Origin of the sequence: Luteolibacter arcticus (assembly GCF_025950235.1) — a bacterium.
Lineage (GTDB): Bacteria > Verrucomicrobiota > Verrucomicrobiia > Verrucomicrobiales > Akkermansiaceae > Haloferula > Haloferula arctica.
Map to the genome: position 1 here is coordinate 57,672 of NZ_JAPDDT010000002.1, position 113,259 is coordinate 170,930.

The window sequence follows — 113,259 nt, forward strand, 5'->3', positions numbered from 1 at the left end:
CGCAATGAGCGCCGGTGATAGCGGAATTCGTCCAGCCTTTCACGGCAGGATCGCCCGCCAGAAGCGGCGGGGATCGCCGTTGTAAAATGGCACCGGGACCGTGGTCGTCGTGGCGGTGGCCGTCACCGGGCCACCGAAGGGCTGCCAGTTCGCAAGATCCGTGCTGGTCTCGATCCGGCAGATTGCGCCAATCGTGGAATTCCAAGTAAGCAACCCGTAACCCGGACCCGCCTCGCCCGCCGCTGCAAGTCCGACCATCACGCCGGTACCCGTGCCAATGTTGCCTGCCGCGGTAGCCTCTGCGGTGCGCAGGTTGATCCGGTAAAGCCCGGTCACCCCGCCGACGGTGAGGGCGGCCCAGCCATCGCCCGGGGATGGGACGTTGGAGACCGAGTTTGTTGCCCCTTCCTGCGTGATGTCGAAGCCGGAGGCCGCGGTGAAGTTCAGGGTCACTCCATTCAGCTTCACGAGTTTGCCCGATGTAAGGGTGCCGCTGCTGGCCGGGTTCATGATGTAGAGCGAGTCCGTGGCTGGATCGAGGGAGTAGAGAGTGGTAGTTCCACCGGTGAGCGGCTGGCCGAAGGAATTCGTGTAGGCACAGGAGGTCGCGCCCGTGGCGGGACCATTGAGCGGGCCATCGGGATTAACGCCGGCCGGCGTGCCGCTGTTGAGGTTTCCATCCACCGGGAAGCCGGTGACCGGGTTCACCCGGAAATTGATCCCTGCGCCACCGGCATTGCCACTGGTGACGCGCAGCCGGTCCACCGTCGGATTGAAATCCATTCCGTACCCATCGGAGGCCGGCGGCATGGGAATCACCGCTCCGACCGCATTGACAAACTGGATGGCGCCCTGGGTGCCTCCAACGGCCAGGCTGACAGCGCCCGACATCGGCTCGATCAGATACAGGCTTCCGTTGTTATCCGTCGAGTTGATCGCCAGGCCGTAGAGCTGGCCCGTGGCCGGCCGGTAGTCGATTCCAACCAATGTCTCATTCGCCGCCAAGGCGCCAAGATTCAGCGCCTGGGTGGTGGTCGTAGTGGGAGTGTTCCGGCGGACACGGACGAGATTATTCGCGGTGGCATTCAAGCAGATCGCCACCGGCACCTGCGTGCTCACGGCCAAGCTGCGAATGGCGATGCCCGAGGGAATCGAAAGCTGCGTCGCGTCCCCGGTGCTGAGATTGAGACGGTAGAGGCGGCGGCTTCCGCTTTCCAAAACGGCGTAGGCGAAACCGGTCGCGGCCGCATTGGAGCCGGCCGCATTCACTCCCACCGGGATGTCGAAGCCGCAGGCGGTGGTGAAATTCAGCGGGATACCGCCCACCTTGATGCCGATCGCCGAGGTCTGGGTTCCGTTATTGGGCGGGTTCTGGATGTAAATCGAGTCCGTGGCGGAATCGATCGTATAGAGGGTCGTGACGTTGCCGTTATCCGGGACATTGTTGGTGTAGGCCGCCTCGCCCACGGTGGTGGTCGCACCGTTGATCGCCCCATCAGGATTGATGCCGTTGCCTGCGTTGCCATCGGTATCGACGCAGGCTCCGGTCGTCGGATTGACCCGGAAGCTCACCCCGGAGCTGGTCACCACCCGCAGCCGGTCTGCGGCGGGATTGAAGTCAATGCCGTAGCGGGTGGCGTCGAGCTGGATCTTGACGGCGGAAGTGTTCGTCATGCCATTCGCGCTGCCCACCGGGGTGGCCGTGCCGGTGACGCTGGAGATGCAGTAGAGCTGGATGGTGTCATTGGTCGTATTCACCCCCAGGCCGTAAAGCTGCTGGTTGATGGGCCGGACGTCGATGGCGACCAGGCTTTCCCCCACGGTCACGCCGGTGATCGCCAGCGGCGGAGAGGTCTGTGCCGGGGAGGAATCGCTCAAGGTGGCCAGCTGATTGGTGTCGCTGAGCAGGTAGAGACAGGCGCCCGCTGTGCCCGGATTCAGGCTCGCGAAAGCGGCGACGGGCAAGGCAGTCAGGCCGATCAGGAGGGAGGAAGCTCTCACGCCACTGTTTGATATCCTGTTTTCCCTCATTATCAAGCCGACTGGCACCCGACTCGCCGCCGCCGTTGCGGAGCACGCATTGATCGTGTATCTCCCGCGCGATGAGCGACCACGCGCTGCTGCGATACTGCCCCGACCTGCTGGCCTACAACCGGCGGAAGACCCGAGAAGTCCTGGTCGGCAAGGTCGGCATCGGCGGAGGCAACCCGATCCGCGTGCAGTCGATGATCACCTCCGACACCCGCGATACCCCCGCCTGCGTGGCCGAGGTGCTCCAACTCGCCGGGGCCGGTTGCGAGATCGTCCGCATCACCGCCCAGACGAAGATCTACGCCGCGAACCTGGAAAACATCGCCCGCGAGGTCCGCGCCGCCGGCTGCGAGGTCCCGCTGGTGGCGGACATCCATTTCAAGCCCGACGCCGCACTCGAAGCCGCCAAGTGGGTCGAGAAGGTCCGCGTGAATCCCGGCAACTACGCCGACAAGAAGAAGTTCGAAATCCGCGAGTACAGCGACGAGCAGTATGCCGAGGAGCTGGAGCGAATCCGCGAGGAATTCGCGCCGCTGGTGGACCTCTGCAAGTCGCTCGGCCGCGCCATGCGGATCGGCACCAACCACGGCTCGCTCTCCGACCGCATCATGAACCGCTACGGCGACTCGCCGCTCGGCATGGTGGAAAGCGCGCTGGAATTCGCCCGCATCGCGCGGGAAATGGACTACCACAACTTCGTCTTCTCGATGAAGGCGTCGAACCCGAAGGTGATGATCGAGGCCTACCGCCTGCTCGTCGCCCGTCTCGATCAGGAAGGGGCGGATTGGAACTACCCGATTCACCTCGGCGTGACCGAGGCCGGCGATGGCGAGGACGGCCGCATCAAGAGCGCCATCGGCATCGGCTCGCTGCTCGCCGATGGCATCGGTGATACGATTCGCGTGTCGCTTACGGAAGATGCCGTGTTTGAGGTGCCCGTCGCGAAGGCTTTGGCAGCGCCGTTCCAGGAAATGGCGGACCAGCCCCCTGCCCCGGCGCTCGTTCCTTCCTACGATCCCTTCTCCTATGTGCGTCGTAAGACCGACGCGCTGGAAATCATGGGCCACAAGCTCGGGGGCGAGAACACCGTGCGCGTTTTCACGTCACAGGAAAAGTGGAACGCGGTGGCTCACAAGATCGCCAAGATGGGCGACTTCAAGCCGGAGATCATTCTCGAGAAGAGCGATGTCGTTGCGATCGACCCGCGCGATGAAAAGGCCCTCGCGGAGCTCAGTCATTCGCCCACCGCTAAGCTTGTGACCGTGAAGGACGGTCTCGACCTCGGCATCATCCCGGCCTTCCGCATGCTCGCCTTCCGCATCGATGCTCGCCACCCGATCCTTCTCAAGGACACGCTGACTCCTGCAACGGAAAGCGGTGACTTTGTCGAAACCCTGCTCGTCGCCGCGCGCCGTCTCGGCTCGTTGCTCTGCGACGGCATCGGTGACGCGGTCATCGTCCAAGGTGAACCCTCACCCGGCCAATCACTACGACTCTCGTACAATATCCTGCAGGCCGCCGGCACCCGCATCTTCAAGACCGACTATGTCGCCTGCCCGAGCTGCGGACGGACGCTCTTCAACCTGCAAAGCACCACCCAGAAGATCCGCGCCTCCACCGGTCACCTCAAGGGCGTGCGCATCGCGGTGATGGGCTGCATCGTCAATGGCCCGGGCGAGATGGCCGATGCCGACTTCGGCTACGTCGGCGGCGCGCCGGGCAAGATCAACCTCTACGTGGGCAAGCAGCCGGTGAAGTTCAACATCCCCGAGAACGAAGCCGTCGAGCGCCTGATCGACCTGATCCGCGAGCACGGGAAATGGATCGACGCGCCAACCGGCGAACCCGTCGAGGTCTGATCTGACCGCCATGTCCGACACGCTGACCCAGCTCAAGGAAGACGTATCCCTCGACGTGCCATGGAACGTGGTGGTCCACGACGATCCCGTGAACCTGATGGGCTACGTCACTTGGGTGCTGATGAAGATCTTCGGCTACCCCGAGAGCCGGGCCGCCGCGATGATGCTGGAAGTCCACAAGCGCGGCCGTTCGGTGGTGTGGAGCGGCGAGCGCGAAAAGGCGGAGTTTTACGCCCAGCAGTTGCAAGCGCACCAATTGAAGACATCCTTGGAAAAGGCGGAATGAAAGTCGGACCCACGCTCCAAGGCGGCCTGCGCATCGATGTCGAGAACCCGCTCGACTGGATGGTGCTGCGCTGCATTCCCTACGACGCCCGCGGCGGCGGCATCGACCTCGCCGACCGGGTGTCCGCGCCGATGGCGAAGGATGTGGGCATCGATGACTGGCGCGAGTTCGTGGTGCCGGATCTTCAGGACAGCTTCAACTCGCAGCTCGAGATCATCGAGAAGACACTGGCCGGCAGCGGTGATGATGACGAACCCGGCCAAGTCTTCATCCAGAAGGAAGAGGCCGAGCTGTGGTATGGCGGGCTGAACCAGGCACGCCTCGCCTTGGAAGAACGCTACGGCTTCTCGGAAGAGGATCCCGCCACCATGACCCCCGGCAAGCGCTCCGCGTGGTTCCGATCGCAGTTTTACCTGCACGTCCAGAGCGTTCTGTTAGATCACGTGATGCGATAGCATTAAGGAGCGTCGACATTCTGTCGACGCAGTGTGGACAGAATGTCCACACTCCTTATGGCAGCGCTCGCAACACCTCCTCCACCTCCAGCTCGGTCTGGCAGCGCAAGTCCATCCGGCACTTCGGTGCGTGGCAGGGCGAGCACTCGACCTTGCGCCTCACGATGACGTGCTGCTTGCCAAGCGGCCGCATCCACTCCGGCTCGCCCGGTCCGAAAAGTACGATACACGTCGTACCAACATGCGCCGCCAGATGAGGCAGGCTGCCATCGGCCGCCACGCAAAGCGAACAGGATGCGAGATCCTCCAGCGCCGGCCACGCAAGCGTTACCACCTCGGCCTCAGGGAACGCCTTCGCAAGGACAGAACCTTTCGTCCCGCCGGCGATCCGGAGCTGCCGCCCTTTCTCTAACAGCACCTTCGCCACCGCCTCCCACCGATCCAGCGGCCATTCGAAATGCGCTCCGAAATCCGAGTCCGGCACCAGCAGCACGCGCTCGACCGCGCGCGGAACATCGACCGGCAGTGGGGCAAAATTCTCCGCGACCATCGGCTCCGCGCCGAGCTTGGCAGCGAGGTCGAGATAGAAGCGCACGCGATGCTGAACTGGTCCCGGAGCCTCCACGAGCGAGACCGGCTCGCTAAGCCGCTTGGCGAGATCCTTCGCCTGCGGACCGATCCGCCGCGGGATGCCAGCCTTCGCACAGGCATCCGCAGCCACACCGGCTTCCCACAACAAGGCGGTCTTGCGATCCTTCAGGCGACCCGCAATTTCGCGCGCCGAGGCCCTGTCGCCATAGGCCGTCACGGCGTCGAAACCGGTCGCCTTCCAGAAGCCGCTCTGTCGCTCCGGACACAGCACCTCAACCGCCACGCCCATTCGCCGGATCGACCGCAACGCAGGTACCGACAGACAGGCCTCACGCCACTCCACCGGCGCCGCGACAAGCACGGAGTCACCAGATGAGAGAAGCGGAGCGTCAGGCACGCGGAGAGTTAGAAGGGATTCTGCCGGGCGGGCAAGCCGGGGTCATTCGTTGGTTGAATCCAACAGCTTTGAAAGATCATCTGCAGCCTGCGGGTCCAGCAAGAGAAGGGTTTTCAACTGCGCCGGATGAAGCCTCTTCACTATCTCCAGCAGATCGCCTTCCGTTCCGCTGAATTGCTGCTCGGAATGAAAGGGAAAGATCCATCCTGCCTCTTCGTAACTTGGTCTCCATAGAATATCGTCGATACTCTTGCGCTTGACAGCGCCTATGCCCACTAAAGGTCGGCGGTCCAGCCAAGAGCGATAAGCATACGAGTCCTCCTCTTGGGATGACTCAGGGCCGCTTCGCTCTTGGATTACTTCCTCGTGATGGGTGATGGCGAGTTGGTCATCGGCCAGATCACAGAGAGCCCATGGTGCAAGCGCTTCGTCCTCCAGCCATTCGCTGGCCTCAAGCAATCCGGCGTACGGCGGCAATTCTGCGATGGGGTAATAGCCCGGAGCTTGTCGTCCCTCGACCACTTCCTTTTGGCGTTCGAGAAAGTTGGCTTCGGCAGGGCCGAACCACGTCCTGTATCGCTCGGTGGATTGCACCCGCTGTTGCTTGTCCAGATTCAGTGCGTCCGCCAGCAGGCCCAGATACCAATGGCTCTGCTGCTTGCTGATCCGTAGGGCTTCCTTGTTGGCAGCCTCGGACACCGCAGCGTCCATCCCTGCGTCATCGCGAGAACTCCCGACGATATCCCAGAGCTTGTTCATCGCGCTCCTGTCCAGCCCCGCCTTCTGGAAATCCTCCACGATCCACCGCACCTCCCGTGCGGTCATGCCCTTCCGGCAGCGGGCAATATAGGCTTCCATCACGTCCACGGTCCCCGCGTCGTCCTCCCGCGCCGGGCGATCGCTGACCTTCCCGGGCTTCATCGGCCCGGCCTTGGTGTCCTTGGACGCGGGCATGGAAGAAACCCGTGCCGCCAGCCACACGCCGATCAATGACAGGATCAGTGCCAGCGCCAGCCAGACGACGCCGGAGATGCTCGCCCGTGGGCGGCGCTCTTCCTCCGGCTCGCGGAACAGCTCCAGCAGCTCGTCCAGATCGGGCTCGGGCTTGTCCTCCTCGGCATCGGGCACGCCGGACGCATTACGCCTTCCGCCGCTTCACCGCAAGCAACGGCCAGAAACGAAGAACCCGCTGACTCCGTTTTGGGGGGAAACGAGGGCAGCGGGTCGTCCTGGGGGACAGCGGGGGGTCTACGTTTACCGTCCGGGGGGAGACGGTGGGTGTGCAAGTTGGCCGGTGGGGGGAACGGCGTCGCTTACGGGGGTCATCATGTCCGATTTTCCCCCTTCCGACATTACGCGATAGCGTGTCGGGGAACGAATTCGTCACGCATCGACGAATTTCACCGTCGAAAACCGCTCGGGCCGGTGGAAATCCGCCTCCCCTTCCCCGAGATTCACGGCGCTCAGGAAACGCTGCTCCGGCGAACCGAGGATGAAGGTGACATTGAGCTTCGTGGTCTCGCCGAAATTCAGGCGCGCCTCCAGCACCTCGCGCGAGATCGCCATGGCCGCGACCCAGCCGCCGTCGGGCGCGAGCTCGGCGAAGGTGGCCACGTCGGGGAAGGCGATGTCCGTCTCCTCCGCCCGCTGCCGGGGCGCGGTGAATTCGCAGCTCCACCACGCGGCATTGGGGGAAAGATTGAACTCAAAGTACCGGCCGCTGGTCGGATCCGTTAGAAAAAGTTCTGCGACGTCGTACTTCCACAGCTCGGGCACGAATCGTGCAGGACGCGCCGCCGGATGGAGCTTCGCGGGTTTCGGGTGGCTCGCCACGAACCACAAACTGCGGGGATCTACGGCAACGCAAAACGCGGCTTGCGGTGCGACCTCAGCCCCATACCAATCCTTCGAAATGCCAAATAGAGGCACATCAAGTTCTCCCCATACCAGCGGTTGCGCACAGCGTATGACTGTCATGCCGTTACGCCTACGGGCCACCTATCCCGCGGTCCAGTGCGGGATTTCCCGAAAAAATTTACTGCGATCCGGGGAAATAGGTGGCATTCCCATACCGCTTTTGGTTTACTTTTGTTAAAAGATTATGGCTCGTCGCCGACCCAACAATCAATTTGGAACCATTGAGTATATCGGTCCCCGTCCGCAGGCTAAGAAGCCGCAGCGGAAGCCGGCCAATTTTCTCGGTGGTTGGGTGGTGCTCCTGATTGCCGGCTTTGCCGCCTGGCACTTTGGCAAGCCCTTGGTTCCCCTGCTCCGCGCCCAGCAATCGGTCGCCTCGCTCGAGGCGGCGGATATTCTGATCGGCGAGCTGGCACCGTCTCTGGAGTTCGGCGAGCGCCTCGCCTCCGCGGGCCTCCAGCGGACGAAGATGCCGAGCGCCTACGACGCGGACTACTATGCGATTTCCTACCCCGGCGGCGACCTTCCCCTGACCCCGGAAGGCAAGTGGCGGGGCAAGGCGGAGGACCTGATCATCCGAAGCTACCGCAACCTCGGCATCGACCTGCAGGAGCTGGTCCACGAGGACATGGCCAAGAACTTCTCCGTCTATCCGCAACTCTGGAAGCGCCGCGAGCCCGATCGGAACATCGATCACCGGATGGTCCAGAACCTCCAGCGCTACTTCAAGCATCAGGGCGCGGAGCTGAAAGTCACCCGCGAAACCGGCGACTACAAGCCGGGCGACGTGGTGGTCTGGATGCTCGCCAGCGGCGATCTCCACTGCGGCCTCGTGGTCCCCGGCCCCGGCGAGCGCCGTGGCGAGGCATGGGTGGTGCATGATCTCGGCAGCGGCCCGAAATGGGAAAACGTGCTGACGGACTATCAGATCTACGGTCACTACCGCTTCACCGGTGCGAAGCACGACGCCGTCGAAAGCGCCGAGAACTGAGAATTTTCCGGCCGCGATCGCATGAGCGGCCCGTCGCGATTCTTCCGCCGCTGGGGATTTCCGCGGCTTTCGGGACCTTGGGAGCTGCCGGCGGATCCGGCGGCTTTTCCCGTGTTCCTGCTGATGGGCCAGTCGAATATGGCGGGCTTCGGCGGGATGCATCCTTCCGATTCATGGCAGCCCGGCGATTTCTCCCCGGTGCCAGGGGTGCTGGCGCTCGGCGGGCAGTGCACCATCAAGTCGCGCCGCCCGTGCGGCTGGACCCGCTGGCGGCCAGCGGCCCATCCGCTGCACCTGAACCAGGAAAGCGCCGGATTCGGACTCGGGCTGCCGTTTGCGATACGGCTTGTGGAGAAGCAGCCCGCCCTCACGGTCGGGCTTATCCCCTGCGCCTGGGGCGGTGCTGGAATCGATCAGTTCGGACCGGGCGCGCCGCTCTACGACAACGCCGTCACCCGCGGCAGGAAGGCAGCCCTCCGCGGCACACTGGCCGGAGTGCTGTGGCATCAGGGGGAGACAGATGCCTTGGACGACGTTCTCGCCGGTGCCCATGCCGGAAAGCTGGCCGCCTTGATTGCCCGCCTGCGATCCGACCTCGCGTCGCGTGAGCTGCCGTTCGTGATCGGCGATCTGGGAACTTTCGGCGATGAGAAGCGCGATCCGGCAGCGGTCGCCAGCCGCAACCTGGTTCGCTCCGGCCTGCGACGTGTGGCCGCGGAGACCTCCCATGCCGCCTTTGTCAAAAGCGACGGCCTGGCAGGCGTCGATGCCGTGCATTTCAGCCGCGCCGCTGTCATCGAGTTCGGCCGGCGTTACGCGGACGCCTTCCTTGGCCTGCGGTGACTCGTCACCCCTGCCATCCATTTCCGCCTCGACCTGCCGGCTCGATCCCGCGAAATGCTAGGTCGTGGATTACCGGCAAACCGCAGGTCTCGGCGTGGCGTTGCTGCTTCTCGCGGTCGGGCTTGCCTTTCTGCCGGAAAATACGGACCCGGCGCCGGGGTCTCCACCCGCGAGTGCCGGGGCAAAGGTCCGCCAGCGCGGCGCGGTTTCCGGCACGGTGGCCCAGCGCGTGGAGCGCCTCCGCCTGCTGTGGCGCTCGGCTGCCGGCGGGAAGGCCGACCCGCAGCAGCTCGAACTCGCCCAAGAACTCATCCAGTCGTTGCCCGCCTCGGCCCTGAAGGAACTCCTCGTCGAGTTCGCGCCCGACCCGGACGGCATCCCGGACCTGCTCGCCACCATGGCGCGCCGGATCGGCGATCTGGAAGCGGAGCGCGGCTTGAAGTGGCTGGTGGCCGAGGCCGCGACCACCGAGGGCGTCTTCGAGTCGCTCTTCCAACCCGCGCTCGATGGATGGTCCGATAGCGACCCGGTCGGGCTGCTCGGCGCGTTCTTCGATGACAACAAGTCGCTCGAATACCGCATCCGCCTGCGCGAGAACTCGACGTGGGGCGACGACGGCATCGCCCCGGACATCGTCGTAAAGGCCGCCGAACGCGACCCCGATGAGGTGTGGCGGCTTTTGGCGAAATGGCAGCGCTCCTCCCTTGGCGATGACTTTTTCAAGGGCCTGGATCCCTCGCTCGCCCAGCATTTTGCGGGGCGCATTAAGGATCTGTTCGAGGATTCAGAGCGGCCCGGCTTCCAGCATCTTGGCGGGACTTGGGAGTCGTGGGAGGGAGAACAGCAAGTCCGGCGGTCGGCCGCCACCGCATGGTTTTCCCTGGATCAGGACAAGGCTCTCGCGTGGTTCGCGCCCTCGGATCCTCCCGATAGCGTGGAACAAGGCATCGCCGCCGGTGCCCTCAGCTCGCGCTTCTACCTGACGCAACCGGAACGAGCCATGAACTGGCTGGAGGCGAAGCCTCCCCGGTTTCGCGCTGCCGTAGCCGCCGAGCTTTCCTACGACCTGGTGGCCAGTGCTGACCTGCCCGAGTCGCGCCTGAACGACCTCACCCTGCTCACCGGCTGGATGGAGGAAGGCCAGAGCCGGCGCCGCTGGCTGCTCGGCCTGTTCGGCGCCTTGGTGGAGCGGCAGCAGGCGCATCGATTGCCCGAGGTGACTGCCGCGCTGGCGGCCCAGCTCGATTTGACCGCCGAGGAACAGGCGATCCTGGCAGCCCACCGGCAATGAATGTGATCTGATATTTCTGCCGCTTGGCCTCGAATCGATCCGCTTCGTCACTGGGGGCACCTTGCTTCATCCGAAACTGGCGTCCATTCGCGTCCATTCGCGGTGCGGATTTCCAAATCCGTTAGCGCAGCGGGCCTTCACTCCAAGGCTTTACTCGCCGCGGGCTTTCGCACACCGTCCCCGCCCTTTCCGCGTCAACGACTTTCCGACCCATGACCGCAGCTGAGATCCGCCAGTCCTTCCTCGATTTCTTCAAGGAGAAGCAGCACACCATCGTGCCATCCGCCTCGCTGCTGCCACAGTCGCCCGGCCTGCTGTTCACGAATGCCGGGATGAACCCCTTCGTCCCCTACTTCCTCGGCGTCGAGAAAGCTCCCTACGATCCGCCACGCGCCGCGGACACGCAGAAATGCATCCGCGCCGGCGGCAAGCACAACGACCTGGAGGATGTCGGCTACGACACCTACCACCACACCTTCTTTGAGATGCTGGGGAACTGGTCCTTCGGCAACTACTTCAAGAAGGAAGCGATCCAGTGGGCGTGGGAACTCGTCGTCGAGCGCTGGGGCCTGCCCGCGCATCGCTTGCACGCATCCGTCTACGCGCCGCAGCCAGGCGACCCCGGCGAGTTCGACCAGGAAGCTTGGGACATCTGGGCGGAGCTTTATCGTTCCAAGGGCTGCGATCCGAACGCCCAGATCGTGAATGGCAACGTGAAGGACAACTTCTGGATGATGGGCGAGACCGGTCCCTGCGGTCCTTGCTCGGAACTCCACGTCAACCTAACGCCCGCGGGTGACCCGATGGAGGGCCGCTTACTCGTCAACAACGACTCCGACCTCTGCATCGAGATCTGGAACCTTGTCTTCATCCAATACAACGCCGAGGTCGATGGGAGCTTCCGCGAACTGCCCGCCAAGCACATCGACACCGGCATGGGCTTCGAGCGCGCCTGCTCGATCATTCAGGGAACGAAGGGCTTCACCGACTTCTCTAACAAGCCGTCGAACTACGCGACCGATGTCTTCATGCCGATTTTCCGCAAACTGGAAGAGCTCAGCGGAAAGACTTACTCGAACATCTACCCCGCGCTCGGTGCCGACCGCTCCGCCTTCACGGAAGAGATGAAGGACGCGATCGCCTTCCGCGTGATCGCCGACCACTTGCGCACGCTGAGCTTCTCGATCGCCGATGGCATCATGCCCGGCAACAACGGGCGCAACTATGTGCTGCGCCGGATCCTGCGCCGTGCTGTTAGATACGGTCGTCAACTCGGCTTCTCCGGCGACAAGCCATTCTTCGGCGCGCTGGTGGAAACGCTCGTCGGCGAGATGGGAAGTGTCTTCCCCGAACTCAAGAACCGCCAGGACACCGTCCGCGCGACGCTGGAGCAGGAAGAGGCGAGCTTTAACCAGACGCTGGATCGAGGATTGAAGCGACTGGCTGCCATGCTCGAGGAGCACAATGGCAATTGGCATGCAGCGCATTCGCTGGGACATGTTTTTGCATCGGACTTCAAAGCGAATGAACTGCCGGGCGAGTACGTTTTCGAACTGTATGATACCTACGGCTTCCCCAAAGATCTAACCGATCTGGTCCTTGCTGAGCGCGGATGGTTCTCCAAGCAAGAAGGGTTCGAGCGAGAAATGAAGCTCCAGCAAGAACGCGCGCGTTCCGCCCAGAAGAGCACTCTCGTCCGCGCGCTCGACATTTCCACCGACGTGGTGACCGAGTTCGTTGGCTTCGACAACGACTCCGTTGAAGCCACTGTTTTGGAAGTTCACGAACAGGAAGACGCATGGTTGGTCATCACGGACAGGACTCCTTTCTACGCCGAGATGGGCGGCCAAGTCGGAGATTCCGGCTCTATGGATTTCTACGGAGAGAGCCCATTCATCCAAGGAATCGTCAATATTGGCAAAGCACGTGGCTTCCTTCTTCAGAAAAGCACTTACACCTTCATGCAAGAGTGCGACGAGTTTCCCAAAGGCATGCACAGCCTTGTGGGACAAACCGTCGGCCTCAAGCTCGACACCACCCGCCGCCGGCCGATCGAGGCGCACCACACCGCGACGCACCTCCTTCACTGGGCGCTTCATGAGGTGGTCTCGAAGGACGCCGCCCAGCAGGGTTCGTCCGTGGATGAGAACCGCCTGCGCTTTGACTTCAACAGCGGTGCCGTCACGCCCGAGCAGATCGCGGAGATGGAGGAAAAGGTGAACGCCTGCATCATCGAGAACGACGCGGTTTCCTGGAAGGAAGTCGCGCACGCCTCGATCAAGGGCCGCCCGGACATCATGCAGTTCTTCGGCGACAAGTACGGCGAGTTCGTGCGCGTGGTGCAGATCGGCGGTGGCCGTGGGGACCTCACCGGCTACTCGATGGAACTCTGCGGCGGCACGCACGTCCGCAACACCGGCGAGATCGGCCTCTTCAAGATCAAGAGCGAGGGCGCGATTGCTTCCGGCGTCCGCCGTATCGAGGCCGTCTGCGGCGAGGCTGCTTGGGCCTACCTGAACGAAGCGGTCGAGAAGTGGGACGCCGATCTCAAGGCTGCCCGCGAGAAGCTCAAGGCCGCGAATGACAAACTCGCCACGCTCGGCGAGGCACCGGTGCCCGTGAATGATTTCCCGCACATCATGGGCGCGATGCTCGTCGAGCGTGCCGACATTTCGGAACTCAATGCGACCTTCGCTCACGGCCAGCGCACCCTGGAAGAAACCAAGGAGGCCGCGATCGAGGCCGAGAAGCGCTTCAAGAAGCTGCAAGCCGGTGCCGCTGCCAAGCAGGCCGATGCCGCGCTCGCGGAACTCATCGCCGCGGGGGGGCCCATTGTGGCCACCTTCGAGGCCGATGCGTCACTGCTGCAGGAGCTGCTCAATGGCATGAAGAAGCAGGGTTTCACCGGTGCGGGCTTCGTCATCGTGGATGACGGTGAGAAGCTTCACCTCGGTGCCTACTGTGGCGATGCGGCACAGGCGAGCGGCCTCAAGGCCGGTGACTTACTGCGCGATCTGGCTGCCATCGCCGGCGGCAAGGGCGGCGGCAAGCCCGACCAGGCCCGCGGTGCCGCTCCCGAACGCGAAAAGCTCGCCGAACTGGAAGCCGCAGCGAAGGCGACGCTGGCCTAACAGACCAGGGTGGACACTCATGTCCACCTGATGAACGGGAACGGCGGACAGGAATTTCCGCCTTTCTTATCCCCACACGTTACGAACGCCGCTTCGGCAGCACCAAACATTCACGGACCCTTGCCAGCCTCAACCCCGTCCAGATAGACTGGAAGGAAAGAGAAGATGAAGATGCGCCTGATCCACCAAGACAGTTCGCCGTTGCGGATCTGGGTAGTGATTTTCGTGATCATGTCGACGATCACGGGCCTCCTCTTTCTGATCGCCGGCGTGGGATTGGCGGTCCTTGGCATTGTGCCAGAATTTCCTTCTCTCGCTTTGGTCCTAGCGGCTGGCCTTTTGGGTGGTGCCTGTATCTCCACGGCCTGCGCTCCAATCGAGATTAGCGAGCGTCAGCGGCGCAGGGAAGCTGCATTCACCATCCCGGGCGAGCACCCGCGGCTGGGAGCTTACAAGTATTGGCCTCATCATCCCCATTGGTTGGCCACGGTGCCCCTGACACCCGGGGCCGAGCCAAGAGTCACGCTTTCTGGGAGCGGGCTCGCGCCGAGCGACGATGATGTGGCGCTCTGGCTGGACCACATTGCGCAGCGGATGGATGAGCTGCTGACAGCGGCCGGGATGAAGCTGGAGTCCGAGGGACCAGCCGAGGGGACCGGCGCGAAGATCAAGCTTTCGCCCAGACGGGTGGAGTTTTGCCACCGGGGAGAGATCGAGATTCTATTCGATGCTGAGCCTGAATCTGATTCGGGTGCATTACCTTTCGCGAGGTTTTCCAGGAATCTGGAGCTGCTGGATGCGGATTGGTCAATGTGAGGAGAGAGTGGTGCTGCTGCAGGAGCTGCTCAATGGCCTGAAAAAGCAGGGCTTCGCCGGTCCCGTAGCGGGACGACTTCGTCGTTCCGGCGGGGCGGGGTTGGAATGATGACGCCACCCGCTTTGCAGCTTCGGGGCCGCCCCTAACGGAACGGCGCAGCCGCTCCGCTACGAAACAACGGCGGTGGACGTTCCGTCCACGTCGTGTCGACAGAATGTCGACACTCCTCAACCCAGCAGCGTGCTGCGAGAATAGAGCGAGATGACCGGCACGCCGCGCTCCTCGATCGCCTGGCGGCCGCCTTCCTCGCGGTCCACCAGCACGAGGGCGAAGGCGACCTTGCCACCTTCGCGTTCGATCACGTCGATTGCCTTGATGGTGGAGCCGCCGGTGGTGATCACATCGTCGACCACGATCACGGTCTGGCCATCGGCGAAATTGCCCTCGATCTGCTTGCCGCGGCCATGGCCCTTCGGCTCCTTGCGGACGGTGAAGACCTGCAAGGCCTCCTGCGGATGTTCGATCGCGCTGGCCATGCCGACGGAGAGGGAAATCGGATCGGCACCGAGGGTCATCCCTCCGATGGAGTCGATCTTCAGGTTTTCTTCACTAATCTTTTTGCGAACTGCCGCCCAGCCGAGCTTGCCGATGAGATTCGCGCCGAAGGGATCGAGCGCGGTGACGCGGCAATCGATGTAGAGGTCGCTCTGCTTGCCGGACGCGAGGGTGAAGGTGCCGGTGCGGACGGACTTTTTCAGGAGCAGGGCTTTGAGGTCGGCGGCGGGGTCGGACATGGGGAAAGGCAGAGACAGAAGACTTGAAGACGCAAGACTTGAAAGCGCGGCCGGACGGGAGCGTGGACGAAACCCTCCGGGCAGCTTATTTCATGCGACATGGAAGGAGAGGAATCCCCGGAACTGGTCGCCGCTTGGAAGAAGGAGAGGCGCGCCCTCCAGTGGACCTTCGGCGGACTGGCGGTCCTGTCGCTGGTGTGGTCCGGCCACATGTTCTTCGGCCACATCATCACCAAGCGGCTCACCGAGCTGCTGTCGATCGGCGCCTCGCTCGAAGCCAACCGCTACTTCCTCCGCATGGAGCCGTGGCTCCACGCTTCACGAACCACCGTCAACGCGATGTCGATCGTGTTCCTGAGCAGCCTGATGTGGTGGCTGTGGGCGATCCGGCACCGCCGGGCGGTTCACGCCGTGGGTTCTGCGCCGCCCGCGGTAGAGACGCGAGATTCAGGACTTGAACGCGTGGGGAAGGGGAAATGACCATTCCGACCGTGGATCACCCGCGTGCTCACCCCGAGACCAGCCTCCCGCCACTCGGGGAGGGCGGGCAGGTCCCGGCCGAAATGACCGCAGAAGAGCATCAGCGATGGAAGTGGGAAACCCGTCTCAGACAATTGGTGATGGACGAGACGAGGGCGTGGAAGCGACTCACGTGGGGAGCAGGGATCTACTTCGGCCTGCTGCTGCTCATGCCGCTGGGGGTCTTGCTCGCGGGCGGTTGGTTTTTCGACCATGCGAGACCAGATCGCTCGGGCGGTGCCAGGTTCTTCGGCATAGTGTTGCAAGGCATCGGCGGCGCTTCGTCCTTGCTGCTCGCTATTCCAGTGCTGCTCCGCTTCGTCCGCTGGGTCGCAGCGATGTGGCGGCGGCGGCGATTCAGTTCGACGCCGGGAGCCGATCCCGGTCAGCTTCTACAGCGATGACGCCCGACGCACGTAGCCCCAAGGAGAAGCGCTGGTTCAATATCATGCTCGGCTTCTCTGCCGTGGCCGCCATGGACTTCATTGCGATGACCGGGATGAACTTTTGGGCGACCGACAATTTCAAGTCCCTCGACCGGAGCAGCCCTGCAGCGGTTGAATCCGCCCATGGGGTTCTGCGGCAGGTCCAAACCGGGATCTTGGTCGGGCAGGGCATCCTGCTGATTTGCTGCGTCGGCTTCTTCTTCGCGGGGGCAAGCTGGCTGATCGCGATGAGAAAGCGGAAGGCGGGGGGATTGGGGTGATCGAGGCGGGACGGTGTTCTGGAAGAAAAGCGGCTCTTTTGGTGGCGGCGCAGGGGATGAGCGCCCGGCGATTCATCGGGCGGAATGAATTCCGCGCTCCCGGTGGACACGAAAAAGCCGCCGACCCTTGCGGGCAGGCGGCTTTTGGAAAACTTCGTTTCGCTTCGCTTAGTTCGCGGATGCGTTGGCACCGACGTTCACGCGGCGGCCATCCTTGTCGAAGAACACGCGGCCTTCGATGACGGCGAAGATCGTGTGATCGCGACCGATCTGGACACCGGCACCGGGATGCCACTTGGTGCCGCGCTGGCGGATGATGATGTTGCCGGCGATGACAGCTTGGCCGCCGAACTTCTTGACGCCGAGACGCTTGGAGCGCGAGTCGCGACCGTTCTTGACGGATCCTTGACCTTTCTTGTGAGCCATGACGAAAGAGTGATTAGAGGATTACTTAGCCCGCGATGGAGACGATCTCCAGCTGGGTGAGGTGGCGGCGGAAGCCCTTGGTCTTGTGGAAGCCCTTGCGGCGCTTGAACTTGAAGGCAACGCCCTTTGGTCCGCGATGTTGCTGGACCACCTTGGCGGTGACGCTAGCGCCATCGACGAGAGGAGCACCCAACTTGATGCTGCCGCCTTCGCCGACCATGAGGACGTCGAAGGTCAGGGTCGCATCGACTTCGGCGTCGAGCTTCTCGACGTCGATTTTGTCGCCCTGTTGGACGCGGTATTGTTTACCGCCGGTTTTGATGACTGCGTAGGCCATGACAGAAAAGGGATGGTTTCCACCCGGGAGCCGGGCGGGCGGGGAGATCACCACGGGTCCGCGAATCGGGCAAGGGAATTTTTTGAAATCGACGCGAGGAAGTAGATCGGGATTCTGCGGGGCATGGAGCGGGTGGTGCGGGACGAGGCAGAAATGGAGGCGCTGGGCGCGGAGATCGCGGCCGGACTGGAGCCCGGCAGCGTGCTGGCGCTGGTCGGCGGTCTGGGGGCGGGAAAGACCCGTTTCGTGAAAGGTCTGGCGAAAGGCGCGGGCTATCCAGGCGAGGTGACCAGCCCGACTTACGCGCTGGTGCACGAATACCGCGGTGGGCGGCTGCCGCTCTTCCACTTCGACCTCTACCGGCTGAAGGACGCCGGCGAACTGCTAGCGATCGGCTGGGACGAGTTCTTCGACGAACCCGGAATCGTGATCGCCGAATGGGCGGATCTCTTCCCGGAGCTGCTTCCACCGGAGACGCGCTGGCTGCGCTTCGAGGTGATTCCCGAAGGCGGACGGCGCGTCAGCGGCTGATCACTGCATCGAGCGGTTGATCGCGGAAAGAGCCCGGCTGACGGTGCCCTGGGTGCGCTGCACGGTGGCCGGCGCATTATTATAAGTGCGCTGCGCGGCGTTGGCAGTGCGGTTCACCGTGTAGGTGCTGCGATTCACCGCCTCATAGCTGCGGGAAGCAGTCGGCCCGACCTGATTGTAAGTGCGGTTCGCCGTCCGAATGGTACGGCCTGCGGTGGCGCTTGCACTGTTGTAGGCGTTGTTACCACACGACGCGAGCAGGGCGACGGCGGCGGCAGCGGCTAGACGGGTTTTCATGGGCGCGTAGGTTAGAGGTCCCGATCCATCGGTCAATCCAGCATTTTTTTAACCAATCCGGCTGTCGAGCTGGAAAGTCTGGCCGGAGGTGTGGGGCAGGTGGCGGTGGAGATGGATGAGGAACATGGCGACCGCGTCCGGGGTATTGAACCGGCCCAGCGCGTGATCGCGCCGGACTTGCTCGCGGCGCACCTCGGAAAGGCCCGCGGTCATGGGAGTCTCGAGGAAACCGGGAAGGATGGTATTCACGCGAATGCCGGCCGGGCCGAGTTCGCGGGCGAGGCTTTTCGAGAGACCGAGGAGGCCGGACTTAGCCGCAGCGTAGGCAGCTTGCCCGGCAGGCGGGTGGAGGGCGGAAAAACTGGAGATGAAAACGATGTGCCCGCAGCGGGCGCGCAGCATCGAGCGAGAGGCGGCGGCGGCACAGTGGGCGGCACCGCGGAGATTGACGGCGAGGACCTCGTCCCATGCCGCCTCCTCGAGGCGGGCGAGGGGAGCATCGCGGGTGATGCCGGCATTGCAGACCAGCAGCTCCGGCTCATGGCGGCGGAAGAAATCGCGAACCGCATCCGGCTGGGTGACGTCGAGCTCGCGACGCCCGGGTGCCAGCACGGCATGGCCCGCCTCCTCAAAGGCAGCGTGCAGGGTCCGGCCAAGTCCGCCTTCACCGCCAGTGATCACGACAAGTCCGCCCACGCCGTGCAGCGTGGGCGGACTTCCCATCATGAGCAAGAGTCGCCGTTACTTGGCGGCCGGGTCCTTGACCTCCGAGGCCTTGGCTTCAGGGGCCGCGCCGCCGGCAGGCTTGATGATGATGGCGTGCTCTTCAAACTTCGCCACCCCACCGGCTTGCTTCACCAGCATGTCCAGGATGCCGCTGGCAGGCACGCCCTTCACCTGGACGGTGACGATGGTCGCCCCGAGTTTGTTGGTAGGATCCTGGACGATGAAATTCGGCGCGAACTTCTTCTCGGACTTCTCCTCCACCATCACCCCTAACGCCGCCAGCGCTTCGGAAAGCTCCGCCTTGTTGAAGTCGACCTGATCGATCGTGTATTGCGAGAGCTTCCTCGCCCGTCCCCGTGCCATGATCGCGTCGCGTTGGCCATTGAGCTGGGTAAGTTGATAGCGGGCATCCGCATAGGTGGGGCGCAGTTTCAGGGCTCCACGAAAGGCGGCTTCGGCAGCCTGGATGTCGCCTTCTTTGACGGCGGTCATGCCGGCTTGGTACATGTCCGCCGCCTTGTCGGCATGGGCGGGAATGGCGGTGAGCGCGATGAGCGCGAGGATGAGTTTTTTCATAGCGCAGGTTGCAGGTTGCGGGTTGGGAACAGGTGGCAATTGAACGATTACCACTCGTCCGGAAATTGGCGGGAAGTTGCGCCATCATCAACAGGGATTCCAAGGGCTTGCGCAGATTTCCGGAAAATGGCCTCTCCATGTGCATGCAAGGTGAAGACGCGCGGTGGATGCGGCGGGCGATCGAGGAGGGAAAGAATGGCATCGGCCGCACTTCGCCGAATCCGCCGGTCGGCGCGGTGGTGGTCAAAAACGGCGTGGAACTCGGCGCGGGCTGGCATCGCGGCGCAGGCCTGCCACATGCCGAGCGCGAGGCGATGGCGGCGGTCCGGGCCACCCTTGGCGCGGCGGCACTCGAAGGCTCCACCGTCTATGTGACCCTGGAGCCATGCTCGACCCACGGGCGCACGCCGCCGTGCACCGATGGCTTGATCGAGGCCGGCGTGGCGCGCGTGGTGTATGCGGCGGAAGATCCGAATCCCGCGCACGCAGGTCGCGCCGACTCGCTTCTGGAGCAGCGCGGCATCGCGGTGAGCCGCGGCGTGCTGGCGGCCGAAGCTTTCCAACTGATCCGTGCCTTCGCCAAGGTCCAGCGACATGGCCTGCCGTGGGTGATCCTCAAAACCGCGATGAGCCTGGACGGTCGCGTCACCCGCCCACCCGGCGAGGGCATGTGGCTCACGCGTGAAGAAGCGCGCGCGGAAGTCCAGCGACTGCGTGCCGAGGTCGATGCCGTGGTGACCTCGGGCGAAACCGTTCGCAAGGACCGCCCGCGTCTGGACTTGCGCGATCCGGATTTGTTGGAAGGAAGGCTGCAACCTTGGCGACTGGTATTGACCGCGGATCCCGCGAGCCTGCCGATGGATGCGCCGCTCTTCACCGACGCGCATCGGGATCGCACCTTGATTGACGATCGCACGCATCCCGAAGAGGCGTTGCGGAGACTGGCGCAGGAGCACGGTGTTTCCGCAGCGCTGGTCGAGTGCGGCGGCCGGCTCGCGGCAAGTCTGTTAGAGGCTGGCCTGGTCGATGAGTGGGTGGCCTTTCTCGCGCCGATCGTCGGCGGTGGTCCCTTGCCATCGGTGGCAGGCAACGGCTTTGCAGAGGGACTCGTTTTGAAAGACCCGGTGTTCCGGAGATTCGGACCGGATGTGATGCTGCGCGCCACGGTGGCGCGCGCGTGATTTCACGGAAGCCTCATCAAGCATTCATGCAAGCGACGATCATTCGCGATGCATGGATGGTGTGCGTCACGAAAAAGCCCGGTCACGGCGCGAGCCATGGCCGGGCCATCGTGTCGCTGGATCAGCGGCAGCCACCGCGGCTGTGACCATAATAGGCAGGCCGGCTCACCGGGCGATGGTGGTGGTGACGCACCGGCACCACGCGGGTGCGGAGCACCGGATGACCACAGCGATCGTAGTAAGCGACGTAGGTCTCGATGTACGCCGGACCACCACACGAGCGGTGGTAGCTGACGTAGCTGCGCGAGTGGTGCCCGCGGGCTTCAGCTGCCGGAGCAGCAAACAAGGAAACAAGGGCGACGGCCAAGAGGATGATCGGCTTTTTCATGATGATGATGAATTTCGATTCAGCCACTTCGACGCGACGCCTCGACAACTATTCAATGACGATTTGGCAAATTCTCCAGCGGGTCGAAATTGACCTCGGAATTCCCATCGCGCCCAAGGCGCGCTTCATGAATCCTCCACTCGAACGACTATGAATGCATTTGACCAATCACCGGACCCATCCGCCGACGCCGATTCCAAGGCGCCGCGCTACACGAGTTTTTCCGAGGCGTTTGATACTGCCCGCGACGATGCCAGTTCCATGGCGCGGGAGGCGGCCCCCAAGCTGAAGGAGGCGCTCTCCGGAGCGGCTCATGACCTTGCTTACGGGGCCGCCTTCGGCGCATGCTTCGCGGCCTGCTTCGCGAAGGAACTGCTGCCCTCGGGCCTGCGCGAAACGCTGCGCCGCGGTGCCCGTGCGGGACGCAATGCCGGCGAAAAAGCCGCCGAACCGGCCCCGGCCGCCTACGACGTTCCGCCGCCACTGGCGACCTGACCGGCTCAAGGAATCAAAGAACCGGCGGCATCGGGATCTCCCGATGCCGCCGTTGTGCTGTCACCTTATGGAGAAAGCGATCAGGCGGCACGACGCCGGCGGAATGCCGCGAACGCACCGAGGCCGACCAAGCCGAGCACCGAAGGCTCGGGGATGGCGGCGATTTGAAGATTGGTGATCGAGGCGAACTCCGTGCCAAGGCTCAGCACGGTCGCGGGTGCCACGGCAGATCCGGTGAAGCGGACACCTGCCGGACCGGAAGCCACGGTGTTCCCGGTCTGGAACTGGACCACGGCCCGGCCCGATTCCGGAGGCGAGCCGATGATGTCCAACAGCTCGAGGCCGATGACGTTCACCACCTTGGCGTCGTGGTCGTAGCCTGCCACCGGGTCGATCGCATTGCCGGCACCATCGAGAAACTCGATCCCGAACTTCGGGAAGATTCCCAGGGTCGAGTTCAGCAGGCCATTGCTGCCGTTGACATCGAAGGTGAGTTGATAGGTCGTGTTCGGGGCCAGCAACAACTGGCTGCCGGTCTTGTTGAAGGTCGCGGTGGCGGACCAGTCCAGGTCTAGGCTGAGGCCAGTGCCGAGGGCACCGAGGATGCTGGACTCGTTGTTGCTGATGTTGAACTGGAGCTTGCCGTCGTTCAGAGCCACTTGGGCTCCGGTCTCAGCAACCCCGACGAGAATCTTCAAACTCACGCCACCTTCAGCCTCGGCTTCCAAGTAGCTGTTGAGTGGACCGGAATTGGAGCCACCAAACCGGAGGCCGATAAGCGCGTCGAGCGGATCCACGGTCACCTCGCTTCCGTCAGGGCTGAAGAGATCGGAGTAGTTGGTGGCGCTGTTCACGAGCACTTGGCCGCCGGCAATTCCGGGGGAGCCTGCCAAGGCGAGAACAAGCAGGGGGAGGCAGCAGTTCATGCACCGGTGAGCATGAGGCCTTTCGCCATCGCGCTCAACGCACCGCCGGGACTATTACTTTATCAGGTAATAAGTTTCCCTGTATGTTCCGCCGGAGCATACATTCAAGCGGCTTGCCGCTGCTTCGCGTGAAGCTCACCCACCTTCATCGCGGTCTGGAGCACTAGCGGAAGACGCTCTCCGGCGCGGATGAAAATGGAGAAGCTGTAGGCATCCGGGAGCAGGAATTCGAAGGTCTTCAAGATCCCCAGCCCGGTCTTCGCCAGGCTCATCCGCTGATCGGCATCGCCCGGGAACACCATCACCCCAAGACCGGCAATGCAGGCGTCGCGAGCGGACGCCTCGTCATCGAAGGAAAGCATGTCCGGGGGTAGCAAGCCGTAGGATTCCAAGCACCACTTCTCCAGAAAGGGGCGATATCCCGGAATCAGCGACTCGCTGGGGACCAGGATCGTGGACCGCAGCACCTCCGGAAACCGGAAGCGGTCGGGGACGAAGTCGAAGTAGTCGCGGTTCCACGCCAGCGTCGATCCCTGCTGTCGCAGCAGATCGTAGCGTTGGATCGACGCCTGGTCCCCTACATGAAGGAAGCTGCCGGATACCACGATATCGACGAGATGGTCACGGAGCGCCGCATCCCAAGCTTGCCCGGGTTCCGGACGGGTCACTTCAAGTGCTGGAGATGAATGCTCACAGCTTCTGAAGGATGCCACCAGATAATCGCCTGCCTCGGAGCGATCCACCATGATCTTCACGGTGCCGCGCTCCTCGCGGAGGAAATGCGCCATGCGAACGCCGAGCGCCTGATGCTCCCGCAGGATTCGCCGCGCCTGCTCTAACAAGGTCACGCCGTCGCGAGTCAGTCGAAGCCCGTCTTGATGGCGTTGGAACAGCCGGAGCCCGATCACCGACTCTAGCTTCGCCACCCTGAAGGTCACCGCCGGCTGGGAGATCTGCTGGGTGCGCGCGACTTCCGAAAAACTGCCGCAGTCCGCCAGCCGGACAAAGGTTTCAAGACTCGCTAGATCGAAGTCCATTGGCGGGAGATTGCAATGCCCGGTCCACGTGACCGACCATGGTTTCCAAAAATTCGTAGGGGTGCTGCTTGAGGTAGGATACGTTGAGTGGATAACTCGCTTCCAGGCCCAAGGGAAGGAATACCACTTGTGACAGACGATGGAAAGACACCGGACGGACACAAACCACGGCTTCCGTTTCCGCCGACTTCGTGTCTTCCGCCCAGCGCATGAAATGATGTTGCGTGCACAACTGTCCTTCTCCCCCGCCTGACTTCTGGATGCGCTGCAGCGTGTCCAAGGCACGCGGCTTGCCCGTGATCGTGGCCAGTGACCAGCTCAGATGCGCCAGCTCCTCCGGCGGTACCGGGGAAGGGTCGAGCCGATCCCGGGAGCACGCCACATCCAGCGCCATCGGTGGCAACTCGCGGGACTCCAAGCGGCGGCCGGGCACGCCCTCGATGGTGAACAAGAGATCGCAGGCACCACATTCCAAAGCGGTCTTGCCATCATCCGCGCCCACTTCCAGGAACGAAATGCGGAACCGCGGATCATGGCGGAGCGTATTGAACACACGGCCGAAATGGCCCGTGTTGAAAAGATTCCGATCCGCTCCCAGCCGCAGCACGCGGCCGTTCTGATGGATCTTCCGCACCGTGGCCTCGAAGCGGCGGACTTCTTCCAACAGCGAGGTCATCTCCCGATCCAAGCGCCGGGCAGCCGTGGTGGGCTCGGTTTCACCGCTATCACGAGTCACAAACAGGGGCTCCCCTAGTTGCTCCTCCAGATTCTGCCAGATACGGCGGACATTCGAACGACTTGTCCGAAGCTCCAATGAGGCTCGCGAAGTCGAGCCTTCTGTCATCAGAGCGGAGAACACACGCAGTTGCTCGGGATCAAAGTGCATGAGGGGTGACGGGGAGGTCGGTCGATCAATAGATATTTAAATTTCGTATGTCAATAGAGTCGGTCGTGCATTTCTTTGTAATGCGCCGAAACGCCTGCGGTTGCTCAGAATCTGACAAAAGCTGGAATTTCAGTAAACGAAGGTTTTTTGGAATTGCTGACGAAAATTTATTAAGATTGCCAAACTGGTAGATTTCTGTCACACAAAGCGTGTTCACTGTTCTCCCCCACCCCATGAAACTGCGATTTGTTGCACCCTTTGCGGTCGCGCTTGCCCTCGTCTCGGCACGTACTGACGCCGCAATCACCACCACATTCTCGTTCGTCACTGATGTTTGGACCAATGGTGCAAACACCCAGACGGGCTATCAGACCGAGGCCACCTCGGGCTCGGTATCCAAGGATGGCATCACGATGACCTTTCAAAGTTCCCTCTCGGGAACCGCGGTCGCAGGTTCGAGAAACCTGACCTTGGTGACTTCTGGCAATCCCACCGGCTTCAATATTGCCACGGAGGATGACGCAAACGATCTCGAAGGCACGCTGCTCCACTACCAGCGCTGGGACTTTTCATTCTCCCAAGCGGTGATTCTCCGCAATCTGGGGATGGACGACATCGACTCCGACAAGACGGACCTTTCGGTCGGCGACGGCTTCCGTGACGCGATCGCGGCCGAGGCCTTCCAAGGCCAGTCCTTCGGTCCGATCGGCAGCGGCACGGATGCCGACTTCAGCGAGGACCTCGGTTCCAGCCTGAGCCTCGGCATCATCTCCGCCGGCAGCGGCCAGACGCTGAACTACGTGCTCTCCGGCCCGGCGGGAAATCCCAACAACGCGCCCGCTTACCGCGCCTACATCAACTTCGGCAACACGCCGATCCAGTCGTTCAGCATCTACTCCTTCTCCGACCGCGACAACGTCCACCGCGTCTCGCTATTCCAGAGCCTGCTCCAGGTCGAAGCCGCGGAAGTGATCCCGGAACCTTCGTCCTCGCTGCTGGCACTCGTGGCCCTGCCGCTGCTCGCGCGTCGCAAGCGGAAGTAGGATGGATCGCCCGGTCAGCGGAAGAGGTCCTTTTCGGTAAGTCCTGGAATCGGCTGGGTGATCCAGATGAGATCGCCCCGCCCGAACTCACGGTGTGGCTTGCCGCCGTCATCTGTGAGATTTCCTCCCACCGACCAGACATAGGGCGAGCCATCGGCCCGGAGCTGGAAACGAAGCGCTTCGCCCGTGAGCGGGTCCAACGGGATTTCGGGAAGGAATTCCGGCACCAATGCCTCGAGCGAGGCCGGGTATTTGCCATCGCCCACGCGGAGGCGATGCCGCTCCAAGGCGATTCCCGTGCGAGTCAGTGCGATCGTGGCTTCCATCCGCAGCGCACACTCCGCGGCAAAGACCATGGCGGAGCCAGGGCTCCCGAACACAAGCGAGTTCGAGTCGGGTGAACCGTCTCTCATCCTGCGGAACCCTATCAGATCCGCCGGCGTAAACCGTTCCCCTAGTCCCTCATCAAAACGGGCCGCGAGCTCGAAGCTCTCGCGTTGGGATTTCACTCCTCCGGCAAGTATAAGTCCGGGAGGGCGGAACTCCGATGCAATCTTCTTGGTCTTGTCCCAACTCTCCTGCCAATCCCAGGTCCAATCCCGGTGCCAGTCGTCATCGATCTCCGGCAGGGCCCTAGCATAGTGGGACAAATACCAACGAGTCTGCGACCGCAGGTGGGCGATCTCCCCGAGATAGGCTTTCACCGCCGCCTGCTGCGGCCGAAGCGTGGCCAATGCTTGGTCGAAGGGCTTCAACTGGTCTTCGTTCCAGCCACCACGCATCCCACCCTCCCAAATCACCGCCTGGATCCTTCTCAACATCACATCGGCAAGGATGATCGATGTGAGCGCTGGCTTCGGATCCATCTCAAGCCGGGCGACGTCCAACATCGCCAGCACGGCTGCCGCGGCCTTGTTCCCCTCGCCGACGACGAAGTGGGCGATGGCAAGCTCAGCCGCAGTCTCGGAGAGGTAGCGTAGCTTCATCATCGATCCCGTCACGTTGGCTAGCTCGGGTCCTCCGGTGAAACCGTTGCGCACCCTCGTCACCGGCCAGACTGCTTCCTTGCTCCGGGAAAGGACCGGCTGGAGCGCCTCCAACCGCATCACCGCGTCATGCCGCTCCTTCAAAAGGAACCCGGCTGCGGCACGTTCGTCCGGCATCGGAGGATCTAACCAGCGCGTGAGATCGGTCAGCCGTGCCAGGTTCGGCTCAGCCCTCGGCAACCGCTTGGCCCGGTTGGCCATCTTGGTCTCCCCGTATGCGAGGGGAATCAAGAGCGGATCCTCCAACTCCTGCTGGAAGGTGGCATCCTTGAACAGATCGGCGTGCGGATCCTTGGCAGGAACCCAATACTTCTCCGGATCGACGGCGTATCCCGCGGACTCCATGTCCCTCAAGAGACGCTCGGCCCGCGACTTACCCCACCAGCTTGCGCCGAAATAGACGAGCAGCACCAAGAGGCAAATGACAAACGGCGCCGAGGCCAAGGCGATCTTCGTCTTCCGGCTCCGGATCACCTTCCACATCCAAGGCGGCAGTCGCATGGAGAAACGCTGTCAGTCAGAACAAGATATGCGAACGAAAAAGCCCGCACCGGATGACCGGAGCGGGCTTTGAATTTTTTCCGGATCCGCGGAGGATCAGAGCTTCGGCCGGCGCTTGAGGCGGAGCTGGGCCATCGACTTGGCGATGACGGCCTGGAGGTGAGCCACCTCTTCGGCGTCATGGTCGTGGCCGATGCCCTTGAGCTGGTCTTCGGCACGCTTGATGGCGGCCTCGGCCTTCGCCTCGTCGATCTGCTCCTCGCCCATGGCCATGTCGGTGAGGACATTGACCTTGTGCTCGGTGACTTCCGCAAAGCCGGTGCCGATCGCGAGGATCTGGGTCTTGCCGTCCTTGTCGTAGCGGAGTTCGCCGGGCTGCAGCGCCGTGACCAGCGCGGCGTGACCGTCGAGGATACCCAGCTCGCCGTCGGCCCCGGGCAGGTAGACGTTGCCGACCGTGTCGGAGAAGATCTTCTTCTCCGGGGTGACGATTTCGAGGTGAAGAGCCATGGAAGTGATCGGTGATCAGTGATCGGTGATCAGTGGAAAAGCACTGATCCAGCGGAACACTTAGTCGCGGGAGACGCTGTCGATGCCGGCCTTCATGTAGAAGTTACCTTCGGAGACGTCGTCCCACTTGCCGTCGAGGATTTCGGCGAAGCCCTTCACGGTCTCCTCGATGGAGCAGAGCGCACCGGGAACGTTCGTGAAGATTTCGGCGACGTGGAAGGGCTGGGTGAGGAAGCGCTGGATCTTGCGGGCGCGGAACACGGTCAGCTTGTCCTCATCGGAAAGCTCGTCCATGCCGAGAATCGCGATGATGTCCTGAAGGTCCTTGTAGCGCTGGAGCACCTGCTGGACGCCACGGGCGACGCGGTAGTGTTCCTCGCCGACGACTTCCGGGGCGAGCGCCTTGGAAGTGGAGGCGAGTGGATCGACCGCCGGGAAGAGCGCCTGCTCAGCAAGCGAGCGCTCAAGCACCACGGTCGCGTCAAGGTGAGCGAAGGTATTCGCGGGAGCGGGGTCGGTAAGGTCGTCCGCCGGCACGTACACCGCTTGGATCGAGGTGATCGAGCCCTTGTTGGTGGAAGTAATGCGCTCCTGGAGACCGGCCATTTCCTCGGAGAGGGTCGGCTGGTAACCCACCGCGGACGGGGTGCGGCCCAGAAGGGCGGACACCTCGGAACCGGCTTGGGAGAAACGGAAGATGTTATCGACGAAGAGAAGCACGTCCTGATTCGCCTCATCGCGGAAGTGCTCGGCCATGGTCAGGGCGGAGAGCGCGACGCGGAGACGGGCACCCGGAGGCTCATTCATCTGGCCGTAGCAAAGGGCGACCTTGGAGCCTTCGGTAAGGACGGGGTTGCCCTTGTCGTCGAGCTTCACGTGGCCCTTCTCGTCCTTCTCGGTGGCAATGACGTTGCCCTCGATCATTTCCCAGTAGAGGTCATTGCCCTCGCGGGTGCGCTCACCCACGCCGGCGAAGACGGAGTAACCACCGTGCGCCTTGGCGATGTTGTTGATGAGCTCCATGATGACGACGGTCTTGCCGACGCCTGCACCACCGAACATCCCGCCCTTGCCGCCCTTGAGCAGCGGGCAGATCAGGTCGATGACCTTGATCCCGGTGGGAAGAATCTCCGTGGTGGCGGACTGCTCGGTGAGCGAAGGAGCGGCGCGGTGGATCGGCGAGCGGAAGTTCGCATCGGCGAGCGGGACGTTTTCGTCCACGAGGTCGCCGGTGACGTTGAAGATACGACCGAGGACCTGCTTGCCGACCGGCACGGAGATCGCCTTGCCGGTGTCGGTCAGGATCATGCCGCGCTTGAGACCATCCGATGCGGACATGGCAACCGCGCGGATCCAGCCGTCACCGAGGTGCTGCTGCACTTCCAGCACGAGCTTCGTATCGACGCCGTTCAGGTTGTAGTAAACTTCGAGGGCGCTGTAGATCCCCGGCAGCGCAGTGGCTTTCGAGAAGTCGGCGTCAACGACGGCGCCGATGACCTGGACGATGGTTCCTTGGTTGCTCATCGCAAGAGTGGGCTGGTGTTCGGTTTGAGAGGGACAGGTCTTAGAGGCGGACGATGCTGGCGCGCTGTTCGGGCGTCAGGGTTTCGATGCTGGCAATGGTGAGCGAGTGGCCGGAGGTCGAGGCCACCGCATTGGCATCCACCAGGATCTCGGCAGGCATCCGGTACATGGCGCCCGTGAGCGGGTCCACGATGAGCATGCCGATCAAGCCACCGATGAGAATGTTCCCGAAATACCAACCGTTCAGCCCTGCGGTCACCTGGTGGTTGCCCACGACCTTGCCGGAGCGCTTCACCTGCACCGTGTATTTCGCCGGCTTGAAGTAGCCGCCGCGGGCGGAAAGATTCACCACCTGCGGAGTCGTGCCAGTGTGGATGGTCTCCCCGCTCGCATTGATCACCGCGAAGCTGAGACCGGAAGGATTCGACTGGATCGAGACGTCCCGGCTGGGGCGGCTGACGATCGAAGCGCAGCTTGAAAGCAAGAGGCTCGCCGCAGTGGCGCTCGCGATGGCAATTTTGGAAAAGTCAGACATGGATCGGCTGGAAATGAGCGGAGGAGGCAATCACTCCATCGCCCGCATGGCGGTGGTGATTTCGAGCAGCTCGGCGGTGATGGCCGCCTGGCGCAGCTTGTTGTATTCGAGCGTGAGTTCCTTGATGAACTTCTTCGCGTTGTCGGTGGCGCCCTTCATGGCGACCATCCGTGCGGAGTGCTCGGAGGCGCGGCTCTCGACCAGCATCTGATAGACCTGGAAGTTGATGTAGAGCGGCAGCAGGGTATCGAGCACGGCCTTGCCGCTGGGCTCGAAGAGGTAGTCCTTGGAAAGCGCGGCGGCGTGGTCGGTCTCCTTGACGTTCACGTCCTTGCCCATGCCCTCGTAGTCTTGCTTCTCGCCGAGATCGGCCGTCGAGATCGGCAGAAGCTGCACGATCACCGGCTCCTGGCGCATCACGTTGACGTAGTTCGAGAAGGCGACGCTGACCTTGCTGTAGCCGCCTTCGAGGAAGGCCTTGGTCAGGAACTTCGCGATCGGGCGGGCCTCGGCGAAGGGCACCGGGTCGCGCACTTCGAAATCCGCGATCATGTTGCGACCGGCCTTGGCGAACTGATTGCGCAGCTTGCGGCCCACCGTGACGATGTCGGCATCCTTCGAAATCTCGGCGCGGATCTTTTTGCCGAGGTTGGTATTGAGCGCGCCGCAAAGGCCCTTGTCGGTGGAGATGATCAGGATCAGCTCCTTGCCACCTTCCTTCGCCTGGAGAAGCGGGTGAGCTTCCTCGCCCACGTTCTCCTTCAGATTGACCAGCACCTGGTTCAGCAGGTCCGCGTAGTCGCGACCGGCCAGCGCCTGGTCCTGCGCCTTCTTCATCTTGGCGGCGGCGACAAGCTGCATCGCCCGGGTGATCTGGGCGGTGTTCTTGACCGACTTGATGCGCCGGCGGATGTCGCGGAGGTTGGCCATTTTTTAGATGATTAGGAGATTGAGAGAATTGGGATAATTGGGTGGCTGGAGTCGGGGAGCGGGACGCAATCTGAGACCTAATTTCCCAATCTCCGAATTATCCGAATTTCTTACTTCCAAGAAGCCTTGAAGTCGTTGAGCGCCGTCTTCACGGCATCGACGGCGGCGGCGTCCTTCTTGAGGTCCGGCTTTTCGTTGCGGATCTTGTCGAGCAGCTCGGTCTTGCGGGTCTCGAAGAACTCACCCATCGCGGTCTGGCAGCGCTTCACGTCGGCGACCTTCACGTCATCGAAGAAGCCGTTCTGCATCGCGAAGAGGAAGATCGACTCCATCTCCATGGAGAGCGGAGAGTACTGGTTCTGCTTGAAGAGTTCCACGATGCGGGCACCACGCTCGAGCTTCTTCTTGGTGGAGGCGTCGAGGTCGGAGCCGAACTGGGCGAAGGCCTGCAACTCGCGGAACTGCGCGAGGTCGAGCTTGGTCGTGCCGGCGACGGACTTGATGGTCTTGGTCTGGGCGGCGGAACCTACGCGCGACACCGAGAGACCCACCGAGATGGCAGGGCGGATGCCTTGGTAGAAGAGGTCGGTTTCCAGGTAGATCTGGCCGTCGGTGATCGAGATCACGTTCGTCGGGATGTAAGCGGACACGTCACCGGCCTGGGTTTCGATGATCGGCAGCGCGGTGAGCGAGCCACCACCGGCGGCCTCGGTCAGACGGGCGGAGCGCTCGAGCAACCGGGAGTGGAGGTAGAAGACGTCACCCGGATACGCTTCGCGGCCGGACGGGCGCTTCAGGATCAGCGCGACCTGGCGGTAAGCGACGGCGTGCTTGGAAAGGTCATCGAACACGATCAGGCAGTCCTGACCCTGATCCATCATGTACTCGGCGATGGCGCAGCCGGCGTAGGGCGACAGATACTGCATGGCGGCGGCATCCGAAGCGGTGGCGGAAACGATGGTGGTGTATTCCATCGCGCCGGCGTCTTCCAGGATCTTCTGGATACGGGCGACGTTCGAGAGCTTCTGGCCGATGGCGACGTAGATGCAATACAGCGGCTTGTGGTTCTGCAGCTTGCCCTGCTCAGCCAGCTTGTTCTGCTTGGCCTGGGAAATGATGGTGTCCACCGCGATGGTGGTCTTGCCGGTGGAGCGATCACCGATGATGAGCTCGCGCTGGCCGCGGCCGACGGGGATCATCGCGTCGATCGACATGATGCCGGTCTGCACCGGGACCGAGACCGACTTGCGCTTGATGATGCCGGGAGCGATTTTCTCCATCGGGTAATAGGCCGCAGCTTCAAGCGGGCCCTTGCCGTCGATGGCATTGCCGAGTGCGTCCACCACGCGGCCGAAGACATTGCGGCCGACTGGCACGGAGAGCAGCTTGCCGGTGGTCGAGCATTCCATGCCGGCGACGATCTTGTCGTAGCTGCCGAGAAGCACCACGCCGACTTCGCCTTCTTCGAGGTTCATCGCCAGGCCGGTAACACCGCCCGGGAACGAGATCATCTCGTTGAGCATGACGTCGGAGAGGCCTTCCACCTTGGCCACGCCGTCACCGACTTCGCGGACGACACCGACATTCGACTTCTGGACGGAGGCCGTGACGTTGGCGATCTCCTTTTCGAGTTCCTGGAGGATGCTGCTCATGGGACGAGTTTGCTAGTTTTCAGAGTTTCAGTGTTCGGCAAGTGGCGGAGATGCCGGTGTCTATCAGAATGCTTGGGCGAGGCGGTCGAGACGGCCTTTCACGGTGCCGTCGAAGACATCGTTGCCGATGCGGACCTTGAGTCCCCCGAGAACCTCGGGAGTGACGCGGTATTCAAAAGTCAGGTCGCTGCCGTACTTCTCGACGAGGCCGGAAACGACGCGCTGCTGCTCCGCACCATCGAGCGGCGCGGCGCTTTCCACAATCACGTGGCGGCGTGCCAGTTCGAGGCGGACGAGGCGCTTCAGCGCACCGAGAATGCCATGATAGCCGCGCGGCTTCTGGGCCACGATCATCTTGATCGCGGTGGAGAACTTGGCCTCGTCAAGACGGCCGCCGGTCTGGCAGAGCCGGAAAATGCGGCGGGCTTCGGCGTTGGCGACCTTGGTGATTTTCATGACGAGACGGCGGAAGAAATGAATCGAATCAGGATCAGGATCAGGCTTCGACCGAAGCGAGCGCTTCCTGGTTGATGCGGGTCTTGTCGTCGGAGGTGAGGACCTTGCCGGTAACCTGCGCGGTGGTGGCGGTGACGAGGCGGCCGAACTCCTGCTTGAGCTCTGCCTTGATCGCGGCGCGCTCGGCTTGGGCGGCGGCTTCGGCCTTGGCGAGGATCTGTTGGGCGGAAGCGATGGCTTCCTGCGCCTTCTGCTCGGAAAGGGCGGCGGCGCTGGTCTTGGCCTCATTGATGAGGCGGGCGGCGTCTTCGTTGGCCTTGGCGATGGCAGCGGCGGTGGTGCGCTCGGAGTCAGCAAGCTGCTGCTCGATCTGCTTGAGCTTCGCTTCGCCGGTGGCGATGCGGTTGCGGCGCTCTTCCAGCATCGTCTGGATCGGGCCGAAGGCGAACTTCTTGAGGACGAAGATCACCAGGAAGAAGTTGATCACCTGCGCGATGAAGAACGGCGCGCTAAGGCCGAAAGTCGTCTGGATGGTTTCAAGAGGGCCCGCTTGCCCGGCAGCGGTTTCCGCGAGGATGGTCATCATGGCAGGTTGGAGATCGGAGATTGAAGAGGAAGTGCCGCGCGCACCCTTTCAGATGCGCGCGGCAGAAACAGGATCACATACCGCTGACAGCGAAGGCGGTAAGGATGAAGATACCTTCGATAAGCGCGGCCAGAATGATCGAGAGAACCAGGATCGGGGTGGCTGCACCCGGGTTGCGACCGGTCGCTTCCGCGGCCTTGGAGCCGAGAATGCCGATGCCGATGCCACCGCCGATAGCGGCGAAGGCGACTGCGAATGCTTTGCTGAATACCATTGTCTTGTTGCGTTTAGTTGGGGTTTCCGGCGGCTCCCACGGTCTTTGCCATGGTCAAACCGTCGAAATCTTTAGTGGTGCCCTTCTTCGGCGTGATCGTCGCCGTGGTCGCAGATGAGCTTGAGGAAAATCGCGCAGAGCAGGGTGAAGACGAGTGCCTGGACGAAGCCGACGAGCAGCTCCATGAAGTAGAACGGAAGCGCTGGCAGGAAGGCGAGGCTCTTGGGAACCAAGGCCATCAGCGCTTCGAGCGTCTGCTCGCCGCCGTAGATGTTACCCAGAAGACGGAAGGTGAGGGCGACCGGGCGGATCGCGATGGAGATCACTTCCAGCACGCCGACGAAGAGGAAGATGGGGACCATCATCGCGAGCATGATGCCCTTGAAGGTGCCCTTCGGTGCGAAGATGTGGGCGGCGAAACCTTTGATGCCATTCTCCGTGATCGCCCAGTAGAACCAGAGGATCGCGAAGGTGAAGGACATCGCGGCAGTCATGTTGATGTCAGCATTGGCACCACGCAGAAGCGGGGCAACCATGTGACCATGAGAGTCTTTCCATCCCACGGTGCCGACGCCGGGGATGAGGCCCATGTAGTTATTCACCAGGATGAAGAAGAAGACCGAGCCGAAGAACCAGAAGGTCCGGGTGGCAAGGTGCGCGCCCATCAGGCTGGAAAGGAATTCGTAGAGCGACTGGACCGCCCACTCGGCGAAGTTCTGCAGGCCTTGTGGGACCAACGTCATCTTCTTGGTCGCGATGCGAGCAAAGAGGACGATCACGCCCACGGCGAGCCAGACCATCACCATCGAATTGTTGATGGGCAGCGAGTCGCTCAGACGTGGGGCGTTGAGCGGCAGGGCATGATGACCACCACCTTCAGCGGCGAGAGCCGGCACCGCTCCACAGAGGAGCGCGAACAGGGTTGGGATGAGCGGGCGTCGGAACATGCCAGAGGCGCGTTTTGGCGGAAACGCGCGCGGGCTGTAACAAAGGGTTTTGTAACGGCGCAAGAGCTATTTGTGAAAAATTTCACAAGCTCTGTGAAACTTTGGTTTCGTGGGGGTTACGATTGCTTCAAAGGGCGCTCCTGCTGGCATGCAAAACGAGCTCCGCACGGGTTCCCGAAACGATTTCGTCCTTCCCCACGCCGCAGGCCGCTACCACGCGAAATCCTTGAGCCAGAGCCTGGGAGATCAGCTCCTCTGCGGGCAAGCAGAGACGGCCGCCGCTCTCCACCAGGGAAAAGGCGAGTCCACCCGCGCCATGATAGGCACGGTAGATGACTTCGGTGCAGACCAGCCGGTCGGAATTTCGGAAATCGAAAACGAAATCGTACGGCTTGCCCTCATGTCGCATCCCCCGTGCCAGCGATGTCGCGATGTCGCTCGAGGGGAGTGGCGGGCGGAGCACGACGAAGGCGTCGACCTGGAGGGTGTCGGTGGCGGGCCGGAAGCGGACCCCGTCCTTTTTCGCCTCCAGGAAGACCACCGGGTCGCCGGCCCCCTCGGAAATTTCCAGGCCGAGGGCGGTCCGCTGGGATGCGTCGCCGATGTAGAACGCGGCATGCGGCCAGTGACCCGGGAGGAAGAGATTGCTCATCGCGTCATCGTGACGGGTGACGAACACATCGCCGGGTCGGGCCAGCCGCAGGATTTTCTCGCGGAGTTCGGGCGTCACCCGCTTCGGCGCACCGGCCGGCTTCACTCCCGGCTGCCGCAATTCGGAGATCGCGCGGCCGGACCATTCGAAGACGCCGAAGATCGATTGCTTCCACGCTGAACGGTGACGACGCAGGAACGAATGCCAGCCGTACGCCAGGCGGCGGCGCATGATGTCCCGCTTGCGGCACTCGATCCTCTCCTTCTCCTCTTCTAACAGCGCGATCGCTTCCGCGAGCTCCGGATCAGACACCAGCTCCACGATGGTACTACGATGTTTCTCGTAGAAAGCGGCAGCCTCGCGGAACTGCAGCAGGCGGAGCGGATCGGTGGTGGCGCGGAACAGGAACGTGAAGGTCTTCCGCGGAATCCCGTGAAGTATCGAGGGTTCGTCGAGTTTCTTGGCCAGCAGCGGATTCACACCGGCCAGGCCCGCAAGGCCGCGCGCTTGCCGCAACAGCAAGCAAGCCGCGGCGAAAGCCACGGCAAAGGCCGGCAGTTGCTTCTCCCAGCCGCCCTTCGCCGGCGAGCAGGCGTTCTCCAGCTCCGCCAGCGTGGAGAGCAGCGCACCGCGCACGCCCAAGTACTGCGCGTATCGTACTCGGATTACCTCGTCCTCGTCCGGGGTGAAGTAGCCCCGCGCCACGGCCGCGGTGAGGAATGGCAACTCGATCCCCGCGCGTGCGGCCGGTGCGGCACCGGCAACGGTGCGTGCCCCCTCGCGAACGAGGGTGTCGCAACTGCGTTGACAGTCTTCATTCATCTGGTGCGCATCATTCCATGTACGATGTCCATCGTAAAGAGCCGCCAGCCGCAGGGGTGCTGGACAGCCGCCAGCCCCCGTGGCTCTAGGCGCGGGAAGGAATTTCGCTGTTGTATTTTAGCTTGCCAAAGGACGGGGCCGCACGCAATACCGTCGTCGCCATGAACAAAGCTGAACTTGTTGAATCCATCCAGAAAGCCCTCGGCAAAGACGCCACCAAGCGCGCCGCCGAAGACGCTCTTGCCGCCGTCCTCGGTTCCATCGAGAAGGGTGTCAAGAAGGACAAGAAGGTCCAGATCATCGGCTTCGGAACCTTTGAAGTGAAGAAGCGCGCCGCCCGCCAGGGCCGTAATCCGAAGACCGGCGAAGCGATGAAGATCGCAGCGTCCAAGTCGGTGGGCTTCAAGGCTTCCTCGACGCTGAAGGCCGGCCTCTGATTGACTTCGTTGCGAGCGCCGCTTCCGCGAGGAACCGGCGCCATTCCACCCAAAATCCAAAAATAACGACCCCGGCCGATCCGCCGGGGTTGTTGTTTTTTCAAGAATCACTTTCAGCACGGATCATGAAACCGCGCATCACCCTCGCCGAAACCACCTTGCCGGACGGTACCGTGCTCGGCCTCCACGAGCACGACGGCCGCCACTACATCCAGCACGGCACCGTCCAACTCGCAGGCCCCGCGACCCGCGTCAGCGAACGCGAACTCGGCCGGATCGCCAGCGCCCCGTTCAAGCCCGCCCGCCAGCCGAAGGTGTGGATCGTCGGCCTCGGGCTCGGTGAAGTGCTCGCCGGTGCGATGGAAAGCCTGCCGCAGAAGCGCGGCACGTTTCACATCGCGGAAGGCTGGCCAGTGATCGTCCAGTGGCACCGCGAATTTTTCCCTGATGGCCCCTCGCTGAAGGACTCCCGCGTCGAGATCCACACGGATCCCGGCCCGGCGGGCTTGCACGGCTTCAATGGTGACCTGCACGCCGTGCTCATCCACGCCGATACCTCGCCGCTCAACAACCGGCAACGCGGGCTTCATGAGGACCCCCGCTGGCTCGCCGCCGCTCATGGCGCGCTGCAGGCTGGCGGTTTGTTAGGCATCGCCTCGTCGCGGCCGGTGCCAGACATCGAACGCAAACTAAGCCGCGCCGGTTTTGAGACCGTACGTCATGAGATCGACGCCTCGCCGAATGCCCGCCGTCCGCGCCGCCATTTCCTTTGGCTTGCGCGAAAAGGCAAATCCGACGATTGAGTCCGCTAATTCCCGCGCCCGATGAAATACCTGTCCCTCCTCGCAGCCTCGCTCGCCGCGGCCCCCGCCGCCGAGATCACTGTCGAAACCAAGCCGTTCCGCATCGAAAGAAGTTTCGCCGCGACGCTTCTTCCGGCCAAGCCACACCTCATCGCAATCGACCCCGAGGGCTGGGGGGACTTCACCATCGAGACCATCCTTCCTCACGGCAGCGCCGTGAAGAAAGGCGACGTGCTCGTGAAGTTCGATCGCGAGTCCTATGACCGGAAGCTCGAGGACACCCGCCGCGCGGTGCAGGCACAGGCCTTGAGCCTCGCCAGCCAGGAACTCGCATTCCTGAAACTGGAAGAGGAGACAACCCTGAAACTGGCGAGCGCGAAGCGGGCCCAACGCGTGGCCGCCGAGGAACTCGCCTACTACACCGCCACCGGCCGCAAGACGCAGGAGGAAGAAGCGGCGGACAATCTTGAATCCGCCAAGCGCCGTCTGGAAGCCGCGCAAGAAGAACTCAAGCAACTCCGCATGATGTACGATGCGGACGATCTCACCGAGCAAACCGAGGAGATCATTCTGAAGCGTCAGGAGTTCGCGGTGAAGTCCTCTGAACTCGATCTGAAGCACGCCGAACTTTACACGAAGCGCACGCTCGACGTGCTGTTGCCGCGCAAGGCCGAGGGTCTTGACTCCGACGCCAAGAGCACCTCCATCGAGTTGGAGAAGGCCGAGAAGAATCTTCCGCGAGCACTTGAGAGTGCACGCCTTGACCTTGATGCCGGTCGCATCGGTGCCGCCCGCAGCAAGCAGGATCTCGCCGAAATGGAGAAGGATGGTGCCTTGCTCGAGCTCAAGGCTCCGGCCGATGGGATCTTCTATCATGGTTCGCTGGATGAAGGCCGCTGGTCGCTCGGCGAGCTCGCCAAGTTGCTGGTGAAGGGTGGCAAGGTTCCCTTCATCCGTCCCTTCGCATCCGTCGTCCCGGTGGAACCAGACCTGCGTCTGGTCGCCCACGTCGATGAAGCGACCGCACGCACGTTGCGCAAGCCGCTGAAAGGCAGCCTGACCGCTGCCGGTCGTGAGGACGTCGCGCTTACCGCCACTTTGGAAGAAGTCGCCACGCTTCCCGCCGCCGATGGGAAGTATCGCATCGACCTGACGCCCGAGTGGCCGGAGGACGAGAAGCTCGAGTTTCCCGCCGACCTCGAGGTCGCCGCCGGCATGAATTTCGACTGCCGCTTCATCGTTCACCAGAACGACCAAACGATCACACTGCCCGCAAAAGCCCTGCAACCCGCGGCCGGCGGAACCTGGACGGTCCAAGTCAAGATGGCCGATGGCAAGGGTGAGTCACGCGTGGTCACCCGTGGCCGGGTTTCCGGCGACAAGGTAGAGATCACCAGCGGCTTGGAAAACGGACAAGTGATCGTCGTGCCCGACTAACAGCCGTGAAGCACATCCTCTTAGCTCTCGTTGCCACCGCCTCGGCGATCGTCGCCCAGGAGAAGCCGGAGGCGGAGGTGAATCCGTCAACCATCGCCGCCTCGATCCGGCGCGGTGTCGACTTCCTCATCGAGGACCAAAATGAAAACGGCTCCTGGGGTGGCGCGACGAGGACCAAGGGACTGAATATTTACGCGCCGCTGCCCGGTGCGCATCATGCCTTTCGTGCCGGGGCCAGCGGGCTCGCGCTTTCCGGACTCATCGACAGCGGGGACACGCGGCCCGAGACCCTGGCTGCGATTGCCAAGGGCGGAGCCTGGATGGAGGCCGAGCTGCCGAAGCTCCGCCGTGCCGACCAGACCACAACCTACAACGCGTGGGGCCATGCCTACGGCATGCGGGCATTGACCCGGCTCTATCAGACCGCGAAGGACGATGCCGCGAAGGAGAAGTGGAAGCGACTCGCCCAGGAGCAGTCCGACCTGGCCAACCGCTACATGGATCTCAATGGCGGCTGGGGATACCTCGATATCTACGACGGTCTCGCCACGCAGAAGCCGACGGGCATCACCACGTGTTTTACTACGGCCACCGTACTTCTGGCCATGCGCGAGGCGCGCGACGTGATGGGGATCAAGCTCGACGAGAAGATCGTGAAGGCATCGCTCGCCAGCATCGAGCGCCAGCGAACGCCGGACTTCTCGTACGTCTATTCGCACAGCCACATCTACCGTCCACGCGTGCCGATCAACCGGCCTGCCGGTTCGCTTGCCCGCAGCCAGGCGTGCAATGCCACGCTGCGTGCCTTTGGCGAGGTGAAGGTGACCGATGCCATCGTGGACGAATGGGCGAACCGCTTCATCGAGCGCGAGGGTTTTCTCAGCATCGGTCGCAAGCGTCCGGTTCCACACGAGACGCACTTCCAAATCTCCGGCTACTTTTACTACTACGGCATCTTCTACTTCACCGAGTCGGTTGAATTCCTGCCCCCGGCCCAGCAGCCGGCGCATGCGGCGAAGCTCGCGAAGGTCATCCTGCACCGTCAGGAAAAGGACGGCTCATGGTGGGACTATCCGCTCTACGACTACCACCAGCCCTACGGCACCGGCTACTCGCTGATGGCGCTGTCGTGGTGCCGGGAAAAGCTGAAGCCGCAATAGCAGGCTGCGGTAAGCAAGCTCCACTGGAAGCGTCGCAAGCACTTGCCCGAGATTGGGATCCTCTGCCCTGTTAGCCTCCGCGGCTTACCTGGAAAATTTCCATTTCCACACCCGCGCCTGCAGCAGCAACGCGTAAGCGAGATACCCGCAGGCCCAGACCGACATCGAATACACCACTTCGCGAAAAACGAAAACGCGCCATTGCCGGGCTCCTTCATATTGGCTCGCAAAGTTCCACGCCGGAAACAAGGCAGCCAGTACCGCAACAACCGCCAGCATCGCGAGCAACCGGGCATTGCCATCCTTCACATCGAGCCGGACCTGCCCTCCAAGCTTCCGGTACACGATCGCCAGAATCACCATCCCGACGATCGAGCTCGCATGCTGGAGCCAGTGATAGACCGGCCACTCTAACAAAGGAACTCGCGAGACCACCCAGCCACGTTGGTGCGTGAAAGAATCCCATGCGTTGTGCGACCAGATTCCTAACAGCAGCGACAGCGGCACCCACAGCAGGGACGACGCCTGCCAACGTGATCGCTCGATCACCACGGCCACCATGGCACGCAAGCGCGGTGGCAAGGGCCGGATCAGGAAAATCCCCGCAAGCCGGCAAACCAGCCACACCAGAGCCGCTACCGGCAGCGCCCGAGTGAACGAGCCCGTGAACGAATGCGCTCCCCCGGCAAAGGCAAAGCGGTGGACGAAGTAACCGAAGTCCGGTGCCATGCTGCCAATCACCAGCGCCAGCGGATCCAGACGCCGCCACCGGAAGAAGGGAATCACCGCAACCGTATGGCTGATCGTGAACGGCATGATGACGTTTCTCTCCCAATAGTAGGAAAGCCCAATGAAGCGGCAGTGAATTTTCAGGAATCCATCTCCCCGGCATTCGCGATCCTCGCGCACCGAAGTTCCGCGATGGAGGGCAGCGATGATTCCGGACGCTCCGCTCTGTTAGCGGGATGTGAACAGCTCGGGAACGAGCCGGGGCAAATCCGCGCAATGCACGCCGGCCTTGAACCTTACCCGCAGTTGCCCGGTGGTTTTACCCAAGCTCCGATGGCCGTGGAATCCCCATGGCAGAGCGGTGGAACAGGAGTTTCACCCGCTTGTTCACATCCTTAAGATGAAGAGTTTCGTTTGGTACAAAAAGATCCCTTCTTAGAGCGTGTGAAGAACTTCCTGCCTCGCAGGGGTTAGAGAGCCTCTCCAACGATTCATCGAAGGGGTCAGGAGGACATGGAAGAACGGGAAGGGCTCTGTTGGGCACGGAGAGGGCACGAGAAAGGCGTGCGACCCGTGAGGGCGGACGCCTTGGGAAAGGGGCTCGGCTTCGCTCAGACCAGCATCAGGGCCGGTTGCTCGATGAGCTTCTTCACTTCCGCCAGGAAGCTGGCTGCCACGGCACCATCCACGACGCGGTGGTCGCAGCTCACGCCGAGATTGATGCGCAGGCCGGGGACGATCTGGCCGTTCTTGACGACCGGCTTCTCGATGGCTGCACCGACCGAAACGATGAGGGCCTGCGGTGGATTGACGATGGCGTCGAAGCTCTCAATGCCCCAGGCACCGAGATTAGAAACGGTGATGGTGCCGCCGTCGAATTCGCTCGGCTTGAGCTTCTTGTCCTTCGCGCGGGCGGCGAGGTCCTTCACTTCCTTCGAGATCTGCATCACCGACTTGGTCTCCGCCTGTTGGATGACGGGGGTGACGAGGCCGTCTTCCACGGCGATCGCGACCGAGAGGCCGACGTGCTTGAAGCTGACGATGTGGTCGCCGGCGAAGGAGGCATTGACCGCAGGCACCGCGACGGTTGCATTGATGACGGCCTTCAGGACGAAGTCGTTCACCGAATACTTGTTGCCGTGGGTTTGCTCGGCCTGCGCGTTGATCTGCTTGCGCAGGGCCATCAGCGGGCCGGCATCGGCTTCGACGTGGAGGTAGAAATGCGGGATGGTCTGCTTCGAGGTGAGCAGGCGCGAGGCGATGACCTTGCGCATGGAAGACAGCTCGATGCGCTGGTCGCCTTCCTTGGCGGTGGGAAGGATGGCGGTGGAGATCGATGCGGCCGATGCAGGGGCAGCAGCGGCGGGTGCCGGTGCGGTACGAGACTTGGCGGCGGCGGCGAGGCCGGCGGCAGCGCTGGCTTGGGTCGACTTCGCGGTGGGCTTGGCGGGAGAACCACCACCCGCCACCACGTCGGCGCGGACGATGCGGCCAGCCGGGCCGGTGCCACTGAGCGAGGCGAGATCGACGCCAAGTTCGCCAGCGACCTTGCGGGCCAGTGGGGAAGCCTTGATGCGGGAGCCATCGCCGGTGGTGGCTGGTGCGGGAGCGGCGGCGGTCGCAGCAGCAGCCGGGGCGGGCGCTGCGCTGGCTGCCGGAGTTTCAGCAGCAGTAGGAGCACTGGCGGCTTCAGGAGTCGGCGCCGATCCAGCGTCGTCTCCATCCAGCACGGCGAGGGTGGCTCCGATGGCGGCCTTTTCACCTTCCTGGATGAGAATCTCGGTCAGGGTACCTTCGTCGAAGGCTTCCATTTCCATGGTGGCCTTGTCGGTTTCGACCTCGGCGAGGACGTCGCCGATCTCGATGTTATCGCCGACTTTTTTGTGCCACTTGATGAGAGTGCCCTCGGTCATGGTGTCCGAGAGCTTGGGCATTTCGATATTGATGGCCATGGATCTGGTGAAAAGGGAGTGAGGCGGACGGAGATTGCGAATTCACAAGGGCATTTCCAGTCTTTTCCCGGAAGTCAGCCCTGCGTGACACGGATGACCTTGCCAGCCTCGATCGTGAAATTCAGCCGGTCGGGGCGGTGGTCCATGGTCACCGGGCGCGATTCGCCATCCACGGAGATCACCCGCCATTTCACGCCGGCTTTGTCTGCCATGGCGCCTGCAGCCTTTTCGTCCATGCCCACGTAGCTCTCCGGCTTGGCCGGGTCGGTCGATCCTGCGGCGGGTGGCGGCGGGACAGGGGAGTCCGGCTTAAACTCGGGCTTCGACTCGGGTTTGCAGGCGGCGAGCGAAAGGATGATCGCGAGACTGGCGAGAATGGTGTTCACCCACCACGAATCTAGCCGCCGGGCTGTTGGGGCAAGGGGAAAAGCAAAACGGAGGCCGTTGCGGGCCTCCGTTTCAAAATCAGCTTTTCGGCGAATGAGGGATTACTCGGCGAGATCCTTCATCGTCGGGATCAGGCCCAGGTGCGGGCTGCCGCTGCCGCCTTGCATGGAGGCTTCCTTGATGGCGCCGTTGCCGGAGCCGCAGCAGCCGTCATCCGGGCAATAGAAGCGGACGCAATCCGGGCACTTGATGCGGACCTTCTTGGTCACGGTCTTGTAGCGCGGCACCTTGGTTTCCTTCACTTCGGTCATGCCACTCTTGGCATCCACGACGACTTCCTCGCGGACGATGTCGTAGCCGCAGAGTTTGCGCTGATAGGTTTCCTCGGTGTAGCCAGCGCTGCCGGACTTGAGTCCGAACATCGAGCAGCAGGAGGAAAGACCCAGCGACAGGGCGATGAGAGGCAGAATGAGGAGCAGGTTTTTCATGGAGTCGAGTGGTTAGAAGAGGCAGCAGCAAGAGCTGGAGGCGAGGCAGAGGGCCACGAGGCCGACAGCAGCAAGGGCTTTGATCATGGTGTCAAAATGCTAGGACGGGAACCTTTGGTGGCAATGAAAAACACCGTCGCGATCAGCGCAAAGACAGGACTTTTTCAACAATCCGGCGCGGATTCGGGAGCTGTTCGTCCTCGATATGTTGGGAGTATATCGCCGGTGCATCCATTGTGGTGACACGCTTGATCGGCGCGTCGAGGTAGTCGAAGGCCTCGCTCTGGATCAGGTGGGAGACCATGGCGGAGACACCGCCGAAGCCCTTCGACTCGTCGACGAGCACCACGCGGTTGGTCTTCATGACCGTCTTGAGGATCGCGTCCACGTCGAGCGGGCGGATCGAGCGGAGGTCGAGGACGTCGGCTTCGATGCCGTGTTCTTCCTTCAGGGTTTCCGCGGCGGCAAGCGCGTGGAGGACCGAGCGACCGTGGGAGATGATCGAGACATCCTTGCCCTCGCGCTTCAGGTCGGCGACGCCGAGCGGAATCACGAAGTCGCCATCGGCCGGATCCGGCACTTCGCCGGTATTGCCGTAGAGCTTGGTGTTCTCCATCACGTAGACCGGGTCATTGTCGCGGATGGCGGCCTTGATCAGGCCCTTGGCATCGGCCGGGGTGGCCGGGGCGACGACCTTGAGGCCTGGGAAAGCGGCGAAGAGGCCTTCGGGGATGTGGGAGTGGGTGGCACCGACGCTGGTGCCGCCGTTGGCCGGGCCGCGCATCACGATCGGGCAATTGATAAGGCCGCCGGACATATAGCGGACGCAGGCGGCGTTGTTGACGAGCTGGTCGAAGGCGACGGAGTGGAAGGACCAGAACATCAGCTCCATCACCGGGCGGACGCCGAGCATGGAGGCACCGATGCCCATGCCGATGAAGCCGGCTTCGGAGATGGGGGTGTCGACGATGCGCTTGTCACCCCATTTGGCCCAGAGGCCTTCGGTGACCTTGTAGGCGCCGTTGTACTGGGCGACTTCCTCGCCCATGACGACGACGTTCGGGTCGCGGGCGAGTTCCTCGTCGAGGCCTTCACGGAGGGCTTCGCGGTAAGTGAGCGTGCGGGACATGGAAATGATGCGTGTCGGGGATCGGGATCCGTGGAAGTACTAGAGTTACCGTAGTTCAGTTCAGCCCGGCCTCAGTCGGTGAAGAAGTGGCGGCCGATCTTGGAGGCGGGCGTGTTGTTGTCGGTCTCCCAGTAGACGTCCTCCATGATGGACTCGATGGTCGGGGCGGGGGAGGAGTCGGCGAACTTCACGGCGGCGATGGCTTCCGCCTTGGCTTCCTTGTCGATGGCGTCGAGCTGGTCCTCGGTGATGACGCCTTCCGCGACGAGGCGCTTCCGCCACTGGCGGATGGGATCGAAGTTGGTCTTGTAGTCCTCGATTTCCTCGGGGGAGCGATACTTCTTGTGGTTCGCGTCCGCGATGCTGTGGCCGTAGTAGCGGTAGGTGGTGATCTCGAGGATGGAGGGCTTGTGCTGCTTGCGGGCGCGCTCCATGGCGATGTGGGTCTTGGCGCGGACCTCGTAGAGATCGGAACCGTCGATCACATCCCACTCCATGTCGTAGCCTTCGGCGCGTTGGGCAAGGCAGCCGCGGTAAGAGGACGAGCGCTTCTGGGAGGTGCCCATCGAGTAGCCGTTGTTCTCGATGACGTAGACGACGGGGAGCTCGAACAGGGCGGCGATGTTGAGGGACTCGTGGAAGGCGCCCTGGTTCACCGCACCATCGCCGAGGTAGCAGAGGGCGGCGCCTTCGCGGCCGAGATACTTGAGGCCGTAGGCGAGGCCGAGGCCCAGCGGGGTCTGGCCGCCGACGATGCCGTGGCCACCCCAGAAGTTCTTGTCAGGGGCGAAGAAGTGCATCGAGCCGCCCTTGCCCTTCGAGCAGCCGGTGGCCTTGCCGAAGAGTTCCGCCATCAGGGGATTCATTTCCATGCCCGACATGATGGCGTGGCCGTGGCAGCGGTAGGCGGTGATATTGTGGTCGTGCTCGCCGCAGAGGGAGAGGGTGCCGGCCGCGACAGACTCCTGGCCGATGTAGAGGTGGAGGAAGCCACCAATCTTGCCTCCCTGGTAGTACTTCAGCGCTTCCTGCTCGAAGCGGCGAATGCGGACCATCTTCCGGAAGAGCTCGATCTTTTGCTCGGCGGTCAGGGCCTTGTTGACCGGTGAGCCGGCGAAATCGAGACGGGGCGTGTCGGCGGTGACAGAGGACATGGACGGGGCGGAGATAGGGGCGGAAACAGGTTTGGGGCAAGCACTTATCGGGTATGCAAGGCGGCCGGAGCGGCGGCCTCGCGGACCGGCAACCACGAGCGACGGGCAAGCAGGAATAGCGCCGTGAACACGCCGTTTGCTGCGACCAGATTGCGGAGGAAAATCCAGGTCGGCATTTCACCCGGACGACCGGTCCAGAGTGCCTGCCAGAGACCCTCGCCGGACTTCGCATAGGTCGGGTCGGCGAGCCAGACGGCGGTATTCGTCACGAGGTGGAAGAGCAGTGCCGCGACGACTCCGCCGCCGAGCACTAGGGCCGGGGAGGGGGACTTGCGCAGCGGCAGGGCCATCACCCCGGTGAGCAGCAGTGCAAGGAAGGCGACCGTCACTCCGCCGTGGGCGAAGGGCGCGTAGCCCTGGAGCATGCTCGCGAGCGGATTGCTGATCAGCCACGCGGCGATCGGCAGGGCCCAGGCCTTGGTCCCGCGGAGGAAAATGATGCTGCACAGGAACAGCGCGGGCAGCGGCTGGAAGTTCGGCATTTCATGCGAAAAGGCGGCCCCGAGGCAGCGGAAGGCGATCAAGAGTGCCAGCAGCACGAGGGCCGGAATCCAAGGACGTTGCATGCCTTTTCCCTGCCTGATCCGGGCGACTCGGGCGAGTCGAAAATGCGCAAGCTTGCCACCGGCGGGACCGCTATTGTCTGCTTGGCGTATGGATTGGGAGCCCCTCATCGAAGCCGCGTGGCAGGTTCGCGAGCGCGCCTATGCCCCTTACTCGAAGTTCCACGTGGGAGCCGCCCTGTTGGCGGAGGGGAAGATCATCCCGGGCTGCAACGTCGAGAACCTATCTTATGGGCTGACCAACTGTGCCGAGCGGGTGGCGGTGGGTGCTGCGGTCGCCGCCGGGTTGCGGGAGATCGAAGCGGTGGTCGTGGTGGCGGATACGGCGGTGCCGATCTCACCTTGCGGGGCGTGCCGGCAGGTGCTGGCGGAGTTCGGGGATCCGCTGATCTGCTTGGCCAGCCGGACGGAGCGGCTGGTGTTTCGCTTGTCCGAGCTGTTGCCGAGGGCGTCGGCGGGGATTTTGGATCGATAGGTCCCATGGGTCTTATGGGACCCATTTTCGGTTCCACGTGGAACATTTCCCTCGGCCTTGCCGCTGGCCGCTGCCCCGCGTAGTCTCACCGCCCTCGCATGTTCCGCTATCCCAAGCGCTACGACGTCCTCGTCATCGGTGCCGGCCACGCCGGTGTGGAAGCCGCCCTCGCCGCCGCCCGGCTAGGGGCGCAGGTCGCTGTGCTCACGCAGAACCTCGACACCATCGGCCAGATGTCCTGCAACCCGGCCATCGGCGGCTTGGCGAAGGGCCATATGGTTCGGGAGATCGACGCGCTCGGCGGGGCCATGGGGATGAACACCGATGCCACCGGCATCCAGTTCCGGATGCTCAATGCCTCGAAGGGTCCCTCGGTCCGTGCGCCGCGCGCCCAGTGCGACAAGAAGGCCTACCAATTCCGGATGAAGTGGGTGCTCGAGTCCACCGCGGGGATCGAGCTCCATCAGGGGAATGTTGCCGATATCCTTGTCGAGGGCGACCGCGTCACCGGCATCACCACGTCCCTCGGCATGGAGATTCAGGCTTCGTCGGTCGTCCTCTCCGCGGGCACCTTCATGCGCGGGCTGATGCACGTCGGGCTGCGGAACGAGAAGGGCGGCCGGATGGGTGATGCCACTTCCACCGTTTCGGATTCTCTTAAGCGGCTAGGGTTCCACGTGGAACGTTTTAAGACAGGCACCCCCTGCCGGTTGAATGCCCGGTCGCTCGATTTCACGAAGTGCGAGCCCCAGTATGGGGACACCCCGCCGCCGCTGTTCTCCTACCTCGCCGACACGATTTACCGGGAGCGCGATGACGTTTTCACCCTGAATCCTTGGGCGGAGTCGGCGTTCCACGTGGAACAAATGCCGTGCTGGGTGACCTACACCAACGCTGCCACCCACGACATCATCCGTAGCAATCTCGATCAGTCCCCCATGTATTGTGGGGTGATTGAGGGGGTGGGGCCGCGCTATTGCCCTTCCATCGAGGACAAGGTCGTGCGCTTTGCCGAGAAGGACCGCCACCAGGTCTTCCTGGAACCAGAGGGCCGCCACACGCACGAGTACTACGTTAATGGCGTGTCCACCTCGCTGCCCTACGAGGTGCAGCTCAACTTCCTCCGCACCATTCCCGGCCTGGAGAAGTGTGAGATCCTTCGCCCCGGTTACGCGGTGGAATACGACTACTGCCCGCCGACCCAGCTCCACCCGACGCTGGAGACGAAGCTCGTCGCGGGCCTCTACTTCGCTGGTCAGATCAATGGCACCTCCGGCTACGAGGAGGCTGCCGGTCAAGGCCTGCTCGCCGGGGCCAATGCCGCTCTCAAGGTGGCCGGGAAGCCGGACCTGATCCTCCGCCGCGATCAGGCCTACCTCGGCGTGATGATCGATGACCTCGTGACCAAGGGCTGTACCGAGCCCTACCGCATGTTCACCTCGCGGGCCGAATACCGCCTGCTCCTCCGCCAGGACAATGGCGACCTCCGCCTGACCCCGCTCGCCGCCGACATCGGCCTCGCCCACGGGGAACGCGTGAGCCGGATCCGCGAGAAGCAGGCCGAGCTGGAGCGCGCGCTCCGCTGGGCCCGGCAGGCCGTCCACGAGGGCGTGAAGATCGACCACTGGTTCCGCCGGGTCGAGAATACCGCCGAAATGCTACCCGACGACCTTCGCGGAGAGTTCCACGTGGAACTTTGGCCGATCATCGAGACCGAGCTGAAGTACGAAGGCCACCTCCAGCGCCAGCAGGTGCAGGTGGATCGCATGGCCCGCCACGAGGACAAGCGCATCCCCGCCGACCTCGACTACACGGCAATCCGCGGGCTGAAGAAGGAGGCGCAGGTCAATTTCGGCCGCATCCGCCCCGCCACCCTCGGCCAAGCCGGCCGCATCTCCGGCATCACCCCGGCCGACGTCGCGATCCTCGCGGTGTGGTTGGAAAAGGGCGGTCGGCGGGATGTTGCCAAGGCCACCGAGGCGGAGTCATGAATGGGGGTGGATGGATGTCCTCCCCGCGCCTAAACCCTTCTACCGGTCCCGGCTCTTCTGGGCTGGCGTGCCCGGGCTAGCCTTTCTCGTTTGGGCTTGGTTCGTTCCAAGAGTCGAATGGAGGCTGATATGGATCGGCCGCCTCTCGTCAACCGACTTCGTCTATGAGCCCGGGGTAGTGGGTATCATCCGGTCGACGATGAATCCCGATTATGGAGTCACCCACAGCAACGTGGGTTTCCAGCAAGGGATCCGGAGCATAGAGCCCAAGGATCGTGAATATTTCGCGTGGAGCCTGGCTTGGAGCACGGAAGCCCCCCACGATCCGCGGCTTCGACTCTCCCGTCTTACCATTCCCTTTTGGTTTATCGTCCCGCTCTACGTGGCGTGCTGGCTGAGCTGGGTTTGGGGGTGGCAGCGCCGGAACGCACGCCTTCTGAGAACCCCTGAAGCTCCGCCGCCATGATCCGCCCGTGGTATCGCTCGCGGCTGTTCTGGTTCGGGCTCTTCTGGCAGCTCTTCCTCGTCTGGGCGTGGGGCGATGCCGGGGCCTACCGGTCGGTCTTCTCCTGGGGCCAGGCCGACACGGCGATGTGGGTGGGCCAGGATGAAGGGAGCATTGTCGTCGGCAACCTCCGCTCCACGGAGTTCCACGTGGGAGATTTCCTCGGATGCTCGGATGGCTTGGAGCTGGAGAGGCGGCCCACTGTCACCGAGCGAGGGAGGCTGGTCTGGAAGCTACCGGCGGCCTTCCGCCATGAGCGGGAGAAGAGCAGCCTCGGCTTGAGCGGCACGCTGAAGTTCCAGAGCCGCCGGCTCCATGTGGCGTGGTGGGTGGTCGTTGGGATCTCCGTGGCGGCGTGGTCGGGCCTGATGGTCTGGTGGCAGTTTCGGCAGGCACGCGCGCTGAAACTAGCCACCACACCACTGCCATGATCCGCCCTTGGTACCGCTCGCTGGGGTTCTGGCTCGGGTTGCCGGGAGCCCTATTCCTGCTGTGGGGATGGTTCGCGAACCCGTTGCTCTATGGATCGCTGCGGATAACGCTTGGGGAGTATTGCCTGACTTTGTCCGACGATGGGCGGTCGGCAGAGATTGATTGGGAAATCTATGGGCAGGGTCGCCTGATGGCTCCTAGGGTGCATTTTCACCGATTCATCGCCGGCGGGACTTGGATCCTGTCGCAACCCGAGCAGCAGCTCTTTCCGTACAGGGTCCAAGAGTATTACTATCATCTCGGTACGCGATCGATCCCGGAGCTGAGAATTGCCTACTGGTTCCTGCTGCTGCTTTACCTGTCCGCGTGGACCGTTCTCTACGCGGGATGGCAACGCCGCCAGGCCCGCCTCTTGGAACTTCCCGCCCGCCGACCCGCCTTCCTGCGCTGGGATCGCGCTTGGATTCCGCTGCTCCTGTGGGCGGGTCTGATCTCCGTAGTCGCTGATTCGGTGGATCGCCGGACACGGGGATGGCTGGGCGGTGGGAAGTTCCACCTTGGCTGGTCCCACACGCGGGGCCTGCTCACGGCGACGCTCTTTCACGAGGTCTATGCGCCCGGGGGCGTGGACTTCCAGTGGGGGATGGTCCGCGAGGAGTGGTCTGGAGAACGGAGCTCGACCGCCGGATGGACTTCCCGACGCTGGCCCAAGGTGATCGGCGGCGGCCAGGCGTTCCCGTACTGGTGGGAGCTGAGGTTTCCCACGATCCCCTTGGTTCAGATCTTTCCCATGCTCTGGCTGGCAGGGACATGCTGGCGATGGCACCGCCGCAAAGTCCGGACTGTGAAACTTCCAGTCACTTCTTCCGCGCCGCCGTCATGAATCGAGCTTCGGCCATGGGCGCTAATCGCTGGTAATTAGGCCAACAATATTGACAATTTCACCAAAGGCGCGAAACCGCCGCGCCATTCTTCCTCCATGATCCGCCCTTGGTATCGATCCCGGCTGTTCTGGCTCGGGGTTCCCGGCTTCTTCTTTTTCCTGTGGGCGTGGGGGAAGGCGAACACGACGAAGGTCGTGACTTATCTGGGACCGGGCTGTGGTTGGGCGGCTTCAGGCTACGGGAAATTCCTGTGGTTTGCCGTGGAAACGACCGGAGACGAGCTGGTCGCACTGGACCTCCGGGAAGGAGAGGCCTCAGAGGTGTCCGACGAGCTCGAGTACTATAACTCATCCTTCCCTTCGTTCGCCGTGCCACGTTTCCACACTTCGGTTTCGTCGCATCCTTCCCCCGCGCCCCCGTGGTTTCCTCCACCGCGCTGGCAGGCAGAGCGGCTTGATAACGGCTCCAGCTACTGGTTTCTCTCTCTTCCTTACTGGCTGTTGATCGCAGGCTACACGGGCATCTGGCTCGTGGGGCTGGGCGGGTGGCAGCGACGGAAGGCGCACCTGGTGGAGCCTTCAGCGACCCCTCCGCCATGATCCGCGGGCACCCGCGGACCGCCGCAGCGTTGCCAAAGCGCCGCCATCAAGCCCATGGTAACGGGGGATGGGAATGGCTGAATCTCCGGCGTCGACGCCCTTTTATCGCTCGCGCGGGTTTTGGTGCGGGGTGGTGGGGCTGCTGCTGCTGCTCGCCGGCTGGTGGCATTCTTTTGCTAGTGGCCGGGGCCGGACGTGGAGCTGGACCCAGTCCAGCGGGCGGACCTTTTATGCGTCCCACGGGGCCGGCGTGTTGACTCTCGGGGTGACGGAGTGGACGACCAGTCCTCGCCTTCGGATCCACACGCGACCCGGATTCCGGCAGTCGTTCTGGGGGATCTCGAACCAGCAGTCCGGCCGGTGGTATTTTCCCTTGGGAATGAAGTTCCAGCCGTTCTCGATACACGTCCGGCATTGGTGGTTCGTGGCGGTCTATCTGGCGGTGTGGCTGCCGTGGTGGTGGGCTCGCCATGGCCGGCGGCGGCCGCGGCCGCCACGGTTTCCCGGGTCGGTGCGGCCGTGGTTTCGCTCGCCGTTTTTGTGGGGAGGCATTCCGGGAGCAGTGCTTCTCATGGTGGCGTGGGTCGACTCCACGGGGCACCGCTCTTACGTGGGATGGGGTTGGACCACGCCGGGCGGGCGCTTCATCGGTGCCGGTGCCGAGTCGGCGGCGGGGCAAGTCGCCGGGTGGGTGGGGCGGCCGTATCGCGAGAGCACGGGTATCCAAAGCTTCCGGCAAAGGTGGGTGGCGGGGAAACCACCGGCGACCGCGGTCCCGGCGCGGGAGAAGGGGAAGCAACGTTTTCGGTTCAGCTACCTTTCGGTGACGGCGGCTTACGGGGTCGTGTGGCTCGGGCTGTTTGCGGGAGCGGAGGCGTGGTCCCGGAGGCGTGCGAGACGGGAGCTGAATGTTGTGAATGCGGGGCTTGATGAAGGTCTTCCGGCGGGAGGGGAAGATCGCTAGAGAGTGAGATCGTCGGTGCCGCTGGGAGAGCGGGCCGCTGGCCCGCCGAACGGTCCCTGACGGCATTCCTCTTCATTCGGAATCCGCGCGGATCACCTCAAATCTCCACTGACCTCCTCCTATCGATGTCCGCCTGCAAGCGAACGGCGGATTCGGCAGCGAGGACTTTGAGAGGCAGCGATGTCCAAGGACCATTCTGCGGGCCAGCGGCTCCGCGATCCCAGCGGGCCGCGGCTACCAGGGCAACCTCACCGGCTTGCCCTCGGGCATCTGGACGAGCGCCAGGCATTGGCGGCAGGTGATGAGCAGGGCGTCATCGCTTTCGCGGCGGACTTCGAAGGCGCACCAGAAGCGGGCGCGTTGGACTTCATCGAGGCGGCCGTGGATGAGCAGGGCATCGCCGAGGGTGGCGGGGCGGCGGTAGTCGATCTCGGTGCGGACGACGACGGGGTAGAGCTTGGTGTCCGCCATGCCGCGGAGGTCCATGCCCATGAGCCCTGCGAGCTTGGTGCGGCAGGTCTCGATCATGCGCAGGTAGGCGAGATTGTGGACCACGCCGCCGATGTCGGTATCGAAGAACATGACTTCCTCGCGGGTGCTGTGGCGGAGGTCGGCGGGCAAGGGCATGGGGGGAGGAAGAATCAGCAATCACCAATCATCAATCCTCCAATCACCAATCAGAGTGCCTGAAGAGAGGAGGCTATCGCCAAAGATGGAGCGGGTGATGAGGGCGAGCGATCCGTTCCGCATAGGCGCGCCGCATTTGCCGCGAGGCCGTCATTCTTCCAAACACTTCGATTGGTGATTGGAAGATTGGTGATTGCCGATTGGGCCCTTCTCGCCGCAATTCTCCCTCGCGGCGACACGTATCGGGCGGTTAGTATGAGTGCCATGCGATGCTTCTCGCGGGGATTTTTGATGGGGGGTGCCTTGTTGCTGCCGGCGATGGCGGCTTTCGTGCCGCCTGCGGAGGGGCCGGTGCCGTTTCGCCGGGATAAGCTGCCGGTGGACGTGGACACGATGACCGCGCTGTCGCGGCAGGTGATCGTTCTGGCTGCCGCGGAGGACGGCGAAGGGGCTGGGGAACGCCGGGCCGTGGCGCAGATGGCGGCGCTGGCCCTGGCGCTCGACCCGGCGAACCGGCAGGCGCGGGACCTGATCGCGGCGGCGGCCAAAGGCGAGAAGCCGGGGACGTCGGATGAAAAGGAACTTGAGCGGGCGCGCAATCGCGCGTGGCAGACGCTTTCCTGGCTGGAAATGCCGGAAGCCGGCACGGACGCGAACGCGCTCGCGGCTTGTCTCGGTGACGTGCTGGCGGTGGCGGATCCACGGCACCCCAAGGCGAAGGAGCACTCCGGCGAGAAAGGGGCTTGGAAAGACTGGGTGGCGGCAAAGGAGGCCTTTCAGACCAAGGAAGCGGTGAAACCGGTGGAACCGGACCCGGAATCGGGAGACGGCGGCGAGAAGCCCGTGAAGCCGGCGGAGACACTGGCCCTAGCCGACCTCGAGCTGGCGATGCCGCTGTGGGTCCAGAATGTCGAGACCGGCGAGGAATCGCTGCAGGCGGTGAAAGTGACCTTTCACGGCGAACTCTCCGGCAAGGGGAAGACGGAGTTCATGGTGGCGGGGGAAGGCGTGTCGGAGCGCCTTGCGAAACCCTTTCGCGCGCTGGAGACAGCCATGACGGCACGCCACGGGAGCTTGCCCAGCGGGCTGACGGTGTCGCTGGGATTTGGCAAGGCCACCTACTCGCTGCCGCGCAATGGCAATGCACTGACCGGCACCACGGCGCTGCTGCTGGAGGGCGCGCTGACGGGCAAGGTGCCGACGGCGATCACGCTGGCGCAGGTGGGAGAGGGCGGGAAGCTGGAGCTGCCGCCGAAATTCTGGAAGTCATTGAAGGCCTTGGCGGCGATGCCGGGCGGCGGGCGGGTGATCCTGCCGGAACAAGCGGCGGAATTCCTGCCGTCGCTGCTGACCATGGACCAGGCGGCGTTTTTCATGAAGCGGGAGATCCTGCTGGCCAGCACGGTGGATGAGCTGTGCGACTTGGCCGCCGCCACTCCGGAAGGGGCGGCGGGGGATGCGATGAAGAGATTCAGCGAAATCCGCAAGGTGGGTGAGGGGAAGGCGCTCGGCACCTTCGCGGCGCACCCGGCCACCCAGCAGCGGCTGAAGGAGCTGACCGATGTGATGCCGAAGCACGCTTCGGCGCGGATGCTGGCCTTGCAGGGATCCGGCGCCCGGGCGCGCTTCCTGCCGCGCCAAGTGCTCGCGCGAGAGATCCGCACCGCGCTGGAGCCAGCCGCCATGTTGGCGAATCTCCAGATAAAAAACGGTGACGACGAAGCGGACCACGGTCTCGACAAGGCCCATGAGACGAGCCGCACGATGCTGGATGCGCTGTCGGGCTACATCGACATTCGCGACCGCGACCTCCACAAGGCGGCGCTGGAGGTCACCGATAGTCTGCGCACGTTGTCGCGTTTGATTTCCAAGGAGGAGGACAACTTCGGGAACGTCACTCCCAAGAAAATGCAGGCCGTCAAGACCGCGCGCGACGGCTATCAGAAGGCCATCCGCGATCTCACCACCGCCGCGGGCGATGAGGCGGACTACCCGCTGCCGAAGGCCGGTGGGGACGACAATTGATCCCGGCGACCCTCTAACCGGGGGGCGGTGGCGGCGGGATTTCCTTGCTTTGGCGGTCCTTCCGCGTCCTGTATCACCCACACCCTCACCCCCTTACATCCCATGCAGCAAGGCATTCGTCGCCTGGTGGCATTAGCGGCCGTGTTCGCGGTCGCATTTGGCGCCGTGTATCTCATTCGCAACGGCCCCCAGGGCTTCACCCGGCTGTGGACCGGAGGCAAGGCGGACGACAACCCGGAATTCCGCCCGGAGCGCTACACCCTTTCCGACCGCGCCCCGCTGGAATTGGGGGACGTGGAACTACTCGCGCGCCTCGACGCGGAGTATACCAAGCTGACCCAGGCCGTCGTATCCTCGGTGGTGAGCATCGATACCACTGGCACGCGGGAGCGGCGGTTGTTCGATGGCTATGGCCGGATGCGCTTCCAGTCCGTGCCGACCCAGGGGCAAGGCTCCGGCGTGATCGTCAGCCATGAGGGTCACGTGGTGACGAACTACCACGTCATCGCCGATCAGGAGAGAATCCAGGTGACCCTGCCGATGGAGGGCGGAAAGCCGGGCAAGTCGTTCCCTGCCACCTTGATTGGTGAGGACCGGCTTCTCGACATCGCGGTGCTCAAGATCGAGGGCGACGGCTCGAAATTCCAGCCACTGAAATTCGGCGACTCCAGCCAGGTGCGGCCGGGGCAGAATGTCTTCGCGATCGGGAATCCCTTCGGCCTCGGCGAGACGATCACGCGGGGAATCATTTCCGCCGTGGAGCGCTCCCTGTCCGACACGCAGCGCGATCTCTTCCAGACGGACGCGGCGATCAACCCGGGCAACTCCGGCGGGCCGCTAGTGAACTTGCAGGGCGAGATCATCGGCATCAATTCGGCGATCTTCACGCCGGACCGCGACAAGCCGGGTTTCCAAGGGGTGGGCTTTTCCATCCCGTCGAATGACGTGAAGGACACGCTGCACTCGATCCTGGAGCGCGGCCGGCCGGTGCGCGGCTATCTCGGCGTACGGATGCTGGAGGGCGGCGTGGTGGTGGCGGTCGGGCCCGAGTCGCCGGCCGAGAAGGCGGGGCTGAAGGAGAACGACGTGATCCTTGCCTTCGACGGCAAACAGATCCGCGATACCACGCAGCTCATCAATCTGGTCCAGCGCACCCGCGTGGGGCAAAAGGTGCCGCTGCGGATCTGGCGCTCCGGCAGCGAGCTGACGCTGGAGGCGACCATTACCGAGAGCCAGACCGAGACGGTGGAGATGCCGTCGATCACCCAGGGCAAGATCCGCGACCCCGGGGAAATTCTCGCGGCGATCGGCCTCGATGTCCGCGACCTGACGCCGCAGGAGCGCTTGCGCGGGTTCAGTGGCGTGGTGGCCGCCCGCATCCGCCCGGAGGGCTTGGCAGGAAACCGCATCCGCTCCGGCGATCTGATCTTCGGGGTGAATGAGAGCCGCATTTCGAACTCGATGGAGTTCTACCAGTTCCTTGCAGCCTCCGTCGCCGTGCAGGCGACCACCGTGCACCTTTTCCGGAGCGGGCAGCACATGACGGCGAACTTGCCGGTGCTCCCGCGCAAGGAAGAGAAAGAAGAGACGCCGGATGACCCCGAGCGTTGATCCGGGGATAAAGCGGTTGTCGACCGGACGTTGAAGGGGCATCCCTTTCCTTGCGCCACTCCGGCGCTCCGCCATGCAAGAATCCCGCTTTCCGCTCGCCTTCCTCGCCGGGGCCATCGCCCTGGCCGCCGCCGTGGGTGCCCTCTACGTCTACCGCGGAAAATCCGTACCCGCACCGCCGCCGCAAGCGCCGGTGGTGGTGGAAGAAAAGAAGCCGGCCCCCACGCCGGAGACCATCCCGGCGAATCAAAAGGAGTCGGTGGTCGATGGCCCGGTGGATCCGGAAGCCGCGCTGGCGAATGCGGGGGTGGGACTGGCCGTGGTGAACCCGGCGGAGTTGCTTGGTCAGATCGGCACCGCGCTGGAATCCGGCGACTTTGAGAAGCTGGGGCAGTTGATCGGCAAGCAGGCACTGGACGATGGCACGCGCAAGCGGCTGGCCCAGCTCGCGACCCAGGCACCGAAGCTGCGCAAGCCGAATGCGGTGCAGGAAGTCGGCGAACTCGAGCTCAACCGCCGCGCCCGCTGGGCGCTGTGGCTGGATGGCGTGGAAGCCGGCCGCGACCGGATTTTCTTCGACCTCCAGCAGGAGGCCGGCAAGTGGTCGGTCCAATCGCTGGTGCTGCCGCCCGGTCCCGGCGAGCCGGTGCCAAAGGCGGTGCTGGTCGACGCTCTCGGCATTGTCGATGCCTTCCTGCAGGCGACGCTGCACCAGCAGTTCGAGCTGGCGAAAGAGTTCGTCGATTCCACCACCGTCTCGGACGCGAAGATCGCGGGGCTTTGCATTCTCTTCGAAGACGGCAACTACAAGCTGCGGCCGGACAAGCCGCTGCGCGCGATGTTCCAGCGGCCGGATACCTGCGGCTACATCGCCCGCGTGGTGGCCGCGGATGGCACCGATGCGGCGGAGTTTTCCATGGTCCTGCGCCAGCCGGAGAAAGACGGCCACTGGCGCGTCACCGACATCAACCTGGACCAACTGCTGGCCGATTACGCCAAGCGAGTGGCGGGTGGCGATGTCTACTACACGCCGCTGGTAAAGAACCCGAAGGGCGGCGACACGCTAGTACTCTATTTCGACTTCGATGAAGACACGCTCGCGCCGCGCACGCAGCGACAGCTCGATATCGTGGCGCAGATTCTCAAGACGGATCCCGACAAGCAGCTCACCCTTTCCGGTCACACCGACGCGCTCGGCACGGAGCCTTACAATGAAAAGCTCTCCCTCCGTCGCGCGAATTTCGTGAAGGAGTATCTGGTGAAGACCGGCGTCGCGGAAAACCAGGTCATCACCTTGGCCAAGGGCCAGTCGCAGCCGCGCCGGCCGAACTTCACCGAGAGCGGCGAGGACAATCCCGATGGCCGCCGCGTCAACCGCCGCGCCGAGATCTATCTCGACTTCGACTGATGGTCGCGCGCTCGCATCTGGTCTTCCTGTGCACTGCGGCCGGCATGCTCGGCATCGCGATGTGGCAGGATCGCCCGCCGGTGGTGCCACCGATCGAGGCACTCACTGGCTTTCAGGATGCCGATGCGCCGCTGCTACTTCCTTCCGATGGTCAACCGCGCTTCCGGCTGCATCAGTTCTCCGCTTGGCAGCTCGTGGAGATCCCGGCTGCCACCCGCTTTGAAAGCCCGCTGGGTTCCGAGCATGGAGCCCTGACTTGCAACGACCAGAAGTTCTGGGAGCTGAATGCCGAGCGCGGCGGTCATCACACCGGCGATGATTTGAATGGCATCGGCGGAGGGAACAGCGACCTGGGCGATCCCGTTTTTGCGACGGCCGATGGGCTGGTTTCATTCGTCGGCGAGCCGTCGCCGGGTTCGGGAAAGACGATCATCGTGGCGCACCGCGACCGCGAGGGCCGCTTGCTTGAGTCGATGTATGCCCACCTCGATCGCATCGACGTGGTCGCCGGTGCGTTGGTCGCCCGTGGCGCGAAAATCGGCACCGTCGGCACCGCGAACGGCTACTATCCGGCGCACCTGCATTTCGAGATGCGGCGCGGCGATGGCATCGACGTTGGGTCAGGCTACAGCATGCTTCCGCTCAATCGCCTCGACCCCGCGAAGACCATCGCGGAACTCGCGGGGAGTGCCCCGGACGAGCTTTCGCCTTCGCCCTTGGCGGCCGCGCTCAAGTAAGGGGCGGCGAGGGGAAAGAAAAAGAGTGCTGCCAGGGAACCGCGGCAAACCCGGACAAACTACCGTTGCTCCGATCAAGGCCTGGCGGGATTCGCCTGCCGAACCTCCACGGCCCCTGACAGCAGGCGGAGGAAACAGCGCCGGCCCGCCTGTGGCAAGCGGTTTGACACGGACGCGCGACATGACCATCAATCTGACCATGAGGAGGAGGGTGAACATCACCGGCCTGAAGTCCCGGCTGTCCGAATTTGTCGGGATGGCCGAGGCAGGGGAGGAAGTTCTGATCTGCCGCGGCAACCTCCCCGTGGCGCGGCTTGTGCCTTTTGCGGCTCCGGCCGGAACGCCTCGCAAGCTCTCCGAGATTCGCGGGTGGCTGGACGATGGAGACGATTTTCAGCGCCGACTTGAAGCTCGTCGGGCTCGTGTTGCGGGGGATGGCAGCTGCTCGTCGTGAGTAATCACTCCTTGCCCGAGCCACTCGATACCGCATAGCGTTTTAAAGATGGATCAACTTTGCTTTGTCAGCGGTCTGGGGGGCCAGGAACTGGCTGTAATCTGTTTCCTCTTGTTTCCTCTGATTCTCTCACTGGTGGCCTTGATCCAGTGTCTGTCGGCCAATTTCCCGCAAGGAAGCGAGAAGATCGTTTGGGTAATCGTTCTGCTGGCCCTTCCTATTCTCGGTCCGATCCTCTGGTGGACTATTGGGACCAAGAAGACTTTGAAGTGATTCACACCAGAAGCATGCAATCGCCGTAGCTGTAGAAGCGGTAGCGCTCCCGCACCGCTTCGCGGTAGGCCTCTATCACCAGCTCGCGGCCGGCGAAGGCGCTCACCAGCATGATCAGCGTGCTCTCCGGCAGGTGGAAATTCGTCAGCAGCCCGCCGATCACGCGGAACTCGTAGGGCGGATAGATGAAGATGTCGGTCGCGCCCCGCTGCTCTTCGTCAACCAGGCGTGTCGTCGTGCCCGACTTTCCGAGATGCTCCAGCACCCGTGTTGCCGTGGTGCCGACGGCGACTACCCGTTCGGCCTCGTTCACCCGCCGGGCGGTTTCCTGTGAAAGCAAGTAGCGCTCCGAGTGCATCTCGTGCTCTTCCGGCGTGTCCACTTGCACCGGGCGGAACGTGCCGACGCCGACGTGCAGTGTGAGGAAGGCATGCGGCAGCTTCTCTAACATCTCCGGCGTGAAGTGCAGCCCCGCGGTCGGCGCGGCGATGGCGCCTTCCTCGCGGGCGAAGACCGTCTGATAGCGCTCGCGATCCACCATCTCGTCATCGCGACCCATGTAATGCGGCAGCGCGAGATGACCATGGCGGTCGAGGTCCACCGGTACTTCCCAGCGGATCAGCCGGTCGCCATTGTCGAATACTTCTACTACGGTTCCAGTAGTTCCGCCGACGATCACCGGCTTGCCGATGCGCATCTTCTTCCCCGGCCGCACCAGGCACCGCCACTCCAGCGGCGAGAGGCGGTCCAGGCAAAGCAGCTCGATCTTGCCATCGTCCGAGAACACCCGCGCCGGGATCACCTTGGTGTCGTTCAGCACCAGCAAGTCGTCCGGCCGCAGGTATTCCGGAAAGTCGCGGAACATCCGGTGCTCGATCTTCCCCGAGTCACGGTGCACCACCATCATCCGGGACGCTGCGCGTTCCTCCAGCGGCCGCGAGGCGATCAGCTCCGGCGGCAGGTCGTAGTGGAAGTCGCTCGTCCGCAAACCCATGCCCCGGCTGTAGCGGTGACGACGGCCGTCGGCAAGAGTTGCGGAGATTGACCGGTCATGGCCGTTCCCTAGATTGAAAACATGAGGATGCTTCCATGGATCGCCGTTGTCGCCTGTACTGGCATCAGTCCGCTATCGGCCGGCAGCGCGGCCTTTTTGCCGGATGGCCGGATTTTGTATGCGGAGGACGCAGTTCTTCAAATCGTGACGCCGGGATCCGAGGCACCCGCGACGTTGCTGACCTATCCCGAAGGCTTTGCCCCGACGAATGCCTCGGTGGCGAGAGCCGGGGAGGAAATCATCGTGGCCGGAGAAGAGGGCGCGATGGCGTGGAAGCCGGGTGCGCCGACGGAGCAGGCATGGCGGAAGGTATGGACGCCGCCTGAGGGAGAATCGCTGGAGGACGTCGCCGTGGATCCGAAGTCCGGGATGGCGGTTTTTGTTACCTCGACCGAGGAAGGTACCGCATCGTGGTGGGCCATGGCGAGTAGGGAAGGGAAACCGGGGAAGGTATACAACCGCCGTGCCAACGGAGCGGAGAACCCGGTCTTCGATGCCGCGGGAAACCTCTACTTCACGCTCCATGGGGATGTCTGGAAAGGCGGAGTCGAAGTAGGCGACTCGGAGGAGGTTCCCTTTGTCCTGACGGGTACCCGGATCTGGCCTTTGGCCGAACTCGAGACAGGGCCCGGAAACAGCTCGGGCACGGGAGCGAATGGCATCTTGCCCCTGAAGGATCACTTGGTCGTCGAGCGCAGCCGCTTGGGAGGCAGCGGCTGGGGACAAATCGTGCGGGTTCCCAATGCGGATGCATTCGAAGCCGGTTCGCCGCTCAAGTGGGACGAACTTGAGGAATCCTCGTCGCGATGCCATGTGGCGTTGTCGCCGGATGGTGGCCGCGCGTTGATTTACATCCGCGACGCGGCACGGTGGTTCGAAGTCGATCCGGCGAAGGGCGAGATCACGCCGTTGCCAAAGTCAGTGCCGCCCAAAGGGGAGTAGCCTCGCATCGCCCCACACCCGCACCAGCGTCCGCTTGCCAATGCCGTCGCCGCGCTCGGTGGCAAGTAGCAGGCGCGTGCCGTCTTTCTCCACGTCCCAGGCATCGCTTTCTCCGCCCGCTTTCCAGCCCGCGGTGAGCAGCTGCTGGAGGAAGTCGTCGCGCGTTTCTCCATCCGGCGACCAGATCGGGAATTCCGTGTCCGGCCGGGGAGCGGGGCGGTGATGATTCGTGGAGCGGCCCGTCCAGTGCTGGCAGCGGTACCACGAGCGCAGCCGCGGTTGCAGCCACTCCAGCAGGTTGAGCCGCTGGTGACTGATGAAATCGTCGAAGCGGGCATCGAGCGGGCGCAGCGGTTGCATGCGATCGGTCACGCCCTGGTAGCCGGCCTGTCCCATGCGACCGAAGTAGATGATCGAGCCTTCGACGGCGCGCACGGGTCCGCCGGAGTAAACAAAGCCGTCCCACTTCGCATCGCCGGCCGCGGTGAAGCGCTGCGGGTGCTTCGCGATGAGCAGGGCTTCCGCCTTGCCGTAGCCGATCTGCTGGCGGAGGAAGCCGCGCAGTGAAGGCCTGCGGTGGTGCCAGACGAAGGCGGTCGGCGCGAATCCGAGACGGTAGCCCTTGTCGCGCAGTCGCCAGCAGAAGTCCACGTCGTCACCGGCGGTGGTGAATTGCGGATCGAAGCCGCCGATGTCGAAGTACGCCGTCCGTAGTACTGAAATATTGCACCCGGGCAGGTGCTCGGCCTCGGCATCGTCGAGCATCACGTGGCTCGGGGCACCGGACGCGGCGGTGACGATCGCTTCGGCGTCCGTCTGCGGGCGTGGCGGGAGATTCGGGCCGCCGGCAGCATCCCAGCCCTTGGCAAAGGCGCCGGCCAGGCCGGCCAGCCAGCCTTCGTCCGCCTCGCAGTCGTCATCGGTGTAGGCGAGGATTTCTCCCGTGGCGGCCTCGGCACCTGCATTGCGAGCGGCGCTCAGGCCGCCGGGCTCCAGCGTCAGCAAGCGCACCTTGGGGAAACGGGCGGCGACGAGCTCCGTTGTGCCATCGGTCGACCCGTCATCCACGACGATGATCTCGTGCGCCGGCAAGGTCTGCTTCTCCAAGGCCGCCACGCAAGCAGCGATCCGCGAGGCGCCATTGCGGGTACAGACAATGACCGAGAATCTGCCATCTACCATCTGCCATCCATGATCTCTCCACGCTCCCCGCACCGCGGCGAGCGCCGGCTTCTCGCGGCTCTCGCGGTCGATCAGGCCGAAGTCCCAATCGAGCACCTCGATGCCCGCATTCCACCAGCGGTCGCTCCAGGCATAGACCGTCATGCCGGCCATGCCTTCCTCGCGGGCGATGCGGATGGCCCAGGCGAGAATCTCGGCCTGCTTCGCTGTGCCATTGCGCTGCGAATCGAGCCCGAACTCCGAGATCAGCACCGGTCGGTCGCCGGCGATGTGGTGCAGCCGCCGCAGGTAGCTGCGGAAGGCGGTCTCGCTCTCGAGATAGACGTTGAAGGCGGTGAAGTCGGCATTCTCCGGTTCGAGGTACTCGGTGCTCGGGTAGTTGCCGTAGCACCATAGCAGGTCCGGCCGGAGCTCCTTCCCGAGCGCGATCAGTCCTTCGAGCGCCTGGCGGACTTGCACCGGCCCCATCCAGCGGACGAGGTCGGCGGGCACCTCATTGGCGACGAATACCCCGGCCAGCGCGCGATGGCCTTCCAAGGCGCGCAGGCTTTCCGCCAGCGAGACCTGGGCGGCGGAAAGGACGCGATCGTCCTTGAGGAAATCGACTGCCTGCGGCCAGCGCAGGCCGCCGAAGACGCGAAGGCCGTGCGCCAGGGCGGCATCCAGCAAGCGCCGGTCCGGCATTTCGTAGAGCCGCAGGGCATTGAATCCGGCCGCGACGATCCTTTCGAAATCGGCCGCGAAGTCGTCCGGCCAGCCGCCGGGGAACGGACCGTAGGTCACCGCCCGGACGTCGAAGCGCCTTCCCCCGGACCGGAAGAATTTGCCATCAACACTCAGCGGCTCCATCGGGGGCAAACCCTAGGGAGCGGTCTGGAACTTCCAAGCCCCAACCATGCCCGAGGGCACGCGGCCGCCATGAAACGAAAAAGGCCGCCCGGAATCCCGGACGGCCTTTTTGGAAAAGATCGGCTCAAGCTCCGGCGCTGACCATGCGGCCGCGGCGGATCTCGGAGAGGTGCTGGAGCATCTCGCGGGTCTCCTTGCTCCAGCGGCGCAGCGCATTGCGGGAGAGGTCCACGCGGTCGGCCATCGCCTTTTCAAGCTCGTGGTAGTTGGCGCTCAGACGCTCGATCAGGGCGTTCATGGCCTCGAGGGCCTTGTCGCGAAGCGGGTGGTCGCCCTCGGCTTGCAGGCGCTCCAGCTCCTGGTTCGCGCGGCGGCGGGCTTCGGCCATCTCGGCGAGCAGCACCTTTGTGGCGGGCACGCGGCGAAGCTCGCTGGTCAGGCCGATTTTCGAGAGTCCCCAGATCGCCCACTTGGTGGGGTCGAAGTTCCACGGCTTCACGCCATTGCGGTAGTCGTGTTGGAACTCGTGGTGATAATTGTGGTAGCCCTCGCCGAAGGTGACGAGCGACATCACGAAGCTGTCACGGGCGCTGCAGCGGGTGGAATAAGGCTGGCGGCCGATGGTGTGGCAGAGCGAATTGATGAAGAAGGTGCACTGCTGGACGCAGAAGACGCGCAGCACGCCGACGATCAGGAAGCCGGCGAGGGCTCCGATGGCTCCACCGGCAAAGAAGTAACCGATCACGGCGGGAAGCAGGAGACCGACGACCAGGGCGATCAGCTTGTCCCAGCGGTGCTGCCACATGACCAGCTTGTCCTTGCGGAGGTCATTGACGTTATCGAGCGGCGGCTCGGGCAGGGTCTTGAAGAGGATCCAGCCGACGTGGGCCCAGAAGAAGCCCTTAGAGATGTCGTATGGATCGTCGTCGTGGTCGGTGTGCTTGTGGTGGCGGCGGTGGTCGGAGCACCAGTTCAGCGCCGAGTTTTCAAAGGCACAGGCACCGAAGACCAGGGTGAAGAGTTTCACCGGCCACTTGGCCTTGAACGAGAGGTGCGAGAACAAGCGGTGGTAGCCGAGCGTGATGCTCATGCCAGTCGCGATGCAGTAGAAGGCAAAGAGGCTCCACAGGAGAGGCCCGCCATCGTAGTGCCACAGGAAGATGGGCGCCGCGACAATCGCAAGCAGGGTGATAGTGCCGAGGAACCCGGTGTTGATCCAATCAACACGCCCGGAGGGAATGCTCAATTTCATGAAGTTCTATGCCCGTAGGGGCGAGGACCGATAGCCCACTTTTCAGGCCCGGTCAATGTCGCAACAGGTACTTTTGCCCGATTGCTTGGAATCTCAAAGGATTCTTTTTGAAATTCTAAGCTTGTGATTTGCCCTTAAGTGGTCAGCATAACCCCGCGCTCGCCACCTGGCAGATTCAAGGCATGGAGGGTCATCAGACGGGTGGTTGCATTCGGTGGTGATCTGAAACCCGGTTCGTCGGGGACAGTCGAAGAGAAGTAGGATTTCGGGCCAATTGACTAGCAATGAGTAAGATGTATGTGGGGAACCTCCCCTTTTCCGCCAGCGAAGATGACCTGCGCGAAGCCTTCGGCCAATTCGGTGAAGTGACTGATGTCGCCTTGATGATGGACCGTGAAACCGGCCGCCCGCGCGGCTTTGCCTTCATTACGATGGGCAGCAAGGAAGCAATGGATGCCGCGATCAAGGGCCTGGATGGCCAAGACCTCGGCGGCCGCAATCTGACCGTGAATGAAGCCCGCCCGCGCGAAGAGCGCTCTGGTGGCGGTGGTGGCTACGGCGGCGGCGGTGGCGAACGTCGCGGTGGCGGCGGCGGTGGTGGCTACGGCGAACGCCGTGGTGGTGGCGGCGGCGGTGGCGGCAAGGGCGGCTACGGCGGCGGCGGTGGTGGCGGTGGTGGCAAGGGCGGCTACGGTGGTGGCGGCGGCGGCGGTGGCCGTCGCTGGTAATACCCAGCCCCGGCAACACCCGGATTTTTTCCCAAGGCGGACCTCCTCGCGGAGGCCCGCCTTTTTCGTTAAGAGAGCGGTGGCATTCTTCATGGCCGCGATGACCTCCAGATTGAATGGAACGAAAGGTGGAGTGACGGAATCGAATCGATCGGCAAGTTTGACAGCCCGCCAGCCTACCGCTACCCCTGTGCCCGAACCTATGGAGAAGTTTCGCATGCCTGCCGCCATTGACGACATTGCTGTCGTCTGCGGGGACATGTCGTGATGGATCGGAAATAACGCGATCGCCGCCTGTCCCCGCCCGCTTGGCTCCCGCCAGCGGGCTTTTTGTTTCTCCACGCTCAAGCCTTTTCCGATTCTCCATGACCCCGTCTCTGCTCCTTGCCGAAAGCCGCACCACCATCCGGCTGGCGATCCCGCTCATCATCGGCCACCTCGGCCAGATGCTCATCGGCCTTTCCGATACGCTGATGCTCGGGTGGCTCGGCGTCACCCAGCTCGCCGCCTCGTCCTTCGCGAACACGATCATTTACCTGCCGATGATGCTCGGCATCGGCATGTCGATGGCCGTGTCGATCCGCGTCTCGCAGGCCCGTGGCGCGAATGAACCCGCCGCCGCCCGCGCGGCCTTGCGTCACGGCATCTATATCACCTTTGGCCTCGGCCTGTTCACGGTCGCGCTGGCCTTCGCGCTGCTGCCCTTCCTGCATCTCTTCAAGCAGGACCCGCGGGTGGTGGCCATCGCGCCGACCTTCTTCGTGCTGATCGCGGTTTCGATGATCCCGGCGATGGTCTCGATGGCGGTGAAGAATCACGCCGATGCGATGAACCGTCCCTGGCCGGTCTTCTGGATCTCGCTGGGCGCGGTGTTCCTCGATATCTTCCTGAACTGGGTGATGATCTTCGGCAAGCTCGGGATGCCCGCCTTGGGCCTGGAGGGTGCCGCGATTTCCACGATCATCTCGCGCACCGCCTCGCTGGCTGGCATGATCTGGTGGTGCCTGCGCGACCCGGGCATCCGGGAATGGGTGCCACAGCGGTGGTTCCGCGCTCCGGACTGGGTTGCAGTGAAAAGCCTGCTCCGCACCGGCTTCCCCGCCAGCATGCAATTGCTCGCGGAAGTCAGCGCCTTCGTGATGGCCACCTTCATCATCGGCAATATGGGCCAGGCAGCGCTGGCCTCGCACCAGGTGGCGATCACTTGCGCGGCGACCATTTTCATGGTGCCGCTCGGGATCTCGATGGCTCTGACGGTACGCATCGGCGAGGCCTTCGGCGCGAAGAACTACGGCGTGATGCGCACCATCGTGACCAGCGGCTGGGCGATGGGCGTGGCCTTCACCGTGCTCAGCGCGACAAGCTTCGTGCTCTTCAACCGCGAGCTCGCCGGCGCTTTCATCAAGGGCGACCCATCCGGCGAGGTTCTCGAAGCGGCGGCCGCGCTGCTCATCGTGGCAGCCGCCTTCCAATTTTGCGATGCTATGCAGATCATCTCGGCAGGAGCGTTGCGCGGCTTGGACGATGTCCACACGCCCGCATGGATCGCCTTCTGGGCCTATTGGGTGGTCTCGATCCCACTCGGCTGGGTGCTCGCGCATCCGCTCAAATTCGGGGTCACCGGCATGTGGTGGGGCATCACCGCGGGGCTCACGATGACTGCGGTCCTGTTAGGCATACGGGTCTGGCGGAGAACCGCGGCGGGAGTCGTCCATTGACGCTGACTCCAAACAAGCTATCCTGCGGGTGTTGTGAGTCCGGAAAAAAAAGCAGCGACGCCGGTTTCCAAGCCGGTGCAGCCGATTCGCTTGAGGCCTTCCTCGAGCGACTACGCGAGCTTTGTGTGGATCACGGCACATGTGATGGAGACACCCGGCTTGGTGAGATCAAAAACCAAGCCAGATGTGCGCATGCTCTTGCTCGCGAACTTGGGATCCTGAAGCGCTCGGACGATCCGTGGGAGAGGCTGGATGTCTTTCGAGGTTCCGAGCATTTGGTCGAGCTGGACTCGATCAGCAAGCGGGCGGTCAAATTGACCATCCCTCCAGGCTTTGGCTTGATGCCCCTCCTGACATATCTTCCAGTCGTCGACCTTCGGTCGGAGAAACAAAGCTCACGGACCGCCGTCGAATTCTTTCCAGCAACGCCGATCGAATACCTCGAACGCTGGCAAGCAGCCAACGAGGTTTTCGGTGACGACGTCCGGCTCGCATCCGTCATCGAGTGGCCCGATGGCGGAATCTCCTTCTGTCTCACCCAGCCCCAATATCACGGCGCGCCTGCGGAACCCCGCGATATTGACGCCTTCTTTCTCAACAACGGCTGGACTCGTCTGAAAGACCCCTCGGGCCACGTTGTCTATTTCAACTACGCCTTGGGAATCATGGCAATCGATGCCGAGCGCAGAAACTGCTACCTCACCAATGGTGAACTCCAGCCCTTTGACGTGATCCTCTGCCGGCCGGACGAGGACATGGAGAGGTTCTTGGGGATCTACCCGTCATGAGTGATCATCACGGCGATAACAGCTTCAGCAACTCGGCCGCTGCCGGGGTGTCCTTGCTGCCTCGTCGTTTCATGAGTGCGATCACGCGGTGCAGGCCCTTGCCGGCAAAGGGACGTAGCACGATGCCGTCCAGCGCGCGGTTCCGGGTCGCGAGCTTGGGGATCACGGTGACGCCGAGGCCGGCGGCGACCATTGAGAGCGCGGTGCCGAGTTGGTCGCACTGGAGGCCGGGGTCGGGCTCGCGGATCTTGCACAGGCGCAGCGTGCGGTCGGAGAGACAGTGGCCGCCTTTCAGGTGGATCAGCTCGTTTGCCTTTAGGTCGGATGGAGTGGGAGCGGCTCTTCTCTCTGCGAGTGGATGATTGTTAGGAGCTGCAAGTAGCAGCGGTTCACGAAAGAGCTCGCGCACTTGTAGCGACCACTTCTGCCGGTCGTGCTCGGGCACGTCACTCAGCACGGCGAATTCGATGCGACCTTCCACGAGCTGCGCGATCAGCTCCTCGGTACGCGATTCGGAAATGGCGATGGTGATGCCCGGGAAGCGTTCCCGGAAAGGTCCCAGCCATTGCGGCAGGAGGTAGGGCGCGATCGTCGGGATGATCCCGAACGAGACCCTGCCATGGCGCAGCTCACGCCGGTCGGCGAAGGCGTCGCGCAGCTTGTCCCGCTCGGCCAGCAGCCGCTGGGCGTGCTCCAGGACCGTGCGACCGGCGAGGGTGGGCTCGACGCCGCGGGCGCGTCGGATCAGGAGCGCTTCACCGATCTCTTCTTCCAGCGCCTGGATCTGCTGGCTGATCGCTGGCTGGGAAAGATGGCGCTTCGCGGCGGCAGCGGTCAGCGAGCCGGATTCGATGACGCTGACGAGAAGCTCGAGCTGGCGAAGTTCCATCGAGCTATAAGAATTTCGAATAGGTCCGTTTTCAACCGGCGATTTCACAAATTGCTCGTAATTCGGCAGCATCAGTTCCGCAACCCGATTTCACGACCATGGCGAAACCCCAGATGACCACCACCGGTGGCAACCCGATTGCCGACAACCAGAACTCCCTGTCCGCCGGCCCGCGCGGCCCGCTGCTGCTCCAGGACTACCAGCTCATCGAAAAGCTCGCCCACCAGAATCGCGAGCGCATCCCGGAGCGCGTGGTGCATGCGAAGGGCTCCGGTGCCTTCGGCACGCTGACGATCACCCATGACATCACGAAATACACCAAGGCAGCCGTCTTCTCGCCGGGTAAGAAGACCGACATGCTGCTCCGCTTTTCCACGGTCGCCGGTGAACGCGGAGCCGCGGATGCCGAGCGCGACGTGCGCGGCTGGGCGCTGAAGTTTTACACCGAGGAAGGCAACTGGGATCTGGTCGGCAACAACACCCCGGTCTTCTTCGTCCGCGACCCGCTCAAGTTTCCCGACTTCATCCATACCCAGAAGCGCCACCCGCGCACCAACATGCGCAGCGCCACCGCGATGTGGGACTTCTGGTCGCTGTCGCCGGAGTCGCTGCACCAGGTCACCATCCTGATGTCCGACCGCGGCCTGCCGCTGAGCTATCGCCATACGAATGGCTACGGCTCGCACACCTACTCGCTCATCAATGCCGCCGGCGAACGCTTCTGGGTGAAGTTCCACTTCAAGACCCGCCAGGGCATCAAGACGATGACCAACCGCGAAGGCGAGCAGGTCATCGCGAAGGACCGCGAGTCCTCGCAGAAGGATCTCTACGAAGCGATCGAGCGCGGCGACTTCCCGCAGTGGGACATGCAGATCCAGATCATGGCGGAGGAAGACGCGGAGAAGTGCCCGTTCAATCCCTTCGATCTAACCAAGGTCTGGCCGCATGCCGACTACCCGGTGATCCCGGTGGGCGTGCTTGAGCTGAATCGAAATCCGGAGAACTACTTCCAGGAGATCGAGCAGTCGGCCTTCTCGCCGTCGAACATCGTCCCCGGCATCAGCTTCTCGCCGGACAAGATGTTGCAAGCCCGCATCTTCTCCTACGCGGATGCCCACCGTTATCGCGTCGGCACCTGGTATGAGGCGCTGCCGGTCAACCGCCCGAAGAGCGCGGTGAACCACTACCACCTCGATGGTTCGATGAATGCCGGCTACAGCACGTCATCGAGCGCCTACTATGAACCTAATAGTTTCAACGGCCCCGCGGAAGACGATCGCTTCGCCGAGCCGCCGCTGAAGATCTCGGGCGATGCCGACCGCTGGAACCACCGGGATGGCAATGACGACTACACGCAGCCGGGAAACCTCTTCCGCCTGATGAGTCCATCGCAGCAGCAGGCGCTCTTCAACAACATCTCCGAAGCGATGCAAGGCGTGCCGCAGGAAATCATCGATCGCCAGCTCGTCCATTTTGACAAGGCGGATCCCGCTTACGGGGCCGGTGTCCGCGCGGCGCTGAAGGCGCATGCCGGCGGGGTCACCAACAACATCTCCGTCCAGGAAGAACCGCAGGCCGAGCCGGCCGGCGTCTGAGAAAAAATCGCTCGCGATGGAGTCGGGCCGCAGCACCGGGGAGGGATCTGTAGCCGGGCTCCATCGCCAATCTTTAAAGCACGTCACCATGGTCACCGAATCCGAACAACAGCGCTATGCCGAGCTCCAGCAGATGGCGCTCGATGCCGCCCGCCAGGGCGACGCGGAAATGCTGCGCCCGATGCTTGAGGCCGGCATGCCGGTGGAACTCAAGGACGGCAAGGGCAACACCCTGCTCATGCTCGCTGCCTACCACGGCAATGCCGGAACCGTCGCGCTCCTGTTAGAGAAAGGTGCCGAGCCCGACGTTCGCAACGACCGCGACCAGACGCCGCTCGCCGGAGTGGCCTTCAAGGGTCATCTCGATGTTGCCCGCGTCTTGCTGAAAGCCGGTGCCGACCCGCTCGCCGATCAAGGTGGAGGCAAGACCCCGGTGATGTTCGCCGCGATGTTCGGTCATCCGGAAATGGTGGCGCTTCTTGAAAGGTCCGCGACTCCATCAGGCAAGCGCAAGGCTTGGCTCGGCTGGCTGGCCCGCCTCATGGCGATTCCGCGTGCGCTCTTCTTCCGCCGGCCGCTGCGACCATTCGTGGTGGGGCACTAAGGCTGGAGATCAACGTGAAGTCACCGTCCAGCGCGCGAAGACGCGGGTCTTCTGGTCAGTCGCCACGACAAACCGGTGGTAGTTTCCACTGCCTGAATCCGGAACGGCCGTCCAACTGCCCGGCGCCATGGAAGGGCTCCACTCGACCCCATAAATCAGGTCCTCCTGGCCCTCTGGGTGGGTGAACTCGAAGACCATCCCTTCGGCGCTCGTTCCCGGCTTCGGAAGGCCGGCGACATCGCCGCGATTCGGATCGAGGGCGAAGGCATATTCGATCAAGTTGCTGAGGCCGTCGCCATCGGGGTCCTGGTCATCCGCCGAGATCGCCGTGCTGGCTTGGGCTCCGAACGAGACATCTTGCCAGGTTCTCCGGGTGAATGCAGTCCGGAAGGTGCCGGTGGAGACGCGGGTGCCTTCCTTGTTGGTTGCGGTGATGCGATAGTGATAAAGAGTGCCGGCGTTGAGTCCCGATAGCTCCAAAGGAACATCCTGGAAGCGTGCAATGAACTCTCCGCCCGCCAGCACTACAGGCTTGGTGGAGCCGTAGGATTCCGTGGGTCCATATTCGAATTTGGCGGAGGACCCGAGGCCATTCGGGTTCACTCCCACCGCCACCCTTACACCGGTGGTGGAGACCTTGCTCACCACGGCAGGCGCGATCGACGGCGCCATAGTGTTGAAGCAATAGAGTTCCTTGCCGGTAGCCGGGTTGTGGATACCAAACATGAGCTTCCCGTTGACCGTACGCGGATAGGCCTCGCTGCCGAAGCCTGACGATCCCATGAAAAGATCGGCGACCATGCGGGTTCCCCCGGCCGTGCCGTCACTCTGCCAAAGTTGGCCCACCAGGGAGGAGCACAAGTAGAAGTCCTTGTCACCGCTGGATAAGAACTTCACCGATGTTCCGGTGATGCCGGGTTTCAGGAGCTGGGTCCCTGCCACCGTGCCATCCGACTTCCAAATCCCGGTCGTGCCGTCCCGGAGTTTTGGGGCGAAGTAGAGGTGGTCCCCCTTCGTATGGAAGCTGCCGTAGAAGCCGTCAGCGAGCGGGAGCAAGGGGAAGGTGCCCTCCGCACTTCCATCGCTGCGCCAGAGTGCCCATGAAGATGGATCGTCGCTGGCTTGAGCCGAGAAGTAGACGAGATTCTCGCTCGCAATCATCCCAGACGGACCTCGATTCGTGATGTCTGCATTGATGTCCTCAACTATGGAGGTCCCCTCAGGGGTTCCGTCGCTGGTCCAGAGTTCCCTTCCGTGGGTCGCGTCCTTGAAACAAAAGAAGAGGCGGTTCCCCGCCACGACGGGCGCAGAATCGGCCTTCGATACCAGCCGGGTTCCGGCCATCGTGCCGTCGGTGCGCCAGAGTTCCGTGGTATCGCGGAAGGCGTAGAAATAGAAAGTACCGCCGAGGGCGACACCCGAGTAGAGACTGGCCCTTCCGCCAGGATTGATCGCCGTCACTTTCACCGTACCGCCGGGAGTGCCATCGCTCTTCCAGAGATCTCCGTTCAGCTGGCGCTCCGCATCCGCCGTGAAGTAAAGGGTGTTGCCGACCGTTCCCATGAGCTGGGGATAGGAGGAGCTGTCGGTTCCGGTCACGATATCCTTGAGCATGAGGGTGCCGGCGGGGGTGCCGTCGGTTCGCCAGATTTCGTTCCCATGCGTCAGGTCGTGGCCGGTGAAGAAGGTGAAATTTCCGGCGGTCATGAAATAGCGGGGATTGCCCCCGTGAGCCCCGCTGCAGAGGTCCTTGATCATGACGGTGCCGCCGGTGGTCCCATCACTTTTCCACAACTCCTTCCCTTGGCTTCCATTGTTCGCCCCGATGAAAAGGGTCTCGCTCGTGCCACCGAAGGAAGGTGTCCCACCGAGTTCCATGGACCCGGAGTTTCCGGGGCGGATATCTTTCACCAGTTCGGGGCCGGGAAGACCTGCCAGAAGCGGCGAGGCAATCAACGGAAAGAGGAGGGGGAACAGCTTGGGTTTCATCTTCGACAAAGATCTGTATGACGACATCACAATGTCAATACAGCATTGTCTTTGTAAATACCGAAACCCGCACGCTCGCGAAAAAGTCACGAATTATTGGAAATCGCGACGTAAAGTCCCGAAAATTACTCCGCGCGCTCTAGCGTGTAGCGAAGCTGCTCTCCCAACTTTCCGGGAACAGCGGCTTCTCTCAAGGTTCCGAAGAGTTCGTTTTTCTTAACCGGGGAGAGTTTAATGTAGGAGCGGATTTCGCGGCGACGCCAGTTCTCAAGGGCTTCCAACACATCATCTCGCAGACCCGGGTCGGTCGCCCGGGTGAGGAGAAATTCCAGCCCCTGCCATTTGCTGAACAGCGGCGCGAGCCGGACGAAGTAGGCCTGCTGATCGGCGCCAAGTTTGGAGATAGAGCTTGGGTTCGTCACCAGATGCAAGCCGAGCAGGGGAAGGATACTCCTCAGACGTTGCCGAGCCGCCTTGGCGGGACCCGGTTGGTTTGAGGCCAAATCTTGAAGGAGAAAATCGAGGTGGCTGCCCAGTGTTTCGGCATCGAGGCATTCGATGGCTGCCTTTCTCACAGCACCCACCTCGGACGTCAGTCTGGCGAGTGCCTCCTGATGGCCTATCTTTGGCGAGACCTCGGCGAGACCGCGCAACGCCCATGGCTCGAGGGAGGCATCGTTGAGGGCCTGCTCGTAGTAGGCCGCAAAGTCCATCGGTGAAAGGCGCGCGAGATGGAAGCGGGCGAAATGCCGGAGGCTACGGCTGGGGCTGGTCAGCGTGGCCGTCAGTTCCGCGACCGCAGCCTCGGGTTCACACTCGATCCGGTGGTCCAGCCAGTGCCTGCGAACGGGCACCGCACGTGAACGCGCGATGGCTTGAATGGCTTCGTTGCGTTCCGCGTCGTTGAGGCGAGGAAGCACTCCTTTCAAATACCACATCATTGCGGCGCGATCGTTGCTTCCGAACAGCGCTCGCCGGACTTCCGGCCCGGGTGTCCGGTCCACTTTCTTGAGAAGCTCGAGATAGATCTTCCTATCCTCCCCGCGTGAATGCCGCCACGCCCGGAGCCACGCCGCTTCATCAAAGTTCATCGCCAACCGCTCAAACCATCCCTCGATCTGTTTCCGGCTGCACCCACGCCCGCATTTCCTCAAACGCGCGGTCAAGGGGGCGAGAGTGATCCTTTCGTTCGGATCAAGGCGGTCCAATGCCGCGGACAAGCGCTCCGCCGCACGATTGTGAACCGGTCCCGCCCAGTCGTTCACCCTCACTAACAACAGGCTGACTTTGGCTGCAGCAGGAAGTACCGGTGAGAGCTTCAAGGCATGCTCCCTCACGTTCCCCCGGGGATGGCAAAGGGCGACGATCACCATCGCAGGGTCCGCGGACAGCTTATCCGGGACCAGCATGGGGACAGGATACTTCCAGTGAAGGCGGATCGACTCGTCGATCCTGGGCCAAGCATGCGGCGCGAGCCGGGTGGCCAGATGAAGGACCAGCGGAGCGAGGGATTCCCGGAGCTCGCCTTCGGCGTTCCAGAGTCTGACGCAGAGCTGAGCGAGTGCTTCCTCCGGCATCACTTCCATCAGGCAGGCACAGGCCGCGCGGATCGCGGATTCTTGGTGCGTGTCCCGTTGCCAGAATCTCCAGCGGGGAGCAGAGTCCGCCGTGGTCCCGCAGAGGAAATCGAAGGCTTCGCGATGGAGTTCATTCATGGCTTCCGCTCCCATCACTTCACGAAAACCAGCCGGCCCCATTGCTCGGGCACGTGCATGTTGATCACGCCCTGCGGGCTCCAGACCCAGTTGTCCTCGGGGTGATCGCCGTCAGGGATCTTCGCGCCGTGCGCCGGCACGCGGACATACTTGCCGTCCTTCACGAGGTGCTTCCACTGCACGCGGGAGAAATTGATCCGCCACGTGTCGCCGGATTTCGGCGGAGAAGGGAGCTTGCCGGTATGTCTCGCGAGGTCTTTCCACGGCAGGAAGATCTCCACGGACCAGCCGGTGTCGGTGTCGGAAGCATTGTTGAGCGTGCCATCGATCTTCACGGCACTCTTGAGGCCGGGGAGGTTGGTGCCGTGGACCGCGTTGCCGCCCTTGGAGTAGGGCTTGTCGAGCGTGAGCTCCCAGATGGTGCCGAGCGCGTTGATCTCGAACTCGTAGTAGTTGAGCGTGTCGCCATCGGGATCGAGGAAGATCTCGAAGTCGTTGTCGTGGAAGATGATTGCGTTCTTCTCCGTCAGCGTGCCCCAGACGTGCGGCTCTTCCATCTCCGCGGCGACGTGCAGGCCGTCCGCGGTCCACAGCATCTTGGCTCGGGTGCGGAAGCGCGGTGCCGGCTGATCCTTGCCACGGATGTCGGTGAAGTCGCTGGTCCAGGCGATCTTCTCCCAAGCGGCGTCCGAAAGGTCGCCGTCGATCTTCGGCGCCGTTTCAGCAAACCGGCATTCGTAGGTGAGCGGCTCCGCGGCGGCGAGGAGAGGGAGACAGAGCAGGAAACGCATGACGACATCTGGCGAAAGGCTGGATGTGGCGGCAATCCCAATGTGGTACGCACTCTCCGTGTGCGGCCGAAGTGATCTTGGCAGCGGTGAAGAATTGCGTGGAGTGAGCGGGTCGATACGGGTGGCCACGAGGTCTCCGGCACCGACAGAACTGCTTCAGCCGCACCCGGAGAGTGCGGACCACATTCCCGCGGTTGCGCCGTCCGCTGGAATTGCCACACTCGGTCATGACCTTGAAAGCCTTTGCGAGCGTGGCGGTCGGACTTCTGGCGCTCGGTGTGGCGGAAGCCAAGCCGTTGCGGGTGCTCACCTACAACCTCCGCTACATCACTTCCGGCGACAAGGGCGACCGCGCGTGGACGGCCCGTCGCGATCAAGCCGCCGAACTGATCAAGCACGACGCGGCCGATATCGTGGGCATCCAGGAAGGCCTGCCGCAAATGATGAACGACCTCGCCGACCGGCTCTCGGGCTACGCGGTGATCGGCGTTGGCCGTGAGGACGGCATCGACCAGGGCGAGTATGCCGCCATCCTGGTGAAGGCGGATCGTTTCCGCGTCCAGGAGAGCGGCACCTTCTGGCTCTCCGACACGCCGGAGATCTGCAACTCCTGCACCTGGGGCAATACCGTCACGCGCATCTGCACCTGGGCGAAGCTCTACGACCGCGAGACCAAGAAGACCTTCCACTTCTTCAACACCCACCTCGACCACGCCTCGCCGGATGCGCGGCAGAAGGGAACGGAACTCATCCTCTCACGCATCGCCGCACGCAAGGCGACCGGGCCGGTCATTCTAACAGGCGACTTCAACGCGCCGGAAAATGACCCGCTCCATGCCGCCATCAAGGAGGCCGGCTTTGGCGACGTGTGGCGTTCGCTGAACGCCAACACGCCGCCGGAGGAATCGGGAACCTTCAATCAATTCACCGGCGTGAAGAACGGCTCCCGGATCGACTACATCTACGCGACGCCGGAATTGAAAGGATCGGAGTCGGGGATCATCCGCAGCTCGAAGAACGGAGTATATCCCTCCGATCACTTTCCCATCCGGGCGACGCTGGAGATGTGAGAGCGCTTTCTGTCACTCCAGCGCCTTCTCGATGGCGCCGGTCACCTCGGGGCTGTCAGGCGTGGTTTTCGGCTCGAAGCGGGCGAGTGGTTTGCCGTCCTTGCCGATGAGAAACTTGCCGAAGTTCCACGTCACGTCGCCGGGGAAGGCGCCTTCCTTGCCGGTCAGCGCGGTGTAGAGCGGGTGCTGCTCCGCGCCCTTCACGTGGACCTTCTCCATCAGCGGGAAGCTGACCTCGTACTCCGCCTTGCAGAATTTCTCGATCTCCTTCTCCGTGCCGGGTTCCTGGTTGCCGAAGTCATTGCAGGGAAAACCGAGCACCACGAAGTCCTTGCTACGATACTTGTCGTAGATCGCCTCGAGCGCCGTGTACTGCTTCGTGAGGCCGCACTTCGAGGCGGTGTTCACGACCAGCACCACCTTGCCCTTGTAGTCGGCGAGGGACTTGTCCTTGCCATCGATGGTCTTGAACGGGATGGCAGCCAGATCCGCCGCGGCGGCGGTGGCAACAACGACAAGTGAAACGAGGAGCGATCTCATGGTGCCGCCAGCATCCGTCGGCGGAGGCGATGGCTCAACGATAAACCCGCACCACCCGCGGGGTGATGCCGGTGAGGATCTCCCAGCAGATGGTCCCGGCCTTCGCCGCCACCTCGTCCACGCGGATGTTCGGGCCGAACATTTCCACCTCATCGCCCTCGGCCACGTCGCTGCCGGTCACGTCGATCATGAGCTGGTCCATGGTCACGCGGCCCAGCATCGGGAAGCGTTCTCCTCGGATGAAAGCTTCCGCCCCGTTTCCTGAAACGGCGCGCGGGTAGCCATCGCCGTAGCCGATGCCGACGGTGGCGACGCGGGTGGGCTTGGTGGTCACGAAGGCGCGACCATACGACACGCCGTGACCGGCCGGCAGCGTGCGGACCAGGGTGACGCGCGATTTCAGGCTCATCACGTTCCGCAGTTTCTCCTCATGGCCCGGCAGCGGCGAGATGCCATAGAGCATCAGCCCCGGGCGGGCGAGATTGCAGCATTCGCGGTCGTAGCCGAGCAGGCCCGCGCTATTGGAAAGATGCCGCCAGCGGAACCGCTCCGGCCCGCCGAGCGAATCGATGATGCCGACGTAGCGGGCGATCTGGGAGCGCGTGAATTCCTCGTCCTCATCGGCGGATGGCAGGTGCGAGCCGATGCCTTCGATTTCCAAGTTCGGCAGCTTCTCAAGCTCCATCAGGATCTCCGGCAAACCCTCCGCGACGAAACCGCCACGACCCATCCCGCTGTCCACGGCCAGATGGACCTTCAAGCGACTGCCATGGGCTCGCGCCAAGGCGTCGAACTCGCGCGCTTCATCCAGCGAGGAAAGACAGGGCGTCCAGCCGCGGCCGACAATCTCCGCACGCTCTTGCGACCAGGTGGCGCCGAGCAAATAGATCCGCGTGGTCACGCCCGCATCGGCGATGCGGCGGGCCTCACCGACATTGGCGACGCCGAAAAACTCGATGTCCTCCGCGGCAAGGCTGCGCGCCACGTCTTCCAGCCCGTGACCGTAGGCCCCGGCCTTCACCACGGCCATCACGGCACAGCCGGCGACCTCGCGGGCGGTGCGGAGGTTGTGGCGCAGGGCGGAAAGATCGATCTCCGCCCAGGATCGAGGCGGCGAAGGCAGCGGGTTCACGCGGGCGAGGAAAGCGGGGGCTTTTGGTATGGGCAAGACTCGCCTTCAGAACATCGATTCAATCGAGATCACGGCGAAAAATCCAATGAAGGGCACCAGGATGAACTGGCAGATCAGAATGGTTACGGTAGCCAGCAGAAACCTTCGCATGCGGTTTTCCGCCTCATGCTTTGCAGCCAGGAGCCAGCCGCCGTAGCAGCAGCAGGCGATCACGAAAATTCCGAATGCAGACCACACCGCAAATCGGGGAACTGCGAGACCGCCAAACGTCAAGCCGTACTCGAAAGCATCCATTGCTGCTCCCGCCGTGAAACCAGGAACCACCACGCACAAGCCGATCAGGAAGGATTCGGAACGTTCGGATCCTGATGGCGGATGCGCGGGTTGATCCGGTTCAAGCGATGGCGACATGAGATAGGTGGAAGTCAAAGGTCGCCGGAAAGCGAGGGCGGACGAGCTGGGCAAGAGTAGCTGCGGAAACATTCAGCGTCTCTGACACCAGTCCATGATCTCCCTCCCCATCCGAGCAATTCGGAAAAATTTCACCCCAAACCGGGGACTTGATCCTACGGTCATATGACCGACTTTAACGGTCATGATCTCCACCGCGTTGCAGGACTTGTTTGGTGGAAAGGCGGCAGAGGCGGTGCTTCTTTCGATTTTCCATCATGGGGACGCCTACGGACGGGCAGTAGCACGGGATTTTGGGGTGTCACTGGATGGCGTCCAGCGGCAACTCGATCGCTTCGAGCGTGCCGGAGCGCTGGTCTGCAAGCATCAGGGGCGCACGCTGGTCTATAGTTGGGATCCAAAATCCCGGATGGCGGCGCGTCTTCGGGATCTCACGGGGGTGGTCTATGACGGCTTGGAGGCGGAGGTGAAGGAGCAGTTGTTCGCCGAACGGCGGCAACCCCGTGCCAAGGACAAGCCGGAGATCCGGCAGCGATAGGAAGCCATGCGGGTCGCTCCGACAACCGCGGCGCGATCACCGACCGAAGATCAAATAGACCACGAACCAGCCCATCATTGGAGCCACGAATATCTGCGCGAGGATGAAGAGCAGCGCGAGCTTCACCACCCGCCGTGCAAACCGTTCCTGGCCCGATTTGCCGGCATGGATGACGGCTGCGAATCCGGCGCAGCCGAGAAGCACCGTGGCAATCAGCCCCCAAAGGATGATCGAATACCAGACGGGTTCCGGGGGCCTGAAGAGGCTCCAGAACCATTGGAGGTAGGCGGTGAGGAATAGCCCGGTCGCGATGCCCGGCGTGACCCAGCAGAGCCACATCATGATGACCTCGCCGCGGGTGTAGGGCGCGGCGCGGCCGGGTGGCATCGGCTGGGGTTCGTTCACGGCAGCGGCACCCGCGGAGCCGGCTTCACGGCATTCCGCGCTGCGCCGAGGCAGAGTTCCGCATGCACGGCCTGGCGGGCCATCTGGCGACGTTGCTCGCAGTGGGAATCCCACACCTTTTGCTCCATGGCCGGGATTTCCGGATGGCTGCGGAAGGACACGCCGAGGCCTAACAGCGCTGCCAGCCATGCCTCGAGCCCGACGACGCCGGGCCATGCGGGCATTGCATTCGCCAAGAGAGGCGAGGGGCCGATGCTCTGGAAAAGGTCCACGAACTCGGCGAAATCTCCCGCCCCGGTTTCGCGAGCCGCCTTCCAAAAATCCGAGGTGCCCGCCGAGTTGAAACGGTAGTGGATGGCGTGGAAGTCGCGGGTCTCATCCCATGCCTGGGCGGCCACGTGGTTGTAGAGTTCGCGGCTGCGGTCGCCGGGCATGCCATCGTTCTCCACGAGGATGCGGACCAGCCACTGGACGTGGCGGATCAGGTGGACAAGCCGGAGCGACGACAGCGGTTCGGCGAAGCCATTCGCATCGCCCACCGCCACGACATTGCCGGTCCATGGGGCGGTGCGTCGCCCGCAATTCCACGTCTGCACCTGCGGGACCAGCGACGGGTCGCCGGCCTTGGCGACGAGTTCGGCGCAGGCCTGGTCGTCGCTGGTGAAATCCGGATTCCACGCGGTGCCGAGACCGACCGAGTCATCGTGCTCGACGCGCCAGCGCCAGCCGCTTTCGAGGGTTTCGAGCGTGGTGAAGGGGCGGATCGGCTCGCTGCCGCGGCGGCGCAGCACGGTGGCGGCGCGGGTGCAGGGCAGGTCGTAGCCGGTCCACGCGGTATTGCCGGCGAGCGTGGCGAGCAGCGCGTCGCTGCCAGTAGCATCGAGATAGAGGTCGGCGGTCAGAGATCCGCCGCCTTCAAGTTGAAGCGTGTCCGGATCGCGGGTGAAGCCGGTGATCTTGCCCTCGCGAATCATCACGCCGGCGACGCGGCAGGCGCGCAGCAGCATGCCATTAAGGGACTCGGTCTTGAAGGTGAGGCCGGTGATGTGTTCGAGCGGCTTGAAGGCATTCGTTCCATCGCGCGGGAAGAGTTTTCCCGCGGCCATCAGCGCGGCGCCCGGCGACGAGGCATCGAGGCCTTTCTCCGCGGCGAGGAATCCGGGCACCGTCTGGAATCCAGACAGGCCATTGGCGAAGGGCGCGTCAAAGGAGCGGAAGAACGAGCCGCTCGCACCCCACAGGCACTTGAAGCCGAGCGTCCACACCGGCCGCCCTTGCAGATGGACTTCCGGCCCCTGGAGGCCGACGCCGTGGACGAGGTGCTGAAGTACGGAAGGCACCGTACTTTCCCCGGCGGGATCGCCCGCGGCGGCCTGCGGATCGCGCACGAGGGTGACGGGCAAGTTGGGCAGCGCGCGCTTGATCGAGACAGCGGCAAGCAGCGCATCGGTGCCGGAGCCGGCGACCACGAGATTACGGAGAGGGTTCATGGGAAAATCGGGTTCTTTTCAGGTCCACTGCCAGCCGTTCTTGCGGATCGCATCGAGCGCATCGCGGACGGAGACGCCGCCCTTGGCCACGTTGGCGAGTTTCTGGCGCTGGCGGTCGAAGGCCTCGCGCTCCTCGGGGATGGCGAGGTGCACCCTTTGATAGGGCACCTGCATGCCGACGAGCATGGCGAGGAAACCTTCCACGCCATAGATGTTCGGGCGGTTCGGAATGGCGTGGACGAGCAACGTCGGGCTCGGGCCAACCTCGCGGTAGAGGCGGTAGAGTTCCTCGTAGTTGCCGAGGCTGGTTTCGTTCCGGCAGTGGTTCCAGAAGGGCGTCGAGAGGCGGGTGTTGAACTTGTAGTGGAAGGCGAGGAAGTCGCGGATCTCGTCCCACGCGATGCCGACGATGCGGTTGTAGCTCGTCTTCATCGCATCGTCCGGCTGGCCGCCGGTGAGATTCAGCGACTCGACCAGCCAGCGGCACTCGTAGATGATCTGGGCGAGTGCGGTGGCTTCCAGCGGCTCGACGAAACCGGAGGCATTGCCCACGGCCACGACGTTGCCGACCCAGTTCCGCTCGTAGCGGCCGCTGCGGAATTTCACCACGCGTGGCTCGGCAGTGATCTTCGGATTCTTGGCGAGCAGCTCGGCCTTCGCGTCGTCGTCGGAGACGAAATCGCTGCCATAGACGTAGCCGCGGTTGATGAAGGTCTCGTGCTCGATCTGCCAGCACCAGCCGTTGTCCATCGTCTCGGCGGTGGTGAAGGGCAGGATCGGCTCGTCGGTGCGGTCCCAACCGGCGATCACCGCGCGGTCGCAGAACAGGCCGCCGGCGAAGCTCTTGAAGGGCTCGTTGAGCGCCTTGCCGATCAGCTCGGCGCGGAAGCCCGAGGCATCGACGTAGAGATCGGCGGTGCGGCTGCCGCTGTTCTTGAAATGGAGCGCCGCGACCTCGCCGCCAGCCATTTCCACGCGGTCCAGCGTGTCGTCCTCGATCGTCACGCCGCTGCGCGCGGCGATCGCTTCGAGGCAGGTGACGAGCCGGTGGTTCTCGATGTGGAAGGCATACTGGCCCTTGATCACGGGGCGATTGAGCGGGCCGGTGGTGAAGGCTTTGCCCTGCAGCATCAGCGCGCCGGCCTGCGATAGGTCGCGGCAGTCGCCCACGGAGTAGAAGCCGGTCGCCTTGCGCGTGCCGGGGAACTGCTGGTCGTATTGGAACTCGAAGTCGTAGAAGAATTCGTCCCGCGGTCCCCACAGGAAGCGGATCCCTTGTTTCCACGTCGGCTGCGCTTCGCGGTAGAACTCCTCCTTGGAAATCCCGAGCGTGTCGAAGAGGTGCGAGGGAAACACCGCGGTGGTCCCTTCCCCCACGCCGATCACGCCGATCTCCGAGCTGCGCACCAGCGTGACTTCCAGCGCCGGCATCAGGCGCTTCAGCGTGAGCGCTGCGAGCAGACCGGCACTGCCGCCGCCAAGCACCAGCACGCGACGGATCGCCGGGGAACTTCCTTCCGATTCAGAAAATGAGACCATGGTCAGGGCACTATGCCAGCGAATGGCGGGCGGGGTGGCAAGGGGGAAGGTGAAGAACCACGGTTACCGCACCCACACCTCCACAAGGTGGCGGAATTCCCCCTCGACCTCCGCCGGCTCCACGGTGGCGGCGATTTCGTCGCGCACCCGTTGGCGGAAGCGCTGGCGCAGCCGGTGGATGGCGACCTTCAAGGCCGCCGGAGACAGCCCCAAGGCCAGCCCGGCCTCAGCCGCGTCACCCTGCATGCCGCCGTCGAGCCACGGCCGCAGCGTGTCGAAAGGCAGGCGCTTGCCGGATTTTTCCATCTCATCGCCGAGGGCCTCCAGCGCGCGGCGGATCAGGGCCAGCGCCCACGCCCGGTCGAATTCCTGCTCCCACTCGGCGGAAATCCCGCAGTCCGCGGCGTCATCGACGGCCACCATTTCCACGCCGCCGCCTCGTTTCGCGGCGGCTTCGCGCTGTCGCTGGTGGGAGAGGAAATGCTTCACGGCAGCCAGCAGGTAGCTGCGGAAGCGGCCCTTGCCGGGATCCGCGGCACCCAAGGTCTCGCGACCTAACAGATCCTCGAAGAAGCCATGGGCGAGGTCCTCGGCGCGGTGATCGTCCGCGCACCAGCGGCGGGTGAACTGCACCACGGGCTCATAGTAGATCTCACACAGTTCCGACAGCGCCACCCGCGCCTCGTCCCCGCGACCCTGGGCGCGGCGGACGAGGGTCCAGCGGGTGGAGTGAAATCCTGGGGAACTCATCGGGTTAATACTCGGACTTGAAGTAGGGACCGACGGCACGGCCCTTGAGGTAGTCGAGCTGACGCGCGATATCGGGGATCTTCCATTCGCCCTGCTCTATCTTCAAAGGCAGCGAGAAGCCCTCCCGCATGCGTGGCTTGGGCGGATACCTGTGGCTCCAGAAGGTCAGATCGACCTTGGCCGAGTCGGGAGAATCTCCTGTTTCCGGGGCCTTCCGGGTGCAGATGGCGAAGAACGGCATGAGCTCGAGAAGTCGGGCGCGGTGCTCTGCGCCCAGTTCGTCGGCTTGGAACGCCTTCAGGAAAGTCGGCGCGTTCCGGAGCGCCGCGGCTCTGATCAGGGTATCGACGGTTCCCTCCGGTGATCCGAAATTCTCTTCATGAAGGGGCAGCTCCGGAAGTGGCGGCCGGCCTTCCAGTGACGGCGGAAGGATCGATGGCGTCGGCCATTTCGGGAAGTTGTGGAGAATCACCGTGGCGATGGTCCCCAACGCGAGACTGATGACGAAGGCCCGCCTCCCCGCAAAGATCATGAGGAACGAGCCGATACCGAGGAAGACCACCAGCGCGATCGAGAAGGTCCTCTCGGTGGTCAGGTGGACTTGATTCACCTCGTTGGCGTGGACTCCGTCGCCCGCGGGTTCGATGCGGATGCGGGAGGGCAAGAGCGCGAGGAGCCGTTGTTCATAAGAGGCGATGTGTTTCATCGCTCGCTCGCCCCACCACCGGCCGTGGCCGGTGAAGCCAATGCTTACGGAATCGGGGCGGTATGGAGGAAACTCGACCTGGTAAAACCCGGCGTATTCCCCAGCGGCTTGGATGGCTGCTTCCTTTGCCAATGTGGCATCTTCCTCGCTGAGCATTCCGTAGCCCTTGGCTTCGCGGAGCTGGAAGGACGCACTGTAGTATTTGGAAAGCGGGTCGAGCTGCGCCTTGAAGTGTTTGCCGATGACCAGGCTGACGAGAAGTGCGCCGGTGCCGGCAACGGGAGCCCAGCGCTTGAAATGACGGAGATAGGACGGCTTTCCGGGCGCGGGGAGGTTGACAGGTTTCCAAAGGAGCTTTCCGACGATCACCGCGAGGGCGAATGGAATCAGGATCCACAATAGCGGCCACGGCTGTTGCGAGTAGATGACATCGGTGAAGCCCCGGACCAGGGGAACGATGACAAGCAGCCAGAGCATCCCGATCACCACGGGAAAGAAGGCGACGGCGAGCAGCAGCTTGCGGCGGGTCGTTTGATAGCGGCCGGTCCTCATCCCAATCAGCAGCCACCAGCACCCGAGCAGGCCGAAGATCCCGGCCACGGTTCCGAGGCCGAGGATGACGGGACTGGTCGCGAAGCCGACCGCCGCGGTGATCAATCCCCCGCCGAGCAGGCCGAGCGACCATAGGGTCAGGCGCTCCTGCGAGTGCTCCGGGGCGAGCTTGGCGGGTGTAGGCGGCTTCGGTTTTTGAGACGATGCGTCATTGAGCCCGGACCGCACGGCATCGGCGCTCTGGTAGCGGCGCTCGCGTTCTTTCTCGAGGGCGCGCAGGACGACATCATCGATGCCCACCGAAGCGGTGCTTTTCTCACTGGGCAGCGGAAAGCGCCCGAGCGGCAGACCGCCGGTGAGCATCTCGTAGAAGACGACGCCAAGGCTGTAGATGTCCGCCCGGTGGTCGATCTCGCTGCCGCCTTCGATCTGCTCGGGAGCCATGTAGGCGGCGGAGCCGAGGGCGGAACCGGTGGCGGTCAGCGTGAGATGACTGGGGCCTTCGCTGAGCAATTGCGCGATGCCGAAGTCGACGATTCTCACCCGGCCGCGGGTGTCGATGAGGATGTTCTCCGGCTTGATGTCGCGGTGCAGCACGCCGTGGTCGTGGGCGAATTGGAGCGCGGCACACAGGTCGGGGACGAGCGCGAGCGCCTGCTCCGGCGTGAATCGCGCCGCTCGCATCGCCTGGCGGAGATTCACGCCATCGACGTACTCCATCAGCAGATAGCAGAAGTCGCCGCGCTGACCGTAGTCGTGGATGCCGACGATGTGCGGATGGCTCAGCTTCGCGAGCGTCAGGGCTTCCCTAGAGAATCGCTCGGCGAAGCCGGGATCGGCACTGAGTTCGGGCGCGAGAATCTTCAGTGCGATTAGCCGGTCGAGGTGCGGCTGGCGGGCCTTGTAAACGATTCCCATGCCACCGCGGCCGATGCATTCGAGCACTTCGAGCTCGGGAAAGGCGGCTTGGATCTCCTCCAGCGGCGGCACCCCGGCGGGTGCGCCTTCTTCGCGCGCACCCATCAGCACGCACACCGGACACAGCGGGGCATCGGGCGGCAGCGGACGATGGCAGGTAGGGCAAGTTTTCTCAGTCACATCCTTTCCTGACGATTCCAAGGCTGCCGGTTACACCCTGCCCGCGATTTCTGCTAGTGGCGTCGCTGCGTCATCATGAATTCGTTCCCCTCGGGATCGACGCACATCGCGAGGTGCAGCGTGTCTTCGGGCGTGTCATTCGGCTCGGAAGCCAACGTGCCGCCGCATTCTAACAGCCGGGCAATGCCCTCGCGCAGGTCGTCGAGCTGGAAGGAAAGGCCGGTCCACGTCCGCTTGCCCTCGCCGCCGCCGTGGACACCAATCGTGGCCCCGGCGATCACGATCTCGCTCCACACCTCGGACTCGAAGCTGACGACCCCCTCGAAAAGCTCGCGGTAGAAACGCAGGCAACGCTGCCAGTCGGCGGCCCAGAGGACGTACTTCACTTTTTCCACGCGCATGATGCCCAGTTCGCCCGCAGGCGATGCATTCGGCAATCCTGATCTTGCATCATTCCCGCCGAGTGACAATTTCCGCGAAGTCAAGTCATTGAAAGCGAGTCCTTTTGCCCCATTCTCATGATTGGCCGGGTAAATGCGATTGAATGAATCCCTGGCAGCATCCGTCTGTCCCGGTAACCCTTACCTAGAGGAGGAGAAAATATGAAATCAAGATACTTTCCCATGCTCGGCAGCCTGCTCGCCTTCACGGCGACCGGCCCCTTGCTGCTGCCCTTGCCGGCGTCCGGCCAAGCGGAGCAGGAACAAGCCGAAGCGAACCCGGATGTCGAGGTGCTGACCCGCGGGCCAGTCCACGAAGCATTCGCCGAAGCTGTCAGCTATGAGGCCGAGGCCGGCGTAACCATCAATTCCGCGCCACCGGAGTTGATCGAAGAACTTCCTCCTGACCAGCAACCGGACGGAGAGAACGTCACCTGGATCCCCGGTTACTGGGGATGGGATGACGAGGCGAGCAACTTCCTCTGGATCAGCGGAGTCTGGCGCAATATCCCGCCTGGTCGCCAGTGGGTGCCAGGCTATTGGAATGAACTCGGTGGCAGCAGCTACCAGTGGATTTCCGGCTACTGGGCTGACACCACCACGGAAGAGGTCGAATACGTCGAGACCGCCCCGCCGAAGAGCATCGATGCCGGTCCGAACATCGCCGCCCCATCGGAAGATCACAATTGGGTTCCCGGTAACTGGATGTGGAGTTCGTCCCGCTACGTATGGCGCCCCGGCTATTGGCTGGCCCTGCGCCCGAATTGGACTTGGGTGCCTTCCCGCTATTGCTATTCGCCCCGCGGCTACACCTATGTGGATGGCTACTGGGACTACGCGGTGATGAATCGTGGCGTGCTCTTCGCGCCGGTCCATTTCCGTGGCAATGCGTGGTCCACACCCGGCTATCGCTACACGCCTAGCCTGGTGGTCAGCCTGAGCGTTTTCGCCGATCACTTGTTCATTCGCCCGCGTGGTCACCACTACTACTTCGGCGACTACTACGCTCCGCGTTATGCGGACCGCGGCTACTACTCGAGCTTCAACTGGCATCGCAATCATCACCGTGGCTACGATCCGATCTACGCTTACCAGCGTTGGGATCATCGCCACGACCGCAACTGGGAGCGTCGTCATGAAGACAACTACAACTACTTCCGCGACAATGATCGCGCTCGTCCGCCTCACACCTGGGCCGCCATGCGGGGTCTGCGGAACGAGAAGTTCGACGATGACCGTGGACGCAGCCGGATGTTTGCGAACTCCTTCGATGGCTTCGTGAAGAGCCCCGGGCGCGACATGAAATTCCGCCCTGTGGACAAGGATCGCCGCGAGAAGATCGTGGCCGAGCGCCAGGAGATGCGCACCTTCACCCGCCAGCGCCGCGATATGGAATCCAAGACCGTTGCCACGACCGATGGGACCCCTCGGGGCGATCGGGCCGACAGAGGCGAAGGCGGTGAGAAGCAAAAGGGTGTGTTCCGCGAAAAACTCCGCCGCTCGCCGGTGGTCGGCCGCCAGGCCGAGCAGTTCGCTCAGAACGAAGCTCCGCCCAAGCGCCCGGAAGCCCGCGGTAACAAAGCCATTCTGAAGGGCGGCGACGCCGTGAAGGGTTCTGACGCCGCCGATGCTACTCCCGGCCGTGGCCAAGGCCGCGACATGACCAAGCGCGATGGTGAAGGCGAAAAGGTGACCCCGGAACGCGTTCCCGGCCGAGGCCAAGGAAAGGCCGATGGCACGAACGAACCGAAGGTGACCCCGAACGAGCGTGAGCGTCGCGCTCCCGGTCAGGACACCGAGGGCAAGCCACAACGCGAGAAGGCCACGCCGGAACGCGAAGTGCAGCCAAAGCCGGACCGCGAGAAGGCAACGCCGGAACGCCAGGTGAAGCCAAAGCCAGAGCGCGAGAAAGTGGCCCCCGAACGTCAGGTACAACCAAAGCCCGAACGCGAAAAGGCGACCCCCGAGCGTCAGGTCCAACCTAAGCCCGAGCGTCAGGTGCAGCCAAAGCCACAACGCGAGGTTCAACCGAAGCCCGAACGGCAGGTTCAACCAAAGCCCGAGCGTCAGGTCCAACCCCAGCGTCAGGTTCCAGAGCGCAAGGCCCAGCCCGAGCGGCAAGTCCAACCTCGCCAGCCTCAGGTGAAGCCCCAAGTGAAGCCGAAGGGCAAGGACAAGGAAGAGGCTCGTCAGGTCCCGCAGCGTCGCCCGGAGTCGAGCGTCCAGCGGATCGCCCAACCGAAGCCACAGGTCCAGGCTCGCCCGCAACCGCAGCAACGCCAGGTCCAACCGCGCCAGCAACAGGCTCGCCCGCAGCCACAGCAACGCCAAGTTGAGCCGCGCCAGCAGCAGGCCCGTCCGCAGCCCCAGCAACGCCAGGTCCAGCCGCCTAAGCAGCAGGCCCGCCCTCAACCACAGCAACGCCAGGCCCAGCCCCGTCAGCAACAGGTCCGCCCTCAGCCGCAGCAACGGCAGGGCAAGGATAAGAAGGACCGCGACAAGGAAGGCGCCTGATTAAACTCCGAGTTCACGCCGCGCAAGGGTTCGCCCTTGCGCGGCTTTTTTGTCGACGAGGACCCGCTGGGAACGCGGGATTTATCCCAATGCCTTTAAGGACTGGAAAAAAGCATCACCGCGGATTACGCGGATATCGCTGATAATAAGAGATATTGAAGATATCGAACCAGATGCCTTCAAGCTCCCGGCTATTGCTCCCGGTGCTACTTTCTCCATCCGTGCTATCCGCGCAATCCGCGGTAAATCAATCCCAACCTGATCCTCGGTTCCCTCTCCGAGCGTCCAATCCTCAAAGGCATTGGGATTTATCCCGCTCGGCATGCCCTCCGTAGCTTCAGCGAAGGAGGGACGGTAGATTCGCCGAACCTGCCAAGCGGAATAAACTCCGCGTTCCCAGTAGGGGACGGTGCCATACCGCACCTAGCCACGCCACTTTTTGATCAAATGCTTCACCAGATCCATCACGCCAGCACTCGGCAAGGTGGGATCCACATAGGCGTGGAGCACGTGGAACAGGAAGTAGTAGAAGCGGCAGGCCGCCCACACGCAGATGCCCAGCAGCAGCGCCCGATGAAGCGTGGGAAAGTCGACCCATACGATCAGCGCCCCGGACAACGCAGCGAGCAAGGCGAAGAGGATGCCCTTCGCGACGATCCAGCGTTTCGAGGTGAGGTCGGGGCCCATGCGCGCGGAGTGGGTTTCAATGCTTGGCCCGGCTTACCAAGGTGCCGGCCAGTGCGGCAGCAAGGAATGGAGCGGTGCGGGATTGCTTAGACTTCGCCACGGTTTCCGGCGGGCCTTGGGCGATGATCTTGCCGCCGTGGTCGCCGGCTTCGGGGCCGAGGTCGAGAATCCAGTCGGCTTCCGCGGCGACTGCCATGTGGTGCTCGATCACCACGACCGTGTGGCCTTCATCGACCAAGCGGTGCAGGACGTCGATCAGGCGCTTCACGTCTTCCAGGTGAAGGCCGACGGTTGGCTCCTCAATCAGGTAGAGATTGGTGCGGTTGAGCGTCTTGAGATTCTTCGCGGAAACGCGGCCCTTGGTAAGTTCCGTCACGAGCTTGATCCGCTGTGCCTCGCCGCCGGAGAGCGTTGGAGATGGCTGGCCGAGCTGAAGGTAGCCGAGGCCGGTATCCGCCAGCAGTTTCAATGGCGCGGCGATCCGCGGCTGCGACTCGAAGAACTCGGCCGCTTGCTCGATGGTCATGCGCAGCACCTGGCCGATGTTCTTCTCGCGGAAGCGGACCTCGAGCGTGGCGGGGTTGTAGCGCATCTCCACACAGGCCTCGCATGGCACCCAGGTGCTGGGCAGGAAGTCCATCTCCAGCTTCACGCGGCCATTGCCCTCGCAGACCGGGCAGCGACCGTCGCCGGTATTGAAAGAGAAGCGCGATGCCTCGTAGCCGCGGACCCGCGAGTCGGGAAGCTGGGCGAAGAGTTTCCGGATATCGTCGAAGACCTTCACGTAGGTCGCAGGACAGGAGCGCGAGGTCTTGCCGATCGGCGACTGGTCCACTTCGTATACGGACTGCAGCTTGTCGAAGCCACTGGCCTTGGTGAAAGGCGCGTTTCTGACCTTCTTGCCGTCACGATTGGCAATTGCCGCCACGGCGAGGCAGGAATGCATCAGTGTGGATTTTCCGGAACCGGAAATGCCTGTTAGAACCGTCAACCGCCCAAGCGGGATCGCGGCTTCGATCTCCTTCAAATTGTTTGCCTTGCAGCCGCTCAGCGTGGCGAAGGGATGATCATTCTTTACCGCCCGCCGCGTGCCGCGGGTGGGGTGGACGATGGGATTGGAGAGAGCGCGATAGGTCGGAGAAGTGATCAGTGCCGAGTGATCGGTGGCCGGTGATTTCTTCTTCGTGCCTTTCCCGCTGGTTGCTGTGCCTGGCACCCGGGGCGGAGGGCCTTGATACACCACTTCACCGCCAAGCCTTCCCGCACCTGGTCCCAGATCGATGAGATGATCGGCGCGGGCGATGGTGTCTTCATCGTGCTCGACCACGATCAAGCTGTTGCCGCGGTCGCGCAGGGCGACCAGTGTTTCTAACAGCGCGGCATTGTCCCGCGGGTGGAGTCCGATGGTCGGCTCGTCGAGCACGTAGAGCACGCCGCGCAGGTTCGAGCCGAGCTGCGCCGCGAGGCGGATGCGCTGGCTCTCGCCGCCGCTTAGGGTCTTGGCCGAACGATCGAGCTGGAGGTAGCCGAGGCCGACCTCCTGCAGGAAGGAGAGCCGCTGGCGGATCTCCGGCAGGATGTCCCGAGCGATGAGCTGGTCGCGATCCCCGGTGATGGTGAGCTTCTCGAAATGCCCGGCCGCGTGATTGACGGCAAGCCGTGCGAGGTCGGCGAGCGGGGTGCCCAGGAAACGCACCGCCCGGCCCTCGTCGTTGAGGCGGGCACCGTGACAGCTCGGGCATTCGACGAGTTCCTCGTCCTCCATCCGCTCGATCTTGCGGTCGGCATCCATCTCGGCCTCGAGCACGGATTCATAGCGCGAGGTATCGAGGTGGAAGCGATGCTTGGGCACCAAGCCATGGCCGCGGCACTTCGGACACCAGCCATGCGGCGAATTGAAAGAGAAGAGCCGCGGATCCAGCTCCTCGAAGGACTTGTGGCAACTCGGGCAGCTCGCCTCGGTGGAGAGCAGGATGATCTTCTTTTCCGGCGTGTAGAGCTTCAGCACTCCCTTGCCGATGTCGAGGGCCCGCGAGATGGTGGCAGGCAGGAGAGAGATGGCAGATGCCTCGGCATCGACTTTGCCTTTCTTTGGCACTTGCTCCTTCTCACTTGGCACTTCCGCCACCACGACGTCGATGTCGTGCTCCTTGAAGCGCTCCAGTCTCGTGAAGCCTTCGGAGTCGCGGAACTGCTTGTCTACTAGAAGTCTCGTAAATCCGTGCTTGAGCGCCCACTCGGCGACTTCGGTGTGGTAGCCCTTTCGTCCGCGGATGACCGGGGCGAGGATGGAAACGGAGCCCTTCTTGAGCAGGGTGCGGATGCTCTTCTCGATCGCCGCCAGCGATTGTTTCTCGACCGGCACATTGCAGTCCGGGCAGTAGCGCGTGCCGAGCTTGGCGTAGAGCAGGCGGATGAAGTTCCACAGCTCGGTGACGGTGGCCACCGTGGATTTCATGCCGCCCTGCGAGACGCGTTGCTCGATCGCCACGGTTGGCGGCAGGCCGGAAAGGGAATCGAGCTCGGGCTTCTCAAGCTGCTCGGCGAATTGCCGCGCGTAGGCGGACATCGAGTCGAGGAAGCGTCGCTGGCCTTCGGCGAAGAGGATGTCGAAGGCGAGGGTGGACTTGCCGGAGCCGCTCAAGCCCGAGACCACGACGAACTGGTCGCGCGGGATGTCGATCGAGATGTTCTTCAGGTTGTGCTCGCGGGCACCGCGCAGCGAGATGGTGTTGGAGGGCGCCGGAATGAGTGCCGCGGTTTTGCCGCGCGTGGGCTCAGGGGCGGAGCGCGGGTCTAACAGAGGCTTCAGGAAACGGGCGGTCTCGGTGGTTTGCGCGGCGATGTGCTCGGGCGATCCTTCGGCGACCAGCTTGCCGCCGTTGGTTCCTGCTTCAGGACCGAGGTCGAGGATCCAGTCCGCGCACTTGATCACGTCCAGGTTGTGCTCGATGACCAGCAAGCTATGGTCGGCATCCACCAGCCGTTGGAAGACGCCGAGCAGGCGCTCGATGTCCGAGAAGTGCAGGCCGGTGGTAGGCTCGTCGAGAATGAGGAGCTTCCCTGGGGTGCCCTTTTGATGGCCGGAGCTTCCAGCGAGGAGCTGGCACAGTTTGAGCCGCTGCGATTCACCGCCGGAGAGCGTGTTGAGCGGCTGGCCGAGCTTGAGGTAACCGAGGCCGACTTCGGCGAGCGGCTTGAGGAGCTTGGTGACCTGCTCGTGGCGCTTCGCGTGGGCGGTGGGGAGGCCTTCGGTTTCGCCGTAGAAGGTAAGTGCTTCCTCGATGCTCAGGTCGAGGATGTCGGCGATCGACTTGCCGAGGTAGTGGAGGTCGAGCGTGGATGGCTTGTAGCGGCGGCCGTTGCAATCGGGGCAGGTGACGTGCAAGTCGGAGAGGAACTGCATCTCCACCTTCTCGCTGCCGGCACCGGCGCAGCGGTCGCAGCGGCCTTCGCCGGAGTTGAAGGAGAAGAAGCCGGTTTGCAGCCCACGCGACTTCGCATCGTCCGTCAGCGCGAAGAGCTGGCGGATGGGATCGAAGGCACCGAGCAATACGGCCGGCGTCGAGCGCGGGGTGCGGGCCAGCGGGGATTGGTCCACGAGCAGGACATCGCTCAAGTACTGCGTTCCTCGTAGATCCTTGATCGGCGCGGGATCGAGCTCCGCCTCTTCCTTGCGCAGCTTGCGGCAGAGGTTCGCGTAGATGACGTCGTGGGCGAGCGTGGATTTGCCGGAGCCGGAGACGCCGGTGAGGCAGACGAAGAGGCCGAGCGGAAGCTCCAGGTCGAGCTTCTTCAAGTTGTGGCGGGACGCGCCGCGGAGTTCGAGCTTCGCCTTGCCCGGCTTGCGGCGCTTGGCGGGGATCGCGATCGATTTGCCGCCGTTGAGCCAGGGCAATGTGCCGATTGCGGATTTGGGGAGCTTGCGGCTGGAAGCCGGAGCCACGGGTCCTTGATAGACCAGCTCGCCGCCGTGGATGCCCGCGGCGGGGCCGATGTCGAGGATCTGGTCGGCGGCGCGCATCACGGCCTCCTCGTGCTCGACCACGACGAGCGTGTTGCCCTTGTCGCGCAGGCCATGCATCACGCCGACGAGGCGGTGGATGTCACGCGGGTGAAGGCCGACGGTGGGCTCGTCGAGGACGAACAGGGTATTTGTTAGAGAAGCGCCAAGGCAGGTGGTGAGATTGACGCGTTCGATTTCCCCGCCGCTCAGGGTGCGGGCGGGGCGGTCAAGCGTGAGATAGCCGAGACCGACCTCATCGAGATACTTCAGCCGGGAAGTAATCTCGGTGAGGATGAGCTTGAGGGAAGAGTCCTGGGTGCCGAGTGATCGGTGGTCGGTGATCAGTGTGGAGAACCAGGACGAGAGATCGGTAAGAGGCAGGCTCCACAGGTCGGGCAGGGTCTTGCCGTCGATCTTGAAGCAGAGGGCTTCCGGTTGGAGGCGCTTGCCGCGGCAGGTGGCGCAGGTGGTGTAGGATCGGTAGCGGCTGAGGAAGATGCGGACGTGCATCTTGTAGGCCTTCGTCTCCAGCCAGTCGAAGAAGCCCTTCACGCCATACCAGCCGCCGGAGCGCCAGAGTTCCTCAAGGTCCTCGGGCGTGGTCGATCTACGGTCTCCATAGTAGATCCACTCGCGGGTGTCGTCGTCCAGGTCTTCCCATGCGGTGTTGATGTCGATGCGGCGTTCCTTGCAGCAGCGCAGCAGGTCGCGCTGGCATTCCTCGCCGCGTTCGCCTTGGAAGGGCTTGATGACACCTTGCCGGATGCTAAGCGCGGGATCGGGGACGGATTTCTCCAGATCGAGGCCGATGACCCGGCCGAAGCCGCGGCACTTGGGGCAGGCGCCCAGCGGGTTGTTGAAGGAGAAGAGCGCCGACGACGGCGCGCGCAGGGAGTTACCCGTTGCGGGGTTGGTCCACGTCGCGGAGAACGCCCGAAAGGAGGCCTGCGGCGATGATGCCACCGCCACGGTTGCGTGGCCCTTGCCCAAGGTGAAGGCGTGCTCGAGCGCCTCGAGGAGCCGGGTGCGGTTGTCGGGAGTGAGGCCGAGGCGATCCTGGATGACGCTGACCGTGCCGGTCTTCAGACCCGCGCTCCCGGGCGTGTCGGTGCGGAAAATCTCGTCGCCGATCAGGACGCGGAGGTAGCCCTGCTGGCCGAGGAAAGGGAAGAGGTCCTCACTCTTCGTATCGGAAGGAATGGCGACGGGGAAGGTGACGAGGACCTGCTGCCCGGCGAAGTTCTCGAAGGACCAGGCCGTCGCACCCTCCGGCGAGTCGGGAGAGATCTCCTCGCCGGTATCCGGGTCGTAGCCCTTGGCGGTGCGGGCGAAGAGCAGCTTCAGGTAGTCATTGATCTCGGTCAGCGTGCCGACGGTCGAGCGGGTGGTGCGGATGTTGTTCTTCTGCTCGATCGCGATCGCCGGCGGGATGCCATCGATGTGATCGACATCCGGCTTGTCCATGCGGTCGAAGAACTGCCGGACGTAGGGAGAAAAGGTCTCCACATAGCGCCGCTGGCCCTCGGCGTAGAGGGTGTGAAAGGCGAGCGAGGACTTCCCCGAACCGGACGGCCCGGTGACGACCGTGAGCTGGCCGAGCGGGATGTCGATATTGAGGCCTTTCAGGTTGTGCTGGCGCGCACCACGGATCTGGATGGCGGCTTGCGGACGTGAGGGAGCGGACTTCTTCGCGGGCACGGCGGGGACAGTAGGCAGGACCGCGGAGCGCGCTAGTGGATATTGTGCGTATGAACGCCTATCCGGCGCTTGGCCCTTCAGCAGGGCTTGCGCCACGCGGGTCCCGGTGCCATGACCCGGGCGTGGAATCCATGGAGGAAATCGTCGCCCGCGAGGTCGGCGCAGATGGCTTGGCAGCGATGGTTGCGGCCTTTTACCGGCGGGTGCGGACGGACGACGTGCTCGGACCCCTTTATCCGGAGCAGGACCTGGAGGGGGCCGAAAAGCGGCTGCGCGAGTTCCTGCAGTTCCGCTTCCTCGGGCACGAGGTCTACGTGGAAAACCGAGGCCACCCTCGCCTCCGCATGCGGCATTTCCCGTTCGCGATCGGCGACAAGGAAGTCGCGCGGTGGGTGGAGTTGATGGAGGCCGCGATGGACGAGTCCGGGATCAGCGGTGAAGCCTGGTCGGTGATGTCGCCGTTCTTCGCGCAGGTCGCGGAGTTCTTGAAGAACCGCTGAAGACGGTTCTATTCGGCTTGCTCCTCCGGCTTGCGGACAAGGCGGACGGCGTCGCCGCGATTGTTCTGCCCCGCCAGAATGGTGCCTTCTTCTTGCGGGGAAAGCTCGTCAACGAATCCGCTGCCCCAGGAGATCACGTAGCGGACCTTCTCGGCGTTCAGCAACTCCTTGATCCACTGGCCTTTGTCGCCGCGAGAATTCTTGCAGGTGCCGTCCCCGGCGAAAGTGACAACCGTGTTGGAGGTTTTCGAGGCCCATTCGCCAACGATCAAGCTTTCAACGGCGGGGGTGGGAGTGGCCTTCGCCACGCCTACGGATGAGAGCCAAGTGTCGAGATCCGCCGCCTGCGCGACCTTTTCGTCGAGGGCTGCGCCCACCTTCGAGTCTCCGGCCTGCTTGGCTTTCCCGGCTGCCTCGGCAATCCGGGAAACATAGGCGTCGCGGATCTTGGTCGCCTTTGACTCGAAAGTCTCGTCGATGGACTTCTGCTTGCGGGAGGCGAATTCGGCGACCTTGGCCATGCGCTCGGACAGGTTGATGCCGCTGTCGGAGTCGACCCGTGTCGGGACGCGGTCGTCTACGGCGAGGCGCTTGAGGCGTTCGGCGTGGGGCCGCCAGGTGATTTGATCACCCTTGCCGAGGGTCCGGACCCACCCGTCGAGATCCGAAGCGAAAGTCTTGGCGTTGGTGGCGAGCTCCTTGGCGCGGTCCTTTTCGAGGGCTTCCAGCAGGCTCTTGGCCTTGGTCTCCAGCTCGACGATGGCGGGTGGCAGTTCGACGGCTTCGTCGGGGAACTCGGTCGGATGCGTCTCCTCCTCTCCCGTCACGATGGCGCTGGTGTTATTCGGCCCGGAGTGGGAGTTGCCCGAGTCGGCGACTTCGGGCTCAGCGGTGGCACCGGAGTCGTCCGGCGTGGCCGGATCCCGCTTTGCGGGTGAGGCGTCGTGCGGAATCGGCGCGGGCTTCGAGTTGCCGGAAGAGGATTTGGGTTTCGCCGAGGGATCAGCGGTCGAGGCCGGATTCGCTTTCGAGTCCTTGTAGGCGGCCTCTTGCGCCGCCTTGTCCTTCTGCATGCCTTGCAGCTTCTTCCACGCGACGGCGGAGATGACGATCAAGACGGCCAGGACGCCGGCTTGGGCCACGAGATTGGAGTTGCCGCGGCTTTTCACCATGACCGGGGCGGCCTCGGCGATGGGGCGCGGTGGCCGGACCGGCGCATGCGAAACAATGCCGCCGGTGGCGCGCGGCGGGGGGACGCGGGTTCCGCCACGCAGCCATTGGTCAAGAGCCGCGGACATCGCCTCAGCATTCGCATAGCGCATGCTGGCCGCCGGATGCATCGCGATCGCGCAGATGATATCGAGCGCGGGATCGCAGCTGACGATGGTGGACGGCGGCGGTGGTGGGAGATCGTAGGGCGGACAACGTCCGATGAGCAGTTCGTAGAGCACCACGCCGAGCGCGAAAATGTCTGAGCGGTGATCGGCGTGATCCGGCTCGCGGATGATTTCCGGCGCGGAGTAGCCGGGAGTGCCCATCAGCAGGCCGGTGGAACCGGCACCCGCCGGGCGGGCCAGGCCGAAGTCGCCGACCTTGGGCTCGGCCTTCGGGGTGAGCAGGATATTCGCCGGCTTGATGTCGCGGTGAATGACGCCGTTTTCGTGGGCGTGGGCGAGGCCGTCGCAGATGGCTTTGACGATCGTGACGGCCTGGCGCGCCTCGACGGGGAGGTTGTGCGCGGAGTGGAAAAGCGACTTGCCCGGCACGTACTCCATCACGATGTACGGCATACCATCGGCATCGCCGAAGTCATAGACACCGATCAGATTCGGGTGATTGAGCCGGGCCATGGCCTTGGCCTCGGTCTCAAACGAGCGGCGGAATTCCGGGTCGGCCCCGAGTTCCCGCGGCAGGATCTTGATGGCGACATCCCGGTCGAGGCTGCGCTGGCGGGCCTTGTAGACCGCACCCATCCCCCCTTGGGCAATGAAAGCGATCAAGTCGTAGGCCGGCAGCAGGCGCTCGAGGATCTCCAGCGACGGGGGATCAAAGGATTCCGCATTCATGGGAGGACAGTCGGGAGTCTCACGGAGGAGGTGGTTCTGCACCCGGAGGCACGACGGGCGTCGGGCTCGGGGGCGGTGTTTGCGGCGTGCCTTCAGGCGCGAAGCGGATGGTGCTGGGATCGGGCTTCTTGTCCTCTTCTTCCTGCTTCTTTTTCAGGGCGGCGTTGTGGGCGGCGACCTTTTCGGCTTCGATCCGTGCGGCCTCCCGCTTGGCCTCGACCTCGCGCTGGTTATCGGCCGCCTTGTTCATTTGGAAGGCCACCAGCCCCCCGCCGATCACGAGGATGGCGATGATGATGACCGGCACGGTCATGTCCGTTTTCTTCTTGTGGTGGATCACTGCGGCCGGGGCGCGGCGTGGCATCGCAGCGTGAGCGGCGCGCACCTGCGGGACGTGGTGGCCCACATGCGGCACGTGGGGCCTCGGCCCGGCCGGACGCTGGACGATGCGCAAGGTGGAGGTCTCGGGCACCCGGTTCGCCCAGCCTTCGAGGTCCGTGGCCATTTCCTCGGCGCTGTTATAGCGGCGCGCGGGATCGGGGTCGGTCGACTTTTGCCAGATGGCATCGAGCTTCTTGTCGCAGTTGACGACATTGGACGGCGGCTGCATGCCCTCGTCCTCCGGCTTGTGGCCGGTCAGCAGCTCGTAGAGGATGACGCCGACCGCGTAGATGTCGGTTTTGACGTCGGCGTGCTCCGGATTGTCGTAGATTTCCGGCGCGGTGTAGCCGGGGGTCCCCATGATCAGGCCGGGGCTGGCGGAATCGGCGGGCCGGGCCAGGCCGAAGTCGCCGATCTTGGCCACCACCTTTTCGTTGAGGAGAATGTTGGCCGGCTTGATGTCGCGGTGGATGACGCCGTTTTCGTGGGCGTGGGCGAGGCCGTCGCAGATGCCCTTCACCAGTGCGGCCGCCTGCTCGGGATCCACGGCCAGGTTGTAGGCGGAGTGGTAAAGCGACTTGCCGTTCACATACTCCATCACGATGTAGAGCATGCCGTCGATGTCGCCGGAGTCATACACGCCGATGAGGTTCGGGTGGTTGAGGCGGGCCATCGCGCGCGCCTCGGTCTCGAAGGATTGGTGGAAAGCCGGATCCGCGCCGAGTTCGCGCGGCAGCACCTTGATCGCCACATCGCGGTCCAGCGCCTTCTGGCGGGCCTTGTAAACCGCTCCCATGCCCCCTTGGGCAATAAAGGAATCGAACTCGTACGCGGGCAGCAGTCCGGCTAGGACTTCCAGCGACGGCGCTTCGAAGGAAGTTGAACTCATGAATCTCGGGAGGCTCGAATACAGGTTTGGGATGACAATGGCGAGTGGAACCCTGTCACGAAATCATAGCGGTGCATGATAAACGATCCATTCAGGAACCTTGATGGCGAAATTATAGAGTGCATGGAGAAAAATGGCGGTCACCAGCCGGCCGGAGGCCGCGAAGCAAAGTGAGCAGGCGACGCCAAGCAAGCCCACGGAGACTAATCCGTAGGCATCGTAGAAATGCACGACGGCGAACACCGCGGCGGAGATCAAGGTTGCGGCCGGTACCCGCAAGCCATTTGCGAGGGAGCGGAAAAGTACGCCACGGTAGAGGATTTCCTCCGCGGCAGGGGCTGCGATGCAGGCCGAGGTCAGGGCGAGCACCAGTCCCCACGGTCCTTCCTCCATCTCGGAAAGCCCGCCCGCGGGATCGTCCGGCATATCATCGCCAAGCATGAAATGCCGCAGCACTTGATCGCCAATCATCAGCAGGGCGAAGCTGCCAAGCACCAGCTTGCCATCCGGGGCTCCCTTCAGCCCGAGCCGCGTCCACACGTGACGCGCGCGGCGGAACAGGAACGCGAATGCCAGCAAGGCCGGCAGGAACCGCGTGGCGGCATCGATCAGGACGAAAAGCCCGGGCGCGATCGAGACCGGCTGGCCGCCTTCGCCCGCCCACCTTTGCAAAATTGAAATCTGGCCATCCAGCACCTTTCCGAAGCCGATCGACGCGAGGTAGGCGAGCAGGAAGACCCCCAGCCCCAGCGCAGTCGGCCAGTGGCCGACGTAGCCGCGGCCCTTGCTGCGCAGCGCTTCCCAGTAGCCGCGTACCACCGCCGGCAGGAATGCCAGGCCACACAGCGCCACCAGCCACACCCCCCCCCGCGACAGCACCGCCCGCAGGGCCACCTCGCGGCTGCGCGGGTCGGCCGATCGTTCCGATGCCTGCATGACGGCCCCGTCGCTCCGTGTTTGCCCCAGCCGGGTCAGATACTCCCGGTCCCACCAGAAATCGTTGCCCTGGGCAACCCGGCGCACCACGGCCTCGGGATCCGGGGGCAGCGGGATGAAGGAGCCGTCCCGGCCCCGCACCGATCGCAGCACCCCCAGCGCGAAAGCGCTCTCCTCATCGAGCGAGCGGTCTTTTTCCAGCATCTCCAGGGAGAACACGCCATTCCTGAGCGCTTGCTCCCGGTCCGGGATGGCGAGCAGCTTGCGCAGCAGCGCGGGGAGCTGCCCGGCGCTATCGGCCAGTCGCAGGTCGCGGTCGGTCTTCCGCAGGGCCATCCGGCCGACTCCGTCTTCCCAGCCGTACTTCGGGCCGAAGTGGTTGTCCCACAACCACACGCCCATCACGAAGATCAGCAGCGCCAGCAAGGGCTCCGGCATGTGCCTGCGCAGGATCGAGCGGTAGGGGTTGGCGGCCTGCTTGGACACGAGGAGTTGCGGTGCGGCGACCATCCCGAATTTTTGGAAAAACCGCAAGCTTCTCGGATCATCATGATATTCTAACTAAAATTTACCTGCCGATTTCCCGCTGGCCCCGCTTTGGTCGCGCCGCCACATTGCCGCCGCCGAAATGGTATCTTTCCTCGCCTCCACGCTCCCCGCAGTTGATCCGGATGCCATCATCATGTGGACCTTCGCGGCTGCGGCCGTGGTATTTCTCGTGAGCTGGGGGATCCGGGGGGCGCGGGGGAAAGTCGAGCCGTTCGAGAACATGGTCGCCTCGCCGAGAATGTCCCCGGAGGAGGCCGCGCTCTACGTTCCGTCGGCCGAGGGAGCGCCGCCCCTACCGCGACTCGACTCCGATTCGCCTTATGCCCCCCCCGGATCAGTCCCGCCGCCGCTTCCAGTGGCTGCGGCTACGACGGCTCCCGTGGGCCTCCTGAAAGTTAGCACGGCGATTTACCGCCTGGTGGACCTGCCGCTCATCGGGCTGGTGTTCCTGATCTTCGCCGGCCTTACCGCGGCGAATGGCGGCTCCTCGGAGGAGGTGCCGCTGGACAAAAAGTACACGCCCGGGGTGTTAATCGCCTCGATCATCTTTCAGTTCCTGCTCATGGGCATGGTGCTGGCCTTCGTCGCCTGGCGGGTGAAGATCACCGAGTGGCTCGGCCTGCGCTGGCGCAAGTGGTGGCTCACCATTGCCATCGCGCCCCTCACCGTGTTTTTCATGCTGTGCTTCATGGGCGTGCTGTTCGTTTCCGGTTGGAACGGGTGGCTCGAGAAAACCCTCGGCATGGAGTCCATGCAGGAAGCCGTGAAGGTCTTCAAGGAGGTGAAGGATCCGCTGGTGATCGCCCTGATGGCGGTGACGGCGGCGATCGTCGCCCCGCTGGCGGAGGAAGTGGTGTTTCGCGGCTATCTCTACCCCGCGGCCAAGCGCTTCTGCGGGCCTGCGGGTGCCATTGTTTTTTCCTCGCTCGTCTTCGCCGCAGCCCACGGGCATGTCGTCGCCCTGCTGCCGCTGTTCGTTTTGGCGGTGATCCTTTGCCTGCTTTACGAGTTCACCGGGTCGATCTGGGCCTGCATGTCGGTGCACTTCCTCTTCAACGCATTCACGGTGACCATGCAACTTCTTGCCCGCTCCGGCCTTATCGACCTGCCGGCCGACTCATGAAGAAGCGCCTGCGCGATCTCGGTGAGGACGCCCTCATCGCCCGCCTGCTGCGCGGTTTTCCCGGCGGCGAAAACCTGCGCGTTGGCCCCGGTGACGATTGCGCGGTGGTCGATCCCGGCCGGGGTCTGCTGCGCTTGCTGAAGACCGACGCCATCGTGGAAGGCGTCCATTTCCTGCCGGACACGCCCGCGGCAAAGGTCGGCTGGAAGGCCGTCGCGCGCGTCCTCAGCGACTTCGCCGCGATGGGCGGCGTGCCGGAGCACCTGCTGGTCACGGTGGCGGTCGATCCCGCCAAGCCGGTCGCGTGGATGGACGGCCTTTACCGCGGCATTCGCAAGTGCCTGGCGACCCACGGCGGCGTGCTGGCCGGCGGGGAAACGTCGCGGCTGCCATCGGGCGCGATGATCTCCGTGGCCGGCGAGGGAAGGGTGGAGCGGAAGCATCTGATCCTCCGCAGCGGCGGAAAGCCCGGCGATCTCGTGGTCGTCACCGGCCGCCTCGGTGGCTCGATCCGCGGCAAGCACCTCACCTTCACCCCGCGTCTCAACGAAGCCGCCTGGCTGGTCCGGAACCTGCGGCCGTCCGCGATGATGGATCTTTCCGACGGGCTGGCGAAGGACCTGCCACGTCTCGCTGAGGCCAGCGGCTGCGGCTTCGAGTTCGGCGAGGTGCCCGCCACCCGCGGCTGCACCCGTGCGCAGGCACTCGGCGATGGCGAGGACTACGAGCTCCTCTTCACCGTTTCGCCGCGCCGCTGGATAGCCGCCGCCGGTCAGTGGCCAAAGGACTTCCCTCAGCTCTCAATCATCGGCAGACTCTGCCCCCCCGGCCAGGGAGCCTCGCTCGCTGGCGGCTGGGACCATTTCTCGCCATGAAATCGCTGATCGAAAATTACTACGCCGCCTTCAATTCCGGCGACCGCGAAGCACTGCTCGAACTGCTGGCGGAAGACGTCGTCCACGAGGTGAACGAAGGCCTGGCCGAGACCGGCAAGGAGGCCTTCCGCGCCTTTCTCGAGCGCATGGACCGGTGCTACCGAGAGACCGTGGAGGAGCTGGAGATCTTCACCGGTCCGGAGAACCGCGCGGCCGCCGAATTCTACATCCGCGGCGAATACCTCGCCACCGATACCGGCCTGCCCGAGGCGAAGGGCCAGGCTTATCGCCTCCGCGTCGGCGCTTTCTTTGACGCCCGCCTCGGCAAGATCACGCGGGTGACGAACTACTATAACCTCCGGACTTGGCTCGCGCAGGTGAGCTGACCAAGGCGGCTTTGCGGGCTTCAGCCGGACGAATCGCCACGGCTCGACCGGCCCGATTGCCATGCCTCAAATTTCCTGAGGAGACGCAGGAAGAGCAGCACCACGAAGTGGACTCCCACGAAGATGCCCACGAAGCCAAACCCCCTGTCGAGCGGGATGCCGGTTAGAAGGAAGAGCAATCCCCAGAGCAGGCAACTTAGCAAAAGGAAGGTGCCGAACCGGAGCCACAGCGGATAGCGCCGGATTTTCAGCCATAGCGAAAGCATTGGCACGGACGTGGAGGAGCCGCCGCGCAGTTCGGAGACCACGAACCATTCGTACACCTTGCAGCCCGGCCACAGCAGGACCGTCGCCACCACCAGCCACGCGACGAATGCCAGCAGGATCTTGAACGCGGCCAGCAGGAAGATCGCAATCCACGGGTGGTCGCGGAGGACGCCGAGGCCCCGGCGAAGCGATTCGAAAACCCGGGAGGGCAGGCTGAAAAGGCAGTAAACCAGACTGCCTCGCGCGACGGCATTGAAGAGATCCTTCTGGTACTCGCGGTTGCCCGGTTCCGCCCGCAGCGCCATCCGGTAGTGTTCCTCGGCCTTCGACGGGTTCTCCAGTTCGTCGAGGTAAACGTCCCCGATGCTGTTGTGAAGGGAGGCGTTCCCGGGGTCGAGCGCGAGTGCCGCTTCAAATTCCCGCAGGCGTCTCCAGGACTCCCTTCCGGAATTGTCCATCGCGGCGTGGAGCCGGATGTAAAGATTCACGATATCCGGGTCCTCGGGTGCCAGCTCTCTTGCGCGTTCAATGTGTTTGCGGGCCTCGGCGGGCCGGTATTGCTGGCTCTCCGCGATGGCGGCCGCAAAGTGGAAGTAGGGATTGTGAGGGACGAGCTGCAGTCCGGCTCCGATGAAGCGGAGCGCGGGCTTCCATTGCTGCTTCACGAGATAGAACCGGATCGCCGCGACGTGCGTGTCCACCGACTCCGGATCCAGCCGCAGCAAGTGGTGGACGTGTCGTTCCGCCTCCTTGAGCTGACGAAGATCGCACAGCCCCATCACCAGGTAGTAGTGGGCGTCGAGGTCCTCCGGATTGAGGCCCAGGAACCTGTAGGCCTCGGCGACCAGCCGGTCGGGGTTTCCGGCGTCTTGGAGAATCGAAAGCACCCGGCCCGACGGCATTCCATGGGGAAAGCCGCCCGGACTCCCGCCATTGTCAGGATCGTGCGCGTGACTCAACTGCGGCAGTGGAGTGGAAAGCGCTGCCGGCCGGAAGCCTTATCCGCCGGTCGCGGGTGACAAGCTACGACAACCTCCGGGCTTGGCTCGACCTCGATTCCCGGCGAGATTGAGTCCCATCGACATGAAACCCATCGCTTTCCTCTTCCTGTTCGCCGCCACCCTCCATGCCGGCGAGAAGCAACTCTTCAATGGCAAGGACCTCACCGGCTGGGAGGGAAATTCCAAGCTGTGGTCCGTCGAGGACGGCGCCATCACCGGCAAGACCTCCGACAGCGGCGACGCGAAGATTTCCCACAATACCTTCCTCGTCTGGAAAGACGGCACCGTCGGCGATTTCGAGCTGACGTTCAAATACCGCATCGAGAAGGGAAACAGCGGCGTCCAGTACCGGTCGAAGGTGCTCGAGCCGGGACCCTCCGGCTCGGTGGTAAGCGGCTACCAGGCCGATTTTGAAGCCGGCAAGACCTACAGTGGCATCCTCTATGAGGAAAAAGGCCGCGGCATCCTCGCCAAGCGCGGCGAGAAGACCGAGGTCGGCGATGACGGCAAGCCCAAGGTCACCGGGCAGGTCGGCGATTCCAACGAGATCCAGGCGGCCATCAAGGACGAGCAGTGGAACGACTACAAGATCGTCGCCAAGGGCAACCACGTGCAGCACTTCATCAACGGCAAGCAGACCGTCGATGTCACCGACAACGACGCCAAGAACGCGCCGAAGGAAGGCATCCTCGCGCTGCAGATCCACGCCGGTCCGTCGATGGTGGTGCAGTTCAAGGAGCTGGTGCTGAAGACGGCGGATTGACTCTAGTCACGTAGCGGAACGACTTCGTCGTTCCGGCTGGGTTCGGCCCGCACCGAGAGTCCACGTGGCGCTCTGGCTAGCGGCTTCGCCCCGCCGGAAGGACGCAGTCCTTCCGCTATATCAAGGCAAGCCCGGCATTTCCATCGCATCCTCGCATGGATCGTGCATCCTCCTCCCGTGATCTCCCGCCGCAAGATCAAGTATTCCGTTTGCCCCCCGCTCCGGCAGTATCTTTATCACTTCGATCGCCTGCGCGACATCCCGCTGGTCTATGACGACCTCGCGCGGTTCGCAGGCTCGATGCCCTACGAGGACCCGCGCGGGAAGGAGACGCTGTGGCTCACGGTCTTCTACCCGCAGGAGCTGATGTTGGAGCTGCGGCCGAAGCTCACCAAGATCTACGCCGAGCTGAAAATCGGCGGCGAGTCAGACCTTCACGAGCACCTCACCGTCGATCGCATCGACTTCGGCGAGTTTGGGAATTCGCGGCCGTTCCGCATCCGCATCACCAACCTCTACAACGACAACTCCGACTACTTCTACGTGAAGCAGGCAGATGCCTCGCGCATCTATGGCTTGGAGTTGGAACACATCCTGTCGCCGAACCGCATCAACTACCTGGTGAATGGCAACACGCTGATCGAGGAGCACATTGCCGGCGTGCCGGGCGACGTGTTTCTCAAGGATCACCTGCCGCGGCCGGAGCTGAACAAGGTCCGCATCGCGAAGGAATTCACCAAGTTCAATGAGCGCTGCTTCATCCGCCTGCTCGGCGACATGCGCAGCGTGAACTACGTCGTGGACATCACCCCGGACTTCGAGGAGGTGCAGTACCGCGTCCGCCCCATCGACTTCGACCAGCAGAGCTACGAACGCCGCGGCAAGACCTACCTCGCCTACCGTTTCGACTCTAACAAGACGGTCACCAAGCTCGCCTTCGACGTCCTGAACCGGAAGACCATCGACCAGTACGTCGCCGAAGAGCACGCGCAGATGACCCGCCGGGCCAAGGTGGAGAACGCACGCCTCAAGGCCCTGTTAGGCGTGATGCGCCGTGACGACATCGCTCCGCACGAGCACGTCGCCTCGCTTGCCGCGGATCTGGCGAAGTACCACCACACCGATATCTTCCGCGACTGCCAGACGATGGGCGAGCTCACCGCCGCCCACGTGGCGCACATGCTGGAGCTTTGAATCGCGTCACGGGCGACCCCGCTTGCTGCTCCACAAACCCGGATCACGGCATGAAAAAGCCATCGCTGAAATCTCTCGGCCTCGATCTGTTGGAGACGACGGTCGGCGAGCGCGTTCGCATCCCAGCACTGCCCTTCGCCACCTGTGCAGGGTTCTTCGCCGCCGGTGAGCACGGCTGGTGGTTGGTCGCCATGGGCTGTGCCGTGCTGCAGAGCTTCTTCACCTACGCCTCAGTCTCGCACGATCTGGTCCATCGCACGCTGCGGCTGCCGGCTTTGCTGAACGAACTGCTGCTTTTTCTCATCGAAGCCCTCTCGTTCCGATCAGGTCACGCATTCCGGGAAACGCATCTGCACCATCACCGGAGGTTCCCTCATGATGACGACTTGGAAGGGGCTGCGGCGGGCATGTCGTGGTGGCGCGCCTTGCTCGATGGAGTCATTGCCCAGCCACGTCTGTGGGCATGGGCGCTCCTGCGAACGACAGGCAAAAAGCGGCGGTGGATCGTGATCGAAGGGTTGGCGATCATCGCATGGGCAGCGTGGTGCCTCGGATCGCAAGTCGGGATGATCTATCTGGCGGTGACTGTGGTGGGAAGCTGGGTCTATCCCTTCATGACCAGCTTCATGCCTCACGATGCGACGGCGCACGAACCGCTGCGGCAGACTCGCTTGTTCCGCGGGAAGGTGGTTTCTTGGCTGAGCTTGGAGCACCTCTATCACCTCGAGCACCATCTTTATCCGCAGGTGCCTCACCAACGTTGGCCGGAGCTTGCCAAGCGGCTCGATCCGTTTTTCGAGGAGCAAGGACTCAAACCGGTGGTGCTGTGGCGATGAATTCCGATGATTCCCGCGGTTTCTTCTCGGAGCTGGTTGGGGATGGCCGCTCCTTGATTCTGTTCACCGCGATCGCCTTGTTGTTCTCCGGCGGTGGGGCGATCTTCCTGTCCTTGACAGGGCATTTTCTGCCGCACGATGTCGAATTTCTCGGCATGCAGCCAATCGCGCTGTGCGAGCTGAACCAGTGCCGGATCGTCCACTTCATGATCCACGACCGCCTTTCCTTTGGCGGCGTGTTGGTCGCGCTGGCAGTGCTCTACGCATGGCTTGCGCATTTCCCGCTGCGCGACGGGGAGAGCTGGGCGTGGTGGACGCTGGTCCTGACAAATGCGACCGGCTTTGGCAGTTTCCTAGCCTACCTCGGCTACGGCTATCTCGATGGCTGGCACGCTTGGGCAACCTTGCTGCTGCTGCCCATCACTCTGACAGGCTTGTGGAAGACACGGCGGCTTTGCTCGAAGCCGCTGGACTTCCGCCCGGCCGCATGGCCCGCGACATGGCGGTGCCGACAGGCCATTGGGTGGATGTTATGGATGGGGTGGGGCACCGGTTTGGTGGCGGCCGGAGCAACAATCCTGACCGTCGGCATGACACTGGTCTTCGTCCCCAGCGACCTGGATTTCATCGGCTACACGCGGGAGCAACTCGATGCGATCAACCCGCGTTTGATTCCCATGATCGCCCATGATCGCGCGGGCTTCGGAGGCGGCTTGCTCACGACCGGACTGACGATCCTTTGCATCCTGTGGAAGGCCGCGCCATCGACGCACGTTTGGCAGGCGCTTGTCTTGGCAGGTCTCGTCGGATTCGGGTGTGCAATCGGCGTGCATTATCCGATCGGCTACCTTGACTTCTGGCATCTTGCGCCGGCTTGGGCGGGTGCTGCTGTGTTCGCGGCAGGTGCCTGGCTATCGAAGCGCTAACTTTTGATAACGGCGGCTTTGCGCCATCGGCTCCCCGGCGCAAATGATGAGACTTTGACAACGTTCGCCGGCAAAGCCATTTCCTGGTATGGAATGAAGGCCTCCCACATCATGACCGGCATCGTGGCGCTGCTCGCGGGCTTTTGGCTGGGCCGGATTCAGATCGCTGGCCGGGAGCCGGGAAAGGAATCCCGCGGGGAGATTCCGGCTGGGGCCTCGTCGGTGGCATCGGCCGCTGAAAGTGATTCTTCCGCTGCCTCGCGCAATTCGCGCCCCCTGGCGGCAGCGGTTTCCGACGGAGCCAAGCTTGCTGAAGAGCTTCACCAGACCTTCCTGATCGGCAACCCGATCACCCGCAGCTTGAAGTTCGCGGAGTTGTTAGAAGAGATGACGCCGCAGAATGCCCGTGAGTTCCGCGAGCTGTTCTTCGGATTCGACAAGCAGGGCCTGCGCTACGACAGCGAGTGGCGGCTGCTGTGGCACCAGTGGGGGAAAGTCGATCCACTCGCTGCGATGGCGGCGCTGAAGGAGGAGGGAAGCAACGGCCGCAGCGCATCGTATGCGGCCTCGGTGCTGGAGCTCATCTTTTCGAGCTGGAGTGAGATCGACAGTGCCGCGGCATCCAAACATCTCTCCCAACTCACCGATCCGGATCAGTACAACCGCGCCTACTTTGGCCTGCTGCGTGGGATGGATCTCGAAAGCGCCAGCCGCTTCGCCGAGCAGACCAGCTTTCCCGAAGGCACCACCGCTTCTTCGGCCGCCGAACGTCTTGTCGAACGCGCTTTGCGCGAGAGCGGCTCGACGGACGACATGAAGTCGTGGTACGATGGACTTAGTACCCATGACTTCAAGCAGGCCGCGATCGATCACGTCTATTGGCGTCTCAAGCAGGCCGACCTCGGGGCCTCCGCCGCGTGGGTGGGCGAGCAAACGGTCGCCGGAATGGACACTCGCAGGATCAACGGGGAACTCGTGGCGGACTTCGTGAAGGCCGATCCACTCAAGGGCTTGGATTGGTATCTATCGTTGCCCGAGCCGGTGCGCGATGCTGCTGAGATCCAGCGGCTCACCGAGGCCGCGGCAGAGAATCCCGAGTCGTTCCAGGAATGGCGCTCGAAGTCGCCGGTGGCCGGCCTGATTCCCGCGGGAGATCGTCAGTGACGAAGCGGCGACGATGTCACTCGTCGCGTTGGATCGGTGAATGAGGCGGTGCGGGTTGCACGAATAGAGCCCTCGCTCGGACGATATTCTCCAGTGGGTGAAGGGGAGGGATTCCCAAATCCTGCCAAAATGTATGATGACATAAATTCAGATGCGTCTCCCAGTAAGGTCGGAGCAAAAGAAGTATACAGCCTGAAAGAGTTTCAGGCTTCTGAATACGACCCGTACTTACCCAAGAGAAGCCATGAAAAATCCATCCTCGCCTTACGCGCTGGCATCGGCGGCGCGTCTTTCCCTGCTGACCACAGCCCTGACCTTGTCCGTGCAAGCGGCACCGCTAACGTGGAGATCGGCCGGCCCCACCAACGACTGGAGCACCGTCGCCGGCAACGAAAACTGGACCCCCGGAAATGTGGTTTGGACGCAGAATTCCGACGCGATCTTTGACCTGAGTTCGGGCAGCCCTGAAGCAGCAAACGTCGCGACCAGCATCATCGTCAACGACATCACTTTTGCGGCATCCGGTTTCAGCATCGGCGCAGGCGCGGGATCGCTAGTCCTCGCCAATGATCTCTCCAGCACGATCACCGTCACCAACCTGACCGACACCGCGTCCATCGCGGAAACGATCGGTAACAACACCAGCACCCCGAGTTCCCTGACGAAGGCGGGCCTTGGCACGCTGACCCTCAACGCTGCCGCGGCGAATACTTATTCGGGCACCACCACCATCAGCGCCGGTACTCTGATCGCCAACCACGAAGGCTCACTCGGTGTCGGGCCCGTGGTTAACAACGCGACTCTCAATGTCAGCAAGGCCAACGTGACCTTTAGCGGCCTCGCCAACGCCTTGAGTGGCGCGGGCACGGTCAATGTCACGGCGCTGGGCACCGGGGGAAACACGGTCGGCCTCAACGGCGACTACTCCGGCTTCACCGGTACTTGGAACATCGGGAATGGTGCCGCTGCAGGAGCCGGCAAGGTCCAGATGAACGGCAAGGATAATGCCGCCGCTTCCATCAATGTCGCTGCCAACGCCAGCCTCTTGGTTTCAGGCAACACCCATAATGCCACGGTTACGCTAGGTGGCGGTGACACCGGCGAGTCGCTCGGCCAGCTCCGCGTGGACCTCGTGGGTACCAATTGGGCAGGCCCGATCATTCTCGCCGGCGACATGACCGGAGCAGGAGACGGGATCATCGGCACCAATTCCGGCCCGGCGATGATCAGCGGCAATATTTCCGAAACCGGCGGTTCCCGCACCCTCTCCAAGGCCGGCGGTGGCACCCTCATCCTCACGGGCAACAGCACCTACACCGGCCCGACGCGCAGCTTCTCGGGCAACATCAGCGTTCCCGCCATCCATAACACGGGCGTCTCCGGGCCGCTTGGCACGAATGGCCTCATCGCCCTCGGCAGCGGCGGCGCCGCGTCCACCCTCATTTACACCGGCAGCGGGGAAACCACCGACCGCTCGATCGATCTCGCGGGGACCACCGGCAATGCCGGTATCAATCACGCCGGCACCGGCTTGCTCAAATTCACTGGCAACTTCACTACCAGCGGGGCCGGGAGCAAATCCCTGGTCCTGACCGTCTCCCCAACCGGCAGCGGGGAAATTTCCGGCCAGATCGTCAACAACAGCCCCACCAACATCACTTCTCTTACCAAGAACAATGGCGTGGGCGCTTGGACGCTCTCCGGCAACAACACCTTCACGGGCAACGTCAACGTCAGTACCGGCGACCTGGTCATCACGAATTCCTCCTCCCTCGGCGTTGGGCCGAAGACCATCACCCTGGTCACCGCCCCCAATCCCGGCGGCCTCAGCTCGCTGGTACTCGATGGAAGCAGCGGCGATATCTCGCTCCCGGGCAACATGGCGTTCACCACCAGCTTCGACGCGCTGAGCGTTCCGTTCTCCGTCCCCATTCCGGGGGAAGCAGCGATCATCAACAGCGCGGGCAACAACACCATCGCTGGCAATATCACCGCCACGTCCGGCGGTGGCGGTACCGCCCTCCTTTCCAATGCGGGCAACCTGACGCTCACCGGCACCCTCGCGAACAATGCCACCAGCCGGGGCTTCCACTTCCGCGGCGCTTCGACCGGCATCGTCACCGGGCCCATCACCAATGGCAGCAACCCGGTTACCGTTCTGAAAGATGCCGGCAGCGGCACGTGGACCCTTGCAGGAATCAACACCTACTCCGGTAGCACCACGATCACCGAAGGCACGCTCCGCCTCGACTACACCACCAACGACTCCACCAAGCTCTCCGACTCCAGCGCCCTCATTCTCAACGGCGGCACGCTCGACCTTGCCGGTGGCACCCACACCGAGGTGGTGGCCTCGACCACGCTGGCTGCGGGCAAGACCAGCTCCATCACTCGCAGCAGCGGCAGCGCGAAGATCCAGCTCCGAACCGTGACGCCGGGGCCCGGTTCATCGCTCGTGCTCGGGGCTCCGGGCATTGCCGAGACCGACACCTTCAACACCAACGGGATTCTCCCGTGGGCCCGGGTGGTGGTCGGCGGCCAATCCGTGCTCGCCACCAATTCCACCGACGCCGTCGACGGTCCGATCACGGCCTATGCAGGTGCCTACTCCGATGTCACCCGCCTGGGTCCGAGTTCCATTCCGAATAGCGCGGGCAGCATCGTCCGTATTGTGGACGGCGGCACCTCGGGAAACATCAGCCTCGCCGCCTCGCCGCTGACCCAGATCGGATTCCTGCAGATGGGAGCGAGCGCCGGACCCGCCACCATCGCTCCCGCCAATGACACCGACGTCCTCACGGTCGGCGACGACCTTGGCGGATACCTCTGGCAGACACCGACCGCGGGCAGCCTCACCATCGGCAGCACGCCGAACCAAGGCGTCCTGACCGCCGGCGACTTCGAGAATTCCTCGCCTGCCACCCTCACTCTCACCAACGACAGTGCAGTAAATCCGCTGACGGTGAACTCCATCATCGCTGACAACGGTACCGATGTCATCAGTCTGGCTACCGGCGGCAACAACATCGTCCTCAACGGCGACAATCTCTTCACCGGCTCGATCAATGCCGGTGCCGGTCTGCTGACCCTGACGGGGGACAACACTTTCGATGGAGCCCTCACCGTCAACAATGGTGCGACGGTCGTCCTGTCCGGCGATAACTCCGGTCGTCCCGTCAACGTTTCCAACCGCAGCGTGGTCAATGGGAACGGCGTCCTGCAACTCCAAGCGAATGCAGGAAATACGGTTTCCAGTGTTTCGACGGCGCTCTCGGCCGAGCGCACGGCCTTGCAGCCGTTGTTCCTCGGCGTCGGCAGCATCCTGCAGCTTCGCTCGGAAACGTCCGTCACCTTCGCAGGCGGGAATGACCTCGGTGGCATGGGAACCGGCAACGCCACCTTCGACGTGAACAACCTTGGCTCGGGCAGCGGCAATACACTGACGATTGCCCCGGCGGGTTTCAACGTGAGCACCACCACCATCAACGTGACCGGCGGCAATGGCTACTCGCTCGCCACGGGGACGATCAACAATGTCGGTGCGGGTGCGACCCTGACGCTGAACCCCACCACGGCAAATCACGTGCTCGGTGGATACACGGCGAATGCGACGCTCTCCACCACCCTGGCGCTTGGTGGCACGGCCGCCGGTAACCAGGTGACAGGAGCCATCCTCAACCCGGCAACCTCCGGGGCGACTGCCGTAAACAAGTCCGGCCCCAGCACTTGGCTTCTTTCCGGCTCCAACACCTACACCGGCAACACCACGATCTCGGACGGGACTTTGAAAGCGGGTAGTACGGGAGCCTTCTTGTTTAGCGCAGCGCTGAACATGTCCGGCACCGGCACGCTCGATCTGAATGGCTTCGATGCCAGCTTCACCAATGCGGGCGGTGGTGCCACCACGGCCACCATCACCGACAGCAGCGCGGTAGCCGGGGTCTCGACGCTGTCCATTCCCGCCCTAGGCAACACCACCATCGCGACCCGGATCCTCAATGGACCTACCCGGGCGGTAAGGGTGATCGTAAGGAACAACAACTCGACGGCGAATTTGTTCCCGATCGACAGTCCCAACACCTTCTCCGGCGGTTTGGTCCTGGGGCACAACGCGGTCGGCGGGACACGCCTCCGCATCTCGGCTCCGCCGGTGACGGTGGGCTCCGCCGGTGCGATCGTCAGCAGTCCATTCGGAACGGGCCCGATCACGATCGGTGAAACCGCTGCCGATAGGGCGGGCATCCTGCTGGATAGCCTCAGCGGCTTCACCATCGCAAATGCCATCGTCTTCAACACCGCCTTGGGAAATGACCAGCCGGGATTCCGGCTCGATACCACCGGACACACGCTCTCCGGAACGATCACGGCGAACCTGAGCAATGCCTTGTTCACCAATACCGGGGCGGCCCGCTTGACTGGACAGGTTACCGGGCCGAATGGCCTCCAGCTCAACAACTCGACGGTCGCCATCACCCTGGCCAACCAGACGGCGAACCCCAACGACTACGTGGGTGACACCACCATCGGCACGGGCG

105 protein-coding genes and 1 other RNA gene (1 of these 106 cut by a window edge) are annotated in these 113,259 nt (G+C 63.3%); 50 read left to right on the forward strand and 56 right to left on the reverse strand.

The genetic code is table 11. The annotated features are described in order from the left end of the window. Nucleotides 1-39: 39 nt before the first annotated feature. On the reverse strand, nt 40-2,001 hold the full coding sequence (locus OKA05_RS05020; RefSeq protein ID WP_264486012.1) for a DUF4394 domain-containing protein: 1,962 nt from the start codon (nt 1,999-2,001) through the stop codon (nt 40-42). 101 nt (nt 2,002-2,102) lie between these two features. Here OKA05_RS05020 and ispG point away from each other — a divergent pair, with 101 nt between their 5' ends. From ispG to OKA05_RS05035, 3 genes are read left to right on the forward strand one after another with little or no spacing between them, the layout of a single operon-like run. Further along, complete coding sequence (gene ispG, locus OKA05_RS05025; RefSeq protein WP_264486013.1) at nt 2,103-3,890, forward strand: (E)-4-hydroxy-3-methylbut-2-enyl-diphosphate synthase; 1,788 nt, start codon at nt 2,103-2,105, stop codon at nt 3,888-3,890. 10 nt (nt 3,891-3,900) lie between these two features. Further along, a complete protein-coding gene (clpS, locus tag OKA05_RS05030) occupies nt 3,901-4,176 on the forward strand; it encodes an ATP-dependent Clp protease adapter ClpS (protein WP_264486014.1) in 276 nt (91 codons plus the stop codon). Beyond that, nucleotides 4,173-4,631: a DUF2017 family protein gene (locus OKA05_RS05035; protein ID WP_264486015.1), complete on the forward strand. Its 459-nt coding sequence runs from the start codon at nt 4,173-4,175 to the stop codon at nt 4,629-4,631. The genes clpS and OKA05_RS05035 overlap by 4 nt, the downstream gene beginning before the upstream one ends. 55 nt (nt 4,632-4,686) lie before the next feature. Here OKA05_RS05035 and OKA05_RS05040 read toward each other — a convergent pair whose 3' ends face one another. The 3 genes from OKA05_RS05040 to OKA05_RS05050 all read right to left on the reverse strand — a co-directional run bounded on the left by OKA05_RS05040 (nt 4,687) and on the right by OKA05_RS05050 (nt 7,596). Then, nucleotides 4,687-5,583, reverse strand: coding sequence for a glycosyltransferase family 9 protein (locus OKA05_RS05040; RefSeq protein WP_264486016.1), 897 nt, complete (start codon nt 5,581-5,583; stop codon nt 4,687-4,689). Between the two features lie 78 nt (nt 5,584-5,661). After that, a complete protein-coding gene (locus OKA05_RS05045) occupies nt 5,662-6,747 on the reverse strand; it encodes a hypothetical protein (protein ID WP_264486017.1) in 1,086 nt (361 codons plus the stop codon). A 255-nt stretch (nt 6,748-7,002) separates the two neighbouring features. Next, nucleotides 7,003-7,596 carry a DOMON domain-containing protein gene (locus tag OKA05_RS05050; RefSeq protein WP_264486018.1) on the reverse strand — a complete coding sequence of 198 codons (594 nt, stop codon included), beginning with the start codon at nt 7,594-7,596 and terminating at the stop codon, nt 7,003-7,005. Between the two features lie 235 nt (nt 7,597-7,831). Between OKA05_RS05050 and OKA05_RS05055 the strand changes: the two genes are divergently transcribed. The 5 genes from OKA05_RS05055 (at nt 7,832) to OKA05_RS05075 (ending at nt 14,608) form a co-directional block, all read left to right on the forward strand. Then, the gene (locus OKA05_RS05055; protein ID WP_264486019.1) at nt 7,832-8,527 is read left to right on the forward strand and encodes a DUF1287 domain-containing protein; all 696 of its coding nucleotides are present in this window, start codon (nt 7,832-7,834) and stop codon (nt 8,525-8,527) included. Nucleotides 8,528-8,548: 21 nt separating this feature from the next. Continuing rightward, nucleotides 8,549-9,370: a sialate O-acetylesterase gene (locus OKA05_RS05060; RefSeq protein ID WP_264486020.1), complete on the forward strand. Its 822-nt coding sequence runs from the start codon at nt 8,549-8,551 to the stop codon at nt 9,368-9,370. A 64-nt stretch (nt 9,371-9,434) separates the two neighbouring features. After that, nucleotides 9,435-10,661 carry a hypothetical protein gene (locus OKA05_RS05065; RefSeq protein WP_264486021.1) on the forward strand — a complete coding sequence of 409 codons (1,227 nt, stop codon included), beginning with the start codon at nt 9,435-9,437 and terminating at the stop codon, nt 10,659-10,661. 212 nt (nt 10,662-10,873) lie between these two features. Beyond that, on the forward strand, nt 10,874-13,792 hold the full coding sequence (gene alaS, locus OKA05_RS05070; protein WP_264486022.1) for an alanine--tRNA ligase: 2,919 nt from the start codon (nt 10,874-10,876) through the stop codon (nt 13,790-13,792). Between the two features lie 165 nt (nt 13,793-13,957). After that, nucleotides 13,958-14,608, forward strand: a complete 651-nt coding sequence (locus tag OKA05_RS05075) for a hypothetical protein (RefSeq protein ID WP_264486023.1) — start codon at nt 13,958-13,960, stop codon at nt 14,606-14,608. A gap of 228 nt (nt 14,609-14,836) precedes the next feature. On the opposite strand, the gene pyrE is transcribed toward OKA05_RS05075, so the two are convergent. After that, on the reverse strand, nt 14,837-15,403 hold the full coding sequence (gene pyrE, locus OKA05_RS05080) for an orotate phosphoribosyltransferase (RefSeq protein ID WP_264486024.1): 567 nt from the start codon (nt 15,401-15,403) through the stop codon (nt 14,837-14,839). A 99-nt stretch (nt 15,404-15,502) separates the two neighbouring features. Between pyrE and OKA05_RS05085 the strand changes: the two genes are divergently transcribed. The 3 genes from OKA05_RS05085 to OKA05_RS05095 are packed head-to-tail and all read left to right on the forward strand — an operon-like array spanning nt 15,503 to nt 16,628. Continuing rightward, on the forward strand, nt 15,503-15,883 hold the full coding sequence (locus tag OKA05_RS05085) for a hypothetical protein (protein WP_264486025.1): 381 nt from the start codon (nt 15,503-15,505) through the stop codon (nt 15,881-15,883). After that, on the forward strand, nt 15,880-16,326 hold the full coding sequence (locus OKA05_RS05090; RefSeq protein WP_264486026.1) for a hypothetical protein: 447 nt from the start codon (nt 15,880-15,882) through the stop codon (nt 16,324-16,326). Before OKA05_RS05085 ends, OKA05_RS05090 begins: the two co-directional genes overlap by 4 nt. Next, entirely contained in the window at nt 16,323-16,628 is a 306-nt protein-coding gene (locus OKA05_RS05095) for a hypothetical protein (RefSeq protein ID WP_264486027.1), read from the forward strand. The genes OKA05_RS05090 and OKA05_RS05095 overlap by 4 nt, the downstream gene beginning before the upstream one ends. A gap of 168 nt (nt 16,629-16,796) precedes the next feature. Here OKA05_RS05095 and rpmA read toward each other — a convergent pair whose 3' ends face one another. Beyond that, nucleotides 16,797-17,054, reverse strand: coding sequence for a 50S ribosomal protein L27 (rpmA, locus tag OKA05_RS05100; protein ID WP_264486028.1), 258 nt, complete (start codon nt 17,052-17,054; stop codon nt 16,797-16,799). Nucleotides 17,055-17,079: 25 nt separating this feature from the next. Then, complete coding sequence (rplU, locus tag OKA05_RS05105; protein ID WP_264486029.1) at nt 17,080-17,391, reverse strand: 50S ribosomal protein L21; 312 nt, start codon at nt 17,389-17,391, stop codon at nt 17,080-17,082. Nucleotides 17,392-17,514: 123 nt separating this feature from the next. Between rplU and tsaE the strand changes: the two genes are divergently transcribed. Next, nucleotides 17,515-17,922, forward strand: coding sequence for a tRNA (adenosine(37)-N6)-threonylcarbamoyltransferase complex ATPase subunit type 1 TsaE (gene tsaE / locus OKA05_RS05110; protein WP_264486030.1), 408 nt, complete (start codon nt 17,515-17,517; stop codon nt 17,920-17,922). Here tsaE and OKA05_RS05115 read toward each other — a convergent pair whose 3' ends face one another. From OKA05_RS05115 to OKA05_RS05125, 3 genes are read right to left on the reverse strand one after another with little or no spacing between them, the layout of a single operon-like run. Beyond that, complete coding sequence (locus tag OKA05_RS05115; RefSeq protein WP_264486031.1) at nt 17,923-18,219, reverse strand: hypothetical protein; 297 nt, start codon at nt 18,217-18,219, stop codon at nt 17,923-17,925. Between the two features lie 48 nt (nt 18,220-18,267). Then, the gene (locus tag OKA05_RS05120) at nt 18,268-18,945 is read right to left on the reverse strand and encodes an SDR family NAD(P)-dependent oxidoreductase (RefSeq protein WP_264486032.1); all 678 of its coding nucleotides are present in this window, start codon (nt 18,943-18,945) and stop codon (nt 18,268-18,270) included. A 15-nt stretch (nt 18,946-18,960) separates the two neighbouring features. Beyond that, entirely contained in the window at nt 18,961-19,521 is a 561-nt protein-coding gene (locus OKA05_RS05125; RefSeq protein WP_264486033.1) for a tetratricopeptide repeat protein, read from the reverse strand. Between the two features lie 143 nt (nt 19,522-19,664). Between OKA05_RS05125 and ribD the strand changes: the two genes are divergently transcribed. After that, nucleotides 19,665-20,702 carry a bifunctional diaminohydroxyphosphoribosylaminopyrimidine deaminase/5-amino-6-(5-phosphoribosylamino)uracil reductase RibD gene (gene ribD, locus OKA05_RS05130; protein ID WP_264486034.1) on the forward strand — a complete coding sequence of 346 codons (1,038 nt, stop codon included), beginning with the start codon at nt 19,665-19,667 and terminating at the stop codon, nt 20,700-20,702. 121 nt (nt 20,703-20,823) lie between these two features. On the opposite strand, the gene OKA05_RS05135 is transcribed toward ribD, so the two are convergent. Then, complete coding sequence (locus OKA05_RS05135) at nt 20,824-21,090, reverse strand: hypothetical protein (protein WP_264486035.1); 267 nt, start codon at nt 21,088-21,090, stop codon at nt 20,824-20,826. Nucleotides 21,091-21,240: 150 nt separating this feature from the next. Here OKA05_RS05135 and OKA05_RS05140 point away from each other — a divergent pair, with 150 nt between their 5' ends. Beyond that, the gene (locus OKA05_RS05140) at nt 21,241-21,585 is read left to right on the forward strand and encodes a hypothetical protein (RefSeq protein WP_264486036.1); all 345 of its coding nucleotides are present in this window, start codon (nt 21,241-21,243) and stop codon (nt 21,583-21,585) included. An 80-nt stretch (nt 21,586-21,665) separates the two neighbouring features. On the opposite strand, the gene OKA05_RS05145 is transcribed toward OKA05_RS05140, so the two are convergent. The 3 genes from OKA05_RS05145 to OKA05_RS05155 form a co-directional block, all read right to left on the reverse strand. Next, complete coding sequence (locus OKA05_RS05145) at nt 21,666-22,511, reverse strand: PEP-CTERM sorting domain-containing protein (protein WP_264486037.1); 846 nt, start codon at nt 22,509-22,511, stop codon at nt 21,666-21,668. 104 nt (nt 22,512-22,615) lie between these two features. After that, nucleotides 22,616-23,548 carry a LysR family transcriptional regulator gene (locus tag OKA05_RS05150; RefSeq protein WP_264486038.1) on the reverse strand — a complete coding sequence of 311 codons (933 nt, stop codon included), beginning with the start codon at nt 23,546-23,548 and terminating at the stop codon, nt 22,616-22,618. Then, nucleotides 23,523-24,434 carry a LysR family transcriptional regulator gene (locus tag OKA05_RS05155; RefSeq protein WP_264486039.1) on the reverse strand — a complete coding sequence of 304 codons (912 nt, stop codon included), beginning with the start codon at nt 24,432-24,434 and terminating at the stop codon, nt 23,523-23,525. Before OKA05_RS05155 ends, OKA05_RS05150 begins: the two co-directional genes overlap by 26 nt. A gap of 233 nt (nt 24,435-24,667) precedes the next feature. Here OKA05_RS05155 and OKA05_RS05160 point away from each other — a divergent pair, with 233 nt between their 5' ends. After that, the gene (locus OKA05_RS05160; protein WP_264486040.1) at nt 24,668-25,477 is read left to right on the forward strand and encodes a hypothetical protein; all 810 of its coding nucleotides are present in this window, start codon (nt 24,668-24,670) and stop codon (nt 25,475-25,477) included. Between the two features lie 14 nt (nt 25,478-25,491). Here the strand turns inward: OKA05_RS05160 and OKA05_RS05165 are convergent, their stop codons facing one another. The 11 genes from OKA05_RS05165 to OKA05_RS05215 all read right to left on the reverse strand — a co-directional run bounded on the left by OKA05_RS05165 (nt 25,492) and on the right by OKA05_RS05215 (nt 35,912). Further along, entirely contained in the window at nt 25,492-27,024 is a 1,533-nt protein-coding gene (locus OKA05_RS05165) for a hypothetical protein (protein ID WP_264486041.1), read from the reverse strand. Nucleotides 27,025-27,120: 96 nt separating this feature from the next. Then, a complete protein-coding gene (atpC, locus tag OKA05_RS05170; RefSeq protein ID WP_264486042.1) occupies nt 27,121-27,534 on the reverse strand; it encodes an ATP synthase F1 subunit epsilon in 414 nt (137 codons plus the stop codon). A 60-nt stretch (nt 27,535-27,594) separates the two neighbouring features. Next, nucleotides 27,595-29,058, reverse strand: coding sequence for a F0F1 ATP synthase subunit beta (gene atpD / locus OKA05_RS05175; protein WP_264486043.1), 1,464 nt, complete (start codon nt 29,056-29,058; stop codon nt 27,595-27,597). Nucleotides 29,059-29,098: 40 nt separating this feature from the next. Then, a complete protein-coding gene (locus tag OKA05_RS05180) occupies nt 29,099-29,593 on the reverse strand; it encodes a hypothetical protein (RefSeq protein WP_264486044.1) in 495 nt (164 codons plus the stop codon). Between the two features lie 30 nt (nt 29,594-29,623). Then, nucleotides 29,624-30,523, reverse strand: a complete 900-nt coding sequence (atpG, locus tag OKA05_RS05185) for an ATP synthase F1 subunit gamma (RefSeq protein WP_264486045.1) — start codon at nt 30,521-30,523, stop codon at nt 29,624-29,626. A 110-nt stretch (nt 30,524-30,633) separates the two neighbouring features. Further along, complete coding sequence (gene atpA / locus OKA05_RS05190; protein WP_264486046.1) at nt 30,634-32,175, reverse strand: F0F1 ATP synthase subunit alpha; 1,542 nt, start codon at nt 32,173-32,175, stop codon at nt 30,634-30,636. A gap of 63 nt (nt 32,176-32,238) precedes the next feature. Continuing rightward, the gene (locus OKA05_RS05195) at nt 32,239-32,631 is read right to left on the reverse strand and encodes a F0F1 ATP synthase subunit delta (protein WP_264486047.1); all 393 of its coding nucleotides are present in this window, start codon (nt 32,629-32,631) and stop codon (nt 32,239-32,241) included. Nucleotides 32,632-32,671: 40 nt separating this feature from the next. After that, entirely contained in the window at nt 32,672-33,217 is a 546-nt protein-coding gene (locus tag OKA05_RS05200; RefSeq protein ID WP_264486048.1) for a F0F1 ATP synthase subunit B, read from the reverse strand. A 73-nt stretch (nt 33,218-33,290) separates the two neighbouring features. Next, the gene (locus OKA05_RS05205; RefSeq protein WP_264486049.1) at nt 33,291-33,491 is read right to left on the reverse strand and encodes an ATP synthase subunit C-like protein; all 201 of its coding nucleotides are present in this window, start codon (nt 33,489-33,491) and stop codon (nt 33,291-33,293) included. 71 nt (nt 33,492-33,562) lie between these two features. After that, on the reverse strand, nt 33,563-34,438 hold the full coding sequence (atpB, locus tag OKA05_RS05210) for a F0F1 ATP synthase subunit A (RefSeq protein WP_264486050.1): 876 nt from the start codon (nt 34,436-34,438) through the stop codon (nt 33,563-33,565). A gap of 127 nt (nt 34,439-34,565) precedes the next feature. Further along, nucleotides 34,566-35,912, reverse strand: a complete 1,347-nt coding sequence (locus OKA05_RS05215) for a YiiX/YebB-like N1pC/P60 family cysteine hydrolase (RefSeq protein WP_264486051.1) — start codon at nt 35,910-35,912, stop codon at nt 34,566-34,568. Between the two features lie 161 nt (nt 35,913-36,073). On the opposite strand from OKA05_RS05215, the gene OKA05_RS05220 reads away from it, so the two are divergent. The 4 genes from OKA05_RS05220 (at nt 36,074) to OKA05_RS05235 (ending at nt 39,749) form a co-directional block, all read left to right on the forward strand. After that, entirely contained in the window at nt 36,074-36,349 is a 276-nt protein-coding gene (locus OKA05_RS05220; RefSeq protein WP_264486052.1) for an HU family DNA-binding protein, read from the forward strand. 125 nt (nt 36,350-36,474) lie between these two features. Then, nucleotides 36,475-37,152: a hypothetical protein gene (locus OKA05_RS05225; protein WP_264486053.1), complete on the forward strand. Its 678-nt coding sequence runs from the start codon at nt 36,475-36,477 to the stop codon at nt 37,150-37,152. Nucleotides 37,153-37,173: 21 nt separating this feature from the next. Next, a complete protein-coding gene (locus OKA05_RS05230; protein WP_264486054.1) occupies nt 37,174-38,589 on the forward strand; it encodes a permuted SH3 domain-containing protein in 1,416 nt (471 codons plus the stop codon). Nucleotides 38,590-38,594: 5 nt separating this feature from the next. Continuing rightward, nucleotides 38,595-39,749 (forward strand): prenyltransferase/squalene oxidase repeat-containing protein, encoded by a 1,155-nt coding sequence (locus tag OKA05_RS05235; protein WP_264486055.1) that lies wholly within the window; start codon nt 38,595-38,597, stop codon nt 39,747-39,749. Between the two features lie 84 nt (nt 39,750-39,833). On the opposite strand, the gene OKA05_RS05240 is transcribed toward OKA05_RS05235, so the two are convergent. From OKA05_RS05240 to OKA05_RS05270, 7 genes are all read right to left on the reverse strand, one after another. Next, nucleotides 39,834-40,565 carry a DUF4184 family protein gene (locus OKA05_RS05240; RefSeq protein ID WP_264486056.1) on the reverse strand — a complete coding sequence of 244 codons (732 nt, stop codon included), beginning with the start codon at nt 40,563-40,565 and terminating at the stop codon, nt 39,834-39,836. 524 nt (nt 40,566-41,089) lie between these two features. After that, complete coding sequence (locus OKA05_RS05245; RefSeq protein ID WP_264486057.1) at nt 41,090-42,430, reverse strand: dihydrolipoamide acetyltransferase family protein; 1,341 nt, start codon at nt 42,428-42,430, stop codon at nt 41,090-41,092. Nucleotides 42,431-42,504: 74 nt separating this feature from the next. Next, nucleotides 42,505-42,816 carry a hypothetical protein gene (locus OKA05_RS05250; protein WP_264486058.1) on the reverse strand — a complete coding sequence of 104 codons (312 nt, stop codon included), beginning with the start codon at nt 42,814-42,816 and terminating at the stop codon, nt 42,505-42,507. Between the two features lie 102 nt (nt 42,817-42,918). Next, nucleotides 42,919-43,305: a hypothetical protein gene (locus tag OKA05_RS05255; protein WP_264486059.1), complete on the reverse strand. Its 387-nt coding sequence runs from the start codon at nt 43,303-43,305 to the stop codon at nt 42,919-42,921. Between the two features lie 142 nt (nt 43,306-43,447). Beyond that, on the reverse strand, nt 43,448-44,434 hold the full coding sequence (locus tag OKA05_RS05260) for an alpha-ketoacid dehydrogenase subunit beta (RefSeq protein ID WP_264486060.1): 987 nt from the start codon (nt 44,432-44,434) through the stop codon (nt 43,448-43,450). A gap of 71 nt (nt 44,435-44,505) precedes the next feature. Continuing rightward, nucleotides 44,506-45,588 (reverse strand): pyruvate dehydrogenase (acetyl-transferring) E1 component subunit alpha, encoded by a 1,083-nt coding sequence (gene pdhA, locus OKA05_RS05265; RefSeq protein WP_264486061.1) that lies wholly within the window; start codon nt 45,586-45,588, stop codon nt 44,506-44,508. Nucleotides 45,589-45,632: 44 nt separating this feature from the next. Then, nucleotides 45,633-46,214 (reverse strand): DUF6580 family putative transport protein, encoded by a 582-nt coding sequence (locus OKA05_RS05270; protein ID WP_264486062.1) that lies wholly within the window; start codon nt 46,212-46,214, stop codon nt 45,633-45,635. 88 nt (nt 46,215-46,302) lie between these two features. Between OKA05_RS05270 and OKA05_RS05275 the strand changes: the two genes are divergently transcribed. The 6 genes from OKA05_RS05275 (at nt 46,303) to OKA05_RS05300 (ending at nt 52,061) form a co-directional block, all read left to right on the forward strand. Then, nucleotides 46,303-46,686 carry a cytidine deaminase gene (locus OKA05_RS05275; RefSeq protein ID WP_264486063.1) on the forward strand — a complete coding sequence of 128 codons (384 nt, stop codon included), beginning with the start codon at nt 46,303-46,305 and terminating at the stop codon, nt 46,684-46,686. A gap of 98 nt (nt 46,687-46,784) precedes the next feature. After that, nucleotides 46,785-48,677, forward strand: coding sequence for a tRNA uridine-5-carboxymethylaminomethyl(34) synthesis enzyme MnmG (gene mnmG / locus OKA05_RS05280; protein ID WP_264486064.1), 1,893 nt, complete (start codon nt 46,785-46,787; stop codon nt 48,675-48,677). A gap of 462 nt (nt 48,678-49,139) precedes the next feature. After that, nucleotides 49,140-49,613: a hypothetical protein gene (locus OKA05_RS05285; protein ID WP_264486065.1), complete on the forward strand. Its 474-nt coding sequence runs from the start codon at nt 49,140-49,142 to the stop codon at nt 49,611-49,613. After that, nucleotides 49,610-50,497, forward strand: coding sequence for a hypothetical protein (locus tag OKA05_RS05290; RefSeq protein ID WP_264486066.1), 888 nt, complete (start codon nt 49,610-49,612; stop codon nt 50,495-50,497). Before OKA05_RS05285 ends, OKA05_RS05290 begins: the two co-directional genes overlap by 4 nt. 96 nt (nt 50,498-50,593) lie before the next feature. Continuing rightward, complete coding sequence (locus tag OKA05_RS05295) at nt 50,594-51,097, forward strand: hypothetical protein (RefSeq protein ID WP_264486067.1); 504 nt, start codon at nt 50,594-50,596, stop codon at nt 51,095-51,097. 379 nt (nt 51,098-51,476) lie between these two features. Next, the gene (locus OKA05_RS05300) at nt 51,477-52,061 is read left to right on the forward strand and encodes a hypothetical protein (RefSeq protein ID WP_264486068.1); all 585 of its coding nucleotides are present in this window, start codon (nt 51,477-51,479) and stop codon (nt 52,059-52,061) included. A gap of 234 nt (nt 52,062-52,295) precedes the next feature. On the opposite strand, the gene OKA05_RS05305 is transcribed toward OKA05_RS05300, so the two are convergent. Continuing rightward, a complete protein-coding gene (locus tag OKA05_RS05305) occupies nt 52,296-52,688 on the reverse strand; it encodes an acyl-CoA thioesterase (RefSeq protein ID WP_264486069.1) in 393 nt (130 codons plus the stop codon). Between the two features lie 264 nt (nt 52,689-52,952). Between OKA05_RS05305 and OKA05_RS05310 the strand changes: the two genes are divergently transcribed. From OKA05_RS05310 to OKA05_RS05325, 4 genes are all read left to right on the forward strand, one after another. Next, entirely contained in the window at nt 52,953-54,713 is a 1,761-nt protein-coding gene (locus tag OKA05_RS05310; protein ID WP_264486070.1) for a hypothetical protein, read from the forward strand. Nucleotides 54,714-54,815: 102 nt separating this feature from the next. Further along, nucleotides 54,816-56,324 carry a trypsin-like peptidase domain-containing protein gene (locus tag OKA05_RS05315; protein ID WP_264486071.1) on the forward strand — a complete coding sequence of 503 codons (1,509 nt, stop codon included), beginning with the start codon at nt 54,816-54,818 and terminating at the stop codon, nt 56,322-56,324. A 73-nt stretch (nt 56,325-56,397) separates the two neighbouring features. Next, nucleotides 56,398-57,732, forward strand: a complete 1,335-nt coding sequence (locus OKA05_RS05320) for an OmpA family protein (RefSeq protein ID WP_264486072.1) — start codon at nt 56,398-56,400, stop codon at nt 57,730-57,732. After that, entirely contained in the window at nt 57,732-58,469 is a 738-nt protein-coding gene (locus OKA05_RS05325) for a M23 family metallopeptidase (RefSeq protein ID WP_264486073.1), read from the forward strand. Before OKA05_RS05320 ends, OKA05_RS05325 begins: the two co-directional genes overlap by 1 nt. Nucleotides 58,470-58,495: 26 nt before the next feature. Here the strand turns inward: OKA05_RS05325 and ffs are convergent. Continuing rightward, an RNA gene (gene ffs / locus OKA05_RS05330) (signal recognition particle sRNA small type) lies at nt 58,496-58,590 on the reverse strand. A 60-nt stretch (nt 58,591-58,650) separates the two neighbouring features. On the opposite strand from ffs, the gene OKA05_RS05335 reads away from it, so the two are divergent. Both OKA05_RS05335 and OKA05_RS29410 read left to right on the forward strand, forming a co-directional pair. After that, on the forward strand, nt 58,651-58,923 hold the full coding sequence (locus OKA05_RS05335) for a type II toxin-antitoxin system Phd/YefM family antitoxin (RefSeq protein WP_264486074.1): 273 nt from the start codon (nt 58,651-58,653) through the stop codon (nt 58,921-58,923). A gap of 48 nt (nt 58,924-58,971) precedes the next feature. After that, nucleotides 58,972-59,196, forward strand: a complete 225-nt coding sequence (locus tag OKA05_RS29410; RefSeq protein WP_369335600.1) for a PLD nuclease N-terminal domain-containing protein — start codon at nt 58,972-58,974, stop codon at nt 59,194-59,196. A 1-nt stretch (nt 59,197) separates the two neighbouring features. Here the strand turns inward: OKA05_RS29410 and queA are convergent, their stop codons facing one another. Next, nucleotides 59,198-60,190, reverse strand: a complete 993-nt coding sequence (queA, locus tag OKA05_RS05340; RefSeq protein WP_264486075.1) for a tRNA preQ1(34) S-adenosylmethionine ribosyltransferase-isomerase QueA — start codon at nt 60,188-60,190, stop codon at nt 59,198-59,200. Between the two features lie 81 nt (nt 60,191-60,271). Between queA and OKA05_RS05345 the strand changes: the two genes are divergently transcribed. After that, nucleotides 60,272-61,192 carry a YncE family protein gene (locus tag OKA05_RS05345; RefSeq protein WP_264486076.1) on the forward strand — a complete coding sequence of 307 codons (921 nt, stop codon included), beginning with the start codon at nt 60,272-60,274 and terminating at the stop codon, nt 61,190-61,192. Here the strand turns inward: OKA05_RS05345 and OKA05_RS05350 are convergent. Beyond that, the gene (locus OKA05_RS05350) at nt 61,169-63,223 is read right to left on the reverse strand and encodes a glycosyltransferase (protein WP_264486077.1); all 2,055 of its coding nucleotides are present in this window, start codon (nt 63,221-63,223) and stop codon (nt 61,169-61,171) included. The two genes, OKA05_RS05345 and OKA05_RS05350, sit on opposite strands and share 24 nt — an antisense overlap. 124 nt (nt 63,224-63,347) lie before the next feature. After that, nucleotides 63,348-64,475, reverse strand: a complete 1,128-nt coding sequence (locus OKA05_RS05355; protein ID WP_264486078.1) for an acyl-CoA desaturase — start codon at nt 64,473-64,475, stop codon at nt 63,348-63,350. Nucleotides 64,476-64,759: 284 nt separating this feature from the next. Between OKA05_RS05355 and OKA05_RS05360 the strand changes: the two genes are divergently transcribed. The 3 genes from OKA05_RS05360 (at nt 64,760) to OKA05_RS05370 (ending at nt 67,709) form a co-directional block, all read left to right on the forward strand. Continuing rightward, nucleotides 64,760-65,203, forward strand: a complete 444-nt coding sequence (locus OKA05_RS05360; RefSeq protein ID WP_264486079.1) for an RNA recognition motif domain-containing protein — start codon at nt 64,760-64,762, stop codon at nt 65,201-65,203. Nucleotides 65,204-65,568: 365 nt separating this feature from the next. Further along, complete coding sequence (locus OKA05_RS05365) at nt 65,569-66,921, forward strand: MATE family efflux transporter (RefSeq protein WP_264486080.1); 1,353 nt, start codon at nt 65,569-65,571, stop codon at nt 66,919-66,921. Continuing rightward, the gene (locus tag OKA05_RS05370; RefSeq protein WP_264486081.1) at nt 66,918-67,709 is read left to right on the forward strand and encodes a hypothetical protein; all 792 of its coding nucleotides are present in this window, start codon (nt 66,918-66,920) and stop codon (nt 67,707-67,709) included. The genes OKA05_RS05365 and OKA05_RS05370 overlap by 4 nt, the downstream gene beginning before the upstream one ends. Before the next feature lie 7 nt (nt 67,710-67,716). Here OKA05_RS05370 and OKA05_RS05375 read toward each other — a convergent pair whose 3' ends face one another. Then, nucleotides 67,717-68,598, reverse strand: a complete 882-nt coding sequence (locus OKA05_RS05375; protein WP_264486082.1) for a LysR family transcriptional regulator — start codon at nt 68,596-68,598, stop codon at nt 67,717-67,719. Nucleotides 68,599-68,696: 98 nt separating this feature from the next. On the opposite strand from OKA05_RS05375, the gene OKA05_RS05380 reads away from it, so the two are divergent. Together OKA05_RS05380 and OKA05_RS05385 are read left to right on the forward strand one after the other, a co-directional pair. Beyond that, nucleotides 68,697-70,193 carry a catalase gene (locus OKA05_RS05380; RefSeq protein ID WP_264486083.1) on the forward strand — a complete coding sequence of 499 codons (1,497 nt, stop codon included), beginning with the start codon at nt 68,697-68,699 and terminating at the stop codon, nt 70,191-70,193. 88 nt (nt 70,194-70,281) lie between these two features. Continuing rightward, nucleotides 70,282-70,797, forward strand: coding sequence for an ankyrin repeat domain-containing protein (locus OKA05_RS05385; RefSeq protein WP_264486084.1), 516 nt, complete (start codon nt 70,282-70,284; stop codon nt 70,795-70,797). Nucleotides 70,798-70,806: 9 nt separating this feature from the next. On the opposite strand, the gene OKA05_RS05390 is transcribed toward OKA05_RS05385, so the two are convergent. From OKA05_RS05390 to OKA05_RS05400, 3 genes are all read right to left on the reverse strand, one after another. After that, a complete protein-coding gene (locus tag OKA05_RS05390; RefSeq protein WP_264486085.1) occupies nt 70,807-72,786 on the reverse strand; it encodes a hypothetical protein in 1,980 nt (659 codons plus the stop codon). Between the two features lie 125 nt (nt 72,787-72,911). Continuing rightward, the gene (locus OKA05_RS05395) at nt 72,912-74,195 is read right to left on the reverse strand and encodes a hypothetical protein (protein ID WP_264486086.1); all 1,284 of its coding nucleotides are present in this window, start codon (nt 74,193-74,195) and stop codon (nt 72,912-72,914) included. A 320-nt stretch (nt 74,196-74,515) separates the two neighbouring features. After that, nucleotides 74,516-75,292, reverse strand: coding sequence for a carbohydrate-binding family 9-like protein (locus tag OKA05_RS05400; RefSeq protein ID WP_264486087.1), 777 nt, complete (start codon nt 75,290-75,292; stop codon nt 74,516-74,518). A 227-nt stretch (nt 75,293-75,519) separates the two neighbouring features. On the opposite strand from OKA05_RS05400, the gene OKA05_RS05405 reads away from it, so the two are divergent. Next, complete coding sequence (locus OKA05_RS05405; protein ID WP_264486088.1) at nt 75,520-76,362, forward strand: endonuclease/exonuclease/phosphatase family protein; 843 nt, start codon at nt 75,520-75,522, stop codon at nt 76,360-76,362. A gap of 12 nt (nt 76,363-76,374) precedes the next feature. On the opposite strand, the gene OKA05_RS05410 is transcribed toward OKA05_RS05405, so the two are convergent. From OKA05_RS05410 to OKA05_RS05420, 3 genes are read right to left on the reverse strand one after another with little or no spacing between them, the layout of a single operon-like run. Continuing rightward, nucleotides 76,375-76,902, reverse strand: coding sequence for a glutathione peroxidase (locus tag OKA05_RS05410; protein WP_264486089.1), 528 nt, complete (start codon nt 76,900-76,902; stop codon nt 76,375-76,377). A 34-nt stretch (nt 76,903-76,936) separates the two neighbouring features. Continuing rightward, nucleotides 76,937-78,034, reverse strand: coding sequence for an alanine racemase (alr, locus tag OKA05_RS05415; protein ID WP_264486090.1), 1,098 nt, complete (start codon nt 78,032-78,034; stop codon nt 76,937-76,939). Between the two features lie 45 nt (nt 78,035-78,079). Next, nucleotides 78,080-78,445 carry a hypothetical protein gene (locus OKA05_RS05420; protein WP_264486091.1) on the reverse strand — a complete coding sequence of 122 codons (366 nt, stop codon included), beginning with the start codon at nt 78,443-78,445 and terminating at the stop codon, nt 78,080-78,082. Between the two features lie 184 nt (nt 78,446-78,629). On the opposite strand from OKA05_RS05420, the gene OKA05_RS05425 reads away from it, so the two are divergent. Then, a complete protein-coding gene (locus OKA05_RS05425) occupies nt 78,630-78,983 on the forward strand; it encodes a hypothetical protein (protein ID WP_264486092.1) in 354 nt (117 codons plus the stop codon). A gap of 36 nt (nt 78,984-79,019) precedes the next feature. On the opposite strand, the gene OKA05_RS05430 is transcribed toward OKA05_RS05425, so the two are convergent. The 6 genes from OKA05_RS05430 to OKA05_RS05455 form a co-directional block, all read right to left on the reverse strand. Continuing rightward, nucleotides 79,020-79,388, reverse strand: coding sequence for a hypothetical protein (locus OKA05_RS05430; RefSeq protein ID WP_264486093.1), 369 nt, complete (start codon nt 79,386-79,388; stop codon nt 79,020-79,022). Beyond that, complete coding sequence (locus tag OKA05_RS05435) at nt 79,385-80,878, reverse strand: tryptophan 7-halogenase (protein ID WP_264486094.1); 1,494 nt, start codon at nt 80,876-80,878, stop codon at nt 79,385-79,387. Before OKA05_RS05435 ends, OKA05_RS05430 begins: the two co-directional genes overlap by 4 nt. Nucleotides 80,879-80,896: 18 nt before the next feature. Continuing rightward, nucleotides 80,897-82,417, reverse strand: coding sequence for an FAD-dependent oxidoreductase (locus tag OKA05_RS05440; protein ID WP_264486095.1), 1,521 nt, complete (start codon nt 82,415-82,417; stop codon nt 80,897-80,899). A gap of 63 nt (nt 82,418-82,480) precedes the next feature. Then, nucleotides 82,481-83,167: an RNA polymerase sigma factor gene (locus OKA05_RS05445; RefSeq protein WP_264486096.1), complete on the reverse strand. Its 687-nt coding sequence runs from the start codon at nt 83,165-83,167 to the stop codon at nt 82,481-82,483. Nucleotides 83,168-83,171: 4 nt separating this feature from the next. After that, nucleotides 83,172-85,523 (reverse strand): serine/threonine-protein kinase, encoded by a 2,352-nt coding sequence (locus tag OKA05_RS05450; protein ID WP_264486097.1) that lies wholly within the window; start codon nt 85,521-85,523, stop codon nt 83,172-83,174. A gap of 53 nt (nt 85,524-85,576) precedes the next feature. Continuing rightward, nucleotides 85,577-85,924: a VOC family protein gene (locus OKA05_RS05455; RefSeq protein ID WP_264486098.1), complete on the reverse strand. Its 348-nt coding sequence runs from the start codon at nt 85,922-85,924 to the stop codon at nt 85,577-85,579. A 201-nt stretch (nt 85,925-86,125) separates the two neighbouring features. On the opposite strand from OKA05_RS05455, the gene OKA05_RS05460 reads away from it, so the two are divergent. Continuing rightward, entirely contained in the window at nt 86,126-88,477 is a 2,352-nt protein-coding gene (locus tag OKA05_RS05460; protein WP_264486099.1) for a hypothetical protein, read from the forward strand. A gap of 423 nt (nt 88,478-88,900) precedes the next feature. Here the strand turns inward: OKA05_RS05460 and OKA05_RS05465 are convergent, their stop codons facing one another. Continuing rightward, entirely contained in the window at nt 88,901-89,164 is a 264-nt protein-coding gene (locus OKA05_RS05465) for a hypothetical protein (RefSeq protein WP_264486100.1), read from the reverse strand. 16 nt (nt 89,165-89,180) lie between these two features. Continuing rightward, nucleotides 89,181-94,868: an excinuclease ABC subunit UvrA gene (gene uvrA / locus OKA05_RS05470; protein ID WP_264486101.1), complete on the reverse strand. Its 5,688-nt coding sequence runs from the start codon at nt 94,866-94,868 to the stop codon at nt 89,181-89,183. A 50-nt stretch (nt 94,869-94,918) separates the two neighbouring features. Here uvrA and OKA05_RS05475 point away from each other — a divergent pair, with 50 nt between their 5' ends. After that, nucleotides 94,919-95,368, forward strand: a complete 450-nt coding sequence (locus OKA05_RS05475) for a globin domain-containing protein (RefSeq protein WP_264486102.1) — start codon at nt 94,919-94,921, stop codon at nt 95,366-95,368. Nucleotides 95,369-95,376: 8 nt separating this feature from the next. Here the strand turns inward: OKA05_RS05475 and OKA05_RS05480 are convergent, their stop codons facing one another. From OKA05_RS05480 to OKA05_RS05490, 3 genes are all read right to left on the reverse strand, one after another. Then, nucleotides 95,377-97,434 carry a serine/threonine-protein kinase gene (locus tag OKA05_RS05480; protein ID WP_264486103.1) on the reverse strand — a complete coding sequence of 686 codons (2,058 nt, stop codon included), beginning with the start codon at nt 97,432-97,434 and terminating at the stop codon, nt 95,377-95,379. A gap of 19 nt (nt 97,435-97,453) precedes the next feature. Next, nucleotides 97,454-98,704, reverse strand: coding sequence for a serine/threonine-protein kinase (locus OKA05_RS05485; RefSeq protein ID WP_264486104.1), 1,251 nt, complete (start codon nt 98,702-98,704; stop codon nt 97,454-97,456). A gap of 63 nt (nt 98,705-98,767) precedes the next feature. Further along, nucleotides 98,768-100,150: a CPBP family intramembrane glutamic endopeptidase gene (locus OKA05_RS05490; protein WP_264486105.1), complete on the reverse strand. Its 1,383-nt coding sequence runs from the start codon at nt 100,148-100,150 to the stop codon at nt 98,768-98,770. A 118-nt stretch (nt 100,151-100,268) separates the two neighbouring features. Here OKA05_RS05490 and OKA05_RS05495 point away from each other — a divergent pair, with 118 nt between their 5' ends. The 3 genes from OKA05_RS05495 to OKA05_RS05505 are packed head-to-tail and all read left to right on the forward strand — an operon-like array spanning nt 100,269 to nt 102,573. Continuing rightward, the gene (locus OKA05_RS05495) at nt 100,269-101,312 is read left to right on the forward strand and encodes a CPBP family intramembrane glutamic endopeptidase (protein WP_264486106.1); all 1,044 of its coding nucleotides are present in this window, start codon (nt 100,269-100,271) and stop codon (nt 101,310-101,312) included. Next, complete coding sequence (locus OKA05_RS05500; protein ID WP_264486107.1) at nt 101,309-102,187, forward strand: thiamine-phosphate kinase; 879 nt, start codon at nt 101,309-101,311, stop codon at nt 102,185-102,187. The genes OKA05_RS05495 and OKA05_RS05500 overlap by 4 nt, the downstream gene beginning before the upstream one ends. Further along, the gene (locus OKA05_RS05505; RefSeq protein WP_264486108.1) at nt 102,184-102,573 is read left to right on the forward strand and encodes a ketosteroid isomerase-related protein; all 390 of its coding nucleotides are present in this window, start codon (nt 102,184-102,186) and stop codon (nt 102,571-102,573) included. The genes OKA05_RS05500 and OKA05_RS05505 overlap by 4 nt, the downstream gene beginning before the upstream one ends. Nucleotides 102,574-102,593: 20 nt before the next feature. On the opposite strand, the gene OKA05_RS05510 is transcribed toward OKA05_RS05505, so the two are convergent. Further along, nucleotides 102,594-103,799, reverse strand: a complete 1,206-nt coding sequence (locus OKA05_RS05510; RefSeq protein ID WP_264486109.1) for a tetratricopeptide repeat protein — start codon at nt 103,797-103,799, stop codon at nt 102,594-102,596. Nucleotides 103,800-103,923: 124 nt separating this feature from the next. On the opposite strand from OKA05_RS05510, the gene OKA05_RS05515 reads away from it, so the two are divergent. The 6 genes from OKA05_RS05515 to OKA05_RS05540 all read left to right on the forward strand — a co-directional run. After that, entirely contained in the window at nt 103,924-104,604 is a 681-nt protein-coding gene (locus OKA05_RS05515) for a 3-keto-disaccharide hydrolase (RefSeq protein WP_264486110.1), read from the forward strand. 177 nt (nt 104,605-104,781) lie between these two features. Next, a complete protein-coding gene (locus OKA05_RS05520) occupies nt 104,782-105,798 on the forward strand; it encodes a hypothetical protein (protein ID WP_264486111.1) in 1,017 nt (338 codons plus the stop codon). A gap of 50 nt (nt 105,799-105,848) precedes the next feature. Beyond that, nucleotides 105,849-106,634 (forward strand): fatty acid desaturase family protein, encoded by a 786-nt coding sequence (locus OKA05_RS05525; protein ID WP_264486112.1) that lies wholly within the window; start codon nt 105,849-105,851, stop codon nt 106,632-106,634. After that, complete coding sequence (locus OKA05_RS05530) at nt 106,631-107,560, forward strand: hypothetical protein (protein ID WP_264486113.1); 930 nt, start codon at nt 106,631-106,633, stop codon at nt 107,558-107,560. The genes OKA05_RS05525 and OKA05_RS05530 overlap by 4 nt, the downstream gene beginning before the upstream one ends. A 93-nt stretch (nt 107,561-107,653) precedes the next feature. Then, nucleotides 107,654-108,724, forward strand: coding sequence for a hypothetical protein (locus tag OKA05_RS05535; protein ID WP_264486114.1), 1,071 nt, complete (start codon nt 107,654-107,656; stop codon nt 108,722-108,724). A 244-nt stretch (nt 108,725-108,968) separates the two neighbouring features. Further along, nucleotides 108,969-113,259: the 5' portion of a beta strand repeat-containing protein gene (locus tag OKA05_RS05540; protein ID WP_264486115.1), read on the forward strand. It continues 1,013 nt past the right edge of the window; only the first 4,291 of its 5,304 coding nucleotides appear in the window; the start codon lies at nt 108,969-108,971; its stop codon lies beyond the right edge, outside the window.

Bases quoted from the DNA above. Each gene is read 5' to 3' on its own strand.
- ribD (WP_264486034.1), top strand. From the start codon at position 19,665: ATGCAAGGTGAAGACGCGCGGTGGATGCGGCGGGCGATCGAGGAGGGA.
- OKA05_RS05445 (WP_264486096.1), bottom strand. From the start codon at position 83,167: ATGAGTTCCCCAGGATTTCACTCCACCCGCTGGACCCTCGTCCGCCGC.
- OKA05_RS05360 (WP_264486079.1), top strand. From the start codon at position 64,760: ATGAGTAAGATGTATGTGGGGAACCTCCCCTTTTCCGCCAGCGAAGAT.
- queA (WP_264486075.1), bottom strand. From the start codon at position 60,190: ATGGGTTTGCGGACGAGCGACTTCCACTACGACCTGCCGCCGGAGCTG.
- atpA (WP_264486046.1), bottom strand. From the start codon at position 32,175: ATGAGCAGCATCCTCCAGGAACTCGAAAAGGAGATCGCCAACGTCACG.
- OKA05_RS05535 (WP_264486114.1), top strand. From the start codon at position 107,654: ATGAAGGCCTCCCACATCATGACCGGCATCGTGGCGCTGCTCGCGGGC.
- OKA05_RS05420 (WP_264486091.1), bottom strand. From the start codon at position 78,445: ATGTCGCCATCGCTTGAACCGGATCAACCCGCGCATCCGCCATCAGGA.
- OKA05_RS05255 (WP_264486059.1), bottom strand. From the start codon at position 43,305: ATGAAAAACCTGCTCCTCATTCTGCCTCTCATCGCCCTGTCGCTGGGT.
- OKA05_RS05035 (WP_264486015.1), top strand. From the start codon at position 4,173: ATGAAAGTCGGACCCACGCTCCAAGGCGGCCTGCGCATCGATGTCGAG.
- OKA05_RS05240 (WP_264486056.1), bottom strand. From the start codon at position 40,565: ATGCCGTTCACGATCAGCCATACGGTTGCGGTGATTCCCTTCTTCCGG.
- OKA05_RS05155 (WP_264486039.1), bottom strand. From the start codon at position 24,434: ATGCACTTTGATCCCGAGCAACTGCGTGTGTTCTCCGCTCTGATGACA.
- OKA05_RS05460 (WP_264486099.1), top strand. From the start codon at position 86,126: ATGAAATCAAGATACTTTCCCATGCTCGGCAGCCTGCTCGCCTTCACG.
- OKA05_RS05270 (WP_264486062.1), bottom strand. From the start codon at position 46,214: ATGCAACGTCCTTGGATTCCGGCCCTCGTGCTGCTGGCACTCTTGATC.
- OKA05_RS05200 (WP_264486048.1), bottom strand. From the start codon at position 33,217: ATGATGACCATCCTCGCGGAAACCGCTGCCGGGCAAGCGGGCCCTCTT.
- OKA05_RS05205 (WP_264486049.1), bottom strand. From the start codon at position 33,491: ATGGTATTCAGCAAAGCATTCGCAGTCGCCTTCGCCGCTATCGGCGGT.
- OKA05_RS05515 (WP_264486110.1), top strand. From the start codon at position 103,924: ATGAAACCCATCGCTTTCCTCTTCCTGTTCGCCGCCACCCTCCATGCC.
- atpC (WP_264486042.1), bottom strand. From the start codon at position 27,534: ATGGCTCTTCACCTCGAAATCGTCACCCCGGAGAAGAAGATCTTCTCC.
- OKA05_RS05085 (WP_264486025.1), top strand. From the start codon at position 15,503: ATGGAAGGAGAGGAATCCCCGGAACTGGTCGCCGCTTGGAAGAAGGAG.
- OKA05_RS05475 (WP_264486102.1), top strand. From the start codon at position 94,919: ATGAACGCCTATCCGGCGCTTGGCCCTTCAGCAGGGCTTGCGCCACGC.
- OKA05_RS05150 (WP_264486038.1), bottom strand. From the start codon at position 23,548: ATGGACTTCGATCTAGCGAGTCTTGAAACCTTTGTCCGGCTGGCGGAC.
- OKA05_RS05245 (WP_264486057.1), bottom strand. From the start codon at position 42,430: ATGGCCATCAATATCGAAATGCCCAAGCTCTCGGACACCATGACCGAG.
- pyrE (WP_264486024.1), bottom strand. From the start codon at position 15,403: ATGTCCGACCCCGCCGCCGACCTCAAAGCCCTGCTCCTGAAAAAGTCC.
- OKA05_RS05090 (WP_264486026.1), top strand. From the start codon at position 15,880: ATGACCATTCCGACCGTGGATCACCCGCGTGCTCACCCCGAGACCAGC.
- OKA05_RS05285 (WP_264486065.1), top strand. From the start codon at position 49,140: ATGATCCGCCCGTGGTATCGCTCGCGGCTGTTCTGGTTCGGGCTCTTC.
- OKA05_RS05050 (WP_264486018.1), bottom strand. From the start codon at position 7,596: ATGACAGTCATACGCTGTGCGCAACCGCTGGTATGGGGAGAACTTGAT.
- tsaE (WP_264486030.1), top strand. From the start codon at position 17,515: ATGGAGCGGGTGGTGCGGGACGAGGCAGAAATGGAGGCGCTGGGCGCG.
- OKA05_RS05165 (WP_264486041.1), bottom strand. From the start codon at position 27,024: ATGCGACTGCCGCCTTGGATGTGGAAGGTGATCCGGAGCCGGAAGACG.
- OKA05_RS05410 (WP_264486089.1), bottom strand. From the start codon at position 76,902: ATGAGATCGCTCCTCGTTTCACTTGTCGTTGTTGCCACCGCCGCCGCG.
- OKA05_RS05180 (WP_264486044.1), bottom strand. From the start codon at position 29,593: ATGTCTGACTTTTCCAAAATTGCCATCGCGAGCGCCACTGCGGCGAGC.
- OKA05_RS05395 (WP_264486086.1), bottom strand. From the start codon at position 74,195: ATGCTGGTCCCGGATAAGCTGTCCGCGGACCCTGCGATGGTGATCGTC.
- OKA05_RS05455 (WP_264486098.1), bottom strand. From the start codon at position 85,924: ATGCGCGTGGAAAAAGTGAAGTACGTCCTCTGGGCCGCCGACTGGCAG.
- OKA05_RS05375 (WP_264486082.1), bottom strand. From the start codon at position 68,598: ATGGAACTTCGCCAGCTCGAGCTTCTCGTCAGCGTCATCGAATCCGGC.
- OKA05_RS05120 (WP_264486032.1), bottom strand. From the start codon at position 18,945: ATGATGGGAAGTCCGCCCACGCTGCACGGCGTGGGCGGACTTGTCGTG.
- OKA05_RS05500 (WP_264486107.1), top strand. From the start codon at position 101,309: ATGAAGAAGCGCCTGCGCGATCTCGGTGAGGACGCCCTCATCGCCCGC.
- OKA05_RS05490 (WP_264486105.1), bottom strand. From the start codon at position 100,150: ATGGTCGCCGCACCGCAACTCCTCGTGTCCAAGCAGGCCGCCAACCCC.
- OKA05_RS05225 (WP_264486053.1), top strand. From the start codon at position 36,475: ATGAAACCGCGCATCACCCTCGCCGAAACCACCTTGCCGGACGGTACC.
- ispG (WP_264486013.1), top strand. From the start codon at position 2,103: ATGAGCGACCACGCGCTGCTGCGATACTGCCCCGACCTGCTGGCCTAC.
- OKA05_RS05480 (WP_264486103.1), bottom strand. From the start codon at position 97,434: ATGAATGCGGAATCCTTTGATCCCCCGTCGCTGGAGATCCTCGAGCGC.
- atpD (WP_264486043.1), bottom strand. From the start codon at position 29,058: ATGAGCAACCAAGGAACCATCGTCCAGGTCATCGGCGCCGTCGTTGAC.
- OKA05_RS05525 (WP_264486112.1), top strand. From the start codon at position 105,849: ATGAAAAAGCCATCGCTGAAATCTCTCGGCCTCGATCTGTTGGAGACG.
- OKA05_RS05145 (WP_264486037.1), bottom strand. From the start codon at position 22,511: ATGAACTGCTGCCTCCCCCTGCTTGTTCTCGCCTTGGCAGGCTCCCCC.
- OKA05_RS05075 (WP_264486023.1), top strand. From the start codon at position 13,958: ATGAAGATGCGCCTGATCCACCAAGACAGTTCGCCGTTGCGGATCTGG.
- OKA05_RS05505 (WP_264486108.1), top strand. From the start codon at position 102,184: ATGAAATCGCTGATCGAAAATTACTACGCCGCCTTCAATTCCGGCGAC.
- mnmG (WP_264486064.1), top strand. From the start codon at position 46,785: ATGTTCCGCTATCCCAAGCGCTACGACGTCCTCGTCATCGGTGCCGGC.
- alaS (WP_264486022.1), top strand. From the start codon at position 10,874: ATGACCGCAGCTGAGATCCGCCAGTCCTTCCTCGATTTCTTCAAGGAG.
- OKA05_RS05345 (WP_264486076.1), top strand. From the start codon at position 60,272: ATGAGGATGCTTCCATGGATCGCCGTTGTCGCCTGTACTGGCATCAGT.
- OKA05_RS05140 (WP_264486036.1), top strand. From the start codon at position 21,241: ATGAATGCATTTGACCAATCACCGGACCCATCCGCCGACGCCGATTCC.
- OKA05_RS05260 (WP_264486060.1), bottom strand. From the start codon at position 44,434: ATGTCCCGCACGCTCACTTACCGCGAAGCCCTCCGTGAAGGCCTCGAC.
- OKA05_RS05530 (WP_264486113.1), top strand. From the start codon at position 106,631: ATGAATTCCGATGATTCCCGCGGTTTCTTCTCGGAGCTGGTTGGGGAT.
- OKA05_RS05125 (WP_264486033.1), bottom strand. From the start codon at position 19,521: ATGAAAAAACTCATCCTCGCGCTCATCGCGCTCACCGCCATTCCCGCC.
- OKA05_RS05230 (WP_264486054.1), top strand. From the start codon at position 37,174: ATGAAATACCTGTCCCTCCTCGCAGCCTCGCTCGCCGCGGCCCCCGCC.
- OKA05_RS05115 (WP_264486031.1), bottom strand. From the start codon at position 18,219: ATGAAAACCCGTCTAGCCGCTGCCGCCGCCGTCGCCCTGCTCGCGTCG.
- OKA05_RS05350 (WP_264486077.1), bottom strand. From the start codon at position 63,223: ATGGAGCCGCTGAGTGTTGATGGCAAATTCTTCCGGTCCGGGGGAAGG.
- OKA05_RS05485 (WP_264486104.1), bottom strand. From the start codon at position 98,704: ATGAGTTCAACTTCCTTCGAAGCGCCGTCGCTGGAAGTCCTAGCCGGA.
- OKA05_RS05290 (WP_264486066.1), top strand. From the start codon at position 49,610: ATGATCCGCCCTTGGTACCGCTCGCTGGGGTTCTGGCTCGGGTTGCCG.
- OKA05_RS05495 (WP_264486106.1), top strand. From the start codon at position 100,269: ATGGTATCTTTCCTCGCCTCCACGCTCCCCGCAGTTGATCCGGATGCC.
- OKA05_RS05380 (WP_264486083.1), top strand. From the start codon at position 68,697: ATGGCGAAACCCCAGATGACCACCACCGGTGGCAACCCGATTGCCGAC.
- OKA05_RS05295 (WP_264486067.1), top strand. From the start codon at position 50,594: ATGATCCGCCCTTGGTATCGATCCCGGCTGTTCTGGCTCGGGGTTCCC.
- OKA05_RS05435 (WP_264486094.1), bottom strand. From the start codon at position 80,878: ATGAACCCTCTCCGTAATCTCGTGGTCGCCGGCTCCGGCACCGATGCG.
- OKA05_RS05390 (WP_264486085.1), bottom strand. From the start codon at position 72,786: ATGAAACCCAAGCTGTTCCCCCTCCTCTTTCCGTTGATTGCCTCGCCG.
- OKA05_RS05320 (WP_264486072.1), top strand. From the start codon at position 56,398: ATGCAAGAATCCCGCTTTCCGCTCGCCTTCCTCGCCGGGGCCATCGCC.
- OKA05_RS05095 (WP_264486027.1), top strand. From the start codon at position 16,323: ATGACGCCCGACGCACGTAGCCCCAAGGAGAAGCGCTGGTTCAATATC.
- OKA05_RS05325 (WP_264486073.1), top strand. From the start codon at position 57,732: ATGGTCGCGCGCTCGCATCTGGTCTTCCTGTGCACTGCGGCCGGCATG.
- OKA05_RS05060 (WP_264486020.1), top strand. From the start codon at position 8,549: ATGAGCGGCCCGTCGCGATTCTTCCGCCGCTGGGGATTTCCGCGGCTT.
- OKA05_RS05400 (WP_264486087.1), bottom strand. From the start codon at position 75,292: ATGCGTTTCCTGCTCTGTCTCCCTCTCCTCGCCGCCGCGGAGCCGCTC.
- pdhA (WP_264486061.1), bottom strand. From the start codon at position 45,588: ATGTCCTCTGTCACCGCCGACACGCCCCGTCTCGATTTCGCCGGCTCA.
- OKA05_RS05315 (WP_264486071.1), top strand. From the start codon at position 54,816: ATGCAGCAAGGCATTCGTCGCCTGGTGGCATTAGCGGCCGTGTTCGCG.
- OKA05_RS05440 (WP_264486095.1), bottom strand. From the start codon at position 82,417: ATGGTCTCATTTTCTGAATCGGAAGGAAGTTCCCCGGCGATCCGTCGC.
- OKA05_RS05195 (WP_264486047.1), bottom strand. From the start codon at position 32,631: ATGAAAATCACCAAGGTCGCCAACGCCGAAGCCCGCCGCATTTTCCGG.
- OKA05_RS05305 (WP_264486069.1), bottom strand. From the start codon at position 52,688: ATGCCCTTGCCCGCCGACCTCCGCCACAGCACCCGCGAGGAAGTCATG.
- OKA05_RS29410 (WP_369335600.1), top strand. From the start codon at position 58,972: ATGGATCAACTTTGCTTTGTCAGCGGTCTGGGGGGCCAGGAACTGGCT.
- OKA05_RS05465 (WP_264486100.1), bottom strand. From the start codon at position 89,164: ATGGGCCCCGACCTCACCTCGAAACGCTGGATCGTCGCGAAGGGCATC.
- OKA05_RS05310 (WP_264486070.1), top strand. From the start codon at position 52,953: ATGCGATGCTTCTCGCGGGGATTTTTGATGGGGGGTGCCTTGTTGCTG.
- atpB (WP_264486050.1), bottom strand. From the start codon at position 34,438: ATGTTCCGACGCCCGCTCATCCCAACCCTGTTCGCGCTCCTCTGTGGA.
- OKA05_RS05160 (WP_264486040.1), top strand. From the start codon at position 24,668: ATGAAACTGCGATTTGTTGCACCCTTTGCGGTCGCGCTTGCCCTCGTC.
- OKA05_RS05215 (WP_264486051.1), bottom strand. From the start codon at position 35,912: ATGAATGAAGACTGTCAACGCAGTTGCGACACCCTCGTTCGCGAGGGG.
- OKA05_RS05220 (WP_264486052.1), top strand. From the start codon at position 36,074: ATGAACAAAGCTGAACTTGTTGAATCCATCCAGAAAGCCCTCGGCAAA.
- OKA05_RS05135 (WP_264486035.1), bottom strand. From the start codon at position 21,090: ATGAAAAAGCCGATCATCCTCTTGGCCGTCGCCCTTGTTTCCTTGTTT.
- OKA05_RS05335 (WP_264486074.1), top strand. From the start codon at position 58,651: ATGACCATCAATCTGACCATGAGGAGGAGGGTGAACATCACCGGCCTG.
- OKA05_RS05355 (WP_264486078.1), bottom strand. From the start codon at position 64,475: ATGAAATTGAGCATTCCCTCCGGGCGTGTTGATTGGATCAACACCGGG.
- OKA05_RS05300 (WP_264486068.1), top strand. From the start codon at position 51,477: ATGAAGTTCCAGCCGTTCTCGATACACGTCCGGCATTGGTGGTTCGTG.
- rpmA (WP_264486028.1), bottom strand. From the start codon at position 17,054: ATGGCTCACAAGAAAGGTCAAGGATCCGTCAAGAACGGTCGCGACTCG.
- atpG (WP_264486045.1), bottom strand. From the start codon at position 30,523: ATGGCCAACCTCCGCGACATCCGCCGGCGCATCAAGTCGGTCAAGAAC.
- OKA05_RS05425 (WP_264486092.1), top strand. From the start codon at position 78,630: ATGATCTCCACCGCGTTGCAGGACTTGTTTGGTGGAAAGGCGGCAGAG.
- OKA05_RS05365 (WP_264486080.1), top strand. From the start codon at position 65,569: ATGACCCCGTCTCTGCTCCTTGCCGAAAGCCGCACCACCATCCGGCTG.
- clpS (WP_264486014.1), top strand. From the start codon at position 3,901: ATGTCCGACACGCTGACCCAGCTCAAGGAAGACGTATCCCTCGACGTG.
- OKA05_RS05385 (WP_264486084.1), top strand. From the start codon at position 70,282: ATGGTCACCGAATCCGAACAACAGCGCTATGCCGAGCTCCAGCAGATG.
- OKA05_RS05275 (WP_264486063.1), top strand. From the start codon at position 46,303: ATGGATTGGGAGCCCCTCATCGAAGCCGCGTGGCAGGTTCGCGAGCGC.
- OKA05_RS05405 (WP_264486088.1), top strand. From the start codon at position 75,520: ATGACCTTGAAAGCCTTTGCGAGCGTGGCGGTCGGACTTCTGGCGCTC.
- rplU (WP_264486029.1), bottom strand. From the start codon at position 17,391: ATGGCCTACGCAGTCATCAAAACCGGCGGTAAACAATACCGCGTCCAA.